The organism is Chryseobacterium camelliae, from assembly GCF_030818575.1.
Classification (GTDB): domain Bacteria; phylum Bacteroidota; class Bacteroidia; order Flavobacteriales; family Weeksellaceae; genus Chryseobacterium; species Chryseobacterium camelliae_A.
The window spans coordinates 518,661-634,003 of sequence record NZ_JAUTAL010000001.1 but is presented as its reverse complement, the minus strand read 5'-3'; the positions used below and the strand labels follow the sequence as shown (position 1 = coordinate 634,003).

109 protein-coding genes, 1 tRNA gene and 2 pseudogenes (1 of these 112 only partly in view) are annotated in these 115,343 nt (G+C 40.7%); 72 read left to right on the top strand and 40 right to left on the bottom strand.

Annotation, left to right across the window (positions count from 1 at the left end):
* Positions 1 to 139 precede the first annotated feature (139 nt).
* The 3 genes from QE404_RS02920 to QE404_RS02910 all read left to right on the top strand — a co-directional run bounded on the left by QE404_RS02920 (position 140) and on the right by QE404_RS02910 (position 2,659).
* Positions 140 to 1,048, top strand: coding sequence for an ABC transporter ATP-binding protein (locus tag QE404_RS02920; protein WP_307446250.1), 909 nt, complete (start codon positions 140 to 142; stop codon positions 1,046 to 1,048).
* The gene (locus tag QE404_RS02915; RefSeq protein WP_307446247.1) at positions 1,041 to 1,886 is read left to right on the top strand and encodes an ABC transporter permease; all 846 of its coding nucleotides are present in this window, start codon (positions 1,041 to 1,043) and stop codon (positions 1,884 to 1,886) included. Before QE404_RS02920 ends, QE404_RS02915 begins: the two co-directional genes overlap by 8 nt.
* 140 nt (positions 1,887 to 2,026) lie before the next feature.
* Positions 2,027 to 2,659, top strand: coding sequence for a hypothetical protein (locus tag QE404_RS02910; protein ID WP_307446245.1), 633 nt, complete (start codon positions 2,027 to 2,029; stop codon positions 2,657 to 2,659).
* 33 nt (positions 2,660 to 2,692) lie between these two features.
* Here the strand turns inward: QE404_RS02910 and msrB are convergent, their stop codons facing one another.
* From msrB to QE404_RS02890, 4 genes are all read right to left on the bottom strand, one after another.
* Positions 2,693 to 3,802 (bottom strand): peptide-methionine (R)-S-oxide reductase MsrB, encoded by a 1,110-nt coding sequence (gene msrB / locus QE404_RS02905; RefSeq protein WP_307446243.1) that lies wholly within the window; start codon positions 3,800 to 3,802, stop codon positions 2,693 to 2,695.
* A complete protein-coding gene (locus QE404_RS02900) occupies positions 3,799 to 4,248 on the bottom strand; it encodes a DUF417 family protein (RefSeq protein ID WP_307446241.1) in 450 nt (149 codons plus the stop codon). The genes msrB and QE404_RS02900 overlap by 4 nt, the downstream gene beginning before the upstream one ends.
* A 79-nt stretch (positions 4,249 to 4,327) precedes the next feature.
* Complete coding sequence (locus tag QE404_RS02895) at positions 4,328 to 4,600, bottom strand: hypothetical protein (RefSeq protein ID WP_307446238.1); 273 nt, start codon at positions 4,598 to 4,600, stop codon at positions 4,328 to 4,330.
* 11 nt (positions 4,601 to 4,611) lie between these two features.
* On the bottom strand, positions 4,612 to 5,037 hold the full coding sequence (locus QE404_RS02890; RefSeq protein WP_307446235.1) for a sigma factor: 426 nt from the start codon (positions 5,035 to 5,037) through the stop codon (positions 4,612 to 4,614).
* 439 nt (positions 5,038 to 5,476) lie between these two features.
* Here QE404_RS02890 and alaS point away from each other — a divergent pair, with 439 nt between their 5' ends.
* The 6 genes from alaS to QE404_RS02860 all read left to right on the top strand — a co-directional run bounded on the left by alaS (position 5,477) and on the right by QE404_RS02860 (position 17,120).
* The gene (alaS, locus tag QE404_RS02885; protein WP_307446233.1) at positions 5,477 to 8,080 is read left to right on the top strand and encodes an alanine--tRNA ligase; all 2,604 of its coding nucleotides are present in this window, start codon (positions 5,477 to 5,479) and stop codon (positions 8,078 to 8,080) included.
* A gap of 179 nt (positions 8,081 to 8,259) precedes the next feature.
* Positions 8,260 to 10,722 carry a DUF5686 family protein gene (locus QE404_RS02880; protein WP_307446230.1) on the top strand — a complete coding sequence of 821 codons (2,463 nt, stop codon included), beginning with the start codon at positions 8,260 to 8,262 and terminating at the stop codon, positions 10,720 to 10,722.
* Between the two features lie 262 nt (positions 10,723 to 10,984).
* Complete coding sequence (locus tag QE404_RS02875; RefSeq protein WP_307446227.1) at positions 10,985 to 12,463, top strand: hypothetical protein; 1,479 nt, start codon at positions 10,985 to 10,987, stop codon at positions 12,461 to 12,463.
* A 62-nt stretch (positions 12,464 to 12,525) separates the two neighbouring features.
* Entirely contained in the window at positions 12,526 to 14,337 is a 1,812-nt protein-coding gene (locus tag QE404_RS02870; protein ID WP_307446224.1) for a cytochrome-c peroxidase, read from the top strand.
* A gap of 102 nt (positions 14,338 to 14,439) precedes the next feature.
* On the top strand, positions 14,440 to 16,848 hold the full coding sequence (locus QE404_RS02865; RefSeq protein ID WP_307446221.1) for a hypothetical protein: 2,409 nt from the start codon (positions 14,440 to 14,442) through the stop codon (positions 16,846 to 16,848).
* 35 nt (positions 16,849 to 16,883) lie between these two features.
* A complete protein-coding gene (locus QE404_RS02860) occupies positions 16,884 to 17,120 on the top strand; it encodes a hypothetical protein (protein WP_307446218.1) in 237 nt (78 codons plus the stop codon).
* Positions 17,121 to 17,336: 216 nt separating this feature from the next.
* Here the strand turns inward: QE404_RS02860 and folP are convergent, their stop codons facing one another.
* Positions 17,337 to 18,176: a dihydropteroate synthase gene (gene folP / locus QE404_RS02855; protein WP_307446217.1), complete on the bottom strand. Its 840-nt coding sequence runs from the start codon at positions 18,174 to 18,176 to the stop codon at positions 17,337 to 17,339.
* Between the two features lie 341 nt (positions 18,177 to 18,517).
* Here folP and QE404_RS02850 point away from each other — a divergent pair, with 341 nt between their 5' ends.
* From QE404_RS02850 to tpiA, 5 genes are all read left to right on the top strand, one after another.
* Entirely contained in the window at positions 18,518 to 19,084 is a 567-nt protein-coding gene (locus tag QE404_RS02850) for a DUF1599 domain-containing protein (protein ID WP_307446214.1), read from the top strand.
* A gap of 1 nt (position 19,085) precedes the next feature.
* Positions 19,086 to 20,198 carry a BT_3928 family protein gene (locus QE404_RS02845; RefSeq protein WP_307446211.1) on the top strand — a complete coding sequence of 371 codons (1,113 nt, stop codon included), beginning with the start codon at positions 19,086 to 19,088 and terminating at the stop codon, positions 20,196 to 20,198.
* A 14-nt stretch (positions 20,199 to 20,212) separates the two neighbouring features.
* Positions 20,213 to 20,893 carry a DUF6058 family natural product biosynthesis protein gene (locus tag QE404_RS02840; RefSeq protein WP_307446209.1) on the top strand — a complete coding sequence of 227 codons (681 nt, stop codon included), beginning with the start codon at positions 20,213 to 20,215 and terminating at the stop codon, positions 20,891 to 20,893.
* 3 nt (positions 20,894 to 20,896) lie between these two features.
* A complete protein-coding gene (locus QE404_RS02835; RefSeq protein WP_307446206.1) occupies positions 20,897 to 21,253 on the top strand; it encodes a tellurite resistance TerB family protein in 357 nt (118 codons plus the stop codon).
* A 95-nt stretch (positions 21,254 to 21,348) separates the two neighbouring features.
* Complete coding sequence (gene tpiA, locus QE404_RS02830) at positions 21,349 to 22,107, top strand: triose-phosphate isomerase (RefSeq protein ID WP_307446203.1); 759 nt, start codon at positions 21,349 to 21,351, stop codon at positions 22,105 to 22,107.
* 61 nt (positions 22,108 to 22,168) lie between these two features.
* On the opposite strand, the gene QE404_RS02825 is transcribed toward tpiA, so the two are convergent.
* Entirely contained in the window at positions 22,169 to 23,431 is a 1,263-nt protein-coding gene (locus tag QE404_RS02825) for an esterase-like activity of phytase family protein (protein WP_307446200.1), read from the bottom strand.
* A gap of 401 nt (positions 23,432 to 23,832) precedes the next feature.
* Here QE404_RS02825 and QE404_RS02820 point away from each other — a divergent pair, with 401 nt between their 5' ends.
* Entirely contained in the window at positions 23,833 to 24,444 is a 612-nt protein-coding gene (locus QE404_RS02820; RefSeq protein ID WP_307446198.1) for a hypothetical protein, read from the top strand.
* A gap of 7 nt (positions 24,445 to 24,451) precedes the next feature.
* A complete protein-coding gene (locus tag QE404_RS02815) occupies positions 24,452 to 25,870 on the top strand; it encodes a hypothetical protein (protein WP_307446195.1) in 1,419 nt (472 codons plus the stop codon).
* Between the two features lie 64 nt (positions 25,871 to 25,934).
* Here QE404_RS02815 and clpP read toward each other — a convergent pair whose 3' ends face one another.
* Positions 25,935 to 26,621 (bottom strand): ATP-dependent Clp endopeptidase proteolytic subunit ClpP, encoded by a 687-nt coding sequence (clpP, locus tag QE404_RS02810; protein WP_100077098.1) that lies wholly within the window; start codon positions 26,619 to 26,621, stop codon positions 25,935 to 25,937.
* A gap of 54 nt (positions 26,622 to 26,675) precedes the next feature.
* The gene (dnaG, locus tag QE404_RS02805) at positions 26,676 to 28,658 is read right to left on the bottom strand and encodes a DNA primase (RefSeq protein WP_307446191.1); all 1,983 of its coding nucleotides are present in this window, start codon (positions 28,656 to 28,658) and stop codon (positions 26,676 to 26,678) included.
* A 273-nt stretch (positions 28,659 to 28,931) separates the two neighbouring features.
* Between dnaG and tsaE the strand changes: the two genes are divergently transcribed.
* From tsaE to QE404_RS02765, 8 genes are all read left to right on the top strand, one after another.
* Positions 28,932 to 29,339 (top strand): tRNA (adenosine(37)-N6)-threonylcarbamoyltransferase complex ATPase subunit type 1 TsaE, encoded by a 408-nt coding sequence (tsaE, locus tag QE404_RS02800; protein ID WP_307446189.1) that lies wholly within the window; start codon positions 28,932 to 28,934, stop codon positions 29,337 to 29,339.
* Between the two features lie 69 nt (positions 29,340 to 29,408).
* Positions 29,409 to 30,602 carry an alanine dehydrogenase gene (locus QE404_RS02795; RefSeq protein ID WP_307446186.1) on the top strand — a complete coding sequence of 398 codons (1,194 nt, stop codon included), beginning with the start codon at positions 29,409 to 29,411 and terminating at the stop codon, positions 30,600 to 30,602.
* A complete protein-coding gene (locus QE404_RS02790; RefSeq protein ID WP_307446183.1) occupies positions 30,602 to 30,973 on the top strand; it encodes a hypothetical protein in 372 nt (123 codons plus the stop codon). The genes QE404_RS02795 and QE404_RS02790 overlap by 1 nt, the downstream gene beginning before the upstream one ends.
* A gap of 50 nt (positions 30,974 to 31,023) precedes the next feature.
* Positions 31,024 to 31,794, top strand: coding sequence for a histidine kinase (locus QE404_RS02785; protein ID WP_307446180.1), 771 nt, complete (start codon positions 31,024 to 31,026; stop codon positions 31,792 to 31,794).
* The gene (locus QE404_RS02780) at positions 31,772 to 32,482 is read left to right on the top strand and encodes a LytR/AlgR family response regulator transcription factor (RefSeq protein ID WP_307446177.1); all 711 of its coding nucleotides are present in this window, start codon (positions 31,772 to 31,774) and stop codon (positions 32,480 to 32,482) included. The genes QE404_RS02785 and QE404_RS02780 overlap by 23 nt, the downstream gene beginning before the upstream one ends.
* 309 nt (positions 32,483 to 32,791) lie before the next feature.
* A complete protein-coding gene (locus QE404_RS02775; RefSeq protein ID WP_307446174.1) occupies positions 32,792 to 35,080 on the top strand; it encodes a cation:proton antiporter in 2,289 nt (762 codons plus the stop codon).
* 246 nt (positions 35,081 to 35,326) lie between these two features.
* Positions 35,327 to 36,172 carry a prephenate dehydrogenase gene (locus QE404_RS02770; protein WP_307446171.1) on the top strand — a complete coding sequence of 282 codons (846 nt, stop codon included), beginning with the start codon at positions 35,327 to 35,329 and terminating at the stop codon, positions 36,170 to 36,172.
* A gap of 27 nt (positions 36,173 to 36,199) precedes the next feature.
* Positions 36,200 to 36,586, top strand: a complete 387-nt coding sequence (locus QE404_RS02765; protein ID WP_307446169.1) for a nuclear transport factor 2 family protein — start codon at positions 36,200 to 36,202, stop codon at positions 36,584 to 36,586.
* Positions 36,587 to 36,600: 14 nt separating this feature from the next.
* On the opposite strand, the gene QE404_RS02760 is transcribed toward QE404_RS02765, so the two are convergent.
* The 7 genes from QE404_RS02760 to QE404_RS02730 form a co-directional block, all read right to left on the bottom strand.
* Positions 36,601 to 38,019 carry an L-serine ammonia-lyase gene (locus tag QE404_RS02760; protein WP_307446164.1) on the bottom strand — a complete coding sequence of 473 codons (1,419 nt, stop codon included), beginning with the start codon at positions 38,017 to 38,019 and terminating at the stop codon, positions 36,601 to 36,603.
* A gap of 249 nt (positions 38,020 to 38,268) precedes the next feature.
* The gene (locus QE404_RS02755) at positions 38,269 to 39,612 is read right to left on the bottom strand and encodes an ammonium transporter (protein WP_307446161.1); all 1,344 of its coding nucleotides are present in this window, start codon (positions 39,610 to 39,612) and stop codon (positions 38,269 to 38,271) included.
* Positions 39,613 to 39,714: 102 nt separating this feature from the next.
* Complete coding sequence (locus QE404_RS02750; RefSeq protein WP_307446159.1) at positions 39,715 to 40,356, bottom strand: alpha/beta hydrolase; 642 nt, start codon at positions 40,354 to 40,356, stop codon at positions 39,715 to 39,717.
* Between the two features lie 69 nt (positions 40,357 to 40,425).
* Complete coding sequence (locus tag QE404_RS02745) at positions 40,426 to 41,052, bottom strand: YceI family protein (protein ID WP_307446157.1); 627 nt, start codon at positions 41,050 to 41,052, stop codon at positions 40,426 to 40,428.
* A 78-nt stretch (positions 41,053 to 41,130) separates the two neighbouring features.
* Positions 41,131 to 41,697, bottom strand: a complete 567-nt coding sequence (locus QE404_RS02740) for a YceI family protein (RefSeq protein ID WP_307446153.1) — start codon at positions 41,695 to 41,697, stop codon at positions 41,131 to 41,133.
* Positions 41,698 to 41,836: 139 nt separating this feature from the next.
* Positions 41,837 to 42,883 (bottom strand): glucokinase, encoded by a 1,047-nt coding sequence (locus tag QE404_RS02735; protein ID WP_307446150.1) that lies wholly within the window; start codon positions 42,881 to 42,883, stop codon positions 41,837 to 41,839.
* A gap of 113 nt (positions 42,884 to 42,996) precedes the next feature.
* Positions 42,997 to 43,560 carry a hypothetical protein gene (locus tag QE404_RS02730; RefSeq protein WP_307446148.1) on the bottom strand — a complete coding sequence of 188 codons (564 nt, stop codon included), beginning with the start codon at positions 43,558 to 43,560 and terminating at the stop codon, positions 42,997 to 42,999.
* 182 nt (positions 43,561 to 43,742) lie between these two features.
* Here QE404_RS02730 and QE404_RS02725 point away from each other — a divergent pair, with 182 nt between their 5' ends.
* Positions 43,743 to 45,176 carry a DUF1800 domain-containing protein gene (locus tag QE404_RS02725; RefSeq protein WP_307446145.1) on the top strand — a complete coding sequence of 478 codons (1,434 nt, stop codon included), beginning with the start codon at positions 43,743 to 43,745 and terminating at the stop codon, positions 45,174 to 45,176.
* Positions 45,177 to 45,196: 20 nt separating this feature from the next.
* Positions 45,197 to 46,381: a DUF1501 domain-containing protein gene (locus QE404_RS02720; protein ID WP_307446142.1), complete on the top strand. Its 1,185-nt coding sequence runs from the start codon at positions 45,197 to 45,199 to the stop codon at positions 46,379 to 46,381.
* 55 nt (positions 46,382 to 46,436) lie between these two features.
* On the opposite strand, the gene QE404_RS02715 is transcribed toward QE404_RS02720, so the two are convergent.
* The 3 genes from QE404_RS02715 to QE404_RS02705 all read right to left on the bottom strand — a co-directional run bounded on the left by QE404_RS02715 (position 46,437) and on the right by QE404_RS02705 (position 48,340).
* Positions 46,437 to 46,568, bottom strand: a complete 132-nt coding sequence (locus tag QE404_RS02715) for a hypothetical protein (RefSeq protein WP_307446140.1) — start codon at positions 46,566 to 46,568, stop codon at positions 46,437 to 46,439.
* 150 nt (positions 46,569 to 46,718) lie between these two features.
* Positions 46,719 to 47,738, bottom strand: coding sequence for a helix-turn-helix transcriptional regulator (locus tag QE404_RS02710; RefSeq protein ID WP_307446137.1), 1,020 nt, complete (start codon positions 47,736 to 47,738; stop codon positions 46,719 to 46,721).
* A 269-nt stretch (positions 47,739 to 48,007) separates the two neighbouring features.
* Complete coding sequence (locus QE404_RS02705) at positions 48,008 to 48,340, bottom strand: HopJ type III effector protein (protein ID WP_307446134.1); 333 nt, start codon at positions 48,338 to 48,340, stop codon at positions 48,008 to 48,010.
* A gap of 155 nt (positions 48,341 to 48,495) precedes the next feature.
* Between QE404_RS02705 and QE404_RS02700 the strand changes: the two genes are divergently transcribed.
* The gene (locus tag QE404_RS02700) at positions 48,496 to 49,878 is read left to right on the top strand and encodes an RtcB family protein (RefSeq protein WP_307446132.1); all 1,383 of its coding nucleotides are present in this window, start codon (positions 48,496 to 48,498) and stop codon (positions 49,876 to 49,878) included.
* Positions 49,879 to 50,180: 302 nt separating this feature from the next.
* On the opposite strand, the gene QE404_RS02695 is transcribed toward QE404_RS02700, so the two are convergent.
* Positions 50,181 to 50,630, bottom strand: a complete 450-nt coding sequence (locus tag QE404_RS02695) for a hypothetical protein (RefSeq protein ID WP_307446128.1) — start codon at positions 50,628 to 50,630, stop codon at positions 50,181 to 50,183.
* Between the two features lie 307 nt (positions 50,631 to 50,937).
* Here QE404_RS02695 and QE404_RS02690 point away from each other — a divergent pair, with 307 nt between their 5' ends.
* From QE404_RS02690 to QE404_RS02665, 6 genes are all read left to right on the top strand, one after another.
* Complete coding sequence (locus tag QE404_RS02690; RefSeq protein ID WP_307446125.1) at positions 50,938 to 51,687, top strand: nucleotidyltransferase domain-containing protein; 750 nt, start codon at positions 50,938 to 50,940, stop codon at positions 51,685 to 51,687.
* A 10-nt stretch (positions 51,688 to 51,697) separates the two neighbouring features.
* Positions 51,698 to 52,435, top strand: coding sequence for an ATP-grasp domain-containing protein (locus QE404_RS02685; RefSeq protein WP_307446122.1), 738 nt, complete (start codon positions 51,698 to 51,700; stop codon positions 52,433 to 52,435).
* Entirely contained in the window at positions 52,432 to 52,869 is a 438-nt protein-coding gene (locus QE404_RS02680; protein WP_307446119.1) for an AAA family ATPase, read from the top strand. The genes QE404_RS02685 and QE404_RS02680 overlap by 4 nt, the downstream gene beginning before the upstream one ends.
* Complete coding sequence (locus QE404_RS02675) at positions 52,859 to 53,626, top strand: tRNA(His) guanylyltransferase Thg1 family protein (RefSeq protein WP_307446116.1); 768 nt, start codon at positions 52,859 to 52,861, stop codon at positions 53,624 to 53,626. Before QE404_RS02680 ends, QE404_RS02675 begins: the two co-directional genes overlap by 11 nt.
* Positions 53,627 to 53,769: 143 nt before the next feature.
* Positions 53,770 to 53,961 (top strand): hypothetical protein, encoded by a 192-nt coding sequence (locus QE404_RS02670; protein ID WP_307446113.1) that lies wholly within the window; start codon positions 53,770 to 53,772, stop codon positions 53,959 to 53,961.
* A gap of 3 nt (positions 53,962 to 53,964) precedes the next feature.
* Positions 53,965 to 55,050, top strand: coding sequence for a nucleotidyltransferase domain-containing protein (locus QE404_RS02665; RefSeq protein ID WP_307446111.1), 1,086 nt, complete (start codon positions 53,965 to 53,967; stop codon positions 55,048 to 55,050).
* Between the two features lie 43 nt (positions 55,051 to 55,093).
* Here QE404_RS02665 and QE404_RS02660 read toward each other — a convergent pair whose 3' ends face one another.
* The 3 genes from QE404_RS02660 to rpsO all read right to left on the bottom strand — a co-directional run bounded on the left by QE404_RS02660 (position 55,094) and on the right by rpsO (position 58,897).
* A complete protein-coding gene (locus tag QE404_RS02660) occupies positions 55,094 to 55,528 on the bottom strand; it encodes a cold shock domain-containing protein (protein WP_294206958.1) in 435 nt (144 codons plus the stop codon).
* 523 nt (positions 55,529 to 56,051) lie between these two features.
* A complete protein-coding gene (locus QE404_RS02655; protein ID WP_307453698.1) occupies positions 56,052 to 58,376 on the bottom strand; it encodes a polyribonucleotide nucleotidyltransferase in 2,325 nt (774 codons plus the stop codon).
* Between the two features lie 251 nt (positions 58,377 to 58,627).
* Positions 58,628 to 58,897, bottom strand: a complete 270-nt coding sequence (rpsO, locus tag QE404_RS02650; protein ID WP_307446095.1) for a 30S ribosomal protein S15 — start codon at positions 58,895 to 58,897, stop codon at positions 58,628 to 58,630.
* A gap of 172 nt (positions 58,898 to 59,069) precedes the next feature.
* Here rpsO and QE404_RS02645 point away from each other — a divergent pair, with 172 nt between their 5' ends.
* From QE404_RS02645 to QE404_RS02630, 6 genes are all read left to right on the top strand, one after another.
* Entirely contained in the window at positions 59,070 to 59,624 is a 555-nt protein-coding gene (locus QE404_RS02645; RefSeq protein WP_307453696.1) for a pyruvate decarboxylase, read from the top strand.
* A 191-nt stretch (positions 59,625 to 59,815) separates the two neighbouring features.
* Positions 59,816 to 59,959 (top strand): bacteriocin-like protein, encoded by a 144-nt coding sequence (locus QE404_RS19365; protein WP_409013987.1) that lies wholly within the window; start codon positions 59,816 to 59,818, stop codon positions 59,957 to 59,959.
* A 19-nt stretch (positions 59,960 to 59,978) separates the two neighbouring features.
* The gene (locus QE404_RS02640) at positions 59,979 to 60,122 is read left to right on the top strand and encodes a bacteriocin-like protein (RefSeq protein ID WP_307446090.1); all 144 of its coding nucleotides are present in this window, start codon (positions 59,979 to 59,981) and stop codon (positions 60,120 to 60,122) included.
* Between the two features lie 21 nt (positions 60,123 to 60,143).
* Positions 60,144 to 60,368 carry a bacteriocin-like protein gene (locus QE404_RS19360; RefSeq protein ID WP_409013986.1) on the top strand — a complete coding sequence of 75 codons (225 nt, stop codon included), beginning with the start codon at positions 60,144 to 60,146 and terminating at the stop codon, positions 60,366 to 60,368.
* Positions 60,369 to 60,568: 200 nt separating this feature from the next.
* Positions 60,569 to 61,891 (top strand): magnesium transporter, encoded by a 1,323-nt coding sequence (gene mgtE / locus QE404_RS02635; RefSeq protein ID WP_307446088.1) that lies wholly within the window; start codon positions 60,569 to 60,571, stop codon positions 61,889 to 61,891.
* A 21-nt stretch (positions 61,892 to 61,912) separates the two neighbouring features.
* A complete protein-coding gene (locus tag QE404_RS02630; protein ID WP_307446087.1) occupies positions 61,913 to 62,650 on the top strand; it encodes an ABC transporter substrate-binding protein in 738 nt (245 codons plus the stop codon).
* Positions 62,651 to 62,811: 161 nt separating this feature from the next.
* Here the strand turns inward: QE404_RS02630 and QE404_RS02625 are convergent, their stop codons facing one another.
* Together QE404_RS02625 and QE404_RS02620 are read right to left on the bottom strand one after the other, a co-directional pair.
* On the bottom strand, positions 62,812 to 63,261 hold the full coding sequence (locus QE404_RS02625) for a GAF domain-containing protein (protein WP_307446085.1): 450 nt from the start codon (positions 63,259 to 63,261) through the stop codon (positions 62,812 to 62,814).
* 16 nt (positions 63,262 to 63,277) lie between these two features.
* Positions 63,278 to 64,706 (bottom strand): annotated as a pseudogene (locus QE404_RS02620) (TonB-dependent receptor).
* A 55-nt stretch (positions 64,707 to 64,761) separates the two neighbouring features.
* On the opposite strand from QE404_RS02620, the gene QE404_RS02615 reads away from it, so the two are divergent.
* The 14 genes from QE404_RS02615 (at position 64,762) to QE404_RS02550 (ending at position 75,633) form a co-directional block, all read left to right on the top strand.
* Positions 64,762 to 65,529 carry an MBL fold metallo-hydrolase gene (locus tag QE404_RS02615; protein WP_307446081.1) on the top strand — a complete coding sequence of 256 codons (768 nt, stop codon included), beginning with the start codon at positions 64,762 to 64,764 and terminating at the stop codon, positions 65,527 to 65,529.
* A gap of 78 nt (positions 65,530 to 65,607) precedes the next feature.
* Positions 65,608 to 65,687, top strand: a tRNA-Leu gene (locus QE404_RS02610).
* Positions 65,688 to 65,989: 302 nt separating this feature from the next.
* Entirely contained in the window at positions 65,990 to 66,796 is an 807-nt protein-coding gene (locus QE404_RS02605) for an SDR family oxidoreductase (protein ID WP_307446079.1), read from the top strand.
* A gap of 73 nt (positions 66,797 to 66,869) precedes the next feature.
* Complete coding sequence (locus tag QE404_RS02600) at positions 66,870 to 67,781, top strand: helix-turn-helix domain-containing protein (protein ID WP_307453695.1); 912 nt, start codon at positions 66,870 to 66,872, stop codon at positions 67,779 to 67,781.
* 372 nt (positions 67,782 to 68,153) lie between these two features.
* A complete protein-coding gene (locus tag QE404_RS02595; RefSeq protein WP_307446075.1) occupies positions 68,154 to 69,140 on the top strand; it encodes an aldo/keto reductase in 987 nt (328 codons plus the stop codon).
* Positions 69,141 to 69,245: 105 nt separating this feature from the next.
* On the top strand, positions 69,246 to 70,160 hold the full coding sequence (locus QE404_RS02590; protein WP_307446073.1) for a helix-turn-helix domain-containing protein: 915 nt from the start codon (positions 69,246 to 69,248) through the stop codon (positions 70,158 to 70,160).
* A gap of 91 nt (positions 70,161 to 70,251) precedes the next feature.
* Entirely contained in the window at positions 70,252 to 70,839 is a 588-nt protein-coding gene (locus QE404_RS02585) for a DUF2652 domain-containing protein (RefSeq protein WP_307446071.1), read from the top strand.
* A gap of 79 nt (positions 70,840 to 70,918) precedes the next feature.
* Positions 70,919 to 71,320 carry a nuclear transport factor 2 family protein gene (locus tag QE404_RS02580; protein ID WP_307446069.1) on the top strand — a complete coding sequence of 134 codons (402 nt, stop codon included), beginning with the start codon at positions 70,919 to 70,921 and terminating at the stop codon, positions 71,318 to 71,320.
* Between the two features lie 227 nt (positions 71,321 to 71,547).
* Positions 71,548 to 71,883, top strand: coding sequence for a nuclear transport factor 2 family protein (locus tag QE404_RS02575; RefSeq protein ID WP_307446067.1), 336 nt, complete (start codon positions 71,548 to 71,550; stop codon positions 71,881 to 71,883).
* 58 nt (positions 71,884 to 71,941) lie between these two features.
* Positions 71,942 to 72,520: a TetR/AcrR family transcriptional regulator gene (locus QE404_RS02570; protein ID WP_307446065.1), complete on the top strand. Its 579-nt coding sequence runs from the start codon at positions 71,942 to 71,944 to the stop codon at positions 72,518 to 72,520.
* Positions 72,521 to 72,566: 46 nt separating this feature from the next.
* Complete coding sequence (locus QE404_RS02565; protein ID WP_307446063.1) at positions 72,567 to 73,190, top strand: hypothetical protein; 624 nt, start codon at positions 72,567 to 72,569, stop codon at positions 73,188 to 73,190.
* Positions 73,191 to 73,229: 39 nt separating this feature from the next.
* The gene (locus tag QE404_RS02560) at positions 73,230 to 74,015 is read left to right on the top strand and encodes an SDR family oxidoreductase (RefSeq protein ID WP_307446061.1); all 786 of its coding nucleotides are present in this window, start codon (positions 73,230 to 73,232) and stop codon (positions 74,013 to 74,015) included.
* A gap of 29 nt (positions 74,016 to 74,044) precedes the next feature.
* Positions 74,045 to 75,040 (top strand): saccharopine dehydrogenase family protein, encoded by a 996-nt coding sequence (locus QE404_RS02555; protein ID WP_307446059.1) that lies wholly within the window; start codon positions 74,045 to 74,047, stop codon positions 75,038 to 75,040.
* A 278-nt stretch (positions 75,041 to 75,318) separates the two neighbouring features.
* A complete protein-coding gene (locus QE404_RS02550; RefSeq protein WP_307446057.1) occupies positions 75,319 to 75,633 on the top strand; it encodes a MazG-like protein in 315 nt (104 codons plus the stop codon).
* A gap of 225 nt (positions 75,634 to 75,858) precedes the next feature.
* On the opposite strand, the gene QE404_RS02545 is transcribed toward QE404_RS02550, so the two are convergent.
* Positions 75,859 to 76,215: a winged helix-turn-helix transcriptional regulator gene (locus QE404_RS02545; RefSeq protein WP_307446055.1), complete on the bottom strand. Its 357-nt coding sequence runs from the start codon at positions 76,213 to 76,215 to the stop codon at positions 75,859 to 75,861.
* A 75-nt stretch (positions 76,216 to 76,290) separates the two neighbouring features.
* Here QE404_RS02545 and QE404_RS02540 point away from each other — a divergent pair, with 75 nt between their 5' ends.
* From QE404_RS02540 to QE404_RS02525, 4 genes are all read left to right on the top strand, one after another.
* Complete coding sequence (locus tag QE404_RS02540) at positions 76,291 to 76,644, top strand: hypothetical protein (RefSeq protein WP_307446054.1); 354 nt, start codon at positions 76,291 to 76,293, stop codon at positions 76,642 to 76,644.
* Between the two features lie 107 nt (positions 76,645 to 76,751).
* Complete coding sequence (locus QE404_RS02535) at positions 76,752 to 77,243, top strand: DinB family protein (RefSeq protein WP_307446053.1); 492 nt, start codon at positions 76,752 to 76,754, stop codon at positions 77,241 to 77,243.
* A gap of 643 nt (positions 77,244 to 77,886) precedes the next feature.
* Positions 77,887 to 79,155 carry a hypothetical protein gene (locus QE404_RS02530; RefSeq protein WP_307446051.1) on the top strand — a complete coding sequence of 423 codons (1,269 nt, stop codon included), beginning with the start codon at positions 77,887 to 77,889 and terminating at the stop codon, positions 79,153 to 79,155.
* A gap of 6 nt (positions 79,156 to 79,161) precedes the next feature.
* Positions 79,162 to 79,551 carry a hypothetical protein gene (locus QE404_RS02525; RefSeq protein ID WP_307446049.1) on the top strand — a complete coding sequence of 130 codons (390 nt, stop codon included), beginning with the start codon at positions 79,162 to 79,164 and terminating at the stop codon, positions 79,549 to 79,551.
* A gap of 534 nt (positions 79,552 to 80,085) precedes the next feature.
* On the opposite strand, the gene QE404_RS02520 is transcribed toward QE404_RS02525, so the two are convergent.
* Positions 80,086 to 80,631 carry a peptidoglycan-binding protein LysM gene (locus QE404_RS02520; RefSeq protein WP_307446047.1) on the bottom strand — a complete coding sequence of 182 codons (546 nt, stop codon included), beginning with the start codon at positions 80,629 to 80,631 and terminating at the stop codon, positions 80,086 to 80,088.
* 481 nt (positions 80,632 to 81,112) lie between these two features.
* Between QE404_RS02520 and QE404_RS02515 the strand changes: the two genes are divergently transcribed.
* Genes QE404_RS02515 through QE404_RS02505 form a run of 3 tightly spaced genes read left to right on the top strand, consistent with a single transcriptional unit; the run spans position 81,113 to position 84,495 of the window.
* Positions 81,113 to 82,090, top strand: coding sequence for a hypothetical protein (locus tag QE404_RS02515; RefSeq protein WP_307446045.1), 978 nt, complete (start codon positions 81,113 to 81,115; stop codon positions 82,088 to 82,090).
* 27 nt (positions 82,091 to 82,117) lie between these two features.
* Complete coding sequence (locus QE404_RS02510) at positions 82,118 to 83,584, top strand: ParB N-terminal domain-containing protein (protein ID WP_307446044.1); 1,467 nt, start codon at positions 82,118 to 82,120, stop codon at positions 83,582 to 83,584.
* 5 nt (positions 83,585 to 83,589) lie between these two features.
* Complete coding sequence (locus QE404_RS02505) at positions 83,590 to 84,495, top strand: DNA adenine methylase (protein ID WP_307446042.1); 906 nt, start codon at positions 83,590 to 83,592, stop codon at positions 84,493 to 84,495.
* 64 nt (positions 84,496 to 84,559) lie between these two features.
* On the opposite strand, the gene QE404_RS02500 is transcribed toward QE404_RS02505, so the two are convergent.
* Positions 84,560 to 84,784 carry a helix-turn-helix domain-containing protein gene (locus QE404_RS02500; protein WP_307446040.1) on the bottom strand — a complete coding sequence of 75 codons (225 nt, stop codon included), beginning with the start codon at positions 84,782 to 84,784 and terminating at the stop codon, positions 84,560 to 84,562.
* 396 nt (positions 84,785 to 85,180) lie between these two features.
* On the opposite strand from QE404_RS02500, the gene QE404_RS02495 reads away from it, so the two are divergent.
* The 3 genes from QE404_RS02495 to QE404_RS02485 all read left to right on the top strand — a co-directional run bounded on the left by QE404_RS02495 (position 85,181) and on the right by QE404_RS02485 (position 87,984).
* Complete coding sequence (locus tag QE404_RS02495; RefSeq protein WP_307446039.1) at positions 85,181 to 85,996, top strand: RNA polymerase sigma factor; 816 nt, start codon at positions 85,181 to 85,183, stop codon at positions 85,994 to 85,996.
* Position 85,997: 1 nt separating this feature from the next.
* Positions 85,998 to 87,092 (top strand): hypothetical protein, encoded by a 1,095-nt coding sequence (locus QE404_RS02490; RefSeq protein ID WP_307446037.1) that lies wholly within the window; start codon positions 85,998 to 86,000, stop codon positions 87,090 to 87,092.
* 469 nt (positions 87,093 to 87,561) lie between these two features.
* On the top strand, positions 87,562 to 87,984 hold the full coding sequence (locus QE404_RS02485) for an ester cyclase (protein ID WP_307446035.1): 423 nt from the start codon (positions 87,562 to 87,564) through the stop codon (positions 87,982 to 87,984).
* 107 nt (positions 87,985 to 88,091) lie between these two features.
* Here QE404_RS02485 and QE404_RS02480 read toward each other — a convergent pair whose 3' ends face one another.
* The 5 genes from QE404_RS02480 to QE404_RS02460 form a co-directional block, all read right to left on the bottom strand.
* The gene (locus QE404_RS02480; protein WP_307446034.1) at positions 88,092 to 89,006 is read right to left on the bottom strand and encodes a helix-turn-helix domain-containing protein; all 915 of its coding nucleotides are present in this window, start codon (positions 89,004 to 89,006) and stop codon (positions 88,092 to 88,094) included.
* Positions 89,007 to 89,085: 79 nt separating this feature from the next.
* The gene (locus tag QE404_RS02475; RefSeq protein ID WP_307446032.1) at positions 89,086 to 89,922 is read right to left on the bottom strand and encodes an SDR family oxidoreductase; all 837 of its coding nucleotides are present in this window, start codon (positions 89,920 to 89,922) and stop codon (positions 89,086 to 89,088) included.
* 385 nt (positions 89,923 to 90,307) lie between these two features.
* Positions 90,308 to 93,268, bottom strand: a complete 2,961-nt coding sequence (locus QE404_RS02470; protein WP_307446030.1) for a glycoside hydrolase family 98 domain-containing protein — start codon at positions 93,266 to 93,268, stop codon at positions 90,308 to 90,310.
* 383 nt (positions 93,269 to 93,651) lie between these two features.
* Positions 93,652 to 93,795 carry a hypothetical protein gene (locus QE404_RS02465; RefSeq protein WP_307446028.1) on the bottom strand — a complete coding sequence of 48 codons (144 nt, stop codon included), beginning with the start codon at positions 93,793 to 93,795 and terminating at the stop codon, positions 93,652 to 93,654.
* A gap of 158 nt (positions 93,796 to 93,953) precedes the next feature.
* Positions 93,954 to 94,343, bottom strand: coding sequence for a VOC family protein (locus QE404_RS02460; RefSeq protein WP_307453328.1), 390 nt, complete (start codon positions 94,341 to 94,343; stop codon positions 93,954 to 93,956).
* Positions 94,344 to 94,429: 86 nt separating this feature from the next.
* On the opposite strand from QE404_RS02460, the gene QE404_RS02455 reads away from it, so the two are divergent.
* Together QE404_RS02455 and QE404_RS02450 are read left to right on the top strand one after the other, a co-directional pair.
* Complete coding sequence (locus QE404_RS02455) at positions 94,430 to 95,608, top strand: MFS transporter (RefSeq protein ID WP_307446026.1); 1,179 nt, start codon at positions 94,430 to 94,432, stop codon at positions 95,606 to 95,608.
* On the top strand, positions 95,602 to 96,351 hold the full coding sequence (locus QE404_RS02450; RefSeq protein WP_307446024.1) for a DeoR/GlpR family DNA-binding transcription regulator: 750 nt from the start codon (positions 95,602 to 95,604) through the stop codon (positions 96,349 to 96,351). Before QE404_RS02455 ends, QE404_RS02450 begins: the two co-directional genes overlap by 7 nt.
* A 94-nt stretch (positions 96,352 to 96,445) precedes the next feature.
* Here QE404_RS02450 and QE404_RS02445 read toward each other — a convergent pair whose 3' ends face one another.
* From QE404_RS02445 to QE404_RS02425, 5 genes and pseudogenes are all read right to left on the bottom strand, one after another.
* Entirely contained in the window at positions 96,446 to 97,042 is a 597-nt protein-coding gene (locus QE404_RS02445) for an SOS response-associated peptidase family protein (RefSeq protein WP_307446023.1), read from the bottom strand.
* A gap of 149 nt (positions 97,043 to 97,191) precedes the next feature.
* On the bottom strand, positions 97,192 to 98,508 hold the full coding sequence (locus QE404_RS02440; protein ID WP_307453692.1) for a sensor histidine kinase: 1,317 nt from the start codon (positions 98,506 to 98,508) through the stop codon (positions 97,192 to 97,194).
* Between the two features lie 85 nt (positions 98,509 to 98,593).
* The gene (locus tag QE404_RS02435; RefSeq protein ID WP_307446020.1) at positions 98,594 to 99,937 is read right to left on the bottom strand and encodes a sigma-54-dependent transcriptional regulator; all 1,344 of its coding nucleotides are present in this window, start codon (positions 99,935 to 99,937) and stop codon (positions 98,594 to 98,596) included.
* Positions 99,938 to 99,954: 17 nt separating this feature from the next.
* A pseudogene (locus tag QE404_RS02430) lies at positions 99,955 to 100,358 on the bottom strand (PDDEXK nuclease domain-containing protein).
* Positions 100,310 to 100,993, bottom strand: coding sequence for a DUF1016 N-terminal domain-containing protein (locus tag QE404_RS02425; RefSeq protein ID WP_307446018.1), 684 nt, complete (start codon positions 100,991 to 100,993; stop codon positions 100,310 to 100,312). The pseudogene QE404_RS02430 and the gene QE404_RS02425 overlap by 49 nt, the downstream one beginning before the upstream one ends.
* A gap of 242 nt (positions 100,994 to 101,235) precedes the next feature.
* On the opposite strand from QE404_RS02425, the gene QE404_RS02420 reads away from it, so the two are divergent.
* The 7 genes from QE404_RS02420 (at position 101,236) to QE404_RS02390 (ending at position 112,302) form a co-directional block, all read left to right on the top strand.
* Positions 101,236 to 102,477: an efflux RND transporter periplasmic adaptor subunit gene (locus tag QE404_RS02420; protein ID WP_307446016.1), complete on the top strand. Its 1,242-nt coding sequence runs from the start codon at positions 101,236 to 101,238 to the stop codon at positions 102,475 to 102,477.
* Positions 102,478 to 102,554: 77 nt separating this feature from the next.
* Positions 102,555 to 103,277, top strand: a complete 723-nt coding sequence (locus QE404_RS02415) for an ABC transporter ATP-binding protein (protein WP_307446014.1) — start codon at positions 102,555 to 102,557, stop codon at positions 103,275 to 103,277.
* 115 nt (positions 103,278 to 103,392) lie between these two features.
* On the top strand, positions 103,393 to 104,523 hold the full coding sequence (locus QE404_RS02410; RefSeq protein WP_307453690.1) for an ABC transporter permease: 1,131 nt from the start codon (positions 103,393 to 103,395) through the stop codon (positions 104,521 to 104,523).
* On the top strand, positions 104,516 to 105,808 hold the full coding sequence (locus tag QE404_RS02405; protein ID WP_307453688.1) for an ABC transporter permease: 1,293 nt from the start codon (positions 104,516 to 104,518) through the stop codon (positions 105,806 to 105,808). Before QE404_RS02410 ends, QE404_RS02405 begins: the two co-directional genes overlap by 8 nt.
* Positions 105,809 to 105,918: 110 nt before the next feature.
* Complete coding sequence (locus tag QE404_RS02400; RefSeq protein ID WP_307446010.1) at positions 105,919 to 108,357, top strand: ABC transporter permease; 2,439 nt, start codon at positions 105,919 to 105,921, stop codon at positions 108,355 to 108,357.
* A gap of 104 nt (positions 108,358 to 108,461) precedes the next feature.
* The gene (locus tag QE404_RS02395) at positions 108,462 to 110,879 is read left to right on the top strand and encodes an ABC transporter permease (RefSeq protein ID WP_307446008.1); all 2,418 of its coding nucleotides are present in this window, start codon (positions 108,462 to 108,464) and stop codon (positions 110,877 to 110,879) included.
* Between the two features lie 139 nt (positions 110,880 to 111,018).
* A complete protein-coding gene (locus QE404_RS02390) occupies positions 111,019 to 112,302 on the top strand; it encodes a TolC family protein (RefSeq protein WP_307446006.1) in 1,284 nt (427 codons plus the stop codon).
* An 88-nt stretch (positions 112,303 to 112,390) separates the two neighbouring features.
* Here the strand turns inward: QE404_RS02390 and QE404_RS02385 are convergent, their stop codons facing one another.
* The 3 genes from QE404_RS02385 to QE404_RS02375 form a co-directional block, all read right to left on the bottom strand.
* Positions 112,391 to 113,083 carry a VIT1/CCC1 transporter family protein gene (locus tag QE404_RS02385; protein ID WP_307446004.1) on the bottom strand — a complete coding sequence of 231 codons (693 nt, stop codon included), beginning with the start codon at positions 113,081 to 113,083 and terminating at the stop codon, positions 112,391 to 112,393.
* A 153-nt stretch (positions 113,084 to 113,236) separates the two neighbouring features.
* On the bottom strand, positions 113,237 to 114,388 hold the full coding sequence (locus QE404_RS02380) for an efflux RND transporter periplasmic adaptor subunit (RefSeq protein ID WP_307446003.1): 1,152 nt from the start codon (positions 114,386 to 114,388) through the stop codon (positions 113,237 to 113,239).
* Between the two features lie 3 nt (positions 114,389 to 114,391).
* Positions 114,392 to 115,343: the 3' portion of a CusA/CzcA family heavy metal efflux RND transporter gene (locus tag QE404_RS02375; RefSeq protein WP_307446001.1), read on the bottom strand. 3,392 nt of this gene lie beyond the right edge of the window; 952 of the gene's 4,344 nt are visible here — the last part of the coding sequence; its start codon lies off the right edge, out of view; the stop codon is at positions 114,392 to 114,394.

The following is a 115,343-nucleotide window of genomic DNA, read 5'->3' as shown; positions in this document are numbered from 1 at the left end:
AATCTTCATAGAATCAATATTAAAAATTGGTAAAATTAAACCCAGTTATAACAATTATCATTACCTTTCCTAAGTATTGTTTACAAATTCTGTAACAATTCAAAATCTGTTGAGACTAGTATAATGTAAAACGAATTACATGGAAAAAATTTTATCGGTCAAGAACCTGACTAAAAAATTCAAGAGAATTGTCGTGAACAATATTTCTTTTGACGTAGAAAAAGGAAATGTTTACGGCCTTCTGGGTCCGAATGGCAGCGGGAAATCCACCACTTTTGGCATGCTGCTTTCTACAATCAATCCTACCAGCGGAGACTGGTACTGGTTCGGCAAAAAGGGTACAGATCCTGAAACGCTGAAAAGAATCGGGGCCATCATTGAACAGCCTAACTTCTACCCGTACCTCAGTGCCGAAAAAAACCTTAAAATCGTTGCTGAAATCAAGGGAACGCCTTACGAGAGGATTGATGAGGTCCTTAAAACCGTGGGACTTTTAGAAAGGAAAAAAGACGCTTTCAAAACGTATTCCCTCGGAATGAAACAACGTCTGGCTATTGCTTCTGCTTTACTCAATAATCCTGAAGTGCTGATCCTGGATGAGCCGACTAACGGACTGGATCCGGAAGGCATTATCCAGATCCGTGAAATCATCAACAGCATTGCCAAACAAGGCATCACGATCATCATTGCGAGCCACCTTCTGGATGAGATCGAAAAAATATGCAGCCATGTAATCGTCCTGAAAGAAGGAAATTCGATTTACTGTGGCAGAGTGGACGAAATATCAAACAATACGGGATATTTTGAGCTGAAAGCAGATAACAATACCCTTCTGCTGAGCACACTGGAGGAACTGCAGTGGTTCTCATCTGTAAGCATGGAAGGGGAACTGATAAAAGCCCAGATCCGTGAAGATGCATCGGTTTCGGCATCAGCGCTGAACCAAAAGCTGGCAGAAAAAGGAATTTTCCTTTCTCACCTCACGAAAAAGAAACTCTCTCTTGAAACCCAATTCCTTGAACTTGTAAAAAACACGAACCATGCTTAGATTATTAAAACTCGAATATTATAAAAACATTACCTACAAACCGTTCAAGATATTCAGCATCCTTTATTTTGCCATACTCATCGCGATGCTGTTTGTAGGACTGGTTGATTTTGACCTGTTTAGCGGGAAAGTAAATCTAAAGGAGCAGGGAATCTATAATTTTCCGGAGATCTGGAACTTTACCACATGGATTGTAGCTTTGCTGAAAATTTTCCTCGGGCTTATCATCGTATTTTCCATTTGCCAGGAGTTCAGCAACAGGATGTTTAAACAGAATACCATCGATGGGCTGAGCAGGGAGGAATTCATCGCTTCAAAACTGCTGACCATCGGCATTTTTACGGTGATTTCAACTGCGATTGTTTTTGGCATTACCTTGTTTATAGGATACCAATACTCCAATACAACGGAATCTGACAAAGTTTTTGCGGAGATGTTCTTTATCGGCAATTATTTTGTCAAGCTTCTCACCTTTTTCTGTTTCCTGATGTTCCTTTCGGTTCTGCTGAGGAAATCAGTGTTTGTTTTCCTTGCTTTTTTTGTATTGTGGATTGTAGAAATCATTTTATCGGCTGTAGAAAGCTATCAGAAAATGCACGGTCTTAATGAAGTACAGAGAGGCCAGGTATTGCAGAATGATTTTTTCATTTCCAAGCTCTTTCCTCTGGAAAGCATGTCCAGCCTGATACCGAATCCAATGGTTAGGTTGAATGCAGCTAAAATGCTGGGTTTAAAATATGAGTTCCACTATCCTACCGAGAGTCTTATTGCCTGCCTGGTTTGGTGTGCTATTTTCATTTTTGCTTCATACTGGATTTTGAAAAAAAGGGACTGGTAAGCTGTATTATTACATTTGTTAAAATATATTAACTGGCCCGGATGCGGGTCACTTTTTTTTGGCCTGTTTTAAAGTGATATTCAAAAAGCCTGTACATCAGCAGATGATATTTTTTATTAACTTTAACAAAAATGAAGACGATGAAAAAGATATATTATGTGCCCGGGTTAATCAGTGCTCTGCTTATTCCGCTGCTGTTTTGGTATTATGGAAACCAAAGGGTTCATCCTCAATATACCGTGCTGGACCTTGGGCTTCCGGCAAAAGTTAAAAAGGGAATGGAAAATCATTTCAATACTTTTGAGCCGTACCGCAAATGGAAGTATAAGAAAATCACAGTAAAACCAAACACCGCTTTACAAAACCGGCCGTATTATGTTTCAGAATTAAAAAAGCTCCAGGCCAGGAATGAACAAGAAACGGGCATTGAGTTTGTGATTAATGATGACAATACGTATCAGGATTTCATTGCTTTAATTGATGCCATGAAAGTGGCGAAGCAGGATACATACGGAGTGGACGTTGAAAAAACAAATCATTTTTTTGCCGTCCATGAATATAAAGATCCTCACAGATCTGAAAGATATGGTATTTGCGGAGGTGTAGTAGGCGGTGACTTCAGGCCTGAAAAACCTGTTTTACATATTTTCAGGCCTGAATCATTTATCCAATATCTTCCTCAACAGGCATATTATGTTCTGTTTGGATTCTTATTGTTCCTGAATATTTCAATGCTCAGCATCCAACAACGCTTCCAGCTCGGTCCTATATAAAAAAGACTGCCTTTCGGCAGCCTCCTCTTCACTTTACTTCTTATCCAGTAATGTTATATAGTCTCCGTATCCTTGTTTTTCCATCTCCTCTTTTGGGATGAATTTCAGCGATGCACTGTTGATGCAGTATCTCAATCCGCCTTTATCTGCAGGTCCGTCATTAAACACATGTCCTAAATGGGCATCACCTGTTTTGCTTCTTACCTCAACCCTGGTCATTCCATGCGATCTGTCCAGTTTTTCCTCGATCAGTTTTTTAGTAATCGGTTTTGAAAAGCTAGGCCATCCGCATCCTGATTCAAACTTATCCGTAGAGATGAATAACGGCTCTCCAGTTGTGATGTCCACGTAAATACCATCGCGTTTTTCATCCCAGTATTTATTCTGAAATGCTCTTTCTGTACCGTTTTCCTGGGTAACATTGTACTGTTCGGCAGTTAGTTTTTCCTTCAGGACTTTTTTATCCTGCTTCTGGTATTTTGTTTCTTTTTTAGGTGGGTTGGCATTTCTTGCCATTTCAAACAATCCAGGTTCAATGTGGCAATATCCTCCGGGGTTTTTATCCAGATAATCCTGATGATAATCTTCAGCCCTGTAGAAGTTTTTCAGTGGAATGGTTTCCACCAGTACCGGCTTACTGTAATTCTTGGCCAGCTTCGCCACTTCAGCTTTTACCACAGCTTCCGTTTCTTTATCTGTTGAATAAATTCCCGTTCTGTACTGGTCTCCCCTGTCATTGCCCTGCTTGTTCAGGCTGGTAGGATCAATTGTTTTAAAATACAGGTCAATCAGAAGTTTAAGGTCAACCTGCTCCGGATCGTATTTTACTTTCACGGTTTCGGCAAATCCTGTGGTATGGCTTACCACCTCTTCATAAGTCGGGTTTTCCTTATTTCCGTTGGCATATCCCACTTCGGTTCCTACTACCCCTCTGATCTGCTGGAAAAAATGTTCCGTTCCCCAGAAACATCCTCCGGCAAAATACACTTCTTTTACATTTTTATTGTCCATAATGGTCTCATTTTTTTTCTTTATCTCCGTGGATTTAGACTTTGCATCTCCACAGCTGGTCGCAAAAACCGCAATGCCCAGAATTACACTGAGCAGTATCAATATATTCTTCATTTTTATCTTATTATTCATTTTTTACCATTTAAAATCATTAATCCAAATCCTAAAAACATCAGATCTTTCAGGATAAAAAAATCTGTAACCGGAATTCCGTCCACTACTTTCCAAATTCCTGGAGTTGTAAATAAATAGCTCAATGTAGTAAGGAAGGTAATGATCATTCCGATGGCAGCATACTTTGTAAGTGATGCAAATTTCACACTAAGTAGTAAAAGAAATGCAATGATAATCTCTATCACTCCGATAGTATCAGACACTGCCCGAATACTTACAATATCATATACGAAAAAAGTAAGAAAATGGTTTTCCACCAAAGGTTTTATAGCGTTTGCTTCTGTAGGTGTGAACTTGAAAATTCCGATCCAGAGCAGAATAATTGCGGCTCCGAAAAGTGAGATGTAATACCCTGCTTTCCTTACAAGGTTTTCGTTATCGATTTTAAGTGCGGTTCCATTCATTTTTTTTGATTTTGAATTAATATTTCAATGTTTTCAAAAATATAGTCGGAACGTCTTCAAAATCCTGACAAAAAATTTATCAAATATCTAATTTTTTCAAATTTTTTTCTTTAAAACCCTGAATTTCAAATTCTTTAATTTCATTTTTCTGTTCATTGAAAAGTTTCCCTTTCAAAATTTCATCTAAAAGTTCCAGCTTTTTCTTATAAGCCATGCACCACTTACAGATTTTAAGATGCATGAAAAGTCTCCAGTTCTCTTTAGAAGAAGTGTTACCTGCATTTTGTTTTTCCATCAACATTGTGGCTTCATTACAGGGTAAGAACAGGATATGTATTAGTTTTTTAAACATTTAAAAAGTAATTATGATTGAGCAAACCAGTTAAACTCCAGACATTCTCTGAGCTGCATTCTGCTTCTCTGCAGAATCTTCCAAAGATTAGTCGTAGAAATATCGAATTCCTGACTTACTTCAGATGCTTTTTTTTCTTCAAGATAATACATTTTCATCGGAAATTTCCAACGGACTGGCAATTCTTCCAGGCAATCCTCTAAAGTTTTATTAAAATCACGGTAAAAATCGGCCACTTTTCTTTTTAATATAGCCATCAGCCAGGTCAGAGGCTCACTTTTACCATTAAAGGATTGATATGACGAAAAAGCAGAGATAAAAACTTCCTGCACAATATCTTCCGCCTCCGTTTTATCAGACAGCAGATAAACAGCCCTTCTCAGCAACTGCCCGGAATACTGATCAATCCAGTTTTTAATGGTTTCATTTTTCATCATCAAATATTATTTTATTTACTCGTGATTTTCAAATGTTTATATGAAATACTCGAGGCTTTTGGTAATATGAAAACGAATATAAAAAACTTATATGATAAACTGCAAGGTTTAGTACATTCATTTTATCCTGCAAGTGCCGTCCCAAAATATGCAAATCATCGTAGTATCAATTTAAACAAATGATTCTAAATACGTATGCCGAAAACCCGCCCTTTGCCAATAATACATTTTTAATAAAATTATATCTCACGCAATCGGCAAAGCAACGCGAGACCACCCAATAAGGAATTGTCATGAAAAGCGGGAAAAGCATCTTAAAAATGTTTCTGAATCATGATGCAATTCTTCGTAAAAGTATCAAATATTTAAACCTAAATCGCCCAAAAACATTAAATTTGCATCTTATCAAAATTTGTAAAAAAGCAAAGCAATATAGATCATGACATCACAAGAGATCCGTCAGAAATTTTTAGACTATTTTAAAAGCAAAGGACACCTGATCGTCCCTTCAGCACCGATCGTACTGAAAGACGACCCTACCCTGATGTTTTCCAATTCGGGAATGACTCAGTTCAAAGATTTTTTCCTGGGCTATAAAACCCCTACGGCACCGCGTATTGCAGATACGCAGAAATGCCTCAGGGTATCCGGAAAACACAATGACCTGGATGATGTAGGCCGCGATACCTACCACCACACCATGTTTGAAATGCTGGGGAACTGGTCTTTCGGGGATTATTTTAAGAAAGATGCTATTGCTTTTGCCTGGGAACTGCTGACGGAAGTCTACGGAATTCCTAAAGAAAACCTGTATGTAACGATTTTTGAAGGTGACGCTTCAGAAAACCTGGATAGGGATCAGGATGCCTATGATTTCTGGAAGTCCCATATTTCCGAAGACAGGATCATCAACGGAAACAAAAAAGACAACTTCTGGGAAATGGGAGAAAGCGGGCCGTGCGGACCATGTTCTGAAATCCATGTGGATTTGAGGACTCCCGAAGAAAAAGCTCAGGTATCCGGACTGGACCTGGTAAACAACGACCATCCTCAGGTGGTGGAAGTCTGGAACCTGGTATTCATGGAATTCAACAGAAAAGCAGACAGAACACTGGAAAAACTTCCTGCACAGCACGTAGATACGGGAATGGGCTTTGAACGTCTTTGTATGGCGCTCCAGGGTAAGTCTTCCAATTATGATACAGATGTTTTCACACCGCTGATTGCCAAAGTAGAGGCACTTTCAGGGAAGAAATATACCGGAGTTTTAGAGGATGAAAAGGATATTGCCATCCGTGTAGTGGTAGACCACATCAGAGCGGTTTCCTTTGCCATTGCCGATGGGCAGCTGCCTTCCAACGGAGGTGCCGGTTATGTGATCAGAAGGATTTTAAGAAGAGGAATTTCCTATTCCTACCGATTCCTCGGCATGAAGGAACCTTTCCTGTACAAGCTGGTGGCTGTTCTTCAGGAGCAGATGGGCCAATTCTTCCCTGAACTGGAAAAGCAGGGCAAACTGGTTTCTGAAGTCATTAAAAGTGAAGAGGAATCTTTCCTGAGAACCATAGAAAACGGACTGATCCGGGTTGAAAAACTGATCCAGCAGACGATCAAAAACAACACTAAAGTTTTACCGACTGAAGAAGTCTTTGAATTATACGACACGTACGGATTCCCGGATGACCTGACAAGGATTATTGCAGAAGAAAAAGGGTTAACAATAGACGAAGAAGCGTTCAAAGTGGCACTGAACGAACAGAAGCAGCGTTCAAAAGCAGATTCTGCACAAAAGGTATACGACTGGGTAGTTCTGGAAGAAAAACCTGAAAACTTTGTCGGCTATGATCAGTTTGAATCTGAAACCTATATTACCCGATACAGAAAAGTAGAAAATAAGGACGGGGAATTCTACCAGGTGGTACTCAGCGAATCCCCTTTCTATCCTGAAGGCGGAGGCCAGGTAGGAGATAGAGGAGTATTGGAAAATGCCGTTGAAAGCTTTGAAGTGCTGGAAACGAAGAAAGAAAACGGACTGATTATTTCCTTAATCAACGGCCTTCCGAAAGATGCCGGTGCAGTATTTTATGCCAAGGTCAATGCTTCTGAAAGGAAAAATTCCCAGGCTAACCATTCCGTAACCCACCTATTGCATGAAGCCCTGAGGGATGTTTTAGGAACCCATGTGGAACAAAAAGGGTCTTTTGTTGGCCCGGACTATCTTCGTTTCGACTTTTCGCATTTCAATAAGATGACCGAAGAAGAACTGGCTTTGGTTGAAAATAAAGTAAATGCCAAGATCAAAGAAAGCATTGCTCTTCAGGAGTTCAGAAATATTCCGATTAAAGAAGCGATGGATAAAGGGGCTATGGCTTTGTTCGGCGAGAAATACGGGGACAGCGTAAGGATGATCCAGTTTGGGAGCTCAAAAGAGCTTTGCGGAGGAACCCATGTAAAAAACACCAGTGAAATCGGACATTTTAAAATTGTTTCCGAAAGTTCTGCCGCTGCGGGCATCAGGAGGATTGAAGCCATTTCAGGAGACAAGGCTGAAGAATATTTCAAAAACCTGGAAAAACAGGTTGCTGAACTTTCCCAGCTGCTAAAATCGAAAGATATCGTGAGATCGATTGAGAAATTGATCGAAGAAAATACGGGATTGAAATCCGAAGTGGATGCGCTGAAAAAGGAAAAAGCCAAGGGGGAAATTGGAGACTGGAAAAATGCTTACGAACAGAAGGGCGACAAGCAGCTTCTGGTGAAGAAAACCTCTCTGGACGCAGGTTCCGTAAAAGATATTGTATTCCAGCTGAAAAGGGAAATTCCTTCTTCTATAACCGTTATCCTTTCTGATGCAGACGGAAAACCAATGATTACCGTAGGGGTTTCAGACGACCTGGCATCAAGTTATCAGGCCGGAACCCTTGTGAAAGATTTAGCCAAGGAAATCCAGGGCGGCGGCGGCGGAAATCCCGGCTTTGCAACAGCGGGAGGTAAAAACCTTGACGGTCTTGAAAATGCCTATCAAAAAGCACTGACCATTTAAACAGGCTGTACCAACAGTCACAATACATCAGTACGCAAATCATATTGCAGGTACTTAATATTTAAACATCAGCTGTATCTTACCGGTACAGCTGATTTTCATTTTAACAAAATATTATATTTTCCGGCTATGTTTTGTAACTATCTTATCAATAGTTTTGTCTTATTAATAAAAAACTAATGATAAAACTTTTATGCTCGCTATTTCTATTGTCCAGTGCAATGGTATTCAGCCAGACCCAATTCAGGATATTCAGCAAAACCAGTAAGCAACCCGTAGCCAATGCAGCGGTATACTGTGATGATAATCTTCTTGGGAAAACCAACCAGGAAGGGCTTCTATCCGTTAAGACAAAATGTAGAAAGGTAGAAATTCTGGCCAGCAACTATGAAGATGCGACAGCAGATGTCAGAAAAACAGTTGAGGTAGCTTTGCAGCCGTTAGCTGAGAAAAGGGATAACATAGAACGGGTCATTATCAACGATAAAAGTGATCCCCGGGCATTAAGAATCCTGGACGAACTGAATAAAAGAGCTAAAGAAAATTCACCCAAATCCCTGGATTCCTACACATTTAAGTCGTACAGCAAATTTTCCATAGATGTGGATAAAGATTCTGTAGATACCTTTAAAGATTTTATCGCGACCCGGAAAGATTCACTTTCGAGGGCCGAAGACAGAAAATTCAAACAGAAAGAAAAAGAAAAGAAGGATTCGCTCCTTACGGAAGAATTCATCAGTGCCGCTGCGGCAAGCCAGATGTTCCTGTGGGAAAAAGCATCGGAATACAAATACTCCAAAAAATTCGGTGAAAAGACCAATATCATAGACAACAGGATGTCCGGCTTCAAAAACCCGATTTACGAAGCACTGGCCATCAACATTTCCAATCTCGACAGAACGCCCCGCCAGCTGAGGCCTGAAAACCGTAATCTTTTCAATTTTTACCTGTCGGATACCATCCAGCTGGACGGCAGGAAAACCTATGTGATCAAGTTCAAGGAAATCACTAACAAGAAGAAACAGAACCCGAGAAAATTCAACGGTAAAATCTATGTGGATGCCTCAAGCTTTGCGCTGAAAAAATTTGAGAGCACCAGCAAAAAACTCAACGAAGGCAATATTGTCTCTGTCTGGAAGCCCATTGACAATAAATGGTTTCTGGATTACGAAGATATCAAGGTAAAAATGGGCGATCAAACCTATGAAACCTCTAAAAAGGACAGCACCAAGGCCGGGGAAAAACCAAAATTCAATAAGAAGACATTTGGAAATTACCTGTATGTAAAGAACCGTTTTTTTGATTTCAGACTGAATGAAGATGAAAAAGCATCAGACTTCAAAGGATACTCACTTGAACTAAAAAATTCGGACGGGAGCCTGTTGAATCAGTACAGGACCGATAGCCTTACTGAACGCGAAAGTGCTACCTACACTAAAATGGACCAGTTTGTGGAAAAGCACCAGTTTGAAAAGAAACTGAGCTACCTCACCCAACTTTTACGGGGAAACATACGGTATAAAATGATTGATTTTGACCTCACCAAATTTTACAGCTATGACCAGTATCAGGGGCTGCGTTTGGGAGCAGGCGTAAAGCTCAATGAAAAATTCAGCAAGACCTGGTCGCCGGACGGTTATTTCGGTTACGGTTTCAAAGACAGCCGCTTTAAGTATGGACTGGGATTGGACGTAAAGCTGTCTGACAAAAGGACCTCCGTATTCCGGATCGATTATGTTGATGATGTATTTGCTGTAGGTAGATTCAGTAATGCGATGTGGGATCTTTCGATGAAGCTTTCAGATATCAACATTGACCTCCATAACGGAGCATTCTATAAAAACCAGAAATGGGGCGCCTCATACTTATATGACCTTTCCAATTCCCTAAGCATGAAAATTGCCGTAAATAAAGAGAAACAACAGGCACTTTTTGATTATCAATATAAGGATATGGGCAACCGGTTCGATAATTTCAGCACTACCCTTTCCCTAAAGTTCGCCCCGAATGACAAAAACATCATGACACCCAGCGGAAAATTCACTTTTGAAAAAGGATATCCGCAGGTCTATGTCAATTACGAAAAAGGAATGAAAGCCCTGGGTGGCGACCTGAATTACAACCGCCTGGATGCCCTTATAATCCATCAGTTCCGGACCGCAGCCGGATTAACCAACATCAAATTTTTTGGTGGCCTCTCCTCAGGAACGGCTCCGATCTGGAAAAACTTTGAGATCGCAGGACAGACGGACCGTAACAACAACCATTGGTATTCCAATATCGGCAGCCCGACCAATCTCGGATTTACCACCATGCCTGCGGGGACTTTCTATACGGATAAATTCGTAGCAGTACGGTTTTCACAGTCGCTACCATTCAAATTTAAAACACTGGGCACAAAATATTCCAGCATAGATATAGAATACCAATCCGCCATAGGTAATTTCAGGAACAGCGGTGACCATCAGAGATTCGAGTTCATGGTACTGGATCATTATTATCAGGAGGCAGGGCTGATCTGGAACCGGTTTTTGGGTACTAATTTCGGGATCGGGTTCTCTTACCGGCTCGGATATTACCGGACTTCGGAATTCAGTAATAATTTCGGGATAAAGATCAAATTCAATGTTCTTGACCGGTAAACTTCAAGTATAAACTGCCTTTTTATGAGGCAGTTTTTTTTTATTTCAAAACCAACGGTCTCTAATCAGCCGGAGATCCATCAGAGAACTTTTGCTCAGAATCGAATATGGTTCATAGCCATTATTTTGATCCGTTCTAATTATTGACTTTCCCTTAACACTGGCTGTATGATCATAAAGCAAAGTTCATTTAAGCAGGCTGTATCTTAAAATACAATTAACAATAGACCTTTAGTTTTGCAGCATCGAAATAAAAATGATTATGAAAATTTACAAAACTATCGGTGCCTTATTCCTGGCAGCGGCTATCTTCCAGAACTGTAACGACGATACTACGGACGGCAATGAAAACCCCGTAAATCCGAACATTAAAATTGAAAATTTTTCCAAAGAACCTGCATTTGCCTATGCAATGAACGGTTTTGAAAACCTTGCCATTACAACATTAATCTCCAGTTCCGATGTCCTTGCAGGAAGCCCGAACTTTGTTTTTGCAGGACAGCCGGACGGCATGGGAATCATGAAAGACCCGAATTCAGAAGGGTACCTGATGATTACCAACCATGAAATCACCAAATCGGTTTCCCGTGTATATCTGGACAAATCATTCAGACCGGTAAAGGGCGAATACATCCTGAACGGAATCGGTGGAATGACCAGGTTATGTTCTGCAACCCTGGCTACGGTAGCTGAGCATGGTTTCAGCGCTTTCCTTACAGCCGGTGAATCCGGTGAAGAGAGTATGGTACATGCACTTAATCCACTGGCACCGGTTTCCCAGGCCGCAGATCAGTCAAGGGTAAAGCCTGCCTTGGGAAAAGCCTCTATGGAAAACGCAGTTCCGCTTCCTAAAGATGTGTCCAACGGGAAAACCTATATTATGATCGGTGAAGACCAGTCTTTCAGTTCTTCACACCAGTCTGCGGGACAGTTGATCATGTATGTATCCGATACGCAAGGTGACTTAAACAACGGAAAACTGTATGCACTGAAGAGAACCAACGGCAATTATACGGAAACCAATATGACCAAAGGAAATCAGTATGACGTGGAATTCGTGGAAATCCCTAATGCAAAATCGCTTACAGGTGCACAGATCAACCAGAAAAATATCGATAACAATGCAATCCGTTTTTCAAGAGTAGAAGATGTGGATTACAGAAAAGGAGCCGGCAAAGGAAGGGAGATCTACTTCACTGCAACCGGAGAATCTTCAGACGGCGTAAATCCTAAAGCCGGGCTGACAATGTGGGGAAGAGTATATAAGCTGGTCCTGAATGAAAGCAATATGCTTACAGGGAAACTGGAAGTAGTAGCTGAAGGAGATTCCAATCCGGGAAGCAACCTGATCAACCCGGACAACCTTTGTGTAACGGAAAATTATGTATACATCCAGGAAGACGGGGATTCTTATTATCCTGCTGCGACACACGATTCTTATATCTGGCAGCTGGACATCAAAACCAAACAGTATAAGCCATGGCTGAATATGAAGCACAACAGGAATGATGCGGCGTGGCAGACGTCATACAATCAGTCGGGTCAGCTTACCAAACTTGGATCATGGGAATACGGGGCGATGGTTGATATCTCAGACATCATAGGAGTCCCTAATACCTTTACCGTGAATATCCACTCCCATACATGGCAGAAAGATGCGTTTGCCAACGCAGACGGTGCCAGCGTGAACACCAATAAGGAAGGCGGGCAGATCCTGATCATCAGAAACGTTCAGAAATAAATTTATCATCCATTAATACAGAGTATCAGTAGAAGCCATTCTATTGATACTTTTTCATACGTATGAAAATCCTTTTAAAATATCCTTTATCCGTTTTTCTTTTCATCGTTTTTACCGTATTCGGGGCATTGCAGTGTACCCAGAACCAGCAACCGGTTAATGAAGACCTTGCTGAAGTAAAGAAAGACATTTTCAGGACCAATACAGATTTTTTAAACCAGACGAATGCACTCATCCGTATGGTATCCGGAAAACCGGAACAGGCAGTTCTTCAGCAACAATTTGAAGCATTAAGAACCACTTATAAGAACATGGAATGGGCTGTGGAATATTTCCTTCCCCAGACGGCACGGTTTATCAACGGTCCGGCCCTCCCGGAGATCGAGATGCAGGAGCATGTGGAAATAGAACCGGAAGGGCTCCAGGTACTGGAAGAGCTGCTATATCCTTACGATCCCGCAAACAGAGATGAGGTGATCCGGATGCTGAAGAACCTGACCAACAAAAGCAATGCGATCAAAGTTAACTTTCAGGCCATCACCATTTCCAAAGACCAGGTTTTCGATGCGTTGAGGCAGGAAGTATTCCGGATCTCCAGCCTGGGGATTGCGGGATTTGACACGCCGGTTTCGGGGACCTCCTTAAAAGAAATGCCTCACGCATTGAACGCCGTGAAGAAAATACTGCAACTGATTGCCACAGACCGATCAAAGGAGAAATCACTTGTACGGATCAGCACAGAAATAGAGGCTGCTGTTCTTTACCTCAACCATCATCCAGACAAAAATACTTTTGATTATATTACTTTTATTCCGAAGCACCTCAACACCATCACTTCGCTGATGATCGATTTCCGCAATCAGGAAGAGATTCCGGCGATAGAAGTGACTTCAGCATTAAATAAAAATGTCCGCACATTTTATTCTAAAAATGCTTTCGACCCAAATGCTTTTGTCCCGGGGAAAGAGTTTGAAATGTCTCCGGAAAAAGTACAGCTGGGCAAACGGCTTTTCAATGATAAAATCCTGTCCGACAACCATACACGGAGTTGTGCCACCTGCCATATCGCTGAAAAAGCCTTTACAGATGGAGTGGAAAAAGCCATGTCGCTTACAGATTCACCTTTAAAAAGGAATACCCCTTCGCTAAGCTACTCCGCTTTTCAGCACGGACAGTTCTGGGACATGCGGAAAGATGACCTTGAAGGACAAAGTTCGGATGTGATTACCAATAAGGAAGAAATGCATGGCGACCTCAGCAGGATTATTGCTAAAATCAACAGCGATCCGGAATACCGTACTGCCTTCAGGAAAATTTACAAAGGCAGGAAGACCGAGATCTGGCAGCTTCAGAATGTGTTGGCAAGCTACATCCGTTCACTGGCTGCTTTCAATTCGGATTTCGACCGTTATATGAGGGGAGATCAACATGCAATGACGGAGAATCAGAAAAAAGGATTCAACCTGTTTATGGGAAAAGCACAATGCGCTATCTGCCATTTCCTGCCCCTTTTTAATGGTACAGTTCCACCAAACTATACCAAAACCGAGCAGGAAGTACTTGGTGTGGCTGAAAACGCCTCAAATAAGATCTTAGACCGGGACCCAGGCAGAGGAAAGTTCCACGAAACCATAGCATTTCTTCAGCATTCCTTTAAAACGTCTACACTCAGGAACATCGGAAAGACCGGTCCGTATATGCATAACGGAGGCTACCGGACGCTGAAAGAAGTCATGGATTTTTATAACAAAGGCGGAGGAAAGGGCTTTGGGCTGAAAGCCGATAACCAGACGCTTTCAGATGCTCCGCTAAATCTTTCGGACAAGGAAATTTCAGACCTCATCGATTTTCTTAACGCATTGAATGATCACTAAATATAGATCCCGGATATTCCGGGATTTTATTTTTCCCGCATATGATTCTCTCCCGGAAAACTTTTTCAGAATCAGAAATATCATTAATTTTGATCCGCATTTATGAAAAGGATTTTATTTATTATATTTTTTCTGGCCTTCATTCTGGGTTATTCACAATCAAGAATCAGGGTTATTGACGATATAACGAAATCCGCTGTTTCCCATGCATCAATATCCTGTAATAATACTGTCCTTGGTTATACGGATGATAACGGCATCCTTGAATTTGAGACGGCGTGCAAGCGTATTGAAGTGAAGGCAGACCGGTATCAGACTGAAACTGTTAGCGTAGAAAAAAACTTTCAGGTTGTGCTGAAAAAAGAATCCTCAAAGACCACTGATATAGAAGCTGTGATTATTGAGGATAAAAGTGATCCCCGCGCTCTGGCAATCCTTAAAATGGTGGACCGGATGTTCAGGGAAAATTCTCCCAAAAGCCTGGATTCCTATTCATACAAGTCTTATGAAAAGGTCTCGATGGATATTGATGAAGACAGCCTCGTACAGTTCAATGAGCTGTTCCGCAACAATGATTTTATAAAGCGGAAAAGGAAAAAAGACTCTTTAAACAATATCTCGGCGAGAAATATCTTTTCCAAAAGCAAACTCTTCCTTTGGGAAAGGGCTCAGGAATTCCTGTACTCTAAAAAATACGGTGAAAAGATCAACATCCTGGACAACAGGATCTCCGGCCTTAAGCAGCCTATCTATGAAATGATTGCCCTGCAACAGAGTAACCGGGACAACCTCCCAACTCAGCTGAAGCAGGAAAACAGAGGGCTTTACCGGTTCTTTTTAACGGACACGGTAACCATGGACGGAAGAAAAAACTTCGTGATCCGCTTCCGTGAGGTTAATTATAAAAAGCCTGACCGAAAGACCAGATACAATGGTGCTATTTATATTGATACCGAGACGTACGGCATCAAAAAAATAGAAAACTTCAGCAAAAACAAAAGCGACGGCATTATAACCAGTGAATGGACTTATTTTAACCATAAGTGGTTCCTCGCCAGCGAAACAGTGAAACTGAAAATGAGCAGGATGCAGATGCAGGAAGGAAAAAATGCGGATGGCAAACCGTCGAAAAATGAAAAAAGAAGCTTCGGCACCTATGCCTTTCTAAGCTCACGGTATTTTGATTTCCAGTCTCCTATTGAACCCAAGCGGGAAGATTTCAAAGGCTATACTTTCTCGGTAAAGAATGCAGACGGCAAATCCCTCAATCTTTACCGGACCGATCCGCTGACCATGCGGGAGAGAAATACATATGCCACAATCGACAGCATCGGCAGGATTTACAATATCGACAGCAAGGCAAGGGTACTTACTGCCCTTCTGAACGGGCAGGTAAGGGTCGGCGTAATGGATTTTGCAGTGGACGAAATTGTAAACTACAACTTATATGAAGGTTTCAGGGTGGGCCTTAAAGCCAAGGTGAATGAAACTTTCAACCCCTATTTTTCTCCTGATTATTATTTTGCGTACGGGTTCAAAGATGACCGCTGGAAATACGGTATCGGTCTGGATATGAAAACCACGCTGGAAAAAAATTCTTTCTTCAGGATTGAGTATTATGACGATGTGACGGCTTCCGGGGAGTTCAACAGAAGGTTATGGAGCTTCAAGATGCGGACCATGAACTATGGGAATAATCTGAATAATGACAAATATTTCCGGTATAAGGGCGCAACAATATCTTATCTGAATGATGTTACCAATGGCCTTACCCTGGCTTTTGCAGCCAGAAGGAATGATGAAGAGGCAATGTTTAACTATCAGTTCCGGAACAGAGGTGCCTCTTTTGATAATTTCAACACGCTGCTTACCCTTAAGTTTTCGCCGAATTCCACCAATATTATGACACCGCAGGGAAAATCACTGATTGACCAGAAATATCCTGAACTGTACTTCAATTATGAACAAAGCTACCGGTTGCTGGGCGGAGATTTCAATTATACCCGCTTCGATGCCCTTTTCGTTCATAATTTTAAAACAATTCTTGGAACTACCGGCTTCAGGCTTTATGGCGGACTTGTATTGGGAGATGCTCCAATCTGGAAAAACTTCACCATGAACGGGCTGGCTTCCCCGAGCCGCGATATCAATTTCAACTTCACCTCTTATCTGGGCTTTGCCACACTGGAAGGCGGTAAATATTACAACGACCGTTTTGTGGCGTATTATTTTACCCATAAGCTGCCCTGGTATTTCAAAAGCTTCGGACGGAACATCTCCAGTTTCGATTTTGTATTGAGGGGAACCATCGGGTATATGAAGCATCCCGAATACCATCAGTTCCGTTTCAGGCAGTTGAACCGGCTGTACCAGGAGGTTGGATTGGAATGGAATAATTTCCTTTCGAGTTACTTCAATTTAGGATTGTTTTACAGGGTCGGTTATTATACCACCCGCAACTTCAAGCAGAATTTCGCCATACAGTTCAAGCTCAAACTGCTGGAATTCTGATGTTATCCCATAAATCAAAAAAAGAATCAAACAATATGCAGAATATCACTGTGAAAGCCGAGCAGTTTTTTGAATTGCTCAAACTGAAAGACACTTCCATGTGGGAAATTTTTGCCCAGATGATCGACGGCAACGAGAAGGAAATCATTTTCCTTGATAATGAAGATACCATACTCTTCAATTACATTCTCCCTTCCACCCCGGAAAAACTGGAAGAAGACCGTAAAGAATTCTCCAGGCAGTTTGCGGATAAACTGGCACAGTTTAATTAAAAAAGGTAAATCAGATTATGGATTTTGAATTTTGGGTCTGGAACTTTAGAGTTTAGATGAGAAATCATAGACGGATAGATGATAGACGTAATGAAGGTTTTAATATAAAGGTTAATCCAATATCTAAGATATGCCCTTCACAATCCAAAATTCAAAATCCAAAATTTCACATCTATCATCTATCCATCTCTCATCTATTGTCTCTCCGGCTGTTACTCACCTTCCGGCCCTGCTTCTCAAAAACTCATCCACGGTTTTCTTCGCTTCAGCCACATCATGTACCCGCAGGATTTTCGCGCCCTGTTCCAGCACTTTCAGGTGGAGCTTCTGGGTTTCTTCGTTAATGTCTGACGGAGATTTTCCAAGCGGTTTGTAAATAAATGATTTCCTGGAGATTCCTATGAGCAATGGGAATCTTCCGAACCCCAGATAACCGATTTCTTCCAGCAGTTTCATCTGGTCTTCCACCGTTTTCCCGAAACCAAATCCCGGATCTAAGATCACATCACGGATCCCTAAATCCATCAGCTCCCTGGTTTTCTGCATGAAAAAGCTGTTAACGGCTAAAGTAATGTCTTCATACTGCACTTTCTGATGCATTGCTGCATAATCCGGGTTGATGTGCATGGCGATATACGGAAGCCTGGTCCTGGCTACTTCTGTCCACATGCTTTCATCAAACTGCCCTGCCGAAATATCATTGACCATATCAATGCCTTCGTTGAATCCATACCGTACGGTGGCCCCGTAAAACGTATCCAGTGATACCAGAACGTCCGGAAATTCTTTTTTAACCGCAGAAATCACGTTTCCGATTCTGCGGATCTCTTCATCGCTGCTTAAGAATTCTGCGCCCGGACGTGTGGACTGCGGACCTATATCGATGATTTCAGCACCTTCAAGGATCAGTTTTTCCGCATGCAGCAATGCAGAATGCTCAGTGTTAAATTTTCCTCCATCTGAAAAAGAATCGGGAGTAAGGTTCAGGATGCCCATAATTTTGGGTACCTGTAACCCGATCAGCCTGCCGTTACAGTTTAAAAAATGATCACGCATAAGTCCGGAGATTTTAGATGTACAAAAGTAAAGAGTAGTTTTGAATTTTGAAGGCTGAATTTTGGATTAGATATATAGATAATAGACGGATAGATGTGAAATTTTGGATTTTGGATTTTTGATCGTGAAAATAATCTTAAATACTGGATTAAATTTTTATATGGAAACATCCACTGCGTCTATTATCTCTCATCTAAAGTCTAAAGTCTGAAATCTGAAATTCACAATTCAAAATTCACAATTCATAATTTAAAATTTAAAATCTAAAATCTAAAATTTAAAATCCCCCTATTCCCGCTACCTAAAACCTATTTTGTATCTTTGAAAGATTAAGAGAATTTATGTTAAAGACTTCAGTACAGTTTCAGAAGGTAGTTGCCGGATGCCGGGATCTTTTCAGTAAAAAGCTACAGGATTACGGAGCCGCCTGGAGGGTATTAAGGCCCAGCTCGATAACCGATCAGATTTACATTAAAGTGAACAGGATCCGCACCCTGCAGATGACCGACAAAAAGATGATTGATGAAAGCGAGGAAGATGAGTTCGTGGCCATCGTTAATTATTCCATTGTAGGACTGATCCAGCTGGAAAAAGGGATGTCTAACGATTTCAATGAAAACAATGAGGAAATCATGAGCCTGTATGACCGCTATGCCAATGAAGCAAGAGCTTTAATGGAAAAGAAGAACCATGATTATGGGGAAGCGTGGAGGGACATGAGGATATCATCCATCACAGACCTTATTTACCAAAAAGTACTGAGGACCAAACAGATTGAAGACAATCAGGGAAAAACGATTGTCTCAGAAGGCCTTGAAGCCAACTATTTTGACATGCTGAACTATGCGGTTTTCTGCCTGATCAAGTTCTCTGAACAAGCCCAAGAATTCAAACCTAAAACTATTTAATATGATCAAAGGTATATTGCGTTTCGTCATCGCGTTGATTTTCATTCTTTCGGGCTTTGTAAAAGCCGTGGATCTGGTGGGGTTTTCGTTTAAGATGGAGGAATATTTTTCCCCTGCCGTTTTTAATATGCCTTTTTTCGAAAAGTTTGCCCTGCTGTTTTCCATAATTGTGGTTGTACTGGAGCTACTGCTGGGATTCATGTTACTCCTGAAGCTGAAGCTCAGGTTTAGCCTTTCAGCGCTTATCGCACTTTGTATATTTTTTGGCTTTCTTACCTTCTATTCTGCCTACTTCAATGTAGTTACGGATTGCGGATGTTTCGGCGATGCCATTAAGTTTACCCCATGGCAAAGCTTTATAAAAGATATTGTCCTCCTGATCGGGCTTATCCTGCTGGTGATATTGTACAGGAAAGAATTCAGAAAAAAAGATGAATACAGCTACTCTGGTCCCGGAAAGGCCTCATCAAGCTGGAAGTATATTCTTTTAGGCCTGTTTTCGCTGGGCATGATCTATTGCATGGCAGAGGGAATCTTACATGAACCGATCATTGATTTCCGGGATTATAAAATAGGGACCAACCTGAAGGAAGAAAAAATTAAAATCAATAAAAACCCTTCTGAATATAAGACTTTTTACACCCTCAAAAACCAGAAAACGGGTGAAGTGCTGAAGGTAAACCAGGATGATTATATCAATGATAAAAAATACTGGGATGCAGGATCGCCATGGAAAATCGAGGAAGGTAAAAACGAATCCGTCCTGGTAAAAGAAGGATATAAATCCGAGATCGTGAAATTTAAAATTGAAGATCCTACAGGAATGGAAATTACAGATGAGGTGATTAATGCCCCTAAGGCTATCCTTGTTTTTTCTTACCAGCCCAAAGATGTTTCTCCTGAAATGCTCCAAAAGGTAGAGCAAAAAGTAAACGCACAAAAAGGAGCTTTGGTATACGGGGTTTCCACGGATCCCAATACCTTTAAAACCATTAAAAATACTATGATGGATGGCACGGCCATTAAAACCATTGCCAGAAGCAATCCATTTGTCCTGATTTTGCAGAACGGAAAAATTGTGGACAAGCAGCCTGCAAAAGATTATATTAAATAACTGTATTGAAAGTGATGGAAGAAAATTTTACTTATATTAATGACAATTATATTGTAGAAGAAGAACTGTGTACTGTAGCAGGAATTACTAAAAATGAGCTTACAGATCTTATTCAGAATCATCTGGTTCCGGACGCTTCGTATGTGATCACAAAAATTGTTAAAATTACATCCCCTCTTAATGATGAGTTTCTAAGTGAGAGTACAGAAAAGTATTTCAATAAAAGCTGTATTTCCCTGATTCAAAAAAACAAAAATATTCAGGACCCGTCTGACTACAAAGAAGAATTTAAAAATAAATTTATTCAAAATCTGGTAAATCATCCTGATAAAACCTTTGCTTATGGCAATATATTTAAAGAAAATATTCCCAACGCTGAAAAATTAGATGAGGCATTTGAAGAAGAGTGGGAAGCTTATTGCAATGGAATATATGGCATTTGCACTCTGAATTCTTCTGAAGAAGAAATTGTAAAAAAGGAAATTGCAGTGAAGAAGCTGATTCACTTCAATACAGAATATTCCGGAAAAACGCTCACCAAAGATGAATTAGACGAATTGATTACATTGAACGAAGAATTCAATGAAGTTGCGCATAAATTTGCACCTTATCAGAGGGCTTTAAGCAGCAGAGGGAAATATCTGGATAAAATTTTAGATCAGAATAATCTAAATCATTTAGTAAAAAAATATTAAAACATGCAAAAATCAAATAAGCCGATTGCCGGTTACCATTTATTAATGATCCTTTCTTCTGTAGACGGGGAATTTGCTCCTGAAGAAGGCATGATCGTGCAGCAGTACCTGGCCGATGAATTTCCTTTCAGAACCAATCTTGATGATGAACTGGATACGCTCGCCATGCTGAAACCCGAAGAATGGAAAAGCCATTTTGAATTTCATGCCGGATGTTTCTATGAGGATTCCACAGAAGAGGAGCGTAAAAATTTCATCCGGTTTGCCAAAACCCTGATTAAAGCGGACGATAAAGTGACCGATGAGGAGCACAGCTACTATACGCTGCTGAAAAAAAACTGGAATATTTCCAATAATTAATCTATTCAAATATGAAATCCTGAAAGGTGACGGCCATTCCGCAAGCCTTCCTGATTTCTTATCTATATCTGATTTATAATTTCTAAATATCAACTATGAGAAAAAAGATCGTAGCAGGAAACTGGAAAATGAATAAAAACGTCATTGACGCCCAGCAGCTGATGGTTCAGTTACTAAGCTATAAAAACAACCATACCACCCAGTGCGAGGTATGGATCGCACCACCATCATTATATCTGATGATGGCCAGGGATATCTTTGAAAAGGATGAGATCGGCATCTTTGCACAGGATATGAGCGAACATGAAAACGGTGCCTACACCGGAGAAATTTCCGCTGATATGCTGGAATCCATTGAGGCAACCGGATCACTGATCGGGCATTCAGAAAGAAGGCAGTACCACGGTGAGACAGATTCGCACTGCAACCGTAAAATCAAGCTGGCACTGGACAAAGGCCTTATCCCGGTATACTGCAACGGAGAAACCCTTGAGCAGAGAAAAGCAGGTCAGCACCTTGAAGTGGTAAAAAACCAGACTGAAGTAGCCCTGTTTACCCTTTCTGCAGATGAAATTAAAAAAGTGGTGATTGCCTATGAACCGGTATGGGCCATTGGAACAGGAGAAACGGCAACCCCTGAACAGGCACAGGAAATCCATGCCCATATCAGAAACACGATAGCCGGGAAGTATGGACAGGAAGTAGCTGATGAAGTTTCGATCCTTTACGGAGGCTCCGTGAAGCCGGACAATGCCAAAGAAATTTTCTCACAACCGGATATTGATGGCGGACTGATCGGTGGTGCCGCATTAAAGCTGGAGGATTTCTCAAAAATCATTGAAGCTTTTAATTAAGGTACAACATAAAAAATCCCCGGTGGAACAAAGTTCCGCCGGGGATTTAAAAATCTAATTATTACTGAATATCTACTACATACATCGTTCCTTTATCTACTTTTCCTGTTTTAGGAAGTATCTTAGCTTTAGGGTTCCCGTTACCATCATCTACAATGCCGAAATCATCATCGTTGAAGACTGCAATCTTATTATTTCCTAAGTACACTAGTCCTTCAAACTTATCGTGTTCATAGCCTATTTTTGAAACAAGGTCTACCGCAAGGGTTTTGGAAACCGGTTTCAGTCCAGCAGATGCAATTTCCGCCCAGGTACATTGCTCCAGTGCCTTTCCGTTGATCTGCATTCCATTGGCAGCACTTAGGTCTGTTCCGTTAACATCAGAGGCTCCGGACAGACTGATTCTGTATACTTTTTTGATCCCGCCCTGAGATCCGAAATTACCATCTCTTTCGATCACCAGGAATTCCGTATTGCTTAATGCAGTAATATCACATACTGAATCAGAAGCTCCCCCGTCCTGCTGATACAGGAACTGTTTTGTCTGGCCTGTAGCGATATCGAAAGTTACAATCCTCGTTAGGGTCTTATTTGTTGCAAGACTTTTAGAAGGAACATACATCATGGACTGGATGGTTCCTACGAGGGTTTTTCCGTCAGGGGTTATACACAATCCTTCCATCCCTCTGTTCGCTCTTCTCTTGGCTAAAACGGCAGGCAGTTTTCTGGTTCCTGTATTGACGCCAATCGGGCTTATTCTTTCCATTTCAACACCGTCTGCACTGTAGTGTACGATATGCGGTCCATATTCATCAGAAACCCAGAAAGTTCCGTCGGCAGCGGCAACAATACTTTCACTGTCCATACCATAAGGATCCGTACCTAAAACATTTCCGTTGGCATCATATGCCACCTCTCCCGTACTTCCCATCCCCGCTGGATTCGGAAGACCGGTAATCGGCTGGCCGGAAGGGTTTTTCAGTTTGATATATTTTAAAACTTCTATATTCCCTTCCGCATTGATCTTAAAATGCATAATCGTAGGGCTGAAAGAGGGCACAAGGAATTTCTTGCCGTTAAGGTAATCTGTGTTAGGACCACGGTCGGTAATTACATAAAACTCTCCTTTCCTGGTAGGATGAGCAGCCGCACCGGAACCAAAACCTCCGTTAATGACTCCGACACCATTAATGGTGGCCATCGTTGTAAAAGGAAATTCCTGAGGAAGTTTTGAGTAATTGATTTCCTGAGTATCCGTAGTATCATCTTCTTTACAGGCCACTATGGCAGTAATCATTATAACAGACAGTAGTATTTTTTTCATTTTGCTATATTCTGACCGCGAAAGTAGTCATGACATATGAACCTATTATGAACAAAATAATAAGTCTTTTTTAAATATCTCCCTTAAAATATAAAAGTTCAAGCATCAATTTTAATCAACATATGTCCTTAAAAAATAAATTCACGTTAAAATATGACCGTAAAAATCCATAAAAATAAATCTAAATATTTTATCCATTTAGTTAATTATTAAAAAACATAATCACTATACAATTAATTATTATAAAATATTTTAGGAACTTAACGAAAACATGATAAAAAACACCCAATTATGAAATGATATGATTGTTATCAGCATTATAATAACTCACATAAAATCTATGCTTTTTATAACTTTTTTTCAATATTAATTTTTACTTTTGCAAAAAATTATAAATATATATGAAGAATTTTATTTCGGTTATCTGCTTTTCAATAACAACAACTTTGTACGCCCAGGTAGGTATCAATACCCCTACACCAAAGGCTACGCTGGACATGAACAAATCCGCCACTTCCCAGCCTGAAGGTTTTCTTACTGTACGCCTGTCCGGTACGGACCTTGCTTCCAGGGATAATTTATATGGCGCAGACCAAAATGCTGCAGTCGTATACGTAACGGCCGCGCCATCTACTTCTACTTCCAAAACATCCAATGTTACCACTCCCGGATTTTATTATTACAATAACGGAATCTCCAAATGGGTAGGCCTGACTATGCCTAAATTTTTCTACATGCCATCCATTTTGTTTGATACCACTTCATTGGGAGCCAAGACCAAGGATCTTTACCAATTGTATTACGATCAGTTTACGACACCGCAGGCGTCCAGCACCGGAGCTGCAGGTAAAATCCCGGTTCTGGGTAAAAATGATCTGGAATACTATATCACCTATTACGATACCAACGTATTTACCAATGTAAGCATCGATGCAAACGGATTAATGAGCTATACAGTAAGCAACAATGCTACTGATGCCAGTTTTATGAATATCGTATTTGTTGTAAAATAATATCCGTATGAAACATCAACATAAAAGAACGGTAAAGCTTTTTGCTTTGGCGGCACTGTCTGCAGTGAGCATTTCGGTTAATGGCCAGTTTACCATTACCAACCCGCTGACGACCAAAGATCTTACCGGAATACGCGTAGGAGATAATGCATACCTTACTGCGGCTACGGGGGCAGACCCCAACGGGGCTGGCTGGCTGAGGCTTACCGAGGCAAAGAGCAATCAGAAAGGGTTTATGTATGTTACTCAAGGCTTTCCTACCACTTTAGGGGTAATCGCTGATTTCGAATACAAGGACTGGCGTAACGTAGCAGACGGCTATTACGGAGCAGACGGATTCTGTGTCTATTTATTCGACGCTTCCGTAACCGATGCTAATTTTAAACTGGGCGGCTACGGAGGATCTTTAGGATACGCAACCTACAGTAACCCTGCAGGTACTACAGGATTATCCGGCGGTTACCTGGGATTGGGTCTTGATGCCTACGGAAACTATGCCAACAACGGAGAAAACAGAAATGGCTCTGCTCCAGCGAATACCCTTACTTCAGGAATGCTTCCCAATGCTTTTGTCCTGAGAGGCCCAACCAGTGCAACATATAACAACTCAAATGTTTATCTGACCAGCACACCACTGGGCGATAGAAGCGGTACCGTAGATGCCATCCGCCAGAGAAATGAAATTGATTATAATACCATTACTGCCACAAGGCCCGCTGACAATATTTTTTACAGAAGGGTTCAGGTCATCGTTACCAAACCCGGAGCTGATTATGTAGTAACAGTAAAATGGAGGAAAGAGAACCAGAGTGATTTCACGCAGGTAATGAACTATACCTTAAGCTCATCTACCTATCCGATCCCCAACAATTTGAAACTGGGATTCTCTGCATCAACAGGAGGAGGTTTCAACTACCAGGAAATCAGGAATATTATCCTGACCACTCCGGGAAATTTAAGGGTAGACAGCCGCTCCGACAGCTATTTCACCTGCAATGAGCGTACCTCCCCGATCACATTCAAGATCGAAGTGACCAATGATACCGATGCAGCCCTTAATAATATCAATTTCAACGGAAAGATCGTAGATGAAAACAATAACCTGGTAGATACCTCTAAATTTAAGATCACCAGCCTTTCCTATAACAGCGGATTTACGAATTCCAACCTTCCTACGTCTAATTTCACTACCAATGAAATCAATGGTGTGGTAGGGCTTAATGCAAAATCCTCCGGAATTATCACGGTAACCGGGCAATACTTTAAAAAAGGAATCGGGACCAACAAAAGCTTTAAAATGGTTTCCAATGTTTCCACCAATCAGGTAACGGATACGGATCCTACCAATAACACTGCATCCTCAGTGATAGAAGTACGGAAATGTTCAGTAATCAGTAACCCGATGATGCCAGCTTATTCAAAATAAGAGTACAATATATCACAATAAAAAAGCGCACTTTTAAGTGCGCTTTTTGCTGTATGATCAGCAATTATTTCTTTTCTGTGGATCTCTGCAGAACCTCATCTACCATTCCGTAGTTTTTGGCTTCTTCAGATGTCATCCAGTAATCCCTGTCAGAAGATTTCTCAACCCATTCGTAGGTTTGTCCGGAATGATGGGCGATAATATCGTATAATTCCTGTTTCAGTTTCAGCATCTCTCTCAGATTGATCTCCATATCGGAAGCTACACCCTGTGCACCTCCAGACGGCTGGTGGATCATTACCCTTGAGTGTTTTAATGCGGAACGCTTGCCTTTTTCACCTGCAACAAGAAGAACGGCTCCCATAGAAGCTGCCATACCCGTACAGATGGTAGCTACATCTGGCTTAATAATCTGCATGGTATCATAAATACCCAGCCCTGCATATACGCTACCTCCGGGAGAATTGATGTAGATTTGAATATCTTTTGAAGGATCGGCGCTTTCCAGGAACAACAACTGTGCAGTGACAATATTGGCCACCTGGTCGTCAATGCCTGTACCCAGGAAGATAATCCTGTCCATCATCAGACGCGAAAAAACGTCCATTTGCGCAACATTCAACCTTCTTTCTTCCATGATGTACGGCGTGAGGTTGGTAGGACCATACATTCCCATATACTGATCGGTAGCCAGACCGCTGTTTCCTAAATGTTTTACAGAGAAATCTCTGAATTCTTTGTTAATGTCCATATTTCTATTGTATGTATTAAATCTTTTTCGGGAAGTAAATTACAACTTTTGTTCCTAAAATTTTATAGGACTTTTTGTCACAGGAGACCAGCCGATCTTTTCAATAATCTGCTTGGAGAATTCATTCAGCATCATGATCTTCCGGATACAGTCGAAGTATGTATCCTGATCGCTATCCCTGCAATCTTCCAGGCTGGCCGTAAGCTTCCGGATCATAAAGTGGATATAGTAATATTTATGAATAAGGATATTGGCTTCTACCTCCGAGGCTACATGATCACCGATTTTAGGCGGGAAAATATTACGGGTAGTCCAGTCACTGAGTTCATCCGGCATGATGAGGGCATCCGCTACTTTCAGGGTAATATCCTCATCCATCAGGGTGATAAAAAAATTCCCGGACCGAAGTTCATCATTTTCTATGCCTTCCCGGATGTTCTCTATAATTTTTTTATTGGTTTCAATCTGGAATTCATACTGCTCTTCTTCAAAATGGTGGAGGATTTCTTCAATTACAGTCACCTCATAAGGCTCCTGCTTTTCATTCTTGCGCTGCAGGACCATGTCACCGAACATCAGCATAGTGTCAATCAGTTTATTTTCCTGATGGTGGATATTAAACTGTACCGAGTCTGTTTCTGCCATAGGCTTATCCGGCACCACTTCGAGCTTTACAGCTTTTTGAGCCTCTTTTTGCTGGCTTACCTGCTGATGCTGGTTCTGCGTCATCTGCTTCTGCACATCCAGCTCATTGAACAGGCTCTGCTCAGACAGCCCGAACTTTGTGGATACTTCTTTCAGGTACACCTCTTTTTTAAGCGCATTCTGAACAAAAGAAACCGATTTTACGATGTTGCGGATCGCCTCTGCTTTTTTAATCGGGTCGTTACCGGCTTCTTTTAAAAGGATTTCGGCTTTGAAATCGATAAAATCAGTCGCTTCATTTTCGATGAAATTCTCCACATATTCCTGCGGATGTTTCCTGGAAAAAGAATCAGGGTCATCTCCTTCCGGGAAGAGCAGGACGCGAATGTTCATCCCCTCTGTAAGCAGCATGTCAATACTCCTGAAGCTCGCCTTAATCCCTGCATTATCCCCGTCAAAAAGAATCGTAACGTTTTCCGTAAGCCTTTTAATCAGCTTGATCTGCTCTGTGGTCAGGGAAGTCCCCGAACTTGCCACTACGTTTTCAATTCCTGAAAGATGCAGCGAAATCACATCCATATATCCTTCCACCAAAAGGCAGACATTTTTCCTGGAAATGGCCTGTTTGCTTTGGTTAAGGCCGTACAGTACATTGGATTTATGGTAAATTTCAGTTTCAGGAGAGTTGAGGTATTTGGCTGTTTTGACGTTATTTTTTAAAATACGCGCTCCAAACCCCAGAACCCTGCCCGAAAAACTGTGGATGGGAAAAATAACCCTTTCCCGGAAACGGTCTACTCCGGCCGGCGTATTCTCCGGGAAGATAGAGAGTCCTGATTTTTCAAGGATTTCTTTGGAATAGCCTTTTTCAAGAGCATATTCTGTAAAGGCATTCCTCTTCTCAGGTGAATATCCCAACTGGAATTTTTTAATGATGGCATCACTGAGTTCCCTTTCCTTAAAATAAGACAGTCCGATATTCTTACCTTCTTCAGAATCCCATAAGATATCCTGGAAATAACTGTTGGCTACCTCGTGAATTTTATATAACTGGTCTTTTTCTGTCTGTGCATGTCTGGCTTCTTCAGAAAAATCCTGCTGGTCTTCCTCGATTTCTATTCCGTATTTTTTGGCAGCATGGCGAAGGGCCTCCGGATAGGTGAAATTTTCAATTTCCATCAGGAAAGAAATGGCCGTTCCTCCTTTTCCGGTAGAGAAATCCTTCCAGATCTGCTTGCTGGGTGACACCACAAAGCTGGGAGTCTTTTCATCATGGAACGGACTGAGCCCTTTATAGTTGGCTCCTGCGCGCTTCAGCTGAACATATTCCCCGACAATCTCTTCTACGCGGATCGTTGAAAAAATTTTGTCTATACTTTGCTTGGAAATCATGATGTAAAAATAAGTAATTTTTAACCTTTCCCATATGGGAAACAGAGAATAAAAAGAGAACATAATGTAAGTCGCTTTAAGTCATCTGCTTTCTTATAAAGCATCCTTGAATTTTATGCTAAAATGTACGGCTGAATTTCAGCGCTCAGATTATATATGCATCTTCAGTTTTAAAATCATTCCCATTCTTCCTGCTTCAAGTTTATATATTGAAGTCTTTTAACATAATAAAATGTTTTTATTCATTAATTTTACAGCTTTAAAATATAGACCATGGTATTTAACATAACTACCTATGATGAGTGGCAGAATGTAGCGGAAGCCGTACTCCCCCAGCTGAAATCCAACATCCTGTTGCTCAAAGGAAACCTCGGCGCCGGAAAAACCACTTTTACCCAGTTTCTCCTGAAAAATCTCGGGACCGGGGACGAAGTGAACTCTCCTACTTATTCTATCGTCAATGAATATAACACGCCCAAAGGAAAGGTTTTCCACTTTGACCTTTACCGGCTGAAAAGTATTGAGGAAGTCTATGATATCGGTATGGAAGAATACCTGGACAACAGCTATCTCTGCATTATAGAATGGCCGGAAGTATATGAAGAAGACCTGTACGGCCTGGATTATCATACCATGACCATAGAAAATACCGGAGACAGCAGAGAAATTTTATTCGAGTAAATATTATGTATCTTTGCAGCATGAAAGTAATGTATAATTAAGATCTGTAATACATAATTTATTTTAAGGATGAGTACTACGAATATTTTTACTCCTTTTACTGAAGAAGAATTAATGCCTAAAGAGGAAAAGCTGGAAGTTGTCAAAAAAGGAAAACAATTCAGCATCGGGATTCCCAAAGAGACCAGCCTTCATGAAAGAAGGACGTGCATTACACCAGATGCCGTACAGGTTCTCGTTGAACATGGCCATGAAATTATCATTGAAGCCGGGGCAGGCGAAGGCTCATTTTTTACAGATCTGCAGTATTCCGAATCTGGGGCAAAGATCACTCAGGATCCTAAAGAGGCATTCGGCCAGGACCTGGTCCTGAAAATCAACCCTCCTACAGAAGACGAAATAGAATTCATGCGCCCGAACACTTATCTGGTTTCGGCACTTCAGATTAACCTCCGGGATAAAAGCTATTTCCTCAAACTTGCAGAGAAAAAAATCAATGCCATTGCTTTTGAATTTATTGTTGACGAATACAAACAACTGGCTCTCGTAAGGCTTGTGGGTGAAATTGCCGGTACTGTTTCTATCCTGTATGCTTCGGAACTCCTGGCTTTATCCAATGGACTTATGCTCGGCGGACTTACCGGGGTACGACCGGCAGAGGTAGTGATCCTGGGAGCCGGAATCGTTGGTGAATTTGCAACAAAAGCTTCTATCGGACTCGGAGCAAGCGTGAGGGTTTTCGATAACTCATTATCCAAACTGAGAAGACTGCATACCATTGTAGACAGCAGGGTTCCCACCTCTATCATAGATCCCAAAGAACTAAAAAAAGCATTGCGCCGCGCAGACGTGGTGATTGGAGCCCTTCCAAGGCTTAATATGACTCCCATCGTCACCGAAGATATGGTGATGAAAATGAAAAAAGGAAGCGTCATCATAGACATCACCATCGATAACGGAAAAGTTATTGAAACGTCCGAGCTCACCAATATGGAGAATCCTTACATCATCAAACACGGCGTGATCCATTGCGGGCTTCCGAACCTTACATCAAGGATGCCGAGGACAACAACGAAAGCCATCTCTAATTTCTTCCTTTCCTACATCCTTAATTACGACGAAGAAGGCGGCTTTGAAAATATGCTTGTCCGCAAAAACGAAATGAAGCAAAGCCTGTACATGTATAAAGGAAGGCATACTAAAAAAGTGATCTGTGACCGTTTCGGACTTACGTACCACGATATCAATCTTTTAATTTTCTGATGAAAAAACTGAAATTCTATGCCATCGGCCTGGTCCCGGGATGCCTTATTGTACTGTTTATTTTAAATAAGAAGGGGGCAAGCTGCAGCGGCTACCTTCCTAACAGCCGCGTTATTGCAGAAACGCTTTCCAAGGAATTCCGGTATTCCGATGCATTTTCAGAAGAAATGAAGAGCTACGGAGTGACTGAAAAATTCCTTAAAGACAGCATTATTACGGGAGGAAAGGTTGATTTTGACAGAAGCCATGCCCAGAATAAGCCATGCCCGGATTATCTGCTCTCCTACCCTGAGAAAAGTCCGGTATATGAAATTACTTTCGATAAATGTGCGGAAACTGCGACAATGAAATCCCTGAAAAAAATCAGATAGGCTGAATAAAAATTTACGCTACTTACCGATAATACCCTTATTTGTGTTTTATGGACGGCAATTACTATATGATCCAGGATTACCTGATATTCATCGGGGTTTTTGCCATTTTCCTTTTTGTCTCGGTAAGCATTTACCTTTTTGCGTGGAACAGAAGGTATAAAAAACTCAATAAAAAACTGGCGGAGACCAATAAAATTGTTCAGCAGCGCCTGAATGAAGTACAGTTGGAGCACATTGGGACCAAGCTCAATCCCCATTTATTCAAAAATATCCTTAATTCCGTCCAGTCGCATGCCTACCAGACGTATATGTCGCTGGATAAGCTTGCCAATGTCCTGGACTATATTCTGTACGAAAGCAATACCCGGTTTGTCAGCCCAAAAGAAGAACTTAACTTTGCCTTAAGCCTCATTGAGATCAATAAGATCAAGATCAATCCGCTGTTTGACTTCAGGATCAAGTTCAACGTTAATAAATCTGATGTGATGTACGAGGAAAAGGTTTTTGCCCCGCTGATTTCCGTAGATCTTATTGAAAATGCTTTCAAGCATACCGATTTTTTGGCGCAGGACTGCTTTATTTCAATTCAGATCGAACTTGAAAACAGGGTTTTCGGCATGAAGGTAAGCAATAAAGCTTCGGAAAAAAAAACGTTGGAAAAAGAAAAGAGCGGTTTCGGAAGCCAGTCCCTGGACCAGAGGCTTAAAATGATTTACGGCAATCATTACCATCTCAACCGCAGCTCGAAAAACGGCATTTTCAATGCTGAACTAATCATAAACTTAGGAGAATTCTATGATCAAATGCGCTATTCTTGACGATGAATTGCTGGCTATTAGCTATCTCAAGCTTCTTTGTGAGCAGATTGAAGATGTAGAAGTAATAAAAGCTTTCAATGATCCGAAAGCATTCCTGAATGAGGTGGATACCCTGGGCTGCAATGTCTGCATCCTGGATATCGAAATGCCGGGCATGAACGGCCTTAAGGTAGCAGAACTGATTTCAGGCTCCATGAAAATCATCTTTACCACGGCTTATAAAGAATACGCCGCAGAAGCTTTTGACCTGAATGTGGTAGATTATGTGCGGAAACCGATCAAAAAAGAACGGCTAATCCAGGCCTTCGACAAAGCAAGGGAGATCATCAGCCAGTCCCAGAAAAAGGATTTTATCGAATGGAACACCAATATCGGGAAAACCATCATCTTCACAGACCAGATTGCCTACATCAAAACCTCCGAAATCGACAGCCGTGATAAAGATATCACCCTCCATGACGGAACGGTTATCGTCCTTAAAAATCTGAGTTTTAAAAATCTTCTCGACATCCTGCCTCCAAAAGATTTCGCACAGGTCAACAAAAAAGAAATCATTGCCGGTTCTGCTGTGAAAGTATTTTCCACGAATGAAATCATTACCAATATTCCCGCCGATAACGGCCATTTTCTGAAATTACAGATTGGGGAAACCTATAAAAATACACTGCTGGAAATGTTTGGAAAGTAGAACTTTTATCAGCATCATTTCTTCGTACAAGTATTGGTTTGATCCTTAAAAGATCTGCATCATAAAGGCAATTTCTATAAAATATTCTCACTGCATTTTTCCTAAAGATTAAATAAGGTCTGCAATAAAAATAAACGTCCGGATCCTGACAATACCCAAACATCATTACGAACAGAAAATGAATATGGGAACAGGCTGTTCTTTCAGGCCGTTTCATTACATAATTTACGGCATTAATTACATTTTGAAAAATCCAATGGTGATCATCTTAATATTCTTTAGAAATTTACACTTTAAAAAATAAGGATTATGAGCCTTGGAAAATATAAGAACGTTATCTTCTACATCAGCACCATTGTATTTTTTTCATGCCTGATGTATTGGTTTTTCATAGAAGGGAAAACCTTGGAGATCGGTGAAAATATTGCTGTTCCCAAAACTGCGGGCTCCACGATGTGGGAGAATTTCACCGATTCTTTCTTAACAAACCTGCATCATCCTCTGGCCCTCCTGCTGGCTCAGATCGTCACCATCATTCTTGTTGCAAAACTTTTCGGCTGGATCTGTGTGAAACTGAAGCAGCCTTCCGTTATCGGGGAGATGATTGCAGGGATTGTACTGGGGCCATCCCTTTTCGGGCTTTATTTTCCTGAATTGTCCGCGTTTATTTTCCCGAAAGAATCTTTACCAAATCTTCAGTTTCTAAGCCAGATCGGGCTAATACTCTTCATGTATATCGTAGGGATGGAACTGGATCTTGGCGTGCTGAGAAAAAAAGCTCATGACGCCGTAGTGATCAGCCATGCGAGTATCATCATTCCTTTTGCTCTGGGCGTCGGGCTTTCGTATTTCATCTACAAGGAATTTGCTCCGGACGGGATCCGCTTCAGCTCCTTCGCGCTCTTTATTGCCATTGCGATGAGCATTACAGCATTTCCAGTGCTGGCAAGGATTGTCCAGGAACGGAACCTTCATAAAACAAAAATAGGAACTGTAGTAATTACCTGTGCGGCGGCGGATGATATTACGGCATGGTGCATTTTGGCTGCGGTTATTGCCATTGTAAAAGCCGGATCTTTCTCAGGGTCAGTATTCGTTATAGTAATGGCTATCCTGTATGTTTTCATTATGATCAAAGCTGTAAGGCCTTTTCTTCAAAGGATTGTAGAAACCCAGAAAGGAAAAGGTTTTATCAGCAAGGCTCTGGTGGCCGTATTTTTTCTGATCCTGATCATCTCTTCTTATGCAACCGAAGTCATTGGTATCCATGCATTGTTCGGAGCTTTCATGGCCGGAGCTATCATGCCGGAAAACGTGAAATTCAGGAATCTCTTCATAGAAAAAGTAGAGGATGTTGCATTGGTCCTTTTGCTTCCGTTATTCTTTGTATTTACCGGATTAAGAACCCAGATCGGACTGCTGAATGACCCTCACCTGTGGAAAATAGGTGGTTTCATTATCCTGACAGCCGTAACCGGTAAATTTGTAGGAAGCGCACTTACGGCAAAGTTCCTTAAACTCAGCTGGAAAGACAGCCTCACCATCGGAGCACTGATGAATACGAGAGGACTGACAGAACTTATTGTCCTCAATATCGGATATGACCTAGGCGTTTTAGGCCCGGAACTCTTCGCTATGCTGGTAATTATGGCCCTGTTTACTACATTTATGACCGGACCATGCCTGGACCTGATCAATTATCTGTTTAAAGGAAAAACTTCTATGACCGAAGAAGAGGACCATGCGGACGATAATACCAAATACAGGGTTCTGCTGTCGTTTGAAACCGCAAAATCCGGAAGTACGTTATTAAAACTCGCAGATAATTTTACCCGAAAAATGAACGGGAATAAAAGCATCACTGCAATGAATATTGCTCCGGTTGACGAACTGCATGCTTTTGAAATTGATGAGTTTGAGAAAGAACAGTTTAAATCTGTAGTAGAGACCTCGCAGGACCTGAATGTTGAGATCACCACCCTGTTCAAAGCTTCTACCGATATGGAAAGCGACCTTACAGGAATCTCCAATAAAGGAAATTATGACCTGCTCCTGATCATGCTGGGAAAATCCATGTACGAAGGAAGCCTGCTCGGCAGGCTGTTGGGCTTTACTACCAAAATCATCAATCCTGAAAAGCTCCTCAATACGGTAAAAGGAAAGGGAAATATTTTCAATCCTTCTCCTTTCGATGATTTTACCCTGCAGATCCTCGACAAAACCAATATCCCTGTAGGCGTACTGGTAGAAAGGAACTTCAGCTCTTCGGACAGGGTTTTCATCCCGATGTTCAATCTGAGTGATTTCTACCTGCTGGAATATGCCAAAAGACTGATCAACAATAACAACTCACAGATCATCATCCTGGACGTTACCGGACAGATTAGAAATAATATTGAAGTAAAGGAGCTTATCCGGAGCATTGAACAGGTAGCCCCGAACCACATCACCCTTTATAACGAGAAAAAAATTGAGAAAGAATTCCTTCAGTCCCAGGACCTTATGCTGGTCAGCAGCAAAAGCTGGAAAAGCCTGATTGAAACCAAGAGCCTCTGGCTGTCTGATATTCCTTCAACGTTAATTATCTCAAATCCATAAGGATCAATGGTGAATGGTCAATTTGCTGCGCAAGTCAATTATTGGCATCCACCATTCACTATTGACCCGAAGGAATTCACAATTTACTTTTCCTTCCAATTAAAAAAAATTACCTATCTTCGCTCTATGTTGATCAACAACGGAACATATTATTACGGAATTTTTAGCCTGAAAAAGGGATAAGGATTTCTATATGCATAACTCAGAACCTCGTCCCGGACGGGGTTTTTTATTTTTTTAATCAGGATGAAAATAAGTATTATCGGAGTAGGATTAATCGGTGGCTCCATCGCATTAAAACTTAAAAAGAAAGGGATTGCCCAGAGAGTTCTGGGTATTGATCAGAACAAACAGCATCTGCAGCAAGCTGTAGAGCTTGGTATCATAGACGGTACAGCAGACCTGGAAGAAGGCATAAAAAATTCGGATCTGGTTATCGTAGCCATTCCTGTAGATGCAGCCCGTAAGCTTCTGCCGAATGTGCTGGATCTAGTTTCTGATCAACAAACAGTAATGGATGCAGGCTCTACCAAAGCCGGCATTGTGCAATCCGTACACAATCACCCGAAGCGTGCACGGTATGTTGCATTCCACCCCATGTGGGGAACGGAGAACAGCGGACCCGGATCCGCAGTTGCAGAAAGTTTTGCCGGAAAAGCTGGAGTCATATGCAATAAGGAATTATCCGCTCCGGATGCCTTACAGAAAGCGGAAACCGTCATCAGTGCCCTGGAAATGCACCCTGTATATATGAATGCGGAGGACCATGATATCCATACGGCTTACATCTCTCATATCTCGCATATCACTTCCTATGCACTGGCCAATACCGTACTGGAAAAAGAACGGGAAGAAGAAACCATCTTCCAGCTGGCGAGTTCCGGTTTTTCCAGCACAGTACGTCTGGCCAAGTCACATCCGGAAATGTGGGTCCCTATTTTTAAGCAGAACAGGGATAACGTCCTGGATGTGCTCAATGAGCATATCAGCCAGCTGAGGAAATTCAAATCTGCTCTTGAAAAAGAAAATTATGACTATCTTGAAGAGTTGATCTCCAACGCCAATAAAATCCGTGGGATTCTGGATAAATAATGATCAACCTATAACACTGAAAGCACTATGATGACACAAAAAGACCAGGCTGACATGATCAGCAGCTATATTGAAGCGTATAATAATTTCGATACCGAAGGCATGACCGCCTGTCTTCATGAAAATGTCGTTTTTGAAAACATTTCAGGAGGAAAGACAGGATTGAAAACAGAAGGAATAGAAGCTTTCAAAACTCAGGCTGAGGCAGCTGCTAGGTATTTCTCTTCCCGCCATCAGACTGTTGACAGCTGGGCATTTTCTGATGAGAGCATAACCATTTCTATAAGCTATGAAGCTGTACCGGCAATAGATCTGCCTAATGGAATGAAAAAAGGATCTGCAATCATTCTTAAAGGCGAATCTGAGTTCGTGTTTTCAGACGGGAAAATCATCAGGATCACAGACAGAAGCTAGGTCACGGAACCAGATTAACATTCAGGGACATTCACTGCGATAGCCAGCCCGCCTTCGGAGGTTTCCTTGAAACGGTCGCTCATCGCCTGTGCGGTTTCCCACATCGTCTGAATCACCTCATCAAGCGTTACCCTGGCTTTGGCAGGATCACTTTCCAGCGCTATATTGGCTGCGGTAATCGCTTTGATGGCGCCCATGCTGTTTCTTTCGATGCATGGAATCTGTACCAGCCCTTTAATCGGATCGCAGGTAAGGCCAAGATGGTGCTCCATGGCAATTTCTGCAGCCATCAGCACCTGCCCTACACTTCCACCCAGGATTTCAGTGAGGCCCGCAGCAGCCATTGCCGAGGACACTCCCACTTCAGCCTGGCAGCCGCCCATCGCCGCGGAAATGGTTGCGTTCTTCTTGAACAAGGTTCCGATCTCCCCTGCCACCAGGAGAAAACGTACAATATCATCTTCATTGGTGAAGGGTGTAAATGCCTGTGCATACATCAGAACAGCGGGAATGACTCCGCTGGCACCGTTGGTTGGGGCTGTAATAATCCTTCCGAAGCTTGCATTTTCCTCATTTACTGCAAGTGCGAAACAAGCGATCCATTTATTAATGTTGGTAAAATTTTCTTCCGCATCCACTACCAGCTGAAACCATTCATCGATATTTTTATACATTTTGTCTCCCAATAGTTTGCGGTTGATTGCCGCTGCTCTTCGGGAAACATTCAGGCCACCCGGAAGGACTCCTTCTTTATTGACTCCTTTATAGATGCATTCCTTAATCTGCTGCCAGATATACAGCGCTTCCTGGCGCGTCTCCTCCTGGCTTCTCCAGCTTTCCTCATTCATCAAAATAAGGTCTGAAATTTTATCCAGGCCTAGCTTTTCGCAGTATTTCTGAATGTCTGAGGATTTATGGCACGGATATAAAGTGCGGATACAGTGTTTTTCAATCGATTTCTTTTCCTGGCTCATAATGAATCCGCCGCCTACGGAATAGAAATCCTGGACCAGCTCGGTTCCGTCCTCAAAAACCGCCCTGAAAATCATTCCGTTGGGGTGGAAGTCCAGGGATTTCTGCATATTTAAAACAAGATGATAGCCGTATACAAAAGGAATTTCTTTCTCCCCACCCAGGTTAAGCACCTGTGTAGTTTTGATTTTTTCAACCTTTTCATCGATTTTCGAGGTATCGATGGTTTTAAAATCTTCTCCGTTCAGTCCAAGCATCCCGGCAATATCGGTCCCGTGTCCGATCCCGGTTTTAGCCAGTGAACCGAAAAATTCCAGGAAGACTTCTTTTACCTCATCAATTGACCTTTCCCTCTTTATAATCCTGATAAAGGCAGCTGCTGCATTCCATGGGCCCATTGTATGAGAGCTGGAAGGCCCGATGCCCACTTTAATAATTTCAAAAACCGATATAGATTCCATAAACGTGATTCACCATTCCTTCCGCAAAGATACATGATAAATTGAAATGGAGGATAGAGAATTTTGCTGCACCAGTCAATTTGCTGTGCAGTGAGTTTGCTATGGAAGTCAATTTTAGAAACAGCACAATTCACCAGTGAGATCCGTCAATGGTCAATTTGCTGCGCAATCAATAGTCGATATTACACTAAAAGCCAACCTACGACCAACATCATTCACCATTGACCCGAAGGAATTCACTATTGACAATCAAAAAAGCCGCTCTCCATGCTGGGAAAGATCGAGACCGTCATTTTCGGATTCTTCCGAAACCCGGAGTGTGATGATTCTGTTGGTGACTTTGTACAGGAAAAGCGACCCGAAAAAGGCAAACGCAGAAACCAGAATCAGTGCCATCATATGATGGGCAAAGACACCGATTCCGCCATGCAGGAGGCTTGCATTTTCTCCGTGTGCAAAAATAGCCGTCAGGATCATACCCATAATCCCTCCTACTCCATGGCAGGCAAAAACATCCAGGGTATCATCAACTTTTTTCAAAGCTTTCCAGTTGACCATCAGATTGGAAACAATGGAAGAGATAAATCCGATGAATATACTTTCCGGGATAGAAACAAATCCGCAGGCCGGAGTAATGGCAACCAGCCCGACCACTGCTCCTATACACGCTCCCATAGCAGAAACGTTTCTGCAGTTGATCCGGTCGAAGAGGATCCACGTCATCATCGCAGAGCCGGAGGCAATGGTTGTAGTCCCGAACGCCATGGCTGCGGTAGCGTTCGCACTTAGTGCAGAGCCGGCGTTGAAGCCGAACCATCCGAACCAGAGCATCCCGGTACCTAAGAGAACGTAAGGAATATTGGAAGGCTCATGATGTGGATTTTTCCTGTTTCCCACTACCATAGCCCCTGCCAGTGCGGCAAATCCTGCACTCATATGCACCACGGTACCGCCTGCAAAATCTTTTACTCCGAAATATTTATTGAGAAGCCCATCCGGATACCACACCATATGGCAGAGCGGTGTATAGATGAACAGACTGAACAGGATCATGAAAAGAAGATAGGAAATGAAACGCACCCGTTCTGCAAATGATCCAGTAATTAAGGCCGGGGTAATAACGGCAAATTTCATCTGGAACAAAGCAAACAGGATAAAAGGAATCGTGGAGGCCATCATTTTATGGGGCAATACACCTACCCTGCTGAAAAATGGATAACTCAACGGGTTCCCGATAATGCCGTAATGCTCGCCATTCAGAGTGAATCCGAGGGAATCACCGAAAGAAAGGGAAAAACCAACGACTACCCACAGTATGGAAATCACTCCCAGTGCAATGAAGCTCTGAAGCATAGTGGAAATGACGTTCTTCCTGCCAACCATACCACCGTAAAAGAAAGAAAGTCCGGGAGTCATTAAAAGGACCAGCCCTGCAGCAGCCAGAATCCAGGCAACATCTGCACCTACAATCTTATCTTCGCTTAAAAATTCTCCGGTATTCGGAAAATCTACAATAGGGCTCCAGAAGAGTCCGCCGATGGCTACAAGGGTGATGATGGAAAACGAAACAATCCATTTTAATCCTACTTTCATAAATGTTTGTATTTACCCCCGCAAAATTACATATAAATTTTAGAAAAATATATTTTATTTCAATATACCCCTTAAATTTAAGCTTAATTTAAAACTAAATTATTATTTCAGGATCGTATTTAATAATTTTGAAACTTCTTTCGGCTTCGTCGCCGGAAAAAGATGAGTACCTCCTTTAATGATGTAATTCGGCCGGCAGTACTTCAGAGGAAAGACCAAGTCCCGGTCCCCCATAATCTGGATGACATCAGGATTTACTTCCGATTTCCATGCGGCAATCTGCTCCACTGACCATTTCAGATAGTAAGGATCTCGTACCTGAAAATACCGGACGAGATTGGCATTATTAAAATCAAAGAATTTACGCACTGCCGGAAATGCACGGGCTGCTGCAAGATCAAAAAAACGTTCCGGAAAAAATCTGGCTACCCCCGTCAACTGGCCGGTTTTGATCAGCCTAGATTTTTCCTTATGGGACTTCAGACTCCCCAAAATGATTACTTTGACGGCAGACTTTATTTTATGGATTTCCTGGACCATAATCCCACCGAAGGAATATCCCAGGAGATAAAAGGGTTCGGTTGTATTTATTTTTTCAGCCATCCGGCTTACATAATGCTGGAACGGTTCATTCCGTTCCGGGATGAGCCAGTCGATAAATACCACGTCGAGATGTTCGGGAAATGTAAGTTTTTCCAGGACCTTGAAATCGGCTCCCAATCCGCTTACCACATATATTTTCATAGGACTAAAATAATAAAAAAGGACGGCTTTAAAAAGCCGTCCGGTTGCAATTGGATCCAGGTTACCGGATTATTTTCTTTTAACAGGTGTTCTGTTTTCGTTATCCAGCTTTTCCGTAGATATCCTGAACTGGATATCCATTTCGTTTTTGATGAAATAGTCTTTCAGGGAAGACTGGTAGAATACTTTGAAATCCCTTCTGTTCAGTGAGAATTTCGCAGATTCTATCACTACTGTAAATTGCGTAATATATACATTAGCAGGGAAAGATATGGTTTTTCTTACGCCTTTAATGGTTACATCGCCATATACTGTGGAATTGAATTCACTATTAGCCAAAGGAATGATCTTGGTCAGATGAAATTTAGCAATCGGGAATTTTTTTACATCGAAGAAATTGGAACTTTTAAGGTCATTGGTAAGTTTGATCTGGTCTTCTTCTGAAACATCTCCGGCCATCAGGCTCCTCATGTCGATAACAAATTCTCCGTCTACCAATACCGTTTTATCAAAAGTAAACTTTCCGCTTTTCAGTTTTACCGTTCCGGAATGTGATGAAGCTACAGTCTTAACAACCTTATATCCCCACCACCTGATCTCTGAAGAAGTGACCTTTACGACCTTGTCTCCTTTCTTTTGAGCAAAAACAAACGACATGCTTACACACATCATCACAAGCAATAGTAATCTTTTCATTCTTTTTTATTTACAATTCAACAAAAATAAAAAAAAGTGTAGAACTTCTACACTTTTAGCAATCTTTTTTTGATTAAATTATTTAGCAGTCACCTTTACCAGCATATCGATATCATCTTTTACAAAAACATCCTGCATGGTAGATTTATAGGCTACATCAAATTTTTGTCTGTCAATGGTAAATTTGTTGGATACCAGGCTCACAACTCCTTTGCTGTAAGAGATTTTCGCAGGGAAAGAAACCGGGTTGGTTTTTCCTTTTACGGTTAGGTTTCCTGTAACCAGGCTGTTATAGATTTTATCATTATTTTTCTTAACAGAAGTGATTTTGAAAGTAGCGGTAGGATACTTTTCAACTTCAAAGAAATCTCCGTTCTTCAGGTGACCGTTCAGCTTTCCCTGGTATTCTCCGGAAAGATCAGTGGAAGTGATGGAATTCATATCCAGCACGAAAGTTCCTCCAACCAGCTGGTTTCCTTTCATGATCATATCACCGGACTTCACTTTTACGGTACCGTCGTGAGAACTCGCCTCAGATTTCGCTACTTTATATCCCCACCAATGAACATCAGATGCCACTACCTTTTTTGTCTGCCCGAAAGCCAATCCACCGGCCAAAACCGCTAATAAAAATATTTTTTTCATTGTTATAAATTATTTCTTTGCTTATTGCGGAGGCAAAGGTAATTAACGGTTATGATAGATAGCGTTGATGTACATCAATTAATCAATAATTTTTATAAATAATGTAAAATAAAAGCTCCGGAAAACCGGAGCTTTTATTTTAATCCTGATAGTAAGCGGTGTAGAGTGCAACGCCGTTCAGGCTGGTATTATCACTTTTGATCAGGTAAATCGGAATATCCTTAAGCATATGTTCCATTTTATCACTGATCTTGAATTTCTCATAAAATTTATCCTTATCCAGGTACTGACGGATCATTTGCGGGATATCTCCGGAAATAAATAATCCCCCAGTGGCTTTTAATTTAAGCGTAAGGTTATTGGCTTCACGGGCCAGGAACTCAAGGAAGGTATCGATGGCAATCTTGCAAATCAGCTCGCCTCCTTCAGCAGCCTTATACAGTTCCTGCACAAAATTCCCGTTGGAAAGACGCTCTCCCAGACCTTCCGACTCCGGATGTCTTTTAACATCTCTCAGGAATCTGTAAATATTGAAGAGACCATCCCTGGAAAGCACATTTTCCCAGCTTACGATTCCATAAATATTGTTTAAGAACTGATAAAATTCCACCTCTACATTAGTCCGTGGTGAAAATTCGGAATGCCCTCCTTCGGTAGCAAAAGGTCTCAGATATTGACCATCAAAGAAATATCCGGCTTCACCCAACCCATTTCCAGGAGCCAGGATGGCTACGTTTCCTTTTTCAAGTTGGCCACCGGTATATATTGCTTCCAGGTCTTCGTCCCTGAGCAGTGCCATTCCATAAGCCGACGCTTCAAGGTCGTTCACCAATTGTATATTTTCAAATCCGAAATCCCTGCGGATTTCTTCCACATCAAGATTCCAACCCAAACGTTCCGGGCTGCTCTTTCCGTGGATCACCGGTCCGGGAACCGATATTCCTACACGGTCGATACCGGTAAGGTTGTTCTCCTGAATAAATTTTCTGAGAATGTCTGAAAAAGAAGCATAGTCTTTGGTGGCATAACTGCTCTGCGTTTTCATTTCGATTCCCTCATTAACGGACTGGAAATACCCTATCGTGCTGATGTCTTCGCGAAGGTTAGCTCCGATAATGGAAATATTATTATTACTGCTGTTCTTTACACCCGGTAAATACAACGGAAATTTCGGATTCAAGTTCATAATCACAAATTTTATCAAATATAACAATTGTTTTTGTAAATCCCTGAGATCAAAACAAAACCTTCTCAAAATAATGAAAAGGTCTGTCTGATAATGCTTTATATAAAATCTAACTACTTTCCTAATGCTATGTTGTAGGCAAAACCTACCCCAATATTTCCTACATTATAGTCCTGTCCCGGCAAATCGCCGTTACTTCCTACAAATACCTTCTGATATTGTACGAAGAAGTTCCAGTCCCTGTTGTGGTAGCCTATTTCCGGCTTAATATAAAAACCTCCGTTCGGTCTGCTTACCGTAGTGTTGGAAGCTACCCTATCATTTCCTACTAGGATGCCATATCCTAAATCTGTACCAAAATAGAATCCGGTTTGCTTAGGATAAATCCTTAGCAATGCTCCTACAGGAATTACGCCTACATCGTTATTGTCATATCCGTTGTCGTTCTTGGCAAAGTAATGGGTATATCCCGTGGCAATTCCTAGCCCAAAACCAGGTGTGATCAGGTTCTGATAGGATACATCTACGCCCACGGCAGCGGAAAGGTTATCTGAAGGAACTGCTAAACCAACATTTGCGCCTACCTTGATCATGTTATTCATCTGTGCACTTTGTGCGCTGAGTACGCCCGCGGCTAAAACGCCAGCCAGTACAATGGTCTGTTTAAACATTTTCATAACTGAGATTTTTAAATTTCACGAGTAGGAATTGGTAAAAATCGTGCCAACAAGGTACTTTTAAGAGCTTCCATACCGGTACAGGCTGCAAAGCCATGTCTATCAGGATCATAAAATTAAAAAAATCAAATAAACGTTTAAGTTTAAATTAATAAATGTGAACAAAATATTAATCTTTATGGATGTCCTTAACTTTCATGACGGTTTTCCATCCAAAAAATAAAATCCCAATGGCCGCATCCTCACTACTGAACAATAAGCACCTCCTGTGGCGCGCCGGATTCGGTCCTGCAGCAGGACAGTATGCCAGCCTTGCCGGAAAGGACAGCAAATCCCTACTGGCCGAATTGTTTAAACATCATGATTTCAATGAGATCAGGTATACCACTCCGGACCTGCCGGATACTCCTGCCAATATGATGGACAGCCAGTCTGCAGCAGAAAAGAAGAAGGAAATGCAGAAAACCTACAGCAAGCAGAATAATGAATTGAATCTTGCGTTCCTGGACTCTATGATCCATAGTGAGGACCAGCTGAGGGAAAAGATGGCGTTCTTCTGGCACGGACATTTTGCATGCCGGGTGAACAATCCTCAATACAACCAGCAACTGCTTAATACCATCAGGAAAAATGCATTGGGAAGTTTCCGTGATCTCCTTTTTGAAGTAAGCCAGTCTCCGGCTATGCTGAACTTCCTGAACAATCAGCAGAATAAAAAAGACCATCCTAATGAGAATTTCGCCCGAGAAGTTATGGAGCTCTTTACCATGGGAAGAGGGAATTATACGGAGAAGGATATCCGGGAAGGAGCACGGGCCTTTACAGGATGGAGCTATGATAAGGAAGGGAATTTCCAGGAAAAACTAAAAGTGCATGACGAAGGCGTGAAAACCTTTCTTGGAAAAACAGGAAATTTCAATGGAGCTGACGTTTTGAATAGTATTCTTGACCGGAAAGCTACCGCGCACTTCATCACGGCTAAAATTTACCGTTTCTTCGTGAATGAAAACCCCGATGACAATATTATTGATGACCTGAGCGAAAATTTTTATGACTCCGGTTATGATATTAAAAAACTGGTGAAGGCCATTTTTTCATCATCCTGGTTTTACAACCGCAGAAACATCGGCAACAGGATCAAATCCCCGATTGAGCTGATGGCAGGAATTTCGAGAACACTTCCCATGAAGATCCAGAACCCGGAAAACCTGATTGTATACCAGAAACTTCTAGGCCAGATGCTTCTCTACCCGCCCAATGTATCCGGATGGCCCAGCGGAAAATCCTGGATCGACAGTTCCACGCTGATGGTGCGGCTACAGATTCCTCAAATATGGTCAGGCTTGCGCCCGCTGGAATATACGCCGCGGCAGGATGACGATATCGACATGGGCATCAAATCCAGGGAAACGGCACTGAACAAGATGTTTAAAAATCCGAATATTGTGATCGATTGGCCACTGGTGGAACAGATTTTTACCGATAAAAACTGTGAAGATTACCTGATCCAGAATCCGACTTCACTGGATATGAATACTGTAAAAAATTTTTCTGACCGGAGCATAAAAGCGAACATCATCAACCTGATGTCAACACCGGAGTACCAGCTCATGTAAACCATCCTAAAAACCATCTTATGCTAATCAAAAGAAGAGATTTTCTCAAAATAAGTTCACTGGCAACCGCCTCTTTCCTGATGCCCAATTTCCTGAAAGCCATGACGCTTGAAAATGCCCTTGAAGCAGATGACAAAATATTGATAGTGCTTCAGTTTACTGGTGGAAATGACGGGCTGAATACCATTATCCCGGTACGGAATGATATCTATTTCAGAGGACGGAAAAGCATTGCCATACAGAATTCCCTGTCGCTAAATGATGAAGCAGGCATTCATCCTTCTTTGTCATATTTCAAAGAGCTTTATGATAATGGTGAGCTCTCTGTGCTGAACAATGTAGGTTATCCGGACCCCGACAAATCGCATTTCAGGAGCATGGATATCTGGCAATCTGCCAGCAAAAGCAATGAGTATCTGGATACTGGATGGCTTGGAAGATACCTTGATGAAGAATGCTACCGATGCGAACGTCCCACTCAGGCGCTTGAGGTAGATGATATGCTGAGTCTTGCTCTGAAGGGTGATAATAACAAGGCCTTCGCATTTAAAGATCCAAAAAGGCTGTACCAGACCAGCCAGGAAAAATACTTTAAATCCCTTTACGACCATCATCATGATGACGAAACGGTCTCTTACCTGTACCAGACCCTGGGCTCCACGATTAATAATGCAGGCTATATCTTTAAGGAAAGCCAGACGAAGAAAACAGACCAGACCTATCCCGGTTCTCAGCTCGGAAAGGATTTCAAAACCGTAGCCTCACTGGTTAAGTCTGACATCAACACCCGGGTCTATTATCTTTCTGTGGGCAGCTTTGACACGCATGTAAACCAGAATGACCGCCAGCAAAAGCTTTTTGATGACATTAATGACTCTGTTGAATCATTTGTAAAGGACATGAAGAGCAACGGATTATTTGATAAGATCCTTTTAATGACCTTTTCGGAATTCGGGCGCCGTGTTGCCCAGAATGCCAGCAACGGGACCGACCACGGGACAGCGAACCAGATGTTTTTCATCAGTGGCGGACTGAAGAAAAAGGGACTGCTGAATCCGCTTCCTGATCTGCAAAAGCTGAATGAGGGAGACCTGATCTATTCTGAGGATTTCAGAAAAGTATATGCAACGATTCTTAAGAACTGGCTCCGGGCAGATTCTTCCAAAGTATTGGGATGGAAAGACGGAACCTATGATTTCATATAATGAAACAGGAGGCCATCTGAGATGAGCCTCCTGTTTGTGATCAATTCAGAAAAACTTAATTCTGTACAGGAATCGCTTTTCTTTCTTCCTGTTTTTTATCCAGTTTCTCTGATATTTTTTTAACGATGTATTCGATAACAATCGGTGCTACAATAGCCACCGCGGCTTTAAGGATTCGTGATCTCATAATTTGATTTTTATGAAATAGTGATTACAATTTCTACGCCAATTTAATAAATTCAAACCCATCAGAAACAACCTTTCTCTATAATGGAGTAAATATCCATAAAAAATCACTCTGCATCTAATCCGTCCCACATTACTCATTACCCATTACCTATAACTCATTCTCTATCTCCAGCTTTTCATAATTCCGGCTTCCCGCTATGAATTTTTCCTGTAGCTTCAGCCTCAGTTTCCTGGGTTTGTGAACGACCAGGCAATCGCCGAAACCCAGCAACATACGCTCCAGTTCGTAGTTGACCTGTACACAGATTTTAAACAAGGCTCCTTCCTCCGTTTCGCTGATGATTTCCTGGCTGCTGTGCAGCGGTTTTGTTTTGACATAGGGTGCATTAGAAGCATCTACGAAGAAAACCACTTTTTTGGGTTTCAGGGTTTCGGATACCGTAACTCCTATGACATCTTTGAAATAATCATCTCCATCCAGATGACAATCGATATATGCAATATGCTCATCAGCCTGTATATCTTCCATCCTGTCCAGGGCTAAATTGTAAATTTTACCTTTATACAGGCAGATAAGGAACCATCGGTTATTGTATTCCTTCAAAAGTTGAGGATGCACCGTATAAGTGTTGGCTTCTCTTGCTGTAAAGCTTTTGTAGAAGATGCGCAGCACCTTCTTTCCCGCAATGCTTTCGTAGAGGATGTCGATATGTTCCAGGCCGCGGAGCTGTTCATTCTTATCGAGGTGTATGATGGATTTCTGATGGGTGGCGTGGATGGAATCCTCCAGTTTCTGGATGACGCCGTTCATCTCCTTGAACATGGAGAAATCCTTGAACTGTTTCAGGATCTGTATGGCATTGTTCATCGCTTTCAGGTCACTGTCGTTCACGGAAATATTATGGATGCTGTAATCGGGATCGCTGTAGCGGTAATATTTCCTGTCATAGACCTCAATCGGCGCCTCATATCCGAATTTTTCACTCCGCATATTCTGGAGGTCCAGCTGTACCGTACGCCTGCTGACGTAGGATTCTTTGCCCTCAAATTCAAACAATGCTTCTGAGCAGGCATCAATCAGATCTTCGAGCGTGTATTTCCTGTACCTGTTCTTGAGGCAGCGGTCCAGGGTCTCGTAACGGATGAGCGCATTTTTGTTGGATGACATGGTATTTTATTTTTTTAGGCGTGTCCCTTCATTTTTCCTTAAGCTGTTCCGAGCATCATTCAGGGCCGGGCTGCTACAGGCTTCACTTCGTTCCGGTTTCGGCTCGGGGCTGCGCCCCGAGCCGAAACTGCTCCCTACAGTCGCACCTTCCGCATCCCTCACGCGGGATAGTCAGCACATATTTTAACAAGGTGTGAACATTAAATAATGGTCCTTTAATGCAGAGAGACAATCAGGATCTGTACAATTGTTTTCCCATAGCGGCTCATTTACTTTGTTTTTAATGCTTCCCCTTCAAAGGATATTCCGGCCCAGCCGTACTGCATAAAGTTCCTGATGTTCTGGTGATCGTTTCCTTCAGGGTTTTTCAGTACATCTTCACGGTAGAATTCACCGAAAAGGTTTAGGGTCTCCTCTTTTGAAAGATCGTTCAGCCGGGCAAAACTGAAGACTTTGCATGAACCGTTATTCTGGCCGGCTTCATTAACAGTATTACCGTTGGTGAATTTTGTAGGTGTAAAATCATAGTATTCGTCGATATAGGCAATGACTTCTTTAAACTGAATGGTTTCCGGGGTGTTCTTTAGCTGTTCTTTTAACATAAGGTTTGATATTTGGGACGGGAAGGCAATGAGCAAAGCTAACTGATGCGCCTATGATGTAACCCGCTTCCGGTAAAAATAATTAAAAAAAATTATCTGCGCAAAAAGATTGCACACTTGCGTTGTTACTTTGCACTATCAAAACGGAAAACAAAATGAAATTCAACGGACATCATTTAATCGAACGCGGATACAGGCCTGCCCAATGGTTTAAGGATGCGATTCAGTACATCAATGAAAATCAACTGGATGAAAGCCAGATTACCACATATCTTGAGCAGTTCGCCCAGTCTGAACAGCTTCCGCTCCATGAAGAGCCGAAAGAGTTCATCATCAACATCAGGGCTGAACATGAACATGAAACCGACAATGTGGAAAAAGTAATCAACACCATGAAAGTACTGATGAAAACCCCAACCCTGATAGGAGGAGCTATCATGCCGGATGCCTGTCCTACAGGACCTGAAGGGCATATCCCGGTGGGCGGTGTTGTGGTAGCCAAAAACGCCATTCACCCTGGATTCCATAGTGCGGATATCTGCTGTTCCGTAATGCTGACGGATTTTGGGAAAGCTGATCCCAAGTCCGTACTGGATGCGGCACACTCAGCTACACATTTCGGATACGGAGGAAGGCCTAGAGGGGAACAGATGCCAATGTCGCAGGAACTGATGGATGCATTCCGGGAAAACGACTTCCTGAATGATGAAAAACTTATCAGTATTGCCCGTTCGCATATGGGAACACAGGGTGACGGAAACCACTTCCTGTTTGTCGGGATTTCAAGAAATACAGGAAATACAATGCTGGTTACCCACCACGGATCGCGTGCTCCCGGTGCTGCATTGTATGATAAAGGAATGAAAGTGGCCAACAGGTTCAGAATGGATATTTCGCCCGAGACCCTGAAGGAAAATGCCTGGATTCCGTATGATACCGAAGAAGGAAAATCCTATTGGGAAGCTTTACAGCTGATCAGAGCATGGACCAAAGAAAACCATACCTCAATTCATGATGCCGTTTTAAAAACGATGGAGCTTGAAAAAGAAGACCGCTACTGGAACGAACACAATTTCGTCTTCAAAGACGGAGACCTGTTCTACCATGCTAAAGGAGCGACTCCGCTGGATGATAAATTCATGCCGGATATTACAGGGCCCAGACTAATTCCGTTAAACATGGCGGAACCGGTGCTGATCGTAAAAGGAACAACTAACGAAAGGAACATGGGGTTTGCACCGCACGGAGCCGGAAGGAATTTCAGCAGGACAAAGCATAAAAAATCACTGGCGCACAAAACCATTGAAGAAGTCTTCGCCGAAGAAACCCAGGGACTGGACGTCCGTTTCTTTACGAATGAAATTGATATTTCTGAACTTCCGACCGCCTATAAAAGTGCAAAGAACGTAAGAGCCCAGATCGAAGAATACGGATTGTGTGAAGTCCTGGATGAAGTGATGCCTTACGGATGTATTATGGCGGGAGACGTACAAAAAAATGCGCCGTGGAAGAAAAAGAAGAAATTCAGAAAAGCATAAACTAACATAAAACTAATAACCCGGCCTTGCAGATGTGAAAGTCTGCAGGGCTCATGAAAACCATTCATATAGCAGGGGCAGTAGCTCAGATGGCTGAGCAACAATTACTTTCCGCTACTGGCAAAAAATGTTCCTGTAAATTCCAGTTGTGTGTCGCAGGTTCGATTATAAAAATGTAACACAATATCTTCTATCATCAGGCTAAAATCAACTGGCTCTTTGGAAAAAGTAAAAAATCCTGAAAGGCTTTCAGGATTTTTTATGCTTATTGATTTACTAGATTTTCTCGTTTCCGGTCTTTTTTATTTTGTTGTACCGTTGTTAATCGTTCCATTAGTATTTAATGTACCACTTGTACCATATTTTACAGTACTATTGGTCCCGGTTTTTAAAGTTCCGACACCACTATTCAGCGTACCGTTACTGTTTATGGTTCCGGTCGTTCCGTTATTCAATGTACTATTGCTGTTTAATGTGCCGTTGGTTCCAGTGTTCAGGCTTCCACTGCTGTTCAGGGTTCCGGTATTCAGGGTACTATTGCCGTTTAACGTACTATTGGTTCCGGTATTCAACGTTCCATTATTGTTTAGTCCGCTATTTAGAGTACCATTGCCGTTTAACGTACCATTAGTACCATTATTAATAGTTCCCGTACCGCTGTTCATCGTTCCGGTATTGGTTTTAAGTGTGGTCTGTGCAGACACCGTGATAAAACCTCCTGCTATACATGCTGCTACAATTAACTTTTTCATATTATTTTTATTTAGATTGGTGATAGTAGTTTAATTGCAATTATCATACAAAACATTTAGGTGGGTTACATATTTTAACTTGATTTATCATTAATTAAAACAAATTACCTTATAAAGGTTATAAAAACTCTTAACAAATTTCCTGAAAATTCATTCTTACATTTTAATATGGTAAAGACTGGAATTTTAACTATCCGGTTCATGAGCCGGGTGAAAATATACTTTGTTTTGGAATAAAAAAATAAAAACAGCCTGCGCAAAAAGACTGCGCAGGTTATTTTTTATTTTGTACCATAAATTGAAAACAATGACACCCAAAATACTTGAAAAACTAAAAGAAGTCGAGGAAAGACGCGGCATAGAAATACTTCTTGCCGTAGAATCCGGAAGCAGGGCATGGGGTTTTGCCTCACCGGACAGCGATTACGATATACGCTTTATCTACAGGCACAAAAAAGAATGGTACCTTTCCCCCTGGGATAAGGATGAAACAATAGAGTTCATGACCGAGGACGACCTGGACGGCTCCGGCTGGGACCTGCGCAAGACTTTTCATTTATTATTGAAGTCCAATGCTGCCCTGCTAAGCTGGTTCTACTCGCCAATCGTGTATTTGAAGAATGAGGAGTTTTATAAACTGTTCAAACCTTTGGCCGATGAATGTTTCTCTCCTATAGCCGTTTCCTACCACTACATGAGCATGAGCAAAAAATATCTGGAGGCCTGCCGGAAGGATGTAATAAAGCTGAAAAGCTATTTTTACTGCCTCCGCACTACCCTGACCGGGAAATGGATCCTGGAAAAAGGCACTGTGCCACCGGTTTTGTTCAGCGAATTGCTGGTACTGGTTGATGATGCTGCGAGAATCAAAATAGAATATTTAATCGCTTTAAAAGCGACCAAAGGGGAATCTTATGATCATCCGAATGACTGGAAGCTTTTTAGCTGGCTGGAGAACCTGATCAAAAAGAATGAAGAAGGATCCAAAAGCCTGAAAAGCGGAAATGCAGATAAGAGTAAGATGGAGACCGTGTTCAGGGAAATATTAATGAATTAAAAACAATCGTATGAAAAATATCGTCGCACTGTCTCCTATGTATACAGAGGACAGTAACAATCTGAAAAAGGCTTCACTCAACTCCTCTTACGAAGTGAACCGGTTCAATGCAAAATGGAATGTTCCGGAAGAATTCCGTGCGGATGTCGTGGCAGTGTATGGCGAAGATATCTATGCTGAGATCGTAGCTGAACAATGCAACCTGATTTTGACAAAACCAAATGACAACTGGCTTTCTGAAATCCCGGAATCATTGACAAAACGTCAGATCACTTACGGTCAGCTGAAAGATTTTGTACACGAAAAAAACATTTTCATCAAGTGTTCCGATTTTAAAAGCTTTAAAGCAGGAGTCTTCGATAGTGTCACAGACATTCCAGGATTTGAATCACTGGATCCCGGGATATCCGTTTTCACTTCTGAGGTGGTAGAATGGGAGCTTGAAGTACGCTGCTTTGTTTTGGATAGCGAAATCAAAACCTATTCTTCTTATTGGCGGAATAACAGTTTTGATGCCAGCCCGTTATCTGAAGATGAACAAAAAGGCCTGCACAAATTTTACAGAGACTTTATACAGGTCTGTTCTGAAACTATTCCCAGAGCCATTGTCCTTGACTTTGGGATTATTAAAGGAAAAGGCTGGGCTCTCATTGAGGCCAACCCGGCATGGTGTTCCGGGCTGTACGCCTGCGATGCAGAGAAGGCTCTGGAAGTTATAGTGGAAAGCTGTAGTAAAAAATTAGCATGATGGAAATGATCATCTTTACCGGGATTCCGGCGAGCGGAAAAAGTTCCTTGTATAAGGAACTTTTTTTCAAATCCCACATCAGGATCAGCCTGGATTTGCTGAACACACGAAATAAAGAAAATAAGTTGCTGCGGTATTGTTTTGAAACGCAGTCGAAAATGGTGATCGACAATACAAACATAACCGTAGAAAGCCGTAAAAAGTATATTGAATCTGCGAAACAGAATCAATATGAAATCATAGGATATTTTTTTGAAAGCAGCATTCAGGATTGCCTGGAAAGAAACAGGAACAGAAAAGACGCCATCAATGAAATTGGAATAAAAGCCAAATACAAAGATCTGGAAAAGCCCGGATTTAAAGAAGGCTTTGATAAAATATTCAATGTTAGAATTGTCAATAATACCTTTAAAATCAGTCCTTATGAAAATTGAAGAAATAGAAGCCGTCATGCGTAAAAATGAGGGCCTTTCGGAACAATATGTCCTCCCGGGAAATTATATCATTGTAAGACTGGACGGAAAAGGCTTCACGAAACTGACCAAAGAAAAGCTTACCCTGGAAAAACCGTTTGATGAAAAATTCGGCAAAGTAATGATTGATATGGCAAGGTATCTTTTTAATACCGGTTTTAAAGTAATCTATGGCTACACCCAAAGTGATGAAATTTCTTTATTGATTGATAGAGACGACCAGACCTTCAGCAGAAAAATACGGAAACTAAATTCTGTATTGGCCGGTGAAGCCAGTGCCTTTTTCAGCCTGCAATTTCAGGAAATCTGTGTTTTCGACTGCCGCACCATAGCGATTCCCAACCAGGAAATGCTGCTGGATTATTTCTGCTGGCGGCAGGAAGACGCGCACCGGAATTCTCTTTCCGCCTATTGCTACTGGACTTTGCGGAATAATGGCTTCCCCGCAAAACAAGCCGCCGGAAAGATCGAGAAAATGTCACAGGCCGAGAAAAATGAACTGCTCTTTCAATATGGCATCAATTACAATACGCTTCCGTTATGGCAGAAACGCGGCGTTGGGATCTATAATAAAGAAGTTATGAAGCAGGGTTTTAATCCGGTGACGAATGAAAAGGTGGATTGTGTGAGGAAGGAATTGTTTGTGGAAAAGGAATTGGTACTGCGTGGGGAATATAGAGCATTTTTGAGTTCAATTTTTAATGTTTATAGCCATTGATTGAAAATGATTCTTATTTAGAAAGTATAAACATTAATGGATATAGATTGATTAAAAAGATAGTTTTATACAATGATTAATATTTGTACATTACTGGGAGATTATATAATTAGAGTTTTGAATTAAGTTGATCTTCTTTAAAGATGAAAATAGTAAGACCCAAAATATTAGGTACCCTTCAGATTAAAATAGCTATTGCAGGCAACTGTATTGTTGAAAATGGGGTTAATAAACCACCTAATAAAATAAGAATACCATGCAATAATCATGAAGACGCCCTTGAAATTATTGAAAGATTAAAAACAGCAAAACCAGGTGATATTATTCATATTTAGATCATGACCACTTCAATGCTAAAATCCAGAAACCTCATCCTCCTCGAAGCTATCTCCGGCAGCCGTGCTTTCGGGCTGGCTACAGAAAATTCAGATACCGATATCCGGGGTGTGTATTATCTGCCGAAAGAGGACTTTTTCGGGTTGAATCATATACCACAGGTTTCCAATGAAACAAATGACATTACCTATTATGAAATCGGGAGGTTTGTGGAACTGTTGCAGAAAAATAATCCGAATATTCTGGAAGTCCTGGCCAGCCCGGAAGACTGTATCCTCCGGAAGCATCCGCTGATGGATCTTTTGAAGCCGGAAGATTTCCTGTCGAAACTGTGTAAAGATACGTTTGCCGGATATGCTATTTCACAGATCAGGAAAGCGAAGGGCCTGAATAAAAAAATTCTGAATCCCATGGATCGGGGGAAAAAGTCCATCCTGGATTTCTGCTATATCCTGCATGATCAGGGCTCAGTACCGCTCAAAAAGTGGCTGCGTGAGTTTTCCTTTTTTGGAGGCCAACATGGATTGGTACAGGAAAAATGTGGACTGATAAGCATTGAACATACCAAAGGGATGTTTGCGCTTTTTTATGATGAGTCCGGAGATCTCGGTTACAAAGGGATTATCCGGCATGAAGAGGCCAACCAGGTTTCCATATCATCGGTTCCGAAAGAGGAAAAGCCGCTGGCGTACCTGTTCTGTAACCTTGATGCCTATTCCACGTACTGCAAAGACTACCGCGAATACTGGAAGTGGGTTTCTGAAAGGAATGAGGACCGATATAATGTCAACCAAAAGCACGGACAGAATTACGACAGCAAGAATATGATGCATACCATCCGTTTGTTGCAGTCCTGCGAACAGATTTTTAAGACCGGTTCGCTGGATATCCGTGTGGCTAACCGGGACGAACTCCTGGACATCAAAGCCGGCAACCGTTCATATGAGGATGTCATGAAAAAAGCGGAAGATCTCATCCGTTCCATTGAGCACCACTATTCAACTTCCCGGCTTCCCGAAACTCCGGATTTGGAAAAGACTGCAATAATCCTGGTAAACATCCGGGAGGAAGTGTATAAAAACAAATAAAGCTTCTTTCGAAGCTTTATTTTATAGGGTGTAATGATATTGATTATTTAACCAGTTTGATATCAACCGCAGAAAATCCTTTCGGGGATCTCTCTTTTTCGAATGACACCTTATTGCCTTTCTTCACCATTTCCGTACAGTTGTTACTGTGGAAGAATACATTTTCTTTCGATTTGTCTTCCGTAATAAAACCATAGCCTTTTTCACTGAAGAAGGTAATAATTCCTGTTTTTCTGATTTCTTCCGCTTCAATAGGAGCAGCACCCAGCTGGATGTTATCCAGATCGATTTCAGCTCTTTCGGTATTATCCGGTGGTGTGGAAGTCAGCTGACCGTTCGCATCTACGTACATCAGCATGTCATCAAGGCTCTTGCCTTTGTTGTTGCTCGTTTTACGCTCTTCACGTTTCTGAGCTTTTTCTTTTGCTTTTTGAACTTTTTTCTTAAAATTTTCTTTTTTAGAGAAAGAATCCGCCATATATTATATTAAAATTTAATTGTTTCTGATAAAAATTTTCGTCTTCCGAAAAGAAATAAAAAGCTGTGTACTGCTTTACTGTCCTGCTTATTGCCGTAAAATCAAACTAAACTGTATTAAAATCCGTCAGCTGTACAAACAAAAACCGAATGAAGAAAAATGGAAATTCTAAACCGTTACAAGAGGAAAGAAGGTTTACACCTTTTTATTTGTTTTACAAATGTACGAAAAAATAATACACAATCCTATTTCAATGAATTGGAATTCAATTGCTTTTTTCATTGGGTGCTATAGTCCTGCTGAATGTATGGCAATAAACATATTTTAAATCCTAAGCTCAGAAGAAGGATTTTAATGGGTAAAATTTCTTTTTTTCGTAGATACATTGTTTCTAAATCATCATTAAAAAGTAACTGAACCGCTCCAAATATTGCGAACTTTAGCCCTTGGGTAAAGCCGACATTTTCACGCAACGAAAAATCCCTCAAATAATTGAGGGATTTGTATGGTTCAGTTAAGAATCTTATGCTTCTTCAGATGAAGGGTTCTGATCTCCCTGAGGCTGGTCACCTTCGGGTCTTCTTTCCCTTTCCTGTCTTCTTTCTCCTTCAGGCCTTCTTTCTCTCTCTCCTTCAGGTCTCCTTTGTCCTTCGGGTCTTCTCTGCCCTTCAGGTCTGTTTGGTCTGTCAGATCTTTCAGAACGCTCAGGTCTTCCCTGTCCTTCCGGTCTAGGAGGTCTTGGTAACAATACCTTTCTTGAAAGTTTCATTTTCTTACGGTCATCGTAACCCATGAATTTCACTTCCACTTCATCCCCTTCATTATAAGGAACTTTATCCAGACGTGACCATTCGATTTCAGAAATGTGAAGCAGTCCTTCAGTACCTTTGGCAATGGCTACGAAAGCTCCGAAATCCATTACTTTTACCACTTTACCATTATATACTTCACCTACAACCGGTACAAATGTAATTTCGTTGATTTTCGCGATCGCTTCGTTGATTTTCTCTCTGCTAACCCCGGAAATCTCAATCCTTCCGATTTCTCCCACTTCTTCAATAGCAATAACGGTATCGGTATCTTTCTGCATCTGCTGGATGATTTTTCCTCCAGGCCCGATTACCGCTCCGATGAAGTCTTTAGGAATCTCCATCATCACCATTTTCGGTGCGTGAGGTTTCACGTCAGCTCTCGGCTCAGCGATGGTTTCCGTGATTTTATTTAAGATATGAAGTCTTCCCTCTTTAGCCTGCATCAATGCTTTTTCCATGATATCCATGGAAAGTCCCTGGATTTTGATATCCATCTGACACGCTGTGATCCCGTCTGCCGTTCCCGTTACTTTAAAGTCCATATCGCCAAGGTGGTCTTCATCACCCAGGATATCGGAAAGTACCGTGAATTTTCCTGTCTTTACATCGGTTACCAGCCCCATCGCAATTCCGGAAACCGGCTTTGCAATCTGAACACCGGCATCCATCAACGCCAGGGTTCCGGCACAAACCGTTGCCATGGAAGATGAACCGTTGGATTCAAGGATATCGGAAACGATACGGATGGTGTATGGGTTTTCTTCAGGAATCATGTTAGCCAAAGCTCTCTGAGCCAGGTTCCCATGTCCTACCTCTCTTCTGGAAGTTCCTCTTAAAGGTCTTGCTTCCCCTGTAGAAAATGGAGGGAAATTATAATGAAGGAAGAATCTCTCGTCATAGTTGACCATTACGCTGTCTACCATATTGGCATCCTTGATGGATCCTAATGTTACCGCTGTAAGAGATTGGGTTTCTCCTCTTGTAAAGATGGCAGAACCGTGCGCTCCCGGAAGGTAGTCGATCTCGCTCCAGATTGGCCTGATGGTTTCAGGATCACGTCCGTCCAGGCGGATTTTTTCATTCAGGATCATGTTACGCATCGCCTCTTTTTCCACATCATGGTAATATACTTTGGCGAACGGCGTTACTCTTTCCAGCTCTTCAGGGTTATCTACATATTGTGCTAAAAACTCATCAAGAACCGCTTTGAATTTTTCTCCCCTCTCTTCTTTTCCTGAAGGGGTCTTAGCAACTTCGTATACTTTATCATACGTTTCTTTCCACACTTTCTCACGAATGGCTTCATCGTGGTTTTCGTGGTTATATTCTCTTTTCGGTAAAGATTTACCTACTTTTTCAGCTAATCTCTCCTGAGCTTCCACCTGCTTCTTGATTTCAGCATGTGCAAACTGGATGGCTTCCAGCATTTCCGCTTCAGTGATTTCCTTCATTTCCCCTTCCACCATAACGATAGAATCTTTAGTTGCTCCCACCATGATGTCCAGGTCGGAATCTTTAAGATCTGCATAGTTCGGGTTGATAGACAGCTCACCGTTGATTCTTACCACCCTTACTTCAGACATCGGTCCGTTGAAAGGAATATCGGTAATTGCGATTGCTGATGATGCGGCAAGACCTGCAAGGTCATCTGGAATGGATTGTCCGTCATAAGAAATCAGTGAAATCATCACCTGAACTTCTGCGTGGAAATCTTCCGGGAACAATGGCCTTAAAACCCTGTCCACCAAACGCATCGTTAAAATCTCCTGATCAGAAGGACGTGCTTCTCTTCTGAAGAAGTTTCCCGGAATTTTACCGCCTGCGTAAAACTTTTCTCTGTAGTCTACCGTTAACGGTAGAAAATCTACTCCCGGATTAGCTTCCTTATTGGCTACAACCGTTGCTAAAAGCATAGTTCCGCCCATTTTTACGACTACAGATCCGTCAGCCTGTTTTGCTAATTTCCCTGTTTCAATAGTGATTTCTCTGCCGTCTGCAAGAGTAATCAGCTCTGTAATTGCTTGAGGTACACTCATAAATTTTTTGTGTTGCACTCCGTATTGAGCGCCTTTAATGATTATATTTCGTCTAAAATTCGTCTGCAAATTTAATGTAATTATTTGGATAAAAGTAGTAATCCCGGTGAAAATCCGTATAAAAAGGCTGTTTGGTTTAGCATTTCAGCAAAGGAAAACGGAGGTCTTACAGGTATATTAATATGGTACTTCAAAACAAATAAAAAAAGCAACCTCCTGAGAGATTGCTTTTATTTGAAAATCTTTATAGATTATTTTCTTAAACCTAATTCAGCGATGATCGCTCTGTATCTTTCGATATCTTTGTTTTTAAGATAATCCAGTAATCTTTTTCTTTTACCTACCAGCTTCACCAAAGATCTTTCTGTATTGAAGTCATGACGGTTAGCTTTAAGGTGCTGAGATAAGTGATTGATTCTGAAAGTGAAAAGTGCAATTTGCCCTTCAGCACTTCCGGTGTCCTGTGCAGATTTTCCGTGCTTAGCGAAAATTTCCTGCTTTTTTTCTGTTGTTAAGTACATTCCAATATTGTTTAATGATTATTATGTAACGCGTGCAAAAGTACAACTATTTTTTTATTCTGCAAACATTATTGATGCCGTAAATCAAAACTGATAGAAAAAAGTGTTAAATATTTCTTAATAAACTATACTGAGATTCACGAAAAGGCAGTAATTTTGCATAGTATTACAAATGAGAAAAATTATATTCTTTACAGCCCTTACCTCTTTCCTTATCATCGGTACCGCTTATGCAAAAGCACAGAAAAGCACAGATGATAAAATCAGAAAAGTACTGTATTTCAATCCTGAAGTGGAACCTGATATTGAAGAGATTAAAGAACCTACCAACTATGCGTTCTTTAATGCGGTATCGGAAAACCTCAGCGGGTACCACAGGAATAAAATGCTCAAAACAGAAACCCAGATCCCTTTTGATAGTATAGACAAGCAGACAATCTCCGATTACTGCATGAATAATGATGCCGATTTTGCCGTAGTTCCCAAAGTAAAATACTTCAAAGTAGGCCTCGGCAAATATGTCTTTTCCAACCAGGTTGTGGTCAGCATGAAACTGTATGACGCTGAAGGCAATTTCATCACCGAAAGCGATTATGATACCTACCGTAAAAATATGCGCCTGCTCGGATCTGCTGAAAATTCAATTAAAATCGGTACCAATGGTGCTATTAAGGACATTCTTAAAAGCCTTAAAAAAATCAAGCCTTCAGAAGAAACGGGATTTTAACACTTAATCCGGTCTTTATCTTCTCATCAATCTTTTTCTCTTCTTATCTATCTTCTTCAATCACCGGCCTGCAGCCGGAAACCACACATACGGCTACTGAAAACCATCGCTTTACATAAATTTTTCAACTCACATTTTAGCGAATAATAAAATATTTTTATTATCTTGGCTATACTTTAATCCAAAACAATATGAAAAATTTAAAAAAGCTCAACAGAGCGGAGCAGAAAGCCATTAAAGGCAGCGGCCTCCAAAGATGTACCGAAAATTATCAATGTCCTGGCGGTTCCTGCTGCCAACGGGTATGTGTCGTTTATTCTTGTCCCGAAGTGTAACCAAAAAAAACTAAATCCAATGAAAAATTTAAAGAAACTAACCCGGGAAGCACAGAAAACCATTAACGGAGGAGCCCGCAACAAATGCATCGACCATTCAGACTGTGTTGTAGGATGGTGCTGTAACAGGATGTGCGTAGCACAGGCATGTTTAGAAGCCTGATTTTGAATATCCTGGTAGTTTATGCTGCCAGAGGGTATCTACCTTTTACCTATACTTTGCAGTATAATTAAAAACAAACTCAAAACAAATCCAATGAAAAATTTAAAAAAAATTACACGGGAAACATTGAAGATCATTAATGGCGGAGACCGCAATAATAGATGTCGAGACATCCACAACAATCCCTGCACTACAGGATGGTGCTGCAATGGGACATGCTATCCGTACGCTTGTATAGAACCTTGATTTCAATACTTAAATATTTTCAAATTAATCCGGAACACCTGCACTGAGCAGGTGTTCTTTTTATTGGGTAGTACAGTAACACACACTTGGATCCAGGAGCAGTTATCTACCGAATCCTTTAATTAATCCTTAAATCTTCGCCATTATTGCCCAGTTTTAAAAATTTAAATTATTTTTGCGTATCTAAAAAATCCCAAGCTTTGAACTCCGGAGACGAAATCATATTTAATCCTGCCGATATTGCCGAAACGCTCAGCAACCTTCCTGCTGACGAAAGGCTGTTGGCATTCCTCAAGGTTTCAAAGCAATACAAGGCAGAAGTTTTCTCCCACCTGGATCCTGACTTCCAGGAGGAAACCATCCGGAGCATCGGAAGCGATGAAGTCTCAGAGATCCTCAATGCCATGACCCCGGATGACCGTACAGCCCTGTTTGAAGACTTTCCGGATGAACTGATCAAGTATTCCATCAATCACCTGAATCCCCAGGAAAGAAGGATTGCCCTGAAACTTTTAGGCTATAATTCGGATTCCATTGCCCGTCTGATGACACCTTATTACATTCAGATCCGCAAGGAATGGACCGTTAAGAAGTGCCTCCAGCAAATAAAAAAGGTAGGAAGGAAAGTGGAAACCATGAACTACCTGTATGTAGTGGATGAAAGAAACCGCCTTATTGATGATATCGCTATCGGAACACTGCTGCTTGCTGAAGAAGATACTCTGGTTTCCGAAATTACGGATAACCATTTTGTAGCCATCACCACAACCACCACAAAGGAGGATGCCGTTACCTACTTTGAGAAATACGACCGCGGTGCCCTGCCCATTATTACGGAAAACGGAGTCCTGGTAGGCATCGTAACCATTGATGACATCCTGGACCAGATCGAGCAGCAGAATACGGAAGACATCCAGAAGTTCGGGGGATTGGAAGCGCTTGATCTTCCCTATACACATACCTCATGGACAGAAATGATCCGTAAAAGAGCCACCTGGCTGATCATCCTGTTCATCTCGGAAATGCTTACCGCCTCCGCAATGGGATATTTTGATAAAGAAATTGAAAAAGCTGTAGTTCTTGCCCTGTTTGTACCGCTGATCATTTCAAGCGGCGGAAATTCGGGATCGCAGGCAGCTACACTGATCATCCGTGCGATGGCCCTTCAGGAAATCACCCTGAAAGACTGGTGGTACGTCATGAAAAAAGAAATCATTTCCGGGCTGTGCCTGGGAACTATACTCGGGATCATCGGCTTTATCCGCATCATGGTCTGGCAGAAACTAGGGCTGTTCGATTACGGTACGTACTGGGTATATGTGGGACTCAGCGTTTCTGTTTCACTCATCGCTATTGTACTCTGGGGAACGCTTTCCGGTTCCATGATTCCTTTTGTGCTTAAAAAACTCAAACTGGACCCTGCCACTTCTTCCGCTCCTTTTGTAGCCACCCTTGTGGACGTAACGGGACTAATCATCTATTTTACGGTTGCCGGACTTTTCTTAACAGGAAAACTTTTGTAATTTTAGGCAAAGTCCCAAAATATGAATGTTATTTCGCTCGTGCCTTCGATTACTGAGGCTTTATTTGATTTAGGTTTAACAGAACACCACATCACAGGAAGAACAAAATTCTGTATCCATCCTGAAGATCGGATCAAAAACATCCCTGTTATAGGCGGAACCAAAAACCTCAACCTGGAAAAGATCAGGAACCTGCGGCCAGACCTTATTATAGCGAATAAAGAAGAAAATACCAAAGAACAGGTAGAAACCCTGATGAAGGAATTTAAAGTGGTTGTTACCCATGTAGAAACGGTAGAAGACAATTATTACCTTCTTAAAACATTAGGAACCCTTTTCGACTGTGAGGAAAAAGCCCAGCAGTTCAATCTGAAAATTTACGAAGTGCTGGAAAGCGCCAAGATCCATACTCCGTTAAAAGCAGCCTACCTGATCTGGAAAAACCCTTATATGACCATCGGATCAGATACCTTCATCCATCATATCCTGAAGGAAATCGGATTTGAAAATAGTTTCAGGGACAGGACACGCTATCCGGAAATCACGGTAAAAGACCTAGCTGATACGGATATCATCATGTTATCCTCTGAACCTTTCCCATTCAGGGAACAACATATAGAAGAACTGAAAGCCGTTTATCCTGAGAAAAAAATCATGATTGTGGACGGAGAGGCATTTTCCTGGTACGGAACGCATATTGCGAAATGTGCACCGTATTTCAAGGAGCTGATTGATGAAGTGGAGCTGTTCGCTAAATAATCAATTCAAGGGCGGCGTCTTTATTGTTGTTTGTTGTGGTGCCAATCTATTTTTAAACCTGCCTGTATTGATTCCCGCAGGGCTACCTTAAATGAACTTATATCAAAATAAAAAGCTCCGGTTCTTGCAAACCGGAGCTATATTTTATGCATCAAAAACGCTTATAAAATTTTTGAAACCTCGTGGCACAGCCATTCCAGCATTTCCAGGTCTTCTTTGGTGAAAGGATCCAGGGTATGGGAATCAATATCGATCTGGCCGATGTTCTCGCCATTTTTGAAGATCGGGACTACAATTTCCGCTTTAGTGTCGATGGAACAGCTCAGGTAGTTATCCTGCTGGTGAACGTCCGGCACGATAAAAGTTTCATTGGAAACAGCTACCTGCCCGCAGATTCCCTTTCCGTAAGGAATAATGGTATGGTCGGTTGGTGCACCCACATAAGGGCCCAGGATCAGTTCATTTTTATCTCCGTTTTTAAAGTAGAATCCGGTCCAGTTGAAATAGGAGATTTCCTGGTCCAGCAGGTGGCAGACTTTCTGAAGCTTTTCTTCAGTATTGTGTTTAGGACTTTCAAGGATGGAGGAAAGCCTTTTTTTTAGTTCTAACATGATGTTTCTTTTAGGTTTAAGAAAATTGTTTTAGGGAAAGTTCTTCTTTGTAGCCGAACATTCCACGCTCTTTGATCATTTCCGCAACGCCTTCCGGAACCTGGGATTCCCAGCCTTTCACATTGCATGAGATTTTCTTCAGGATTTCCCTGGAATAAATTTCCAGGTATTCAGGATTATAGCTGGTGATATCTACAATACGGTTGTTGTGTTTGAAATATTTATACAATTCTTTCAGGCTTTCATTCCACTTTCAGGTTGGACGAATCCAGCAGCTCGTGGGTTTCAGGGTCTTTGTACGGATACAGGTATACCCTCATGCCGTTGCGGAAGAACTTACCGAAGGCTTCCAGAATGCCACCGGAAAGATTGTTGTAGTATTTTTCGTCGAATACCATCAGCATATTGTTCACACCCATGGCCACGCCGATATTTCCGTTGGTATGGGTAGCGAAATAATCGATCATCCTGTAATATTCGGAGAAATTGGAGATGATAACGGTATATCCCAGTTTACCGAGGATGTCTACCCTGTCCATAAAATCCCTTTCGTTGATATCTCCGTCCGCTCTGAGGTTGGAGATGGTGATTTCAATCAGCACTTCGGTTTCATCATGGGTACAGGCAGCATCTTTCAGGAACATGTCCAGTCCGTTGCGGAGCATATCGATATTCACCTTGGTCACGGGCCTGAAACTTCCCCTTACGGCAAAAATATTTTTCTTGTACAGGACATCTGCCGGAAGCATATTATTTCCTTCAGAATTGAAGATCACAGCATCAGTCATGCTGTTTTTTACCAGCTGAAGAGACATCAGCCTGTTATCCACGTAGGCAAATGCAGGTCCGCTGAAATCGATCATATCAATTTCCAGGTTATCCTTGGCAATATCATCGTACAGCGATTCAATCAGGGTCCTGGGATTATCGTAATAGTGGAAGGCCCCGAAAATGAGGTTCACCCCAAGGTTTCCCAGTGTTTCCTGTTGCAGAGTGGCGTCGTTTTCGTTGAATTTAACATGGATTACAATCTCATTATAATCCTCATTTTCTTTCACCTGGAAACGGATCCCCACCCAGCCGTGGCCTCTCATCGTTTTGTCAAAATTAATCGTTGTTACCGTATTGGCGTAGGAAAAGAACTTTCTGTCCGGATTGTTCTCCCTGGAAATCCTTTCCTCAATCAAAGACACTTCATAGCGGAGCATTTTACGGAGCCTGTTCTGGGTTACATACCTGTTTTTGGCTTCTTTTCCGTAAATGGCATCACTAAAATCCTTATCGTAGGCAGACATCGCCTTGGCGATTGTACCGGAAGCCCCCCCTGCTCTAAAAAAGTGCCGAACAGTCTCCTGCCCTGCTCCAATTTCCGCGAAAGTACCATAAATAGTAGGATCTAGATTAATTGTTAATGCTTTTTGTTTAGGAGTTAGTTTCTGATACATTAGGACATTAAATTTTTGCGTAAATTTACCAAAATTAAACCAACCTCAAAACAAAATGAAGTTGAAATTTTTAGGAACCGGTACTTCGCAGGGCGTACCCGTTATCGGCTGTACATGTGAGGTGTGCACCTCCGGAAATCCCAAAGACCAGCGATTCCGTGCCTCTGTGATGGTGACTACGGAAGAACGCCGCAAAATACTGATTGACTGCGGGCCGGACTTCCGCCAGCAGATGCTTCTGAACCATGAATCCAGTATAGACATCGCCCTCATTACCCATGAACATAACGACCACGTGATTGGTCTTGATGATATGCGTCCCCTGATTTTCAGGAGCGGGAAAGATATGCCGCTGTACTGCCATCCACGGGTCGGGCAGGAAATTAAAAAGCGTTTTGCCTACGCCTTTACAGATGTCCGGTATCCCGGCGCCCCGGCTTTTGAGCTCCATGAAATCGATCATCAGCCTTTTACCGTTTTGGATACGCTCATCACCCCTATTCAGGTGATGCACTATAAACTCAGCATCTTCGGTTACAAATTCAAAAATCTCGCGTATATTACCGACGGCAGCTTTATCTCCGATACCGAGAAGGAAAAACTGAAAAACCTGGATGTTCTGATCCTGAACTGCATCCGGAAATTCGATCCGCATCCTGCCCATTTCATCCTGCCGGATGTTATTGAGCTCTTTGAAGAACTCAAGCCCAAAAAGTTGTATTTAACCCATATCAGCCATCACTTCGGACTTTATGATGTGGAAGAACCCCTTCTCCCGGAAGGCATCCACCTTGCCTACGACGGACTGGAACTGGATTTTTAAAGAAAAGTTCGCAAAAAAGTTTTTAAATCTTAAAAAAGTTTCTATATTTGCACACCAATTAAAAGCATGGTAACACCAGCCCAGGTGGCGGAATTGGTAGACGCGCTGGTCTCAAACACCAGTTCTTAGGAGTACCGGTTCGATCCCGGTCCTGGGTACATCTAATTTTAAAACCCTTTCTGATTATCAGTCAGTTAGGGTTTTTTATTTAAATTTGGCAACGAATTGGTATCAAAAAGATTCTTCCTATCAATTTTAAGTTTCATATATGTTAACTCTTCTAATATAATACGAACTGTAATCAAATAAGTCATGATGTACAATCTATTCTTACAATAGGTACATCAAAGCATAATAATTGACTTTATTACTTTCGTTATTTCGGCTAAGTATATTCCCGCTTAGATTAATTCCTGAATTGAGTTAATATTCAACTTTGCATAGAACAAAAAAATAAAATATGCAAAAGACAATTTTCATTACCGGTGCTTCATCCGGACTGGGTAAGGCAACTGCCAAATTATTTCAGGAAAGGGGTTGGAAAGTGATCGCGACCATGCGAAGACCTGAAGAAGAAAAAGAGCTGAACCAGCTTTCCAATATAACCTTAGTAGAGCTGGATGTTACCAACACCCTAAAAAGCCAGGAAACAATAGCCGAAATTTTAAAATCCAATTCAGTCGATGTTGTACTGAACAATGCCGGTTATGGCCTTATCGGTCCATTGGAATCGTTTAGTGAGGAGCAAATCCAGATGCAGATCCAGACGAACTTAATGGGAGTTATTCAAATCACGAAAGCATTTGTTCCTTATTTTAGAGAAAGAAAAAGTGGAACATTCATTAATGTCACCAGTACTTTTGGTTTATTAGGATACCCGACATGTTCGATCTACAATGCCAGCAAATTTGCGATAGACGGTTTTTCAGAAGGTCTGGCCTATGAGTTGGCTCAGTTTGGCATCAAGGTGAAAATAGTAGCTCCAGGCGGCATGCAGACTGACTTTGCCGGAAGATCACTGCAGGGAGGTATGCATGAAGCATATGGCCAACTGATTGCGAAGGTTAGCGAAGGCTACAGTGAGGAGCAGATTGCCAATTACACAAAAGCGGAAGATGTGGCACTGATCATCTATGAAGCGGCCACTGATGGTAAATCCCAGCTCAGGTATATTGCGGGTAATGATGCTGTTGCCCTTTATAATGAGCGGCTGGAATTGACTCCTGAAGGGCAATTCGAAAAGATCCGCAACCAGTTTATATTTTAATTGCAGGGTAATTCCGGTTTGGTGACTATAACCAGCCGGGAATTACTTCTGATGAATTACTTAAATTTGTATCATGAAAAAGCTACCGGTCATATTTGATTCCTTATCCCAACTGCATAAAGCAATGGGACAGCCGGCACCTTCTCATCCCCTGATCAGCATTATCAATTACGGAGAGGCTCAATTCGATCCCAAAGATTTCGAACAGGGCATCATCCTGAACTTTTATAAAATTTCTTTCAAGACAAACTTTTCAGGAAAACTGAAATATGGTCAGGGCTACTATGATTTTGAGGAAGGTGGAATGTCATTCATTGCTCCTGGTCAGCTGATTAAGATGCAGGATGAAGAAGCCAATTATGATGGTATGACGCTCCATATCCATCCTGATTTTCTCAGGCCCTATCCGTTGAGTTCGGTCATCAGGCATTACGGCTATTTCAGCTATTCGGCGGCAGAAGCATTGTATCTTTCCGAAAAAGAAAAAGCTACCATTCTCAGCATTTATCGTTTTATTCAGGAAGAACTAAGCGAACGCATCGATAAATTCAGTCAGGACGTGATCATCTCACAGATCGAGTTGCTGCTCAAATATGCTAACCGTTTTTATGACCGTCAATTCCTGACCAGAAAAGCAGTCAATAATGATCTTCTTACCAGACTGGAACAACTGCTGGAAGATTACTTTAACGAGGAGAAATCACTGGTCATTGGACTACCTACCGTTAATGCTTTAGCAGACAACCTCCATGTAACGCCACGCTACCTGAGTGATCTTTTGCGAAATCTCATTGGATTGAACTCTCAACAGTTTATCCATGAAAAGGTCATAGAAAAGGCAAAAGAATATCTTGCGAAAGATGAACTGACCATCGCAGAAATTGCCTATCACCTGGGATTCGAGCACCCCCAGTCTTTCAACAAACTGTTTAAAAGTAAAACCTCCCTTTCCCCGTCTGACTATAAAAGATCTTTATTGAATTAACTTCAAACGGCATTTTCCTGTATTTGGTTACATCTTTTGGTAATCGGGCAACAATTTCCTTTCAGCGCCACCCTAATTTTGTTCATCATTCATCACTTAGATTTTTAATGCCTTGTTGGGAAATATAAGCAGGTCGTTGGCTGAGCTACTGATCAGACAAGTAATTTACCCGGCTGAAAGATCACCTCAATTCTTGGTGCATAGATCAATGAAAATCTAAACTGAACCAGATTTACGGACCAGGTGGTGCATGATACACTTTTCAATTTTAAAAAGGAAGATTTCTTTTGCGTTCCAATAGGATGATTTGGCTGCAAGAGTATCGATAAGATATATATCAGAATTCAATATCAATATAAAATCAAAAGTCAGATGAAAACAAGACAATTAGGAACGCAGGGATTGGAAATCTCATTGATAGGCCTGGGTTGTATGGGAATGAGCCCATCCGTTGGCTTTAATACCTATGGAAAGGCAGACGAAAAGGAATCGATAGCAACCATACACCGCTCGCTTGAGCTGGGAGGCAACTTCCTAGACACCGCCGACCTGTATGGCCCCCTGACCAATGAACGGTTGGTTGGAAATGCAATTAAGGGGAATAGGGACAAATATATCATTGCAACAAAATTCGGATTTGAGATTGACGACAATGATCAGGTTACCTGGCGCATCAATGGAAGGCCGGATTATGTAAAAAAAGCGGTGGAACGATCCCTTAAAAATCTACAGACGGATGTGATCGACCTGTATTACATGCACCGTCCCGATCCGGAGGTTCCGATCGAAGAGACTGTTGGGGCAATGGCAGAGCTTGTAAAGGAAGGCAAAATCAAATATATTGGTATTTCAGAAGTGACCGAGAATTTGATACGAAGGGCTAATAAAACCTATCCCATCACCGCTGTTCAAAACGAATATTCCCTTTTTGAACGAAGTGCCGAAGAAGATGGCGTATATCAGGCTACACGGGAGCTCGGTATAGGGATGGTTGCATATTCACCCCTCGGAAGAGGATTTCTTACCGGACAGATAAAGACGCCTGACGATTTTGATGCGGATGATTTCAGAAGGTCAATACCCCGCTTCCAGGGAGAACAGTTTTACAAGAATATAGAACTTGTAGAGGAATTGCAAATGCTGGCTGTCGAAAAATCGATCACCGAAACGCAGTTATCGATTGCCTGGGTAATTGCCAAAGGCGTAACACCGATACCGGGTACAAAAAGGGTACAATATATAGAACAGAATATTGCTGCAACGGAGGTTGTACTCAGCAAAGAGGATATGGAACGTATCGAACGTATCATTCCACTGGGGACCAATACCGGAGATCGGAATATTTTACAGTCCTTTTAAAAGAATTGAAATAGCTTGCCAAAATCGAGCAGAAGAACATTAGCAACCGATTGATTTCCCTATAAAATGTTAATTAGTCAGGTTTAAGATTTTAATCGAACGACAATGTCAAATCAGAATTTCAGAGTTATAAAATCCGTAGAGGATTACCATAAACTGCTTAAGCTGAACAAGCCACAGCATCCGTTGTTGAGCATTATTGATTTTTCAGCGGCTTCCTATATTAATCCAGCTGCAGATATTTCGATTGTGATGGATCTCTATTGTATTTCCATCAAAGAAAATTCAGACTGTATTTTACGATATGGGCCCAAGCACTATGACTTTACCGAGGGCGTAATGTCATTTATAAAGCCTGGTCAGGTATTGACGGTTGAACCTGGAAGCAGTCAGGTGACCGATGGGTTCTCGCTGGTCTTTCATCCGGATTTTATCCGTTCATTTCCCTTATATTCAAAACTAAAAAATTACGCATTTTTTGATTATGAAGTGAATGAAGCATTATTTTTATCCGAAATGGAAAAGATACATATCCGCGGCCTGATGGCCAGTATTATGCAGGAATATACCAATAGTATCGATCTGTTCAGCCAGGAGGCCATCGTTGCCTTTATCGAACTCCTGTTGGTATATGGCAATAGGTATTACAACCGTCAGTTCATTACCAGAAAATCCAACAACGAACATTACGTTGTCAAATTTGAAAAGATGCTGGAATCTTATTTTTCTTCCGGCAAACTTATGGAGGATGGTCTGCCAAATGTTAAATATTTTGCGGAGCAACTCCATATGTCGCCAAATTATCTAAGTGACCTGCTGCGTCTATCTACAGGTAAAAGTGCACAGGGCCATATTCAGGAGCTTCTAATTGAAGAAGCCAAAACATTGCTCACCACATCGCATCTCAGCGTTGCAGAAATCTCCTATATGCTGGGTTTTGAGCAGCCCCAGTCACTTAACCGTCTCTTCAAAAAGAAGACGAATATGTCACCCGTTCAGTTCAGGCAGTCATTCAACTAAGCCTGTCAGGAAATAGAGCTAAGTATAAGGTAAATCCGGCTAACTTTTCCAGGACAAAAACAGTCAACTTTATGGTATTAAAAATGTGCTTATGTCAGGAGATAATCAAGGTATGGTCTTTATTGTGGATATTAGCGGATATTCACACTTTATCAGAGATGTTGATCCAACTGAAGGACTAATCATTATACGCCGCCTTCTCAGTAAAATCATTGACTGTAACCGTCTTTCTTTTAGAATTTCTGAGATAGAAGGCGATGCGATCTTATTTTATCGGATGGGAATTGCACCATCGGTAGAAGATGTTGTGCGACAGTTCGCACAGATGCGCAATGCATTTAAAAGAATCATCCTGCTTTACCAGCAGAAATTTCCTGAAATTGGCCAATTAGAGCTGAAGGCAATTGCACATTACGGGCATATAGAAGAATTTAAAATAGACCGTTTCAGCAAACTCTACGGAAACACCCTTGTTGATGCCCATCGTTTATTGAAGAATAGTATTCCCTCTAATGCTTATGTAATGTTATCTACGGATTACTTGGAACACGTGGAAGAATTTCCATTCGATTATAGTACCTGCGGCACCTATCAATGTGATATATATGATGTAGGCTCACTCTGTTACAGATATTTTCCTTTCGATGTATGGGATATGCCTAAAGATTTATCCTGCTAAAATCAAAAAAGTACCTTAAAGACAACTAAATGAAATAGTTTACTGATTGTTACATAATAAATTATTTAAAATCAAAGCAATGGAAGCAAAAGAAATTGTAAAAGCTTACTACCAGGCCGTGACAGACGGCAGATTTGAAGATATACTAAAATACAAATCCCCAGATGCCACTTACTGGATTAGTGGTGATGGGTCTTGGCCGCTGGGCGGATGGCGAACGCCGGAAGATATGGCCAATATTCATAAACTACTGCAAGATCGTTTCCCGAAAGGACTAACAATATCCATACGGTCTGTCGTTGTAGAAGGAAACAGTGCCGTAGTACATTTGAATAATTTTGCTGTGCGTGTCGACGGCAAAATCTACGATAACGAGATTGTGGTGCTCATGAAGCTGGAAGGCGGCCTGATCACAGAGGAAAGAGAATTTTTGGACACCATCCATGTCAACGACCTGTTTTTCGGTGAAATGGAAAAATAACGGATTCGTCAAAACAGCAACATAATACTCCGTTTTGACGAATTTTATCAGTTTCTGCTAGGCTATCTTTGGTAAAGAATTATTTAAAAAAACATTCCGCTTTACAGGCGGGCAGATCATAAACGAATTTTTAATGAGTATTGGCTACCTGCGGGGCACATTCGGAGCATTGCCCGGTATATCAGCAGATCCTGAAGCTCAAACCAATATGGATAAAATAACATACAATGGATATCAACATCTTTATACAGGAATTTATTGCAGCAAGCAATGCCTATGACACAAAAGGCTATTTAGAAAAATGGCATAAAAACGCAGTCCTTGACGACCCTTCTGTCGGAAAGGTTTTCAAGGGACACGCAGGAATCAGAAATTATTTTGAAAGTTATTTCATTGGCTATAAAACCCAGACACAACTCGTAAGGCTGAACATTATCAGCGACAATGAAGCTCACATTGAAGTCGAATTTACAGGTGACTTTCCCGAAGGAAAAATAGGGGGAATATTTGATCTCACTTTTAAAGAAGAAAAGATTGCAAACGCAAAAGCTGATTTACTCTGATAATAAAATAAATTTCAGGAGCGATTGTTCCAGAATATTTTATATCTTTGCAGTAGTTATGGCAAGAAACGTAGAATTTGATGAACAATTGGCAGTCTCAAAAGCAATGGATGTCTTTTGGAAAAAAGGCTATAATGGTGCATCAACCCGTGATCTTACCGAAGCAATGGGCATCAGCAACAGCAGCCTGTATAATACCATCGGTGATAAGCACCAGCTTTTCATCAAGGCAATCAAGCTCTATACCGAATCCCGGATGGATGCCGCCAGGAAAATGTTGCAGCCTATTAAATCACCGTTGAAAGCAATAGAGAAATTTATCAACTCTTCCGTGTATGCCATTACCAATGAGCCCAACAGCTGCCTGACTATTAAAACTACTTTTGAAGTGGCTACAAGTGATGAATCGGTACAACAGATCATCAAGGCTGATAACGATTTCACTTACAACCTTCTGATAGACCTGATCAAAAAAGCTATTGAACGAAATGAAATCACAGTGAGCAATGACGCGGAAATGCTAACCGACTATATCATCAACCAGTTTACCGGCTGGCACGAATCCTTTATCATTCACAGGGACAAAATGAGAATCAAGAAGATGGCTGAGTTTCTAATTAAGCAGATCAGCCAATAAAATTTTTTAATCAAATCTGGAGCGATCGCTCCTAAATCATAGACAAATGAATACATCCAAACAATACCAAGATTACTTCACGGCAAGCACGCAGCCGGAAATCATAGAAATATCAAGGGCTAGCTATGTTTCTATTTTAGGGAGCGGCAGTCCGGGAACCGATGCTTTTTATGCAAAGAAAAAAGCTATCGCAGCATTTGCAGAAGCCCTGTATAGCGGCTCTGCCGATATAGACAATGCTATTGCCAGCAATATTGTCGAAATATTCTACTGGTTTGATGAAGACAAAGTGGGGTATGTGGATATCGGGAATTTTTACACGACGGTGGATCTGGCTCTGCTCCAGTACAGGATTGCCATAGGTATCCCAGATTTCTTTACCGATGAGCACATCAGGCAGGTTGCCTGGCAAAGAAAGGATCTTGCCTTCGCCAATGCCTTTGAACATTTTGAATATACCGCTGGAAAATGTGTACAGATCTTACATAGCGGACCTTTTGCAGGAGAATTGGAAACGCTGCCCATCCTGCAAGAGTTTGCAACAGCAAACGGACTAAAAAAATCAGGGATGCACCAGGAAATTCATCTGGTCAGTTTTGAAAGAGGCCAAAGCCAGGCCCATCTCCAAACCATCTTGCGCGATCCCGTTTCAGAAGTATCATTTTTTTAATTAAATATGGAACAATCGCTCCAAAAATAAAAATCAATAATGGAAAGAACAACACAAGAACTAACAGGTAGGACCGCACTGGTTACAGGCGGGACCAAGGGAATAGGCAAAGCGATAGCGGATGAACTGGCTTCATTAGGGGCAACGGTTATCGTTTCGGCACGGCATGAACCTGCTGAAAAGATACCATATGATTTTATCAAAGCGGATCTTATCCATAGCGATAGTATCAACGAACTTGCAGGACAGCTGTTGGATCAGTACAAAAACCTGGATATCCTGATCAATAATGTCGGCGGCACATCTGCCCCTGCGGGTGGGTTTAGCGTCCTGACGGAGCAGGACTGGGAAAATGACCTTCAACTGAATTTACTGGCGGCCATAAAATTGGATAAGGCCATCGTTCCCTCGATGATTGCACGAAACCAGGGCGTGGTTATCCATATCTCTTCGCTTAACGGCAAGCTGCCACTGTATGCTTCCAACCTGTCCTACGGTGTTTCTAAAGCGGCACTGAATAATTACAGTAAGGCACTGGCCAATGAAGTGGCTTCAAAGGGCATCCGGGTGATCACTGTTTCCCCGGGAATGGTAAAGACCACGGCAATGGAGGCCTTTCTCAATAGTTACGCTTCCTCTATCGGGAAAAGCTTTGACGAAACGCAGCAATTGGTCATGGACAGTCTGGGCGGTGTGCCGATGAACAGGATGGCACAGCCTGAGGAAATTGCGCATCTGGTAGGCTTTCTTGCATCTCCTAAAGCTTCCTATATCACGGGCGCAAATTATGTAATAGACGGAGGTACTGTCCCTACTATTTTTTAAGCCATACATTTTTAACAACATTATAAGAGATGGAAAATAAAATGCTCATTTACGGAGCAGCGGGATATACCGGGAAAATTATAGCGGAAAGAGCCAAAGAACTAAAGCTTGATTTTGAAGTAGCCGGAAGAGAACACGACAAGATTCGGGATTTAGCTTCGGAGTTACAAGTTCCCTATCACGTGTTTACCGTAGGAGATGAAACCGCCTGGAAAATAGCTTTGGCAGACAAAAAAGTTTTGATCAATGCAGCAGGGCCATTTAAGTTTACTGCAGAACAGGCAATGCATGCGTGTCTGAAATCGGGCGTGCACTACCTTGACATCAGTGCCGAACTGGAAACCTATCAACTGGCAGAAACATTGGATCTGAAAGCTAAAGAAGCGCATATTCAGTTAATATCAGGGGCAGGCTTATTTGTAAGTTACGATGCGTTGGCGGTTTATGTAGCCGGAAAAGTAAAGAATCCACAAAAGCTTTCGGTAGGATTTTGGCACTTTGGGGGATTTTCGAGAGGTTCAATTATCAGCAGCAAAAATATAGCTGATCTGGGCATATTGGTGCGGAAGGACAATGAGATCATTGCCCAGCCCCATGCCAAACCTAAAATGTTCCGCTTTGCAGATGATGAAGAAGAATGCCTCCCGACACCGTTAGGAGGAATCATCCTTTCTTATAAATCAACGAAGATTCCGAATATTGAAGAATATTTCTCATTGCAATTACCGGCTGTTGGATTGCCTGACATGACTTCAGAAAACCTGCCAGACGGACCCACCGCTGAGGAACGCGCAGCCGGAAGAAATGCACTTTCCGCTGAAGTGGTTAGTGATAATGGAGAAATATTCCGTGCCGCCGTAGATGCACCATCAGGTTATACACTTACCCCATTGTCGGTTATGGCGGTAGCCAACCGTATACTGAATGGGGATTTTAAGACCGGGTACCAATCGCCGGGTTCGGCTTATGGCGTATCAATTATCTACGATATTCCGGATACCCATCTCATTGACATAACACAATAAAACAGTAGAAACTGATCATTTTCCGGCAGGACGCCGAATGTGAATTTCTTAACAGCCTCTTGCCATAGACCGGTTATCACGAAGTGTTTAATAAGATGAATACTACAACATAGTATTTGCCGCCCGTCAGCTGGAACACATTAGCTAATGATCATTTAAACGCAATTTCCGTAACGTTGGAAGGAGATACGTAACTGCGAGACATTAATGTCATTACCATAGAACCTGAACATATAAAAACAGAGCCTAGTAGAAACACAAGTATAAAAGTAAAGGAAATGGATATTAAAGAAATCATGGAACGCTCAAAAAACATAAGAGCTGCTTATCATCAATTAGAGAAACAACACCACGGCATTGAATGGACTGTTGAGGAAGATGCGCTGGCATTTTTGACTGATGCAGGTTTAATTGGCCGCCACACGATGTCGCAACAAGAACGCTGGCCGGCATCGAACACGGGCACAGAGCTGGAACACAAATTGGGCGAATGCGTCTGGTGGCTAGCTGTTCTGGCTGACCGGATGGATATAGATCTTGAAGAAGCTACAGAGAAGTTTTTGAAAAAAACTGAAAACCTACTACGAGGTTAGATAGATGGCAATATTTTGAAATATTTGGATAGTAACCAACTAAAAGTTTTTGCAGAACAGGTCTTTAAAATTGAAAGCATAGTGAGCAATTGATTATGGTCCACTAAATATAAGCACTGCCAAATAACGACCCAAAAATTCCAATAAAGATTTATGATAATCCTTATTGGAATTTTACATTAGGTAATAACTAAAAGAATTATTTATTGACTTTGAGTTTCAACTCTACCTGGCCCAATTTCTATCCCAAATACATAGTTCATTTACCAACGATAAAAGCTCCTCTCCTTTTACTGTGACCACATACATTATCTGTAACGGAACCGTGTTCTCAATTTCTTTCTTTGTTATGAGCTTCTGTTGTACTAAGTCATTTATACGAGTTCCTAAGATATGTTCTGAAATTTCCGGAATACTTTTTCTTAAAAAAGTGAACTGGTTGTTTCCTGATGAAATTTCATAAAGAACCGTCATTAACCATCGTTTGCCGATCAAAGCAAGCGTATCATTAACTCCACATCTGTCCGATAACACTTTCTTGTTTGCCTGATTGGTAGAATTTATTTTAATACTGTTTCCCATTACTAATAAAAAAGTGAGTTATTGCGGCTTTCTGATGATCAGAATAGCTTTGTAACAAAGTTATACATTAAGTTTATGGAAATTAAAATAGTATTGCTACCGATTGTAACGGATACATTTGAAAATACGGTAGCTTTTTATAAAAAGATTACAGGTAAGGAGGTTACACTTTCAGCCTCTCACGATGGCTACAGACTGAGCCAGGTGGATCGTTTTGTAATTTTAGGGGCTGTAGACAGTCCTGAAGCTCTCGAGATACCCCGTTTGGTCAATGCTATATTTATTGTAGATGACCTGGAAGCTTATTGGGAGATATTAGAAAAAGAATCTAAAAGAATAATTATCCCTATTAACAGAGTCAGCACAGGTATAAGATTTATAGTAGAACAAAATGACGGTAAGGTAATTGAATACCTTCAACTTAACTGAATTAGTCAATACTTCTCTGACCATTACAATCAAATTGAATAGCTTCAACAGATTAAGTATTATGACAATACAACAAAAAAATCATCAAAAACAATTATATTTGTTTAATGGAAGCCCCTAATCTTACAGGTGCTATTGCTGCACTCATGGATGAATATAAAAAGGCCGTTGACGAGCTGATTACGGTCATCATTCCTGTTGGCCAGCGTCAACTGACTAAAACCATTGAGCCAAAAAGTTCAGATCCAGACTGTATTTCCATTCAAACCATTTTAACACATGTAGTCGCATCGATGTTCAGTTATGCAGTGTATATTGAAAATTCTATTGGACTGAAAACGGTCCGGCCGGAACGGTTCCAGTTTGACCACATCTCCCCTTACATCTTAAAACTCAGGGAAGCGCTGAAATACAACGTAGACTTTTTCACCAGAAATCCAGATATCACCCTGGAAGAATTTGATCAATCGAAGAAGATAAATACAATGTGGGGACAGCAATACGATGTAGAACAGATGTTAGAGCATGCCATTGTTCATATTTTAAGACATCGAAGGCAGATTGAAAATGCACTGATTAAGATGGAAGCTGAAGAATAGAAAAATAAATTACCATTCGCAGAAAATTAAATAATTCTGCGGCAAATTTACAGAACTGTTTTGGCCATGATCGGCCATTCATTGGCAAAACATTCCGTGGTAAAAATACATTGATTTAATGAAATTAATAGAATACACTAATTCAACTGAGCACGAGCGAAGGGCACGAGCATGACGCTCGCGCCAGCAGGGTGAACAGAATTTCACTATAGCTTTTTCCTACCTCTAAAAAACTCTGAATCTTTTTATGTAAGTCTGCATTTTCCCTTTTTTTAAGCCTTTAGTACTCCATCAGTTTATCTATGCCTCCTATCTGTATAATCTTTTATTGCGGTAGCAGCAATGATATCGAGCATCATTGCATTGACGGCTGATATACCCACAACCTGGATATCCTGTCAATCTGCTTCATCAAAATTGCACCTCCCGGTTCTCCAGTATGTAAGAGTCTGAAAAGTTCCGGACTACAAAGCTTTGCGCCGGATTCATTTTCGATAAACCAAGCTAAAATTTTCACATTCAATGATTTTGCAAATTCTCATAAATAATGCACCGATACAATAGCAGTTCAGGATAGGTGTACCATGTTAAATACCCCACCTTTATGAATTAATATATATCTTTGTCCTGAAAATTTGATTAAATGAAAGGGAAAAATTTATTGTTTTTTATTATCTTAAGTTACTTTTGGTGCTTTTCATTATCTTCCTGTTCGCATGAGCCTTTAGAGAATGAAACTGTTGAAGCTGGTCACAACCCACTCTCATATATTAAGAATACATATTTGCAGGATAAAAATATTATTTTAGGAAAGAATATTTTATGGGAAAATGCCAGAACTTATCAGGATAAAGGAAACCTTATTCTTATTACCGTCCCGGTCAAAAGTGATCAGACAGATTTGATTGAGGAATTGACTTTTAGGATCGATAATAATAAGATAACCGGACATCTCTGGAAGTTCAAATCCGATACCGCATTTTCTATAGAAGATTATTTCCTTAGCGCTCATAAGATCATGGAGAAAATGTCTGGAACCGTATCTTATATAGCATTAGAAGGTTCATTCAGATATAAAAAACGGATTGTTAATGGACAATTCATTGAGGAAATTGGTAAAGGAGGTTCTGGTCCGATGGATTCTCCTGCATGCAAAAAATGTCATGGTAGCATAGATGAAGTAGTAATACCACCACCCTCTGGAGGAGGACCAACAAATCCAACTACTCCCCCAATTCCTCCTCCGGTTGTCATTAATCCTCCTTCTAACCCACAGGAGGATCCTTGCAAGAAAGCAGAAGCTGGATCAAAGAAAGCGAGCGATATAGCAAAGGATCCTAAATTCTCTTCAGCAAAACAAGGAGTATTGAATGGGTTTGCTCAAAATGGTGGAGAGAATGGTGTAGGCTTTGGGGTTAATTCCCCTAATGGACCTTTGCAGTCAACTGGTGTTCAACCTTTGGGCGCTACATCCGGTAATGTCAATAATCCTTTCAACTATCCTACAGCCGATATGCATAATCATCCTCAAAATACCCCTCCTTCAGCGGGAGATGTATACAGTATGATGACTTACGCAAGTCAGCACAGTACGTTTGGGACCAGGTATGTAGTACTTCCGGATGGTACGGTTTATGCTTTAACAGTTACCAATGCTGGAGCATTCGCCAATTTTTTAAGCAATTATCCACCCAGTCAAGTTCCGGGGTTTGCCCCTAACTTTTCAGGAGCTGTATATACTGATTGGGACGATGCATATTTTTATAGTAATGCTGAAATAGCGTTATCTTATGTATTGGATAAATATAATACAGGAATAGCACTTACAAAAATGGATTCCAATGGAAATTTTAAAAAAGTAAATGCTACCAATAATGGAAATAACTCATATTCTCAATCTCAATGCCCTTAAATTATTATGAAAAAATCAATAAAACTATTTATAGTAGTATTACTCTTAGCTGCATTTAATATAAAAGCACAAGCAAATTTACCTTTAAAGCATAATAAGGAATATTATAAAAATAAAAAAGTAATAGATTTAATAAATGATCTAAAGATAGATATAAAGGCAGCTAGCTTCTATGGAGGATGGAGCGAGGAGATGAATCGTATTTCTTTAAGATTTAATGATAAAGACACTAAAATAATAATTTTCATTAAAGATCATGATGCTGAAACAAATAAATTGTTTTTAAATACAGATCCTAATACTTCAAAAAAAATAGACAGAAATTATAATAAAAACATGAGTAACTCAGGCATGTTATCAAAATATCTGAATTTAACCATACTTTATATTAATTAAGTTCACATATTTTAAGAAGAATATATTGACATATAAGCCAATATTTCCCGAAGTAAAAAATGAATACCTAATATGTGTATAGTTATTTAATAATTAAATATAATAGTCGCTTAAATGAGCGACTATTATATTGATAAATGAGAAATAGAAAAAACTAAATTATATAAGTACACTAACTTATTAAAAATAAATTAACAGCGTATAATGCTTAACCGCTCATTCCTATTGAGATCAAAAACTCCATATGGATTTACTTGAGCATATACTAAAGGAGAAAGTGCCTTGTAGTAATCCAGCTTTCTTATCTTTAGAAATGTGCGGATTTCCTGTCTATGCCGATCAATGTACTGAATTATTTGTTTTGATATATCAATCAGATATAAATTTCCTAAAAAATAGATTCTGCCTTACCGCTAACAGCTCCTTATTCCCGGATTTGATTTTCTCTCTATCAATACACACAAAATCAAAGGCTTCCCGCAGGAAGCCTTCGACACACCAAATCACAAAATATTAATATGAAAAAAAATCTATTTATAAAGCTGTTGCAGTATACGTTACCGTTTGCGTATACGTTCCGGCCGGTTTCCCTAAGATATCAGAAGATGATGATTTCGCTGCCGGAATCGTGTAGTCCAGGTTCAGGGTTAAAGCACTTCCCAGCGGAGCGTTGGATACTAAAGTCTGGTCCGTTGCAGATAAAACCACCGCGCTTTTTGTTCCGCCCATAGTTCCGGAAGCGGAAGCGGCTTTGATGGTCAAAACATTGACAGGGATCAGGTTGGTTCCGTTAACGAAGCTTGCCCCTCCTGCTTTTACTTTTACATTAAAGTTCTTCGTAGAAGTCACTTTTAAAGAGTTGGCTTTGGTAATCGTCTGATCAGAGTTGTAGTCTGCTGCAGTGGCATAATTGAAGTCAACCGTATTCCCGATGGCTGTACTTCCAGCGTCGATAGAAATGACATCGTTCAGGGTGATATTTACCGTAGTGGTTGCAGTTGTGTTTTGAGCATGAACATTGTTAGTTCCTAAGATGAAAGCTGTGATCGTTAAGGCTGCTATGGCGATGTGTTTTGTCATGATCGTATTATTTTATTTTTTATTCTTGATTAATTGTCCTCTTTTGAACAATACAAATCTACGGCGTCGATAAAAGTTTCTTTGTAGTGGAATATGGAAGTTGATGTAGTAAAATCACTACACGTATTCATTAATAGAAAAGCCCCCAACACTTTGAAATGTTGAGGGCTTATATACAATTGCTGTTTGTTTTTATTATACAGCTGCATTTTTTTTTATATATTGTGCACGAGCGTGACACTCTCGCGAACGAGGGAGGATTTTCTTTATCACAATATTTTAAATTCCAGACTTTCTCATTTAAGCGTTTAAAATATCTCTTATTATAACTTACATTTATTTTCTATTAATTAGCTTAAAACTAATTACTAAATATTTTGATTGTTCAATATCTAATTTAGGGTTAATACGGTTTCCCATATTTTTGAAATAAAAAAATTCTTAAATTGTATCTTGAAACTGTAACCATTAAAATTAAGACATGGCAAAAAAATCACATGAAAAGAGAGAAAGACTCTTTAAAAAGTATCGAGATAATTTAAATCTCTTGGTTAGTAATAATCTTATTTCTGAAGAAACAAACATTTATATATGTCCAATCTGTCTAACAAAGCACAAACATTTAAACGAAGATGACCCATTAACCTTGGAAGACGCACCGCCTAAAGCCTTGGGAGGAAAACCAAATACATTAACTTGTAAAAGTTGTAATAATAGATGCGGTTATTTGATTGACTCTCATTTAGCAAAGAGAATGAATGAAATTGATCAAAAAAAATTTCTATCTAATACATCTGTTAAAGTTAAAACCATAATTGATAATGAAGTTTTAAATGGAACATTATCCGTAAATGAAAATGGAGAGATGTCGATGTTTCATTCCCTCAAAAACAACAACCCCAAAACATTAAATCCAATAATGGAAAATGTTGAGCCAGGTAAAATAATAGATTTCAATTTTGGAAAAAGCACTGTCATTCCAGAAAAATTAGAATATTCGCTTTTAAAAACGGCCTTTCTAATTTTATTTGAAAAAACGGGATACTGTCTTATTTTGGATGAATGCTATAATACAGTAAGAGAGCAACTAAAGAATCCAGATAAAAGAGTTTATCCAGAATACTTTTGGTTTGAAAATATTTATGGACTTAAGCAAGGTGTATATTTTGTAACTGATAAAGGATACGAATGTCTCTTTGTAACTTTTAATTTAGATACGGGAAAAACAAAAAGTAGTTTTCTTGTTGTTTTACCGTGTTCAATAAATAAGATAGAAGATATCATCGAGAAGCTTACCTCTGCCATTAAAGAAGAGATGACCCTAACATTATATTCTTTAGAGATTAAAGACCATAATTATATAGATGATTTAGACAATATCAAAAAACTTTTTGAATGGGTTGAAAAAAGAACCAATGTAAATTATTATTTTTCAAAAGATTATCCAAAATCCAAATAGTAAAAACTTTTTAAATATTCTTATATTATGAAATACGAATGGCTCAATAAAAAAACTCCTCGCTCTGTCGATCAATTAAGATTATGGTCTGAAAACCCAAGACTTAACCCAGAAGAGAAACATATACTACTAAGTGATTTTGCTGAAGATATGACATTTGAAGAATCTGATAGAAAAGACTTTTTTAAACTGTTAAAATCAATTGTTGATGACGGTTTTATTCCTGCCGATCCAGTAGTAGTATGGAAAAACGAAGAAAATGAAAAATTTTATGTTGCAGAGGGTAATAGAAGAGTTTTAGCCTTAAAATTACTTAGGGAACCCAATAAAGCTCCTAAGAGTATTAGAGGAATGGTAAGAGTTTTATCTTCAAAAATTAATAAAGAATCAATTGAAAAAGTATTAGTAAATGTAGCTCCCTCTTTTGAAGATGCTGAGTGGTATATTAACCAAAGAAATAGTAACTCATCTTTACAAAAATCTTGGTCAAGAGTACAACAACAAAGGTGGATTTCAGAACTTTATGAAAAATATGACGGAAATATTGAAAAAATCTCTTCTATAACTAAAATGACTCAAGGCGAACTTGAAAATTTTATTAGAATTTTGAAAATAAAAGATTTAGTAAAATTAGAAGAGGTAAGACATCAATTATCAGATAGCGAATATAATGATGCTACTTCATATAGATTTCCAATTACAATATTAGAAAGATTTTTTTCAAATAAAGATGTTAAAGAAAAGTGGGGAATTGATTATGACGGAATAAACATTAAATTTGTAAATAAATTAAGCTTTTTAAACGCTTATGGAAAATTAATCAAAGACATTGTAACTAAAAATCCTGACAATGCTATTGACACAAGAACTATTACCACAAATCTAGATGGTATCTTAAATAAATTACCTAAAGTAGAGTTAGAAAACATAGATGATGCTCAAGAGACAAATGAAGGAATTACAAACCCTGATATAGAAGATCAGCCAGAGGACACGCCAGCTCCAGCTCCAACACCATCAGCACCATTAGTAGTAAAAAATGATCCTAATAGAAGTAGACTTGTTTTAAATATCTATACAATTAACACTGATAGTTACAGAATAGTTGGTTTATTTAATGAATTAAAAGAAATTCCTTTGAAATATAGTAATTGTATAGCATCATCAATTAGAGTATTTTTAGATTTATGCGTATTAAAGTATATCCAAACAGAAAATTTAGAAACAGCAATTTCTACTCATTATAGAAAATCAATAAAGGATGTTAGTTTAAAAAATAGATTAGAATATTTAAAAACAAATAATTTACCTGATAAACCAAAAAAAATTGTAGAAAAATTACTTCAAACATCTAATCAGTATAGCTTAGACGTTCTAAATGGATATATACATGGTCAAGATTCTCATTATCTAGGACGTGCATTTTTAAATGGTTTTTGGGATTTTTTATTTCCATTATTAGAAAAATTAGTAGAAATTAATGAAGAAATTTAATATAAATGAAACACTATTCACCTTTAAGATATCCAGGAGGCAAAAATAAACTATCAGCATTCTTGGCCAAAATATGCATTGACAACAATGTCAACGGGCATTATGTAGAGCCATATTCTGGTGGAGCATCCGTAGCTCTATTCCTATTACTTGAGGGTTATGTATCAAAAATCACTATTAACGATAAAGATAGGTCAATTTATGCCTTTTGGTACTCAGTACTAAATAAGACTAATCAATTATGTGAACTAATTGATAAAACTGAAATTACGATTGAGGAATGGAGAAAACAGAAAGCTATCCAAAATAGAAAGGATAAAGCTGACTTATTAGAGCTAGGTTTTTCAACTTTTTTTCTCAATAGAACTAATAGATCAGGTATTATTAATGCTGGTATTATTGGTGGAGTTGAACAAAATGGCAACTACCTTATGGACTGTAGATTTAATAAGCAAGATCTAATGGAAAGAATAAGAACTATTGCAAAAAAGAAAAAACATATTCGACTCTATAGAAAAGATGCAATAAAACTCATTGATAAAATTCAAGAAGAAGCCAATCAGGAAAATATCATTTTCTACTTTGACCCTCCATATTTTTTAAAAGCTAGCTCTTTATATATGAACCATTACAAAGAACATAATCATAAAGAAGTTAGTGATAAAATAAAAGCCATAAGAAATATAAAATGGGTTGTCTCATACGACAATGTACCCGAAATAAATAATTTATATCTAGGGATTTCAAAAAAGGAATACTCTTTTAAGCATACTGTTTATAACTCAAGAGATGGCCAAGAGGTTTTGTTTTTTTCGCAAAATATAAATCAACCAGAAATTAATGATTGGAATCCTTTGAAATTTAAAATCAGAATAAACAAGAAAGGAGAAAGGAGAATAATTTACAGGTAAATGGCCAATGCTGAAGATTGACAATATAAAAAAGTAGGAAGATATTTTCCTACTTTTAATTTTCTTACTTTAATTTAAAATCAAATAGCTCCTGTGGATGAACATCTAGCCCCTTAGCTAACTCTTGAATAGTAGAGATTCTAAGATCTACTTCCCCTTTTTCTATTTTGCTGATATTACTATGGTCTACATCACATTTTTGGGCCAAGCCTCTATAACTCAAATCAAGCTTTTTTCTAAACAGTTCGACTCTTTTACCAAATGCTATTCTAAATTCTATTTTATCCATTGTGGTTAACTTTGAATAGACAAAGTGATAAGATTCTAATAATTTTTTGTAGTCTAATTAACCTACATACAGAAAAATGTTTTATATTTGCCAAATAGGTTACAATAAAGGTAACTTTGCAATACTTCAAAAATAATAATCGAAGCTATTGCTTAGATTCTCGACTAGAAAACTGGTAATTTTTAAAGTGTACGAGAAGATAAGTAAATTTGCTCACGACCGCGGCGTGGGCTCTCTTATCGTGCACGGGTATACCAGTACCTCTAGTCAATAAGTTGAGTTCCACGCCTTTTCTTTTGGGCAGATGTAGTAGTGAGTTAGCGTTTTGATGCAGAGAATTCATCTTATTGATCGAAGCAGTTTCTTCAAGCAATAATTCAGCTAAAAACACTGCTTATGAAAAGAAAAGATTCCCTGCCCCGAATGTTGAACGATCAGCAGCTCTATGTACTGCTGAAAAAAGGCCATCCCTCCTCATTAGAACATATCCATTTACGGTATAAAAGGCTTTTGTTCTGGCTCGGGAAACAAATGCTTGACGATGATTTTGTGGTGGAAACGCTGGTGCAGGACACCTTCCTCAAACTTTGGCTGCACCGTGATTCTATTGAAACGCCGAATCATATTCCTGGCTTTTTACGGTTGGTTTTGAAAAGAGATTGTATAACGTATTTCACTGCTCCGAAAACTCAATTCACCCGCTTCATGGATTCATTTGAACGGTTTGGAAATGATCAGGATTATTTTGCCGGCTACAATCCGTTACTTGATGAAGAGCATCTACTTAGCCAGGAATCCGATCAAAAAGATTTTGATGAAGTCAAAAAGGTATTAAGCGTCCTGGATCCCAAAAGAAAACATCTGATTGAGCTTTGCCTTGACTATGGTTTTCAGTACAAACCAATTGCAGAGGCAATGGGAAGCAGTGTGACAGGCATTAGCAATGAGGTGAGCAGAGCCATCGATGACCTTCGGAAAATTCTCAACAGAAGTTATTCTGAAAAGCCAAGGGAAAAAGCTTCCGATCATAAAGAGCAACGAGATATACCAAGCCATCAGCAGCTTGAGATCATGAAAAGAAGGATTGAACAAAAATTATCTTTCACTGTTATTGCCCGGGAACTCAAACTGTCCGAAAAGCAGGTTCATCGGGAATTTCTCCATGCTTACGAATGTTTACAGAAGGAAAACACATGTTTAAAATCTTTTTGACATGGAAAAACCTACGATGACCTTGACCCGGAAAATCCAGTTGCTGATCGACGTTCCATCCGATGAAAAAAATATGATATGGGAAAAACTCTACCGGTATCAGAACCGCTGTTTCCGGGCGGCTAATTTCATCGTTTCCCATCTGTATGTACAGGAAATGATCAAAGATTTCTTTTATTTAACAGAAGACATCCGGTACAAGCTGGCTGATGTAAACAAAGATGAAATGGGCATGTTCACACGCTCAAAAACCAATACCACGGCACGGATGGTCTTCGACCGTTTCAAAGGAGAAATCCCCACCGATATCCTGGGAAGCCTGAACAATACGATTCAATCCACCTTTTCTAAAAACAAAGCCGACTACTGGCAGGGCACAAAATCACTGAGAAACTTTAAAAAAGACATCCCCATCCCGCTTCCGGTGAAATGCATCAGCAAACTGAAGTATGATCCTGGAAAGAAAGCGTTTTGCTTTAATATGTTTGCGATTCCGGTTAAAACGTATTTAGGAAAGGACTTTACGGATAAACGCCTGATATTAGAACGTCTTTTAAAAGGAGAGATCAAACTTTGTACCTCCCAGATCCAGCTAAAAGCCGGGAAAATCTTCTGGCTCGCCGTATTTGAAACTGAAAAAGAAGAGCATAATTTAAAACCCGAAATCGTTGCAGAAGCTTCCCTGTCATTAGAACATCCCATCGTAGCAAAAGCCAACCATGCGCGCATCCATATTGGCTCAAAAGAAGAGTTTCTATACCGCAGGCTGGCCATCCAGGCAAGTCAGAAAAGGGTTCAAACCGGCATTGCTTATGCCCGGTCAGGAAAAGGTGCCAAACGGAAACAAAAAGCCCTTTATAAAACAGAACATTTAGAGCGCCGGTATGTAAGCCATCGGCTTCATCTGTATAGTCGGCAACTTATTGATTTCTGCATACAGCAAAAGGCTGGCACGCTCATTCTAAAAAATCAGGAAGATAAAATAGGGATTGCAAAAGAGCAGGAATTTGTGCTCCGCAACTGGAGTTATTATGAACTGCAGGCGAAAATAAAATACAAAGCAGAGAAGGCCGGTATCGAACTGATCATCGGCTAGCTGCAAAAATAACGAGGGTGCTTGTACACCCGCAGGGTGAGGTCTTGAAACACTCACTGAATACTCAAGGGTATATACAACGGCGTGGGTTCTTTTTGTCTCAAAGACTGTTAAGAAAAGAAAAATACCTACAGGTAACAGATGAGACGCTGTCTGACGAAATTTATATTTTTTATCAAACTAAAATCATTTTAAAAGCTGATTATTTCTACTCACATTAAGGACTCTGTTTTTCAAGCCTGAATTTGAAAACTTATCACATTTATATGTTTTTTAAACAAAAATTTGGATTCACCACTTCAGGAATACTATTTTCAATCAACTACTAAAAATGGAATTTATCCAACCATTGTATATTTGAATTAAAACATCCACTAAATTTGTATAAGATCATTGCAGGCAAGGGCAAACTACTCCTGGCTGGCAAATACCCATACTATAATGTCAAAACAATCAATACACATCTGATATGCATACATTAACGGAAAGAAATAAAGAAGTGGTACGCCGCTTTAATACTGAGGTCATTGAGAAATGTGATGAGCAAAGCCTTGATGAGCTGATGGATGAAAACTTTGTCAATCATTCTGCGCCGGAAGGTGCCGACAACGGACCGTCCGGAATGATGAATACCTTCAAAAATATTCTGCATCGTGGCCTTCCTGATCTTACAGTCGTCATTGACGATCAGATCGCAGAAGGAGATCTCGTTACTACACGCAAACAAATCATTGGCACCCATACCGGTGTCTTGATGGATATTCAGCCCACAGGTCGAAAAGTTGCTATTGACGTTATCGACATTGTTAAAATAAAAGACGGCAAATATATTGAATATTGGGGTGTCAATACATTGCCTCTGGTAATGGCTCAACTTAAAAACCAAGGCTAGTTATTATCAATGGTCAATATTTGAGTCGATAATACGATGCGGCGATTATTCATCACGATGTATAAATATGATATTCCGTTTTTGGGAACAAACTTTAGTAATTTAATTTAGTTATGTGACCGGTCCATTTCCCGAAAACGGACCGGCGTCATTTGCAGATGTTTTCTGAAGAAATTATTAAAGTGCGCAGCTTCTTTGAACCCCAATGAATAGGCTATTTCCGAAACGTTCCATTCTGTATGCCAGAGTAAAATTTTTGCTTCCTGCAATAAGCGTTCAGCAATTACCTCGGAAGTTGTTTTTTCCGTAACCTCCTTTACGGCCCTGTTAAGATGATTGGTATGCACAGAGAGCTGGCCGGCAAATTGCGATGGAGAGCGAAAACTGATCTGCCTTCCTGTATCTTCCACCGGAAACTGGCGTTCCAAAAGCTCCAGGAACAGATGGGTGATCCGTTGGGAAGCGTTGATATGCTGTTGTTCGGCTTTAAGGGCGGGCTGCATTTTAAGGGTGTAGTGCAGCAGGTCAAATACCTGATTTCTGATCAGATCGTATTTGTGTACATAATCAGAAACAATTTCAGCCTGCATTTTCCTGAAGATTTGCGATACATGTTCCAGTTGTTCATCCCTCAGTTCAAAAACAGGTATTACATTGGGCTGAAAAACCTCATAGTCATTCAGGTTACCGAAATGATGAAAAAAAGCAGGCGTGAACACACAGAAAATCCCGGATTTATAATCGTCGATCCATTCAAACTTATATGGAATCTGCGGGTTGGTAAAAAACAATGCCTGTTTTTGAATTTCAATAACCTTATCCGCATAATGGATCCTGTTCCTACCGATGATGAGTGTGATCTTAAAGTAATCTTTCCTGCTATACACAACCGGCTTGGAGTTTTTCCCAATGTATTCGTCTATGGTAAATACATTGAAATGCCCCACTTCATTGCGGATATTATCCGGGACACGGTTAAATTTCGACCGGTAAAATTCTTCCAATGACTGCATTCTTTCCATCTGATAAATTTACAAAAATCAAATAAAAAAGCGTCGCCTGTTATTAGTGACAACGCTAATGATTGCTTTGTATTTTTGCTTAAAAATCGGTGGAAAAAGAAATATGTTGGTTGCTTTTCAATTCTTCTGAGAGCACATCGATTTTTTCCGTTGCCCGATTATAGGCATCACTACCTACATACAGACGGACAGGCGGATTCGGATCTTCTGCCAGATTGATGAGCGTCTGAGACAGCTTTTCAGGATCACCGATCTGAGTTCCGTTCATAGCTGCATACTTCTCGTGTGAGGCTCTGATCGCATGATATCCGTCGATTTTCTTTTCAGCAAAAACAAGGGAAGTATCCTGAAGGAACTCGGTCCGGAAAGCTCCGGGTGCCACTACCGTAACCTTTACGCCAAACTCCCTTACATCCTCTGCCATGACTTCCGAAAGCCCCATGACGGCATATTTGGTTGCCGCATACATGGCCCAGCCGATTCCCGGGGCGAATCCTGCAATTGAAGAAATATTGATGATATTCCCCGATTTTTGCGCCCTGAAATGAGGCATTACGGCCTGCATTGTTCCGATAACCGCAAATACATTAACGTCAAAACTGTCTTTGATCTCCTGCTGATTTAATTCTTCCACTGCCCCACCAATTCCATATCCTGCATTATTCACCAAAACATCGATTTTACCGAAATGGGCAATCGTTTTTTCGACAGCCTCGCTTATGGATTTCTCACTCGTTAAATCTACTTCCAACGGTAAGAACTGCTTCTCATCAAAAGTTCCTACAGCATCGGTTAAATTCTGTACCTTTCTGCTTGTTGCCGCTACCCTGTACCCGCTTTCAGTAAGCTTTTTCACTAATGAAAGTCCTAATCCTTTGGACGCACCAGTTACGAACCATACTTTTTTTGTATCCATATTTTAAGTTTTATGATGATACAAAATTAGAGCGATAAACGGCATCACCTCTAACGAAATAGCAACAATAGATTACAAAAATCAAATAATTAAACTGAAATTTCACTGATGCCTAAGCTCTTATGTAGAAATCAGATATGATTCTTCCAACTGCTTGATGTACTTCTGACCTGTCAGTACCTGCTGGATCTTCAAAAAAAGAGACTCATCCGGATTATACTCTCTGATCCCGGGAGAAAATATAATCTCCGAGATTTCCTTTAAGAATTTTGATCCGGGAGGAAGGAATTAAACTATGGTGTTTCAGAGCCTTCGTTTGAAAACAGAGAGGCCACCCAACAACCGGGCAGCCTCTGTATTTTATTTTTACTGATGATTATATCAATTATTCTTTGATAAATTTCAAAGTTTTACCGCCCTGGCCAACTTTAATAAGGTAGACCCCAGCCGGTAACTGCCCGATTTCCAGCTTTTCATTCTTAGAATTTACCCTTGACTTCAGCACCAGTTGTCCTCCAACATTATAAATAGAAATCTCATCGCCATGTACAACGCCATCTCCAAATCTGATGTTCAGCTCACTTTTTGCCGGATTCGGGTATATGACGGTCTCAGAACCAGTTGACAGCGTAGTTTTCGCATCCAGAGACGACTGACACATTGTTGAATTTCCGCCGTATTCCGTTGGATAATTTGTTCCTATATACAGTTTATCCAGATTTGTTCCATCTTCACGGTACCCGATCTGCAGGGTATGGTTTCCTGCGCTAAGATCTGCTGTGGCCAGCACATCCCAGGTCCATACGTTTGAAGACTTCAGACCATTGATATTTTGCCAGCTTCCGTTATCGATTTTTACCCAGAAAGAATCATCATCGGCACTTGGTGCGCGCAACCTTCCCCAAATACTGTAATTCCCGGATATACCCACATTGAAATTATAAGTTGCGACACCTTCCGAATCGGACGGTGGATTGTTTAGGCTGTTATTACCGGGTGTAATCGTGATATATCTTCCCCCGGAAGCTGTACTGCTTTGAAGCACCTGCCATAATGATCCGGTATTGCCGCACTCTGCCTCCAGCCAGATCTCCTGCCCGGCATTGGCTGGTGTCAGGGTCATTTCATCCAGATACAGAAGATTCGTATTGGAAGACAGCGCCCTAAGTTCGATGGAATTGGTCCCGGAGTTCAATGTAATGTTTTGTGCCAGAGTATTCCAGGTACTTAATGACCCTGTAGATGAGAAACTCATTGTTGCCACCTGAGAGTTATTGACGAATAATCCCACATTATCCACTCTCCCGCTTTCCAGTGAATACCTTATCTGTACAGTATAGTTTCCGCCATTCATGTTGGTCACATTTTTTCGGACACCGGCGGCCGCATTCGTCCCAAACTGTATGTATCCCTGGCCATGATAGTTTCTGATATCGGCATTATAACCACTCGTAGTGATCGGCCCGATATTTTTATATTCCAAGCACTCCATTTCATACTGCCTTGTCCCCAGATACACCGGTGGCAATGCAGGAGCAATAACGTTTGAAGGTGTATATTGTGTCAGCCTTCCTGTGAAATTTCCGGAACAGTTTACCGTAATATCCAGCGGACCGTTGTGGGCAATTGTTAAAGTAAGAATTCCTCCGGACCAGCTTTCTGTTATATTGCTCGGCTGATGCGCAGCACGATCTGTGAATGACCATGTCGGTTTTGCGCTGCTGCCATGTATCCTGATAACATCTGTTTTCAATCCTGTATTCAGAACATTGTCGAAATTATTCAGGTATATTTTGAGCTGGCTGGCTGTCTCCTTGATCACTCCCGAGGTATACTGGGACAGAGTCAGGTCCATAGATTCACTGGTATTGTATTTAAAGGGAATGTTTCCCGTTGCCTGCTGCCCGTTTCTGAACGGATTGTAAACCACCCATCCGTTTTCATGCCGCCCTGCATAGATATTCCCTGTATATTCCTGCGGAAAAAGATTATTAAGCTCCGCAATTTTACTGTCTGTTGTCGGCCATCTGGAACTGTAATCCGATTTGTTGACCTTTACCTGGAATGAGTTGGCAACATAATCATTCAGCTGAAAAACCGTAGGAATGGTAGGATACCTTCCGGATTTCTTGAAAAAGTTAAGGTTATTCTGATAAGTCCCGTCGTTATCCATTCTGTACAGCCCATCAAAAAGTGTTTGCGGTGAGCTATAGATTGCATCTCCGTTGCCCGAACTTACATTGTTGATAATCGCTACCTTCGTACGGTTGATGACTTCCTGGCGTGTAGGTATTCTCACATGCCCGTCGATGATCTTTCTGAACAGGTCAATGCTCACGTTACTGAACTGATCATAGGTACCCCACTTCCTTTCTCTATAACCGTCTGAGGTGGCCGCTGACGAAAGTTCTCTGAAGCACTGGGTCCATATCAGTTCAGGACCGTCAATTACCGTCTGTCCGGTAAGCATAGCGTGCTCCAGGACCGGAGCTCCTGCCGTGGCCATTGTAAAACCGGCATGGTTGCCATCATCATCGTACCAGCCTGTATCATCATACCGGATACCGTAGTTACCACTGTATCCTGACAGGTAAGTTCCCAGTGCCAGGCTTTCCATATCAAATTTATAGCTTCGTGTGGTGTATTTCTCGCACAAAATATAATTTTGCTTGTACTGGGCGCATGCTGCGGCAAACTGTGGATTTCTTTTCAGCATGGCGATCGGATTGATACTCTGTGACCATTGGTTTCCGCACCAGCTTACCACAAGATATCCTCCATATTTGTTAGACAGTTGCAGGAGATTGGTAAAATGCGCTATTCTTGTGCTCCAGCTTGGAGAAAGCGGATCCGTGGCATCATCAAATCCCCAGAACTGTTCCGCATAATTGAATCCAAGAAAATTAGGGTAATTTTTGTAAAATTCCTCGTATACCGACAAATCGGTATCTGAAAACTGGCTGAAGCCACCGCTGGAACATTGAATCATGGTCCACATCCTGTTTTCGGCACAGACCCGCAGCCATGATTTGGCCACTTCATACCCATACTCTGCGACCTTGAATCTTGATGTCGGTACATCATGACTTATGGAAAGGGAGATGTTCATAACCACATACGGTCTTATATCAGCAGGAATCAGATCGATGATCTTTTGCGGGTTGGCATAATTCCACGTGTCAATGTGGATCATGTACATGGGCTGCTGCGGGGACACCGTCCTGCGCAGGGGAACTGTATTTTGGGAAAATACGGGATTTGCGGATAAGAATGCTAATAATATGAGCAAACTCAGAGCCGTTTGAAAGACTTTCTCTTTCAGATGAAGAACGTTAACTTTTTTCATAATATATTAATTTTGGATAATGATATCTTGAAACAAATAATGGATTTCTTCACTCTTAATGCCTAACAAATATAGCAATTATTAAAATAAGTGTTATAATAACATTTATTAATTAACATTAAATTCATGTAATAAGGAATTAGTATGAAAGATTTTTCTGATAGCTCATATCACGCTGATGAATCAAGTCGTATTAAAAAAATTTGCATATTAAAATGATAAAAATTACTCTCGCTTAGAATGAAAACCCTTAATAACATACTACTTCTTACTTTCAGCCCTTATTATTACAGAGTAATATTTGCTCGGAGGCGGTGTGCTTATTTAGAATTGAATACCTATTAGAAGATTATCGTACCATAACCTAAAGCCCGAGCGAATGCCTAGTCATGGTCGGAAGAAATTCCGGCCATGACTAGATTAGCATCCTTAATCTTAAACTGGTTATCCAGAACGCAGATCAGGTTGTTGGATATATCAAAAGTTTGCTGAAAATATTCTGCCTGAATGTTTTTCCTGTTGCTCATTAAAAGCCTGGTTACTACTTCACCCAGTTTTTTCAGTGCTGATATCTGGCTTTCTGTAATCTCCTTAGGTTTATAATCAATGACACAGATGGTTCTAGTGCAAAACCTTTATCATCAATAAGCGGCACACCGGTATAGAACCGTATCCCTACAGCATTTCATATGGTTATTTCGATACAATTTCCTTCAGGATCAAGGACTACACTTTCATAGTAGCCGTCTCCTGTAGTTCTTGGCTCGCTTTCGATAGCATATCGGTCAGCACGTAATCGTTCTGTCAGAAGATCAACAGCCTCTTTACTGCCTACTGAAACGGCAAAATGGGCAATACCTTTATGCCAACCTCTCCTTAAGGGTTGTTCTGTAATATCCTCTCTCTTCATGAGCTCCAGGCGTGTCTTGCCTTCACCAAAAGTCAGGAAGTAAGAGGTAAATGCTTTTTTTACATTCGTATATTTTTCATTGCTTACCATACCGAAATAGGTAACATAAAATTCACGCATTTTTTCCAGGTCATCTACCCAGATCGCTAAGTGTTCGATATTCATCATGATTTAAATGGATTAATTAATTCTCAAATTTAAAAATTGCAAATTAATGCAATTTTGTATAAATTTGCATAAAAATACAACAAATGTCTGAGTACAGAATAACCAAAGCGAAATTGGCAACGCAGTATATTTTTTTGGTTTGCGGACTTGCTTTATCCAGTTGGGCACCCATGGTTCCGTTAGCAAAAGACCGCCTTCAGCTGAATGAAGCTGAGCTTGGCCTCTTATTGCTGCTGCTGGGAGGCGGCGCCCTGGTTACGATGCCATTATCAGGATTTTTCATCAGCCGGGCCGGAAGCCGGAAAGTGATTCTCACCTCTGTGCTGCTTGTCGCCTTATTACTTCCAGTCCTTCTTATCATTTCCAATGTCTACCTTATGGGCACTGCCATATTTGCATTCGGATGCGGAATAGGGACTATTGATGTAGCCATGAATTCACACGGCGTACAGGTACAGAATGCATACAAGAAGCCCATTATGTCTTCCTTACACGGGCTATTCAGCGTAGGAGGATTGTTAGGATCCATCGGTCTGGGTTTTTTAATCAAATTAGGACTCAATCCCTTGTATGCAGCAGTTACAATCTCCGTTTTACTGGTTGGACTGCTGGCTTTCCAGTTCAGAAATCTGCTCGATTATGCATCTGAAAAGGAAATTACCAGAAAATTTTCCCATGTGGATGAAGCCCAGGCAGTAAGGAGTCGTTTTCAATGGTTGAACGCATCCGTCCTGCTGCTAGGTGTGATGTGTTTCATTGCCTTTCTTTCTGAAGGAGCGGTACTGGACTGGAGTGCAATACTCCTGAGAGACCATAAAAATGTGGCTCCGGAATTTTCAGGGATGGGTTATGCTGCATTTTCCGTGGCAATGGCAGTAATGAGGTTAACCGGAGATTCGCTTATCAGCAGATTGAACAGCAAAACGGTAGTTGTAGGCGGAAGCCTGATCGCTGCTGCGGGTATTGTTGTTTTGATATTCAGTCCCTGGATTGCCATATCCCTCATCGGATTTATTTTACTGGGCATTGGCGCGGCCAATATAGTTCCTGTATTTTTCAGTGAAGGAGGCCGTATTGACGGATTGTCCCCGTCCGTAAGCATTCCTGTCATTTCTACGATGGGATATGCTGGTCAATTGGCAGGACCGGCACTTTTAGGCTTTATTGCCCATCATTTTTCTTTGAATGTTGCCTTTGAAAGCATAGCTTTGTTATTTGTAATCGTAGCCGTACTGTATACATTCAGAAAATCACTATGCTGAAAGAAGAACGTTTTGAAATCATCCTTAAGGAACTGAAGGACAGAAAAAAAGTCAAGTTTGAAGACCTGGCTGGCCAGCTTCATGTTTCTGAAGACACTATACGGCGGGATATCGATATTTTGCACCGCAACGGTCTTTTATCGAAAGCCAGGGGCGGTGCGATTCTCAGGGAAAAAGATCCGCTGACGTTTCATGACCGGAAATCATTCCTGACCAAAGAAAAAGACATCATCGCACTAAAAACCCAGCAGTTTATCAAAAATGGAATGACGGTCTTTATGGATGGCGGTACAACGATATGTGCAGTGGTTAATTGCATGCCCCTGGACGTCCGGCTCAGGATCATTACCAATAATTATTCGATTATCCCTATTGTTGAGAAGTTCAAAAATGTAGAACTCATTCTTTTAGGAGGAAACTACGAACGCGACCTGGCTGTGACCTCAGGAGTGACCACCTGCCATGAAGCGTCAAAATACCTTGCTGATGTTTTTATCATGGGCACATGCGCTGCAGATCCGCATTACGGGATCACCTCTGTTTCCATTACCGATGGTGAAACAAAAAAGGCAATGGTTCAGTCTTCAAAAAAGACCATAGCGCTTGCCAGCCGGAACAAACTCAGTCATAGTGAAGCTTTTAAAGTCTGTGAAATCAGTCAGGTCAGCACCCTTATTACTGACCTGAATTCAGATGATCCACAGCTTGATTCCTTCAGGAAGTCAAATCTGCACATCGTCTGAACTGCTGAAAACTTTGTCATGCTTTTATCAAGCCTGTTTTATTATCGCATATAAGCTGAATCTAAAAACTGCCTTACCGATAAAAGAGATGATTTTAAAACAGAGTCTGAGGTATCCTTTCCGGCTCCAGGTTTTCGTAATGCAGTTGAGGTGAATAATTAGGATACTGAAACTCCTCGATGGGCATGCGGTCCAGAAAGTCCTTACCCATTTTTTCGTCCAGCGTAATGATCATCCGGTTGTTGATTTCTGCCTGTACAGGATTGGGAAGTGTGGTTATCAGTCCAAAACCCAAATTACCATCGGAATACATATCGTAATACCCAGCGATATAAAACTGAGCCTTGTCTTTCCAGAACAATTCATGTTTCACTTTTATGGGGGTCTTTTTACCGGGAACATACACTGTCTTGTATTCATAATAGGATGAAGCGGGGATCAGGCATCTGTTCCGTTCAATTTTGCGGTAAAAAGTAGGGGTATTTTCAGACTGCAGGTTTTTGCCTTTTGTGGGTGCATCCGGATGTTGCTTAATACCCCAGAAGGTATTCATTAATACGATTCCATCACGGTTGACGATGGCCGGAATATCAGGTACGGTTTTCCGGATAAAGGCATTAACATTGCTGTCGAGAACGAAATCCTGCTCTTCATCTCCCTCAGCATTTAAATCTTCAACTGCTTTTTTCAAACTAACTTTTTTATTATTAAAGCTATAACACATTTTTATCTAAATTTCTCTTTTAAGATAACAAAATAAAGGCAAATAACCCTTGGCACATCCGGTAAAACATTAAAAATATACTCTTATTTACATCAGCCATCATCCGTTGTATCATCTCAGTCTACAAACCAGATCTCAAACCGGCTTCCCTGCTCCAAAGGCTTATAGTTCAGATAGCCTCTGTGCGCCTCCATAATGCTTTTACTGAGTGTAAGTCCGATTCCGGAACCTCTGCTTCTGGTGGTGAAAAAAGGTAGGAAAATCTTATCCTGAATTTCTTTCTGGATCCCGATTCCATTATCTTCTATACTGAGGATCACCCGGTTATTCAAGATTTTAATTTCAGTTTTTACAATCTTCTCTTGTTGCTCAGAAACCGCATGGATAGCATTGAGATAGAGGTTGATCAGACACCGCTCTACCATCTTCTCATCTGCGGAAACGATATGGTCTTCGAGGATATTGACGGTACTGATTGCATTTTTTTCAAACTCGGGTTTCAGAAAGCTCAAAGCAGATTCTACGATAGCTTTTAATGAAATGGATTTAAAAACCGGTTTAGGAAGTTCGGCTACCTGGCGGTAATCATCCACAAAATTCAGCAGCTGCTTCGATTTGGAGTTGATAATCATCAGGCTTTCCTTCATATCCTGCTGGTCTTCCCGGTCTATGGTATCCTGGTTGACGATATATTCCAGATTCTGAATCAGGCTGTTGACCGGCGTTAATGTATTCAGAAGCTCGTGTGAGATCACTTTCATCAGGTTGTTCCAGGCCAGCCTTTCCTTCTGTTCTATGATTTTCTGGACAGATTCGAGGCTGATGATACAGAATCGGTGCTTAACGTTCTGTACTTTTTTGGTCCGCAAAGAATAGGACTGCCTGGTATTTTCATTGATTGAAATATCAAAAAAATCCTGGGAGTTGTCATAGCCGGTTTCCTCAATAATTTTATAAAAACCGGGCATCTTATTTTCATACAGCGCCCACGAATTGTATTTCGGTATCTGCAGGATTTCCAGAAAAACAGGATTGACATAAAAGACCTCCCAGGCATGCTCTTTCTCTGAAAGAATCATCAGCCCGATTTCAAGCTGGTTCAGAATTTCTTCATACAAAAGCCTGTAGGATGATAAGGAAAGATATTCCTCTTTGCTTTGATCATATAATTGTACGGCATGGTCCGTCAAAGAATTTCCCTCATGCCTCGGAAACAGTGAAAAATCTTTTTTCTGAATGGCCAAAAGGAGTTTTTCAGTCTTGCTGATGTACATTAAAACCGAGGCCTGTGAGAGGATCACACAACCGATGGTTAAAATAGTGAACAGAAAGCAACTGATCCATTTATTCTGTCCGTAAAAATAAAACGCCACAATACCACTGGCAATAGCCAGGATAATAAAGAAGTAAGGGTAAATATATCTGTTTTTCATGTATACTTTGGTTGGTATTGAGCCTTGTCAAGGTTTAAAACCTTGACAAAGCTTTTAAAATAAATGGCATTCAAAATACGGCATTTTACAGCTGAAATTTTTCCATCCTCCTGTACAAAGCCGCTCTTGAAAGTCCCAGATCATCTGCTGCCAGCGAAATATTTCCGCGGTGTTTCTTTAATGCCTTTTTGATGAGGAACTCTTCCATGTCTTCAAGATTAAGATTTACGATGGTTTTCTCTGCTTCTTCATCCTGAGGCATGAGCAGCCTGAGTTCTTTTTCCCTGGAAAGGATCACGCTTCGTTCGATGCAGTGGTCAAGCTCACGGATATTTCCCGGCCACGAATAATTTTTTAGTTCTGAAATCAGCATTTCATTTAAAATCAAATCGGGCTTATGGTATTTCTGGCGGTACTTTTCTAAAAAATAACCCGCGAGAACAGGAATATCTTCCTGGCGGTCCCGAAGGGCAGGAACCTGGAGTTCCACGGTATTGATCCTGTAATACAGGTCTTTCCTGAAACGGTTTTCTGAAACAGCTTTCCTGAGGTTCTCATTGGTTGCAAAAATAAACCTGACATCTAGCAGCCGTTCTTTGCTCTCTCCTAACCTTGATAATTTCCTGTTTTGAATTAAGCTCAGCAATTTGGTCTGAAGATGCAACGGCAGATTCCCTATTTCGTCCAGGAAAACCGTTCCGTTCTGTGCATTTTCAATTTTTCCGGCATAGTCCTGATGTGCATCGGTAAAGGCCCCTTTTTTATATCCGAACAGTTCTGCCTCAAAAAGATTTTCGGAAAGGCTTCCCAAATCAATATGGACAAAAGGCTGGCTTTTTCTTTCCGACAGCTCATGAAGATGTTCTGCCAGCACATATTTTCCGGTCCCGTTTTCTCCCAGCAGCAAAACATTGGCGTCGGTTGCAGAAACGCGCTCAATCTGTTCCATGACTTCTTTCATGGTGTTTGACTGTGTACCCAGCTCGTAATTATTGGTTTTGAGGCTTATATTTTCCCACTGGTTCAGCTTTTTGTTTTTCCGGGAAACATCTACGGCAAGATTGACGGATGCATATAATTTCTCGTTATTCCATGGCTTGAGGATAAAATCGGAAGCGCCGTTTTTCAGGGCTTCCACTGCGAGTTCCACTTCACCATAAGCGGTCATGAGAATGATGGGAAGCTGAGGTTCCAAAGTTTTGATCTCCTGCATCCAGTATAATCCGTCCTGCCCGTTTTCAAATCCTTTCCGGAAGTTCATATCCAGTAAAACCGTATCAACCTGCTGTTCGGATAAAAATTTCAAAATATTCTTAGGCTGGCTCAGGCAGCTCACTTCCGTAAAGAACTTCTTGAGCCAGACTCTCGCCGAAAATAAAATATCCTCGTCGTCATCCACAATTAAAATATGGGCTTCTTTTTTTCGCATGTCTTTTAATACAATTATTACAGCAGTTGCTGACGTTCAAAATGTTCTCTTGCTTCTATAGGGGCGATGTGAAGTTTCTTTTCCATTTCTTTTTTCGATGGTAGTTCCGTCCAGTACTCTGCCACCATGATTCCGTCTTTATGCATTTCCAGAAGCTCTACCTGCTCTTTGCTACTTTCAGCGCAAAGTATCAATCCTATAGGCATTTCCTCGCCTTCTTTACGTTCATTTTTATTGAGCCATTTCAGGTAGAGCTCGATTTGGCCTTTATATCTGGCCTGAAATGTACCGAGCTTCAGTTCTACGGCAATCAACCTTCTTAATGAACGGTGGTAAAACAGCAGATCGAGGTAAAATCTTCTCCGTCTACGATCATCCTTTTCTGGCGTTCAACAAAAGCAAATCCTTTTCCCAGTTCCAGGATGAATTTTTCAAGCTCACTGAGGATAGCTGTTTCAATATCTTTTTCAGATAGCCACTCGTGAGGCCGAGAAAGTCCAGAACATTAGGATCTTTGAAAGTGTTGATCAACATATTTTCGTTTTGTGCTGCCTGAATATTGGCAATGGCGGTCCTTTCAAATGCTTTGTTCGCAATCTGTTTTCTCAGTTCTCTTACACCAAGCATATTATTAATGGCTAATTGGGCATAGAATTGTTTTGCATTATTTGATTTTAATGAGAAGAATTCTATAAAATGTGACCAGGTCAATTGTCGTGACAGTGGAACGACAATTTCAATATCTGGAAATTGTTCAGAAAACCTGACCATTCTTCGTATATTTTTTTCTGTAAAATTTCTGCCATATAGATTTTCCAATTTTGCCGACAGTGTCGGCAAAATTTGTTTTCCATATTCTGCACGTTGGTTTTGTAAAATGTCGTCGTTGATGCGCTTTCCAACCTGCCAAAACAAAATTGTTAGAGTACTGTTGGCTTGCATCGCCACCTGTTGGCGGCTTTGCTCTATAAGGTGCGATACATCGGCAAACAGTTTTTTGTTTGAAATCAACATCTGATCTTCAGACGATCCTGTGTTTTTATTTTTTTCAGCCATTATCTTGTTTCATCATTTTCAGATATAAAAGTAATTCTTCTCCGCCTTTTAGATGGCTAACTTTATTATCACTCATAGATCATCCATCAAAATTGTCCGTTTCCGTACAAAAAGTGTCCGGTAATGAACAGTTTTAACATTAATAAAATTAAATTTAATCTCATTTACAGCAAGTTGCAAAGTTATATTTTTCTGGCATCCGCATTGTGTAATTACCTATAAGTAAAAGAGTTATCTAAAATATGGACACGAAAATAGTAAAAAAGAAATCCAAATTAAAATTTGTGCTCATTATTCTGATTTCTGTTTTGTCATTATCGGTTTTCGGATGGTATTTCCTTAACCAGAAAAAAACATATAATGTGAAAGCTGAAGATATAAGTATTGATGAAGTTACCTACGGAAAATTTGAAGATATGCTGATGCTTACGGCACAGACCCAGTCACTGCACTCTTCTCTGGTGAATGTTCTGGAAGGAGGGGCCATAAAAGAAATTTTTGCGGAAGACGGACAAATGCTGGTGAAAGGACAGCCGATTGCACAGGTATATAATCCGAATACGGAATTTAATTACCTGAACCAGGAAACAGGCATTATGCAGCAGATCAGCCAGATGAGAAGTTCGCTCCTGGAACTGAAAAATCAGGAATTCAATCAGGATAAGGAACTTTTACTGGCACAGAATGACTATAACACGGCTTTGCAAACCTACAATCTCCAGAAAAGATTGTATGATGCGGAAATAGGCAGAAAAACGGATTATGATGTATCGATGCAGAACCTGAACTACCAGAAGCAAAGGAAATCCATTGTTGAAAAAGGAGCATATAATGAGAAAACATCTAGGAATTCCCAAATATCAGCCATTAACAGCTCCATCAGCCAGATGGAAAAGAGCCTGAATATCCTGCGTTCCAATAAGAATAATTTCCTCATTATGGCGCCGGCTTCAGGAAGGCTTTCCTCTTTTACGGTTTCACCCGGGCAGAACCTTACCACCGGTGAAAGCATCGGGAAAATAGACCTGATGGACGGATATAAGCTGGTGGCAAAAGTAGATGAATATTATATCAATAAAATCAGCAGCGGAATAAAAGGAACACTGGATAGCAACGGGAAAGAATATGAAGTCGTCATCACAAAAATACTTCCGGAAGTTAAAGACGGACAATTCTCTATAGAACTGAATTTTAGTGATGATCAGATTAAAGGCCTGAAAATCGGGATGACTTTCGGGGTAAAATTAAAATTATCTGCCGATGTACAGAGCCTGATGATTCCAAAGGGAAATTTCTTCAGAGATACCAGCGGAAAATGGATTTTTGTAGTCAAAGGCAGCAAAGCGGAAAAGAGAACCATCAGCCTCGGAAGAGAAAACCCCATGTACTATGAAGTTGTTTCAGGATTGAAGCAGGGCGAGAAAGTCATTACTTCAGATTATACCGAGCTGAAAAAATATGAATTATTGGATATCCAAAAATAAAATTAAAACTATATTGAAAACAAAGGTTATTGTTCCAACTTTAATCTTTAAACTGTAAAACCTTAAGCTATATTAAAATGATAAACATCACTAACCTTTCAAAAGTCTATAAAACAGAAGACGTACAAACCAATGCGCTGAACAATGTAAGCCTGCATATCAAAGAAGGCGAATTTGTAGCCATCATGGGGCCTTCCGGCTGCGGAAAATCTACTTTTCTTAATATCCTCGGATTTCTGGACAGCGCTTCTAGCGGTTCCTATCAGTTTGCCGGTACAGAAACGGTGGGACTGAGTGAAAAGAAAAAATCTGATCTCCGAAAAAAGAATATCGGCTTCATCTTCCAGAACTTCAATCTGATCGATGAGCTGACCGTATATGAGAATATAGAGCTTCCCCTGATCTATAATGGAATTCCTTCTTCCGAAAGGAAAAAACGTGTAGAGGAGATTATGGATAAGATCAATATTGCCCACAGGGCAAAACACTATCCGCAACAACTGTCCGGAGGCCAGCAGCAACGCGCTGCCGTAGCCAGGGCGCTTGTGACGAAACCCAAGCTGATTCTTGCCGATGAACCCACCGGAAACCTCGACAGCTCCAACGGAAATGAAGTAATGAACCTGCTCGCGGAACTCCACCGGGAAGGCTCTACCATTGCCATGGTAACACACTCTTCTTATGACGCAGGCTATGCCTCAAGAATCGTAAACATGAAAGACGGGGAAATCTTCTCCGAAGAACTTGCTGAGCAGAGAAAAGATGTGTTTGAAAAAGCGGATGCTAAAAATTTCATATAAAAACATTCATTCTCCATATCCAAACCTCATAGGTTTCAGAAACCTATGAGGTTTACAAAAAGTTACATTCAACGCTGTCATTCATAATTACCAACCGTAATTAAAAATTCAAACTATGCTCAATAACTGGCTCAAAATCGCATTCATCAATTATAAAAAGAACTGGCTTTCCACACTGATCAATCTTTTTGGTTTGACGATTGGATTGACAGGATTTATGCTCATTCTGATGCACTGGAATGACGAAGAATCCTACGAACAATGGAATCCGAAGAAAAATACTATTTATGCATTCCAGCAGTATAATAAAAAAGACAATACCTACGGCCCGAGCATTTCTTATCCCATTGCAGACCGTGCAGCAAAGGTAATTCCTGAAATCAAGGATTATATTCTATTCAGCGGTGCCGGAAAGGGTTTTAAAATGACCACCCAGAATAAAACTGTTTATCAGAAGGATGGAATGGCCGTATCTGAAAACTTTTTCAATTTTTTCCCGTTTAAACTGGTATCAGGCAGCTTCAAAGATGCTTTAAAAAATGAAAACGCTATTGCGCTTTCCACCAAAGCAGCAAAAAGTCTTTTCGGTAAAACCAATGTTGCGGGAGAGAATATAAAATTTGACCAGAAAAATTACATTGTTACTGCGGTTTACGAATTACCGGAAGGCAACACTGTTATAAAGCCGGAATTTGTCATGCTGGCTTATGAACAGCTGAAAAACGATAAAGAAGGCTGGGGTAATTTTAATTACGGATGCTTCTTTATGCTGGATAAGGATGCAGATATAGAAGCTGTTCAGGAAAAATTAATGAAAGATGTTTTTATATACCGGGCAAAAATCAATGCGCAGGGAGCAGGAGTTACGCCTCAGAAATATCTGGAATTATATGGTCCGCAGGGAAGTCTGCTGACCCCGCTCGGCCAAATGAAACTTCACGGGAAAGCCTATTGGTTTGGCACGGGAGATTTTAAAACCATGATGATCCTTTTTGCCCTTTCTGTACTGATTGTGATTCTGTCTGCCATCAATTTTATCAATCTTAAAACAGCGCAGGCTTCGCAGCGGGCCAAAGAAATTGGCGTGAGAAAAGCAATAGGAAGCACAAAGTCTGAGCTGGTACTTCAGTTTTTACTGGAAACGTTCATCATCTGTTTTACTTCCTATATTTTGTCGCTGGCATTAGCAGAACTCCTTTTACCAAGCTTTAACAAGTTTTTTGACAAAAAAAATCATAATGAATGACTGGCGTATATATGTGTATTCATTGACCATGATTCTGGCGGTAACAGTCATTTCCGGTTTGATTCCTGCCATCTATCTGGCCAACTTTAAAGCCATCGAAACACTGAAAGGAAATTTTGCCAGAAGCAGGCATGGCATCTGGCTCAGAAACGGGATCTTGACGCTGCAGCTGATCATTTCTTCATTTTTTATCATTGGCGGATTAATTGTAAACAGCCAGGTAAAATATATGATGAATAAAGACCTGGGGTACAGTGGCAAACAGATCTTCCTGGTGTCCTTCAGTGAAAACAGTCCTCAACCCTGGCTGAAGTACGAACGCGTTAAAAATGAAATGAAAAAAATAAAAGGTGTGGATGATGTCTCTTTTGGGGAAGCTGTCGCCGGAAGTTACCGTTACAGCAATTCCAATATGGATTATATGGGTAAAAGCATTTATGCCCAGCATGGCTCAATGGATTACAATTACCTTCAATTCATGAATATAAAATTAAAAAAAGGGCGCTGGCTTAATCCAAAACTGGCATCAGATACCATTAATAACGTTTTGGTTAATGAATCTTTTGTAAAGCAGTTCGGCTGGACAGATGAGCAGGCTTTTAAAAATGAATTCCGCCCGGGCTTTGATGATAAACCCTACAAAATTGTAGGCATTGTAAAGGATTTTAATGTTAAAAGCCTGAAGTCTGCAGTAGAACCCATGATTTTTTTCCATTACCGTGCAACATCCTGGAAGCGATATAATGTATACAATATACAGCTGAAACTGAAACCGGATGATATCGATGGGACCGTGAAAAGAATCAAAACGTACTGGCAGAATAACGTGGAACCGGGCTACCCTTTCGATTCGTATTTTGTGGACAAGCAGTTTGCCAAGACCTTTGAAAAGTATCAGAAACAGCAGACACTTTTTACCATACTAAACGCCATGGTTCTGATGGTAGCATTATTAGGATTATTTGCATTATCATCATTGATGATTGAGCAGAAACTAAAGGATGTAGCGATCAGAAAAACATTAGGAGCATCAGACGGAACCCTGGTTTTCGGACTGACGAAACAATTCCTTTGGATCACATTAATCGCAGTTTTAATAAGTATTCCGATCAGTTACTACCTGATGAACGAATGGCTGAAAGATTTTGCCTACCGAATCGATATGCCGGTCTTTCCATTCGTTCTAAGTTTAATTTTATTATTGATTCTGACTTTCGCAGTTGTAAGCATTAAAGCTTATAAAGCCACAAAAGTGAATCTTGTGAAATACCTGAAATACGAATAGTAGCAAACTGCCTGATGGACGTTGGAAATTTCATAGAAACGACACTCAGGCTTCCATCTTCCAGCATCCGATGTCTGGCTTAATCATTCATCATTTATCAATCATCAACTATGTTAAAAAACTGGCTCAAAATAGCATTCATCAATTACAGAAAAAACTGGCTTTCCACGCTGATCAATATATTGGGATTGAGCGTTGGGTTATGTGTTTTCCTGCTGATATTCATTCATTGGCAGGACGAGAAATCGTATGAACAGTGGATTCCTGGAAAAGAGAATATTTACCTGGTTGAAAATAAAATCAGTGATTTTGGAACGATGGTCGTTTCCAGTTATCCGGAATTAGCAGTTTCCAAAGAAAAATTTCCCGAGATAGAAGATTATACAATTGCTAATATCTGGAGTAATTACAAAGTCCGTCTGATTTCAGGAAGTAAATCTGCTTTTGTGTCATCTTGCAGGGCATCAGATTCTTTTTTTGATTTTTTCCCTCTCGAGAAGGTAGCAGGAAGTTACAAAGATGCCATTAGCGATAAAACAAAAATTACAATCTCGGAAGATACTGCTAAAATGCTGTTCGGAGATGAGTACAAAAACTGTATCGGAAAGACCATTACGCAGGATATCCCAAACTCAATACCACTTGTTATCACAGCAGTTTACAGAAATCCTGAGCAAAACAGTGTTTTTAAACCAGGATTTATAATGAAAAATGAAGGTTTGGATAACAAGAATGATTCTAATTTACAGTGGACAAATTATAGTTATATAGGATATTTCAGACTTAAACCCGGAACAGATATAGCCAGCCTGGAAAAAAAGCTTTCTGATTTAATGGCTGAGCAGGAAAAAATTACCACATTAAAACGGGGGCAAAAATATGATGGGAAAAAGAAAGCAGAAATTTTTCTAACGCCAGTAGGTAAAATGAAACTGGATGCGAAAAGTGAAGGCATAGAAAAGGGTGATAAAAAATCAATTATGATTTTGCTGTCTTTGTCTGCATTGATATTGCTTTTATCTGGAATCAATTTGATTAACCTTAAAACAGCGCAGGCCTCCCAGCGGGCTAAAGAAGTTGGAGTCAGAAAGGCAGTTGGAAGCACCAGATCAAAACTGGTTTTGCAGTTTTTACTGGAAACTTTTATGATCTGTTTTGCTGCTTTTATTATTGCGTTGGTATTGATAGAGCTCTTTCTTCCGGTTTATAATAAATTCCTCAACAAAGAAATCAAATTGAATAACCCGAGTGTTTTCATTTACAGCGGATTATTGCTGATTGTATTTTCATTGATTTCAGGATTGATTCCTTCTTTCTATCTATCGAATTTTAAACCGATTAATACGTTGAAAGGAAACTTTTCTCGAAGCAGAAGCGGTGTCTGGCTGAGAAATTCCATTCTTATGCTACAGCTGATTATTTCGTCCTTTTTCATGATCTGCGCTTTGGTTATTCATTCGCAGGTCAATTATATGATGAACAAAGATTTGGGGTTCAAAGGAGACCAGGTCATTCAGATTCAATTTAAGAAAACTGATGGGCAGAATGATTATAATTATAAGAAATATATCCGGCTTAAAAACGAAATTTCAAAAATCTCAGGTGTCACTGATATCACCGGTTCTCTTAATTCTATAGGATTGGGAATTACAAATGCCTCCAGTGTGCAAAATGCTGCAGATACCACACAGTCAATCCAAAATGTTCTTCTCGGTGCCATTGATTATAATTACTTCAAATTTTATAAAATGAAATTTGTTGCCGGAAGAGATCTTGATTTGCGATTTGCATCGGACACCATTACTGGTGCGGTTGCCAATGAAACATTTATTAAAAAAATGGGATGGAGCAAAAATCAAGCGCTGGGAAAAGAAGTTTATCCTGACTGGGAAAAGAGGAAAAAGTATAAAATCATTGGCGTTTTAAAAGATTTTTATTTTAACGGTGTCGATAAACCCGTAGAGCCTGTACTGTTCTTTAACTATGACAGAAACCAGGCCAAACAAAACATGTCAAACATCCAGATAAAGCTAGACAAAAATGATATCAACGGTACTTTAAACCGCATCAAAGAATTCTGGACCACGAAAGCTGAACCGGGCTATCCTTATGATTTTGAATTTGTGGATAAACAATTTGCAAAAACTTTTGAGAAATTCCAGAAACAGAAAACGCTTTTTACCATGCTGAATGCTGCGGTATTAGTAATCGCCTTATCAGGTCTTTTCGCCTTATCATCACTGCTCATTGAACAGCAACTCAGGGATGTAGCCATCAAAAAAACTTTAGGAGCAGACGAGAAAACGATTATCTGGGATCTCACCAAAAGGTTTTTGACAATATGCACCATTGCAGTGTTAATCAGCATGCCATTCGGATACTATGCGATGAATGAATGGCTGAAGGATTTTGCCTACAGGATCGATATGCCGGTCTGGCCTTATGCTTTAAGTTTAATTTTATTACTGATTCTAACCTTTGCGGTGGTGAGTTTCAAAGCTTACCGTGCCACTAAAATCAACCTTGTTAAATACCTGAAATACGAATAATGCTGAGATCAGGATGATGAAATACGACCTTTCATCGCGCGACAGTTAATATTTGGCTTATCCGGCATGTAGAATAATCAATTATCACTTATCAATCATCAACTATGTTAAAAAACTGGCTCAAAATAGCATTCATCAATTACAGAAAAAACTGGCTTTCCACGCTGATCAATATATTGGGATTGAGCGTTGGGCTGTGTGTTTTCCTGCTGATATTCATCCATTGGCAGGATGAGAAATCGTATGAACAGTGGATTCCGGACAAGGAGAATATATATTTCATAGAAAATGGCAATGCGGCCTTTGGAATCATGTCCAGCTCCAGTTATCCGGAAATCTTTGTTTCAAAGGAAAAATTCTCCGAGATAGAGGATGCTACGGTTTATAATGACTGGGGAAAAGAGAAACTAAGTGTTGGCAGTAATTCAGCTTATGTTTCAGGTTCGGCTACAATAGATTCTTTTTTCAGCTTTTTCCCCTTCGAAAAAGTGGCGGGAAACTTACAGAATGCCTTGTCGGATAATGGGAAAATTGTCATTTCGGATAAAACCGCACGTCTTCTTTTTGGTGATGATTACCTCAATGCAGTTGGAAAATCGGTGAAAAGCGATTCCAAAGTTAAAGAATATGTGGTGACGGCAATCTACAAACTACCGGAAACCAATACGGTTTTCAAACCGGATTTTATGTACAGAAATCCGTATATGGAAGAATCCAAAGACAAATGGACCAACTTCAACTATAAAGGATTTTTTAGGCTGAAACCGGGGACAGATATCAAAGCGCTTGAAAATAAGCTCTCGAAACAAATGCAGCAGCAGGACGAGATTATTTCAAAAAAATGGGGTTATACTCTTGATAAAAAGAATCCTGCAACGGTTTATCTGACACCGATCAGCAAAATGAAACTGGATGCCAAAAGTGAAGGCATCAACAAAGGCGACAAAAAATCGATTATGATTCTGCTGGGGTTGTCTGTTTTGATTTTAGCATTGTCGGGAATCAATCTCATTAATCTCAAAACTGCACAGGCGTCCCAAAGAGCCAAAGAGGTTGGCGTAAGAAAAGTGGTAGGAAGTTCAAAATCAGCTTTGATTTTACAGTTTTTGCTTGAGACGTTTATGATTTGCCTGGCAGCTTATGTAGTTGCTTTTGCAATGGTGGAGCTTCTCCTGCCTTCTTACAACAAATTCCTAAGCAAAGATATTAAGCTAATTGATCCAAATCTGTTTGTATACACAGGACTATTGCTGATAGTGTTTTCATTGATTTCAGGATTGATTCCGGCACTTTACCTGTCGAATTTCAAGCCGATCAATACTTTGAAAGGTAATTTCGCAAGAAGCAAAAATGGGATCTGGCTGAGAAACGGGATTTTGACTTTGCAGTTGGTTATTTCTTCATTTTTCATCATCTGCTCATTGATCATTCATACCCAGGTCAGCTATATGATGAACAAAGATCTGGGCTTCAAAGGTGACCAGACAATTCAGATTAATTTCAAAAAAACAAATTGGGAAAATGATTTTAATGTGAATAAATACAGGCGTCTCAAAAATGAAGTGGCAAGAATTCCCGGAGTGACAGATATTACAGGTTCTGTAAACTCCATAGGAACTGGTAGTGCTAATATGTCAATAGTAAAATTAGCTTCGGATACCACGAAAACCATTCAGACAATGCTCGGAGGGATTGATGAAAATTTCCTAAAATTTTACAAAGTAAAATTCCTTTCCGGGCGTGATCTGGACTGGAAAAAAGCTTCTGATACCATCAGCGGAGCCGTGGTGAACGAAACGTTTGCAGGCAAATTAGGCTACAATCCCAAAACAGCGTTAGGAAAAGATTTTTTTACAGGATGGGATGGTAAGAAAAAGTATAAAATCTTGGGTGTTGTCAAGGATATTAATTATGCTGGTGTAGAGCAAGCTGTAATGCCAATCGTTTATTTCAACTATGACAGGAATTGGATAAAAAATAATCTCCAAAATCTCCAAATTAAAATTTCCAAAGACGACATCAACGGAACTCTGGAACGCATCAAAGAATTCTGGATTACAAAAGCTGAACCAGGCTATCCTTATGATTTTGAATTTGTGGATAAACAATTTGCAAAAACCTATGAAAAATTCCAAAAGCAGCAGACGCTTTTCACAACGCTTAATATTGTGGTTCTATTGATTGCATTGCTTGGATTATTCGCTTTATCTTCGCTTTTAATCGAACAAAAATTAAAAGATGTAGCCATCAAAAAAACTTTGGGCGCTGACGAAAAAACGCTTATATGGGACTTGACGAAAAGATTCCTGCTGATTTGTGCCACCGCCGTATTCATCAGTATCCCTTTCGGCTATTATGCCATGAATGAATGGCTGAAGGATTTCGCTTACCGGATCGATATGCCGGTGTGGCCTTATGTTTTAAGTTTAATTTTATTACTGATTCTAACCTTTGTGGTGGTGAGTTTCAAAGCTTATCGTGCCACTAAAATCAACCTTGTTAAATACCTGAAATACGAGTAAAAATCCCTAAGGGTTCAATATCAATAGCTGTAGTGAAACCTATGGAAAAAAAATAAAAGATTCCACTCCCGTGGAGGGGTGTCAAAAATTCTATAGAATTTTTGACGGGGCGGTTTAGACACAAAAACCCATTAAAACAATGAAAAAACTATTCTTCATATTATTCATCAATCTCATTCCAGCTCAGCAGAGTTGGACCCTTAAACAGTGCCTGGATTATGCTTCCGCCAATCATCCTTTGGTAAAACAATCTACGGTTAGCATTCAGAAAAACGAAAGGCAGATTTCTGCTGCGAAAGGAATGCTGCTCCCATCTGTGAATGCAGGCGTGAGCCATAATTACGGGTTTGGCTCGTCCATTAATCAGAATACCAATCAGCGGGAGGCCATTAATTCCCAGTATGACCAGGTTTATGCCCAGGCCAGTTGGGAACTGCTGAACTGGAGGAATTACCTTGGTATTTCTCTTTCCAGAATGAATAAAGAGAGTTCCATATATACCATGAAGCGCACACAAAATGAAATAAAACTGAATGTGATCCAGATGTTTTTTGCATACCAGAACAGCAAAAGCTGGCTGGATGTATTGCAGACACAGATTTCAGGGATTGAGGACCAGATTAGGCGTACTGAGAAAGAGGTGGAAATCGGGAGCCGGCCCAAAAGCGACGTATATGATATCCGCGCTAACCTCGGAACGATGCAGGAACAATGGGTTTCTGCCAAGAACCAGCGGGACCTTTCCAAGATTAACCTCCTGAACGCTTTGTCTGTTACAAAAGATACGCTTGATTTTGCCATGCCAGAAGAAAATCTTACAGGATCGGATTTTAATGACGATAGTTTTGTTGAGAATCTTCTGAACAGGAATCCCGCCTATCAAAGTATCACACAAGAAATTCAGGCACAGCAGAAAAATGTGGAAATTGCAAAATCATATTATCTGCCGACACTGAATGCTTCCTATACCTGGTCCAGCTTTTATAACAAGATCATGGGACAGGCTGCCGATGCTTTTTCGGACCAGATCAAAGCTAATAAGAACCAGCAATTGTCTTTCGGACTTAATATTCCGGTTTTTAACAGGCTACAGGTAAAAAACAGCGTAGAAACGGCAAAACTCAATGTCATCAATTCCAGTTATGAAAAAGACATCATTATTAATGATTTAACCAAAAGCATCCGTTCTATCAAAGCCCAGTTCCTGAATGCGCAGGAAAAATACAATCTGCTGGAAGCCAATTTTGAAAACCAGAAGTTGTCATTCCAGAAATCGGAAGAAAAATACAAAGAGGGACTTATGGATGCTTACACCTTCTTCTTAGTTCGAAACAACTGGCTTCAGGCTAATTACAATTTAATCAGCAGTAGGAATGATGTTATTCAGCAGACTGAACTGCTGAAGGTTTTTGAACAGGACTAGCCCGGAAAACACTCTAAAACTTTAGTATCTAAAACAAAGAACTGTTCCATCGCTATGAAACAGTTCTTATTATTGAATACAGGATTTTCTATACCGAAGTCCCGAACAGATGCCCAACCAATGCAGTAATCCCCATGGCCGCAGTACCCCAGAAACAGATCCTGAGCATGGCCAGACCTACCGGCGCTCCGCCTGTTTTAGCGGATACAGCACCCAGAAGCATTAGGAATATGATAGAGAAACCATACTGAAAATAGACCATTTGATGAAGCGGAGCCACTAGGGATACGATAAACGGCAGCAGTGCTCCCAGAGCAAAAGACCCAAAGGATGCCAGTGCCGCAAGGGTCGGGTTGGCCTGGGTAATTTCATTAATCCCCAGTTCATCCCTTGCATGGGCTTCAAGAGCATCATGAGCCGTTAGTTCTATAGCCACCTGCATTGCCGTTTCTTTGCTCACGCCCCTGCCTTCGTATATTTTAGCCAGTTCCCGGAGTTCGATTTCGGGCATTTCTTCCAGTTCTCTCTTTTCTCTGGCGAGATCGGCTTTTTCAGTATCTTCCTGGGAACTTACTGAAACGTACTCACCGGCTGCCATGGAAAGTGCTCCGGCAATCATCCCTGCCAGTGCGGCCAGGATAATGGTATTGCGCTCCGGCTGGGCAGCCGCAACCCCGATTACAATACTGGTAGTAGATAAAAGGCCGTCGTTAGCGCCCAAAACCGCTGCACGAAGCCACCCTACCCTGTTGACATAATGTTTTTCTAAGTGATGGTGCATGTTAAAAATTTAAGACAATACCCGCTCAGAATTTTTTGGTTCCGGAGCGGACAAACTAAAGTTACGCTTTTATTTCCACTTACCATGCAAATATCCAGTACAGGAAGGCCCAGGAAGCTCATTCCGTACTTTAAATTCAAGGGATTGCCACAACTATTCTTCTTCTCCCTCTGTATTTTTCAGCTTCATAAGCAGGGTGTAGGCATTTCTAACTACTATTTTTTTACCGGTAAATGATTCCGGGTTCATAATCCTGACAAAGCCATTCTCAGATTCTCCCGTGTTCACCGGCGTCAGCCTGTACAACTGCTTCTTTTCCTCTACAAATACAAAGTCTTTTCCTTCATAGCTTACAATGCTTTCTTCCGGAACCGCATCTGAGAAAGAGGTTGAAGTTTCTATTTCAGCATTCATGTACATGCCCGGTATCAGGCTGTGGTCATATTTTTCAAAATGACAGTGGACTTCTGCAATACCTCCGGAGCTTACATCTTTACTGATCAAAAGAATTTCACCATAATATTTTTTACCCGGATCCGCATTGGTATAAGCCACAAAACGCTGGCCCGGCCTCAGCATTTCAATATCTTTTTCATAGACTTTCAGGTTTAGGTGGATGTCGTCGGGATTAATCAGCTCAAATAAGACTTCGGAGGGATTCACATATTTCCCGATGTTCACGTTAACCTTACTGACAAAACCATTGATGCTGCTGTAAACGGGCACGCTCTTGCGGATATTCCCAGACCTTAGGCTTTCAGGATTAATATTGATCAGCCTAAGCTGCTCTGCCAGAGCGTTCATCATGATCTTCTGGCTGTTCATTTCAGACTGGGCCTGCTGCATGACCTTGTCACTGCTGGCCTGGCTCTGGTTAAGGGTTTTCTGTCGGTTGTAATCCAATTCGGCAAAATGCATTTTGGATCTTGCCATAAGGTAATCCTGCTGCAGCTGTATGAACTGCGGATTTTCGATAACCGCGATAACCTGTCCTTTAGATACCGGCATTCCCGGAAGCAAAGTACTGGATTTCAGGTATCCTCCTAAAGGTATGCTGACGGAAACCAGATTTTGCGGAGGTACATCAACAGTACCGTTGAGCCTGAGTGTTGTAGAAATGCTCTTTGCGGAAAGCTGTGTGGTTTCTACCGGAGCGTTTTTTAGCTGGGCATCAGTAAGTGCCACTACATTTTCATCTCTGCGGATATTTGTTTTTACGTCCTTTTTTTCCTGTTTACGGCATTGTTGCAGGGCAGGTATGGCGGACAGGAAAGCAGCAGTAATATATAAGATTCTGAGATTCATTTTTTACGGATTTAAAGTAAGGTATTCCAATTCTATAGCACTTTGATTAAGCTTCCAGAGCACATCTGCATAATTGTTCTTAAGTGTCACGGCCTGGTTGACCAGCATTACAAAATCAAGGTAATTGATCTCCCCGCCTCTGAATTGCTTTTGGGCAGTATCGGTAATGGTAAAAGCATTTTTAAGCTCCGAATTTTCATACTGTGACACAATATCCAGATTACGGCTGTAAATTTCATTCAGTTTTTTGTATTGGTTTTCAAGGCTGAAGCGGGTATTCTGAAAATCTGTTTCCGCTACAGTTTCCGCAATCTTAGCAGACTGTATTCTTGCCTTCTGCCCGCCTGAGAACACCGGTACGGAAACGCCCAGCTGTACGGAATGAAATTGCGGTGATGCATTATATACCTTATCATCGGGCCCGGTTCCCCGGAAGCTGTTCAGGTTATAGGCCAGCTGTAATCCGGGTAACAACTTCGCTTTCTCCAGTGCTGTTTGCTGGACAGCTACATTCTTTTGCTGCTCCAGGGTTCGTAATAGCGGGTTCTGCTCCAATCCGTCCTTCAGCCCTACCGTATAAAGCTTTTCATCCTGAGGCATGAAGTCTGTTTCGGAATTGAGGAGCCACTGGAACTGCAGGCGGAGGACCGCTATTTCCTGTTGTACCTGTTTGATCTGTATTTCAATGGCAGATTTCTGGTTGGCTGCCGTTGTTTTTTCCAGGATATTGCTCTCTCCTGCTTTCAGGCGAAGGTCTGCTTTATCAAGAAAGTCGGAATACAAGGTAAGCGTTTCGCGCAGCAACTGCTCCTTCTGCTTCCAGTACAGAATTTCATAGAATGTAAGACTGACCGCCTTTTTGATCTCATATTCCTTAAGTGCCACGTTCAGCACGCTTTTTTTCCATTCCTCAGTATAGACATTTTTCTGTTTCGTATATACGGTTGGAAAAGCA

Coding starts and splice junctions, on each gene's coding strand:
- QE404_RS02920 (WP_307446250.1), top strand. CDS start 140: ATGGAAAAAATTTTATCGGTCAAGAACCTGACTAAAAAATTCAAGAGA.
- QE404_RS02915 (WP_307446247.1), top strand. CDS start 1,041: ATGCTTAGATTATTAAAACTCGAATATTATAAAAACATTACCTACAAA.
- QE404_RS02910 (WP_307446245.1), top strand. CDS start 2,027: ATGAAAAAGATATATTATGTGCCCGGGTTAATCAGTGCTCTGCTTATT.
- msrB (WP_307446243.1), bottom strand. CDS start 3,802: ATGAATAATAAGATAAAAATGAAGAATATATTGATACTGCTCAGTGTA.
- QE404_RS02900 (WP_307446241.1), bottom strand. CDS start 4,248: ATGAATGGAACCGCACTTAAAATCGATAACGAAAACCTTGTAAGGAAA.
- QE404_RS02895 (WP_307446238.1), bottom strand. CDS start 4,600: ATGTTTAAAAAACTAATACATATCCTGTTCTTACCCTGTAATGAAGCC.
- QE404_RS02890 (WP_307446235.1), bottom strand. CDS start 5,037: ATGATGAAAAATGAAACCATTAAAAACTGGATTGATCAGTATTCCGGG.
- alaS (WP_307446233.1), top strand. CDS start 5,477: ATGACATCACAAGAGATCCGTCAGAAATTTTTAGACTATTTTAAAAGC.
- QE404_RS02880 (WP_307446230.1), top strand. CDS start 8,260: ATGATAAAACTTTTATGCTCGCTATTTCTATTGTCCAGTGCAATGGTA.
- QE404_RS02875 (WP_307446227.1), top strand. CDS start 10,985: ATGAAAATTTACAAAACTATCGGTGCCTTATTCCTGGCAGCGGCTATC.
- QE404_RS02870 (WP_307446224.1), top strand. CDS start 12,526: ATGAAAATCCTTTTAAAATATCCTTTATCCGTTTTTCTTTTCATCGTT.
- QE404_RS02865 (WP_307446221.1), top strand. CDS start 14,440: ATGAAAAGGATTTTATTTATTATATTTTTTCTGGCCTTCATTCTGGGT.
- QE404_RS02860 (WP_307446218.1), top strand. CDS start 16,884: ATGCAGAATATCACTGTGAAAGCCGAGCAGTTTTTTGAATTGCTCAAA.
- folP (WP_307446217.1), bottom strand. CDS start 18,176: ATGCGTGATCATTTTTTAAACTGTAACGGCAGGCTGATCGGGTTACAG.
- QE404_RS02850 (WP_307446214.1), top strand. CDS start 18,518: ATGTTAAAGACTTCAGTACAGTTTCAGAAGGTAGTTGCCGGATGCCGG.
- QE404_RS02845 (WP_307446211.1), top strand. CDS start 19,086: ATGATCAAAGGTATATTGCGTTTCGTCATCGCGTTGATTTTCATTCTT.
- QE404_RS02840 (WP_307446209.1), top strand. CDS start 20,213: ATGGAAGAAAATTTTACTTATATTAATGACAATTATATTGTAGAAGAA.
- QE404_RS02835 (WP_307446206.1), top strand. CDS start 20,897: ATGCAAAAATCAAATAAGCCGATTGCCGGTTACCATTTATTAATGATC.
- tpiA (WP_307446203.1), top strand. CDS start 21,349: ATGAGAAAAAAGATCGTAGCAGGAAACTGGAAAATGAATAAAAACGTC.
- QE404_RS02825 (WP_307446200.1), bottom strand. CDS start 23,431: ATGAAAAAAATACTACTGTCTGTTATAATGATTACTGCCATAGTGGCC.
- QE404_RS02820 (WP_307446198.1), top strand. CDS start 23,833: ATGAAGAATTTTATTTCGGTTATCTGCTTTTCAATAACAACAACTTTG.
- QE404_RS02815 (WP_307446195.1), top strand. CDS start 24,452: ATGAAACATCAACATAAAAGAACGGTAAAGCTTTTTGCTTTGGCGGCA.
- clpP (WP_100077098.1), bottom strand. CDS start 26,621: ATGGACATTAACAAAGAATTCAGAGATTTCTCTGTAAAACATTTAGGA.
- dnaG (WP_307446191.1), bottom strand. CDS start 28,658: ATGATTTCCAAGCAAAGTATAGACAAAATTTTTTCAACGATCCGCGTA.
- tsaE (WP_307446189.1), top strand. CDS start 28,932: ATGGTATTTAACATAACTACCTATGATGAGTGGCAGAATGTAGCGGAA.
- QE404_RS02795 (WP_307446186.1), top strand. CDS start 29,409: ATGAGTACTACGAATATTTTTACTCCTTTTACTGAAGAAGAATTAATG.
- QE404_RS02790 (WP_307446183.1), top strand. CDS start 30,602: ATGAAAAAACTGAAATTCTATGCCATCGGCCTGGTCCCGGGATGCCTT.
- QE404_RS02785 (WP_307446180.1), top strand. CDS start 31,024: ATGGACGGCAATTACTATATGATCCAGGATTACCTGATATTCATCGGG.
- QE404_RS02780 (WP_307446177.1), top strand. CDS start 31,772: ATGATCAAATGCGCTATTCTTGACGATGAATTGCTGGCTATTAGCTAT.
- QE404_RS02775 (WP_307446174.1), top strand. CDS start 32,792: ATGAGCCTTGGAAAATATAAGAACGTTATCTTCTACATCAGCACCATT.
- QE404_RS02770 (WP_307446171.1), top strand. CDS start 35,327: ATGAAAATAAGTATTATCGGAGTAGGATTAATCGGTGGCTCCATCGCA.
- QE404_RS02765 (WP_307446169.1), top strand. CDS start 36,200: ATGATGACACAAAAAGACCAGGCTGACATGATCAGCAGCTATATTGAA.
- QE404_RS02760 (WP_307446164.1), bottom strand. CDS start 38,019: ATGGAATCTATATCGGTTTTTGAAATTATTAAAGTGGGCATCGGGCCT.
- QE404_RS02755 (WP_307446161.1), bottom strand. CDS start 39,612: ATGAAAGTAGGATTAAAATGGATTGTTTCGTTTTCCATCATCACCCTT.
- QE404_RS02750 (WP_307446159.1), bottom strand. CDS start 40,356: ATGAAAATATATGTGGTAAGCGGATTGGGAGCCGATTTCAAGGTCCTG.
- QE404_RS02745 (WP_307446157.1), bottom strand. CDS start 41,052: ATGAAAAGATTACTATTGCTTGTGATGATGTGTGTAAGCATGTCGTTT.
- QE404_RS02740 (WP_307446153.1), bottom strand. CDS start 41,697: ATGAAAAAAATATTTTTATTAGCGGTTTTGGCCGGTGGATTGGCTTTC.
- QE404_RS02735 (WP_307446150.1), bottom strand. CDS start 42,883: ATGAACTTGAATCCGAAATTTCCGTTGTATTTACCGGGTGTAAAGAAC.
- QE404_RS02730 (WP_307446148.1), bottom strand. CDS start 43,560: ATGAAAATGTTTAAACAGACCATTGTACTGGCTGGCGTTTTAGCCGCG.
- QE404_RS02725 (WP_307446145.1), top strand. CDS start 43,743: ATGTCCTTAACTTTCATGACGGTTTTCCATCCAAAAAATAAAATCCCA.
- QE404_RS02720 (WP_307446142.1), top strand. CDS start 45,197: ATGCTAATCAAAAGAAGAGATTTTCTCAAAATAAGTTCACTGGCAACC.
- QE404_RS02715 (WP_307446140.1), bottom strand. CDS start 46,568: ATGAGATCACGAATCCTTAAAGCCGCGGTGGCTATTGTAGCACCGATT.
- QE404_RS02710 (WP_307446137.1), bottom strand. CDS start 47,738: ATGTCATCCAACAAAAATGCGCTCATCCGTTACGAGACCCTGGACCGC.
- QE404_RS02705 (WP_307446134.1), bottom strand. CDS start 48,340: ATGTTAAAAGAACAGCTAAAGAACACCCCGGAAACCATTCAGTTTAAA.
- QE404_RS02700 (WP_307446132.1), top strand. CDS start 48,496: ATGAAATTCAACGGACATCATTTAATCGAACGCGGATACAGGCCTGCC.
- QE404_RS02695 (WP_307446128.1), bottom strand. CDS start 50,630: ATGAAAAAGTTAATTGTAGCAGCATGTATAGCAGGAGGTTTTATCACG.
- QE404_RS02690 (WP_307446125.1), top strand. CDS start 50,938: ATGACACCCAAAATACTTGAAAAACTAAAAGAAGTCGAGGAAAGACGC.
- QE404_RS02685 (WP_307446122.1), top strand. CDS start 51,698: ATGAAAAATATCGTCGCACTGTCTCCTATGTATACAGAGGACAGTAAC.
- QE404_RS02680 (WP_307446119.1), top strand. CDS start 52,432: ATGATGGAAATGATCATCTTTACCGGGATTCCGGCGAGCGGAAAAAGT.
- QE404_RS02675 (WP_307446116.1), top strand. CDS start 52,859: ATGAAAATTGAAGAAATAGAAGCCGTCATGCGTAAAAATGAGGGCCTT.
- QE404_RS02670 (WP_307446113.1), top strand. CDS start 53,770: ATGAAAATAGTAAGACCCAAAATATTAGGTACCCTTCAGATTAAAATA.
- QE404_RS02665 (WP_307446111.1), top strand. CDS start 53,965: ATGACCACTTCAATGCTAAAATCCAGAAACCTCATCCTCCTCGAAGCT.
- QE404_RS02660 (WP_294206958.1), bottom strand. CDS start 55,528: ATGGCGGATTCTTTCTCTAAAAAAGAAAATTTTAAGAAAAAAGTTCAA.
- QE404_RS02655 (WP_307453698.1), bottom strand. CDS start 58,376: ATGAGTGTACCTCAAGCAATTACAGAGCTGATTACTCTTGCAGACGGC.
- rpsO (WP_307446095.1), bottom strand. CDS start 58,897: ATGTACTTAACAACAGAAAAAAAGCAGGAAATTTTCGCTAAGCACGGA.
- QE404_RS02645 (WP_307453696.1), top strand. CDS start 59,070: ATGAGAAAAATTATATTCTTTACAGCCCTTACCTCTTTCCTTATCATC.
- QE404_RS19365 (WP_409013987.1), top strand. CDS start 59,816: ATGAAAAATTTAAAAAAGCTCAACAGAGCGGAGCAGAAAGCCATTAAA.
- QE404_RS02640 (WP_307446090.1), top strand. CDS start 59,979: ATGAAAAATTTAAAGAAACTAACCCGGGAAGCACAGAAAACCATTAAC.
- QE404_RS19360 (WP_409013986.1), top strand. CDS start 60,144: ATGCTGCCAGAGGGTATCTACCTTTTACCTATACTTTGCAGTATAATT.
- QE404_RS02630 (WP_307446087.1), top strand. CDS start 61,913: ATGAATGTTATTTCGCTCGTGCCTTCGATTACTGAGGCTTTATTTGAT.
- QE404_RS02625 (WP_307446085.1), bottom strand. CDS start 63,261: ATGTTAGAACTAAAAAAAAGGCTTTCCTCCATCCTTGAAAGTCCTAAA.
- QE404_RS02615 (WP_307446081.1), top strand. CDS start 64,762: ATGAAGTTGAAATTTTTAGGAACCGGTACTTCGCAGGGCGTACCCGTT.
- QE404_RS02605 (WP_307446079.1), top strand. CDS start 65,990: ATGCAAAAGACAATTTTCATTACCGGTGCTTCATCCGGACTGGGTAAG.
- QE404_RS02600 (WP_307453695.1), top strand. CDS start 66,870: ATGAAAAAGCTACCGGTCATATTTGATTCCTTATCCCAACTGCATAAA.
- QE404_RS02595 (WP_307446075.1), top strand. CDS start 68,154: ATGAAAACAAGACAATTAGGAACGCAGGGATTGGAAATCTCATTGATA.
- QE404_RS02590 (WP_307446073.1), top strand. CDS start 69,246: ATGTCAAATCAGAATTTCAGAGTTATAAAATCCGTAGAGGATTACCAT.
- QE404_RS02585 (WP_307446071.1), top strand. CDS start 70,252: ATGTCAGGAGATAATCAAGGTATGGTCTTTATTGTGGATATTAGCGGA.
- QE404_RS02580 (WP_307446069.1), top strand. CDS start 70,919: ATGGAAGCAAAAGAAATTGTAAAAGCTTACTACCAGGCCGTGACAGAC.
- QE404_RS02575 (WP_307446067.1), top strand. CDS start 71,548: ATGGATATCAACATCTTTATACAGGAATTTATTGCAGCAAGCAATGCC.
- QE404_RS02570 (WP_307446065.1), top strand. CDS start 71,942: ATGGCAAGAAACGTAGAATTTGATGAACAATTGGCAGTCTCAAAAGCA.
- QE404_RS02565 (WP_307446063.1), top strand. CDS start 72,567: ATGAATACATCCAAACAATACCAAGATTACTTCACGGCAAGCACGCAG.
- QE404_RS02560 (WP_307446061.1), top strand. CDS start 73,230: ATGGAAAGAACAACACAAGAACTAACAGGTAGGACCGCACTGGTTACA.
- QE404_RS02555 (WP_307446059.1), top strand. CDS start 74,045: ATGGAAAATAAAATGCTCATTTACGGAGCAGCGGGATATACCGGGAAA.
- QE404_RS02550 (WP_307446057.1), top strand. CDS start 75,319: ATGGATATTAAAGAAATCATGGAACGCTCAAAAAACATAAGAGCTGCT.
- QE404_RS02545 (WP_307446055.1), bottom strand. CDS start 76,215: ATGGGAAACAGTATTAAAATAAATTCTACCAATCAGGCAAACAAGAAA.
- QE404_RS02540 (WP_307446054.1), top strand. CDS start 76,291: ATGGAAATTAAAATAGTATTGCTACCGATTGTAACGGATACATTTGAA.
- QE404_RS02535 (WP_307446053.1), top strand. CDS start 76,752: ATGGAAGCCCCTAATCTTACAGGTGCTATTGCTGCACTCATGGATGAA.
- QE404_RS02530 (WP_307446051.1), top strand. CDS start 77,887: ATGAAAGGGAAAAATTTATTGTTTTTTATTATCTTAAGTTACTTTTGG.
- QE404_RS02525 (WP_307446049.1), top strand. CDS start 79,162: ATGAAAAAATCAATAAAACTATTTATAGTAGTATTACTCTTAGCTGCA.
- QE404_RS02520 (WP_307446047.1), bottom strand. CDS start 80,631: ATGACAAAACACATCGCCATAGCAGCCTTAACGATCACAGCTTTCATC.
- QE404_RS02515 (WP_307446045.1), top strand. CDS start 81,113: ATGGCAAAAAAATCACATGAAAAGAGAGAAAGACTCTTTAAAAAGTAT.
- QE404_RS02510 (WP_307446044.1), top strand. CDS start 82,118: ATGAAATACGAATGGCTCAATAAAAAAACTCCTCGCTCTGTCGATCAA.
- QE404_RS02505 (WP_307446042.1), top strand. CDS start 83,590: ATGAAACACTATTCACCTTTAAGATATCCAGGAGGCAAAAATAAACTA.
- QE404_RS02500 (WP_307446040.1), bottom strand. CDS start 84,784: ATGGATAAAATAGAATTTAGAATAGCATTTGGTAAAAGAGTCGAACTG.
- QE404_RS02495 (WP_307446039.1), top strand. CDS start 85,181: ATGAAAAGAAAAGATTCCCTGCCCCGAATGTTGAACGATCAGCAGCTC.
- QE404_RS02490 (WP_307446037.1), top strand. CDS start 85,998: ATGGAAAAACCTACGATGACCTTGACCCGGAAAATCCAGTTGCTGATC.
- QE404_RS02485 (WP_307446035.1), top strand. CDS start 87,562: ATGCATACATTAACGGAAAGAAATAAAGAAGTGGTACGCCGCTTTAAT.
- QE404_RS02480 (WP_307446034.1), bottom strand. CDS start 89,006: ATGGAAAGAATGCAGTCATTGGAAGAATTTTACCGGTCGAAATTTAAC.
- QE404_RS02475 (WP_307446032.1), bottom strand. CDS start 89,922: ATGGATACAAAAAAAGTATGGTTCGTAACTGGTGCGTCCAAAGGATTA.
- QE404_RS02470 (WP_307446030.1), bottom strand. CDS start 93,268: ATGAAAAAAGTTAACGTTCTTCATCTGAAAGAGAAAGTCTTTCAAACG.
- QE404_RS02465 (WP_307446028.1), bottom strand. CDS start 93,795: ATGAGCAACAGGAAAAACATTCAGGCAGAATATTTTCAGCAAACTTTT.
- QE404_RS02460 (WP_307453328.1), bottom strand. CDS start 94,343: ATGAATATCGAACACTTAGCGATCTGGGTAGATGACCTGGAAAAAATG.
- QE404_RS02455 (WP_307446026.1), top strand. CDS start 94,430: ATGTCTGAGTACAGAATAACCAAAGCGAAATTGGCAACGCAGTATATT.
- QE404_RS02450 (WP_307446024.1), top strand. CDS start 95,602: ATGCTGAAAGAAGAACGTTTTGAAATCATCCTTAAGGAACTGAAGGAC.
- QE404_RS02440 (WP_307453692.1), bottom strand. CDS start 98,508: ATGAAAAACAGATATATTTACCCTTACTTCTTTATTATCCTGGCTATT.
- QE404_RS02435 (WP_307446020.1), bottom strand. CDS start 99,937: ATGCGAAAAAAAGAAGCCCATATTTTAATTGTGGATGACGACGAGGAT.
- QE404_RS02425 (WP_307446018.1), bottom strand. CDS start 100,993: ATGGCTGAAAAAAATAAAAACACAGGATCGTCTGAAGATCAGATGTTG.
- QE404_RS02420 (WP_307446016.1), top strand. CDS start 101,236: ATGGACACGAAAATAGTAAAAAAGAAATCCAAATTAAAATTTGTGCTC.
- QE404_RS02415 (WP_307446014.1), top strand. CDS start 102,555: ATGATAAACATCACTAACCTTTCAAAAGTCTATAAAACAGAAGACGTA.
- QE404_RS02410 (WP_307453690.1), top strand. CDS start 103,393: ATGCTCAATAACTGGCTCAAAATCGCATTCATCAATTATAAAAAGAAC.
- QE404_RS02405 (WP_307453688.1), top strand. CDS start 104,516: ATGAATGACTGGCGTATATATGTGTATTCATTGACCATGATTCTGGCG.
- QE404_RS02400 (WP_307446010.1), top strand. CDS start 105,919: ATGTTAAAAAACTGGCTCAAAATAGCATTCATCAATTACAGAAAAAAC.
- QE404_RS02395 (WP_307446008.1), top strand. CDS start 108,462: ATGTTAAAAAACTGGCTCAAAATAGCATTCATCAATTACAGAAAAAAC.
- QE404_RS02390 (WP_307446006.1), top strand. CDS start 111,019: ATGAAAAAACTATTCTTCATATTATTCATCAATCTCATTCCAGCTCAG.
- QE404_RS02385 (WP_307446004.1), bottom strand. CDS start 113,083: ATGCACCATCACTTAGAAAAACATTATGTCAACAGGGTAGGGTGGCTT.
- QE404_RS02380 (WP_307446003.1), bottom strand. CDS start 114,388: ATGAATCTCAGAATCTTATATATTACTGCTGCTTTCCTGTCCGCCATA.